General features: G+C 70.5%; 99 protein-coding genes, 3 tRNA genes and 1 pseudogene (2 of these 103 only partly in view). 60 read left to right on the top strand and 43 right to left on the bottom strand.

Going from position 1 to position 115,343, the window contains the following annotated elements; genetic code table 11:
• Positions 1-499, top strand: the final stretch of a protein-coding gene (locus tag ACFYM2_RS03060) for an alanine racemase (protein ID WP_359002547.1). The gene continues 533 nt to the left of window position 1, outside the view; the window shows 499 of its 1,032 coding nt (coding positions 534-1,032); its start codon lies beyond the left edge, outside the window; its stop codon occupies positions 497-499.
• A gap of 86 nt (positions 500-585) precedes the next feature.
• Here the strand turns inward: ACFYM2_RS03060 and ACFYM2_RS03055 are convergent, their stop codons facing one another.
• Both ACFYM2_RS03055 and ACFYM2_RS03050 read right to left on the bottom strand, forming a co-directional pair.
• Positions 586-2,094 (bottom strand): glycosyltransferase family 87 protein, encoded by a 1,509-nt coding sequence (locus ACFYM2_RS03055; protein WP_388457589.1) that lies wholly within the window; start codon positions 2,092-2,094, stop codon positions 586-588.
• A 142-nt stretch (positions 2,095-2,236) separates the two neighbouring features.
• Positions 2,237-4,936, bottom strand: a complete 2,700-nt coding sequence (locus ACFYM2_RS03050) for a transglycosylase domain-containing protein (protein ID WP_388832818.1) — start codon at positions 4,934-4,936, stop codon at positions 2,237-2,239.
• A gap of 376 nt (positions 4,937-5,312) precedes the next feature.
• Here ACFYM2_RS03050 and ACFYM2_RS03045 point away from each other — a divergent pair, with 376 nt between their 5' ends.
• The 3 genes from ACFYM2_RS03045 (at position 5,313) to ACFYM2_RS03035 (ending at position 8,480) form a co-directional block, all read left to right on the top strand.
• A complete protein-coding gene (locus ACFYM2_RS03045; RefSeq protein WP_267058324.1) occupies positions 5,313-5,996 on the top strand; it encodes a PadR family transcriptional regulator in 684 nt (227 codons plus the stop codon).
• Positions 5,997-6,046: 50 nt separating this feature from the next.
• On the top strand, positions 6,047-7,129 hold the full coding sequence (locus tag ACFYM2_RS03040) for an inositol-3-phosphate synthase (RefSeq protein WP_359002553.1): 1,083 nt from the start codon (positions 6,047-6,049) through the stop codon (positions 7,127-7,129).
• 82 nt (positions 7,130-7,211) lie between these two features.
• Positions 7,212-8,480 (top strand): MFS transporter, encoded by a 1,269-nt coding sequence (locus ACFYM2_RS03035; RefSeq protein ID WP_388832815.1) that lies wholly within the window; start codon positions 7,212-7,214, stop codon positions 8,478-8,480.
• A 126-nt stretch (positions 8,481-8,606) separates the two neighbouring features.
• Here the strand turns inward: ACFYM2_RS03035 and ACFYM2_RS03030 are convergent, their stop codons facing one another.
• Entirely contained in the window at positions 8,607-10,049 is a 1,443-nt protein-coding gene (locus tag ACFYM2_RS03030) for a CCA tRNA nucleotidyltransferase (protein ID WP_388832812.1), read from the bottom strand.
• A 209-nt stretch (positions 10,050-10,258) separates the two neighbouring features.
• Here ACFYM2_RS03030 and ACFYM2_RS03025 point away from each other — a divergent pair, with 209 nt between their 5' ends.
• From ACFYM2_RS03025 to trxA, 7 genes are all read left to right on the top strand, one after another.
• A complete protein-coding gene (locus ACFYM2_RS03025) occupies positions 10,259-12,577 on the top strand; it encodes a DUF6049 family protein (RefSeq protein ID WP_388832809.1) in 2,319 nt (772 codons plus the stop codon).
• 45 nt (positions 12,578-12,622) lie between these two features.
• Positions 12,623-14,791: a murein biosynthesis integral membrane protein MurJ gene (gene murJ / locus ACFYM2_RS03020; RefSeq protein ID WP_359002561.1), complete on the top strand. Its 2,169-nt coding sequence runs from the start codon at positions 12,623-12,625 to the stop codon at positions 14,789-14,791.
• A gap of 129 nt (positions 14,792-14,920) precedes the next feature.
• On the top strand, positions 14,921-16,654 hold the full coding sequence (locus ACFYM2_RS03015) for a protein kinase family protein (protein ID WP_388457578.1): 1,734 nt from the start codon (positions 14,921-14,923) through the stop codon (positions 16,652-16,654).
• A 25-nt stretch (positions 16,655-16,679) separates the two neighbouring features.
• Positions 16,680-17,384, top strand: coding sequence for an RNA polymerase sigma factor SigM (sigM, locus tag ACFYM2_RS03010; RefSeq protein WP_359002565.1), 705 nt, complete (start codon positions 16,680-16,682; stop codon positions 17,382-17,384).
• Positions 17,381-18,337 (top strand): hypothetical protein, encoded by a 957-nt coding sequence (locus ACFYM2_RS03005; RefSeq protein ID WP_359002567.1) that lies wholly within the window; start codon positions 17,381-17,383, stop codon positions 18,335-18,337. Before sigM ends, ACFYM2_RS03005 begins: the two co-directional genes overlap by 4 nt.
• A gap of 138 nt (positions 18,338-18,475) precedes the next feature.
• A complete protein-coding gene (gene trxB, locus ACFYM2_RS03000; protein WP_350231477.1) occupies positions 18,476-19,435 on the top strand; it encodes a thioredoxin-disulfide reductase in 960 nt (319 codons plus the stop codon).
• Positions 19,436-19,486: 51 nt separating this feature from the next.
• The gene (gene trxA, locus ACFYM2_RS02995; protein WP_350231476.1) at positions 19,487-19,819 is read left to right on the top strand and encodes a thioredoxin; all 333 of its coding nucleotides are present in this window, start codon (positions 19,487-19,489) and stop codon (positions 19,817-19,819) included.
• An 81-nt stretch (positions 19,820-19,900) separates the two neighbouring features.
• On the opposite strand, the gene ACFYM2_RS02990 is transcribed toward trxA, so the two are convergent.
• From ACFYM2_RS02990 to rpmH, 9 genes are all read right to left on the bottom strand, one after another.
• Positions 19,901-20,518, bottom strand: coding sequence for a GNAT family N-acetyltransferase (locus ACFYM2_RS02990; RefSeq protein WP_350231475.1), 618 nt, complete (start codon positions 20,516-20,518; stop codon positions 19,901-19,903).
• 304 nt (positions 20,519-20,822) lie between these two features.
• Entirely contained in the window at positions 20,823-21,920 is a 1,098-nt protein-coding gene (locus ACFYM2_RS02985) for a ParB/RepB/Spo0J family partition protein (protein ID WP_359002570.1), read from the bottom strand.
• Entirely contained in the window at positions 21,917-22,993 is a 1,077-nt protein-coding gene (locus ACFYM2_RS02980; RefSeq protein WP_350231473.1) for a ParA family protein, read from the bottom strand. Before ACFYM2_RS02980 ends, ACFYM2_RS02985 begins: the two co-directional genes overlap by 4 nt.
• 293 nt (positions 22,994-23,286) lie before the next feature.
• Positions 23,287-24,012 (bottom strand): 16S rRNA (guanine(527)-N(7))-methyltransferase RsmG, encoded by a 726-nt coding sequence (rsmG, locus tag ACFYM2_RS02975; RefSeq protein WP_350231472.1) that lies wholly within the window; start codon positions 24,010-24,012, stop codon positions 23,287-23,289.
• A gap of 113 nt (positions 24,013-24,125) precedes the next feature.
• A complete protein-coding gene (locus ACFYM2_RS02970) occupies positions 24,126-24,638 on the bottom strand; it encodes a protein jag (RefSeq protein ID WP_388457571.1) in 513 nt (170 codons plus the stop codon).
• 14 nt (positions 24,639-24,652) lie between these two features.
• Positions 24,653-25,960: a membrane protein insertase YidC gene (gene yidC / locus ACFYM2_RS02965; protein WP_359002574.1), complete on the bottom strand. Its 1,308-nt coding sequence runs from the start codon at positions 25,958-25,960 to the stop codon at positions 24,653-24,655.
• Between the two features lie 3 nt (positions 25,961-25,963).
• Positions 25,964-26,299, bottom strand: a complete 336-nt coding sequence (yidD, locus tag ACFYM2_RS02960; protein ID WP_078966182.1) for a membrane protein insertion efficiency factor YidD — start codon at positions 26,297-26,299, stop codon at positions 25,964-25,966.
• Positions 26,296-26,667: a ribonuclease P protein component gene (gene rnpA, locus ACFYM2_RS02955; RefSeq protein WP_350231468.1), complete on the bottom strand. Its 372-nt coding sequence runs from the start codon at positions 26,665-26,667 to the stop codon at positions 26,296-26,298. The genes yidD and rnpA overlap by 4 nt, the downstream gene beginning before the upstream one ends.
• Positions 26,668-26,685: 18 nt before the next feature.
• Positions 26,686-26,823, bottom strand: a complete 138-nt coding sequence (rpmH, locus tag ACFYM2_RS02950) for a 50S ribosomal protein L34 (RefSeq protein ID WP_006381191.1) — start codon at positions 26,821-26,823, stop codon at positions 26,686-26,688.
• Between the two features lie 381 nt (positions 26,824-27,204).
• Between rpmH and dnaA the strand changes: the two genes are divergently transcribed.
• The 9 genes from dnaA to ACFYM2_RS02905 all read left to right on the top strand — a co-directional run bounded on the left by dnaA (position 27,205) and on the right by ACFYM2_RS02905 (position 39,742).
• Positions 27,205-29,022 carry a chromosomal replication initiator protein DnaA gene (gene dnaA, locus ACFYM2_RS02945; protein ID WP_359002581.1) on the top strand — a complete coding sequence of 606 codons (1,818 nt, stop codon included), beginning with the start codon at positions 27,205-27,207 and terminating at the stop codon, positions 29,020-29,022.
• A 906-nt stretch (positions 29,023-29,928) separates the two neighbouring features.
• Positions 29,929-31,059: a DNA polymerase III subunit beta gene (gene dnaN, locus ACFYM2_RS02940; protein ID WP_388832803.1), complete on the top strand. Its 1,131-nt coding sequence runs from the start codon at positions 29,929-29,931 to the stop codon at positions 31,057-31,059.
• Positions 31,060-31,190: 131 nt separating this feature from the next.
• A complete protein-coding gene (gene gnd, locus ACFYM2_RS02935) occupies positions 31,191-32,066 on the top strand; it encodes a phosphogluconate dehydrogenase (NAD(+)-dependent, decarboxylating) (protein WP_120722444.1) in 876 nt (291 codons plus the stop codon).
• 42 nt (positions 32,067-32,108) lie between these two features.
• Positions 32,109-33,230 carry a DNA replication/repair protein RecF gene (gene recF / locus ACFYM2_RS02930; RefSeq protein WP_359002585.1) on the top strand — a complete coding sequence of 374 codons (1,122 nt, stop codon included), beginning with the start codon at positions 32,109-32,111 and terminating at the stop codon, positions 33,228-33,230.
• On the top strand, positions 33,227-33,772 hold the full coding sequence (locus ACFYM2_RS02925; protein ID WP_359002587.1) for a DciA family protein: 546 nt from the start codon (positions 33,227-33,229) through the stop codon (positions 33,770-33,772). Before recF ends, ACFYM2_RS02925 begins: the two co-directional genes overlap by 4 nt.
• Positions 33,773-34,210: 438 nt before the next feature.
• Complete coding sequence (gene gyrB / locus ACFYM2_RS02920; protein WP_359002589.1) at positions 34,211-36,274, top strand: DNA topoisomerase (ATP-hydrolyzing) subunit B; 2,064 nt, start codon at positions 34,211-34,213, stop codon at positions 36,272-36,274.
• A gap of 44 nt (positions 36,275-36,318) precedes the next feature.
• The gene (gene gyrA, locus ACFYM2_RS02915; protein WP_388832798.1) at positions 36,319-38,934 is read left to right on the top strand and encodes a DNA gyrase subunit A; all 2,616 of its coding nucleotides are present in this window, start codon (positions 36,319-36,321) and stop codon (positions 38,932-38,934) included.
• 87 nt (positions 38,935-39,021) lie between these two features.
• Positions 39,022-39,573 (top strand): DUF3566 domain-containing protein, encoded by a 552-nt coding sequence (locus ACFYM2_RS02910; protein ID WP_388457559.1) that lies wholly within the window; start codon positions 39,022-39,024, stop codon positions 39,571-39,573.
• Positions 39,574-39,668: 95 nt separating this feature from the next.
• Positions 39,669-39,742 (top strand) — tRNA-Ile (locus ACFYM2_RS02905).
• 317 nt (positions 39,743-40,059) lie between these two features.
• Here ACFYM2_RS02905 and ACFYM2_RS02900 read toward each other — a convergent pair.
• Together ACFYM2_RS02900 and ACFYM2_RS02895 are read right to left on the bottom strand one after the other, a co-directional pair.
• Complete coding sequence (locus tag ACFYM2_RS02900) at positions 40,060-44,070, bottom strand: AAA family ATPase (RefSeq protein WP_388832795.1); 4,011 nt, start codon at positions 44,068-44,070, stop codon at positions 40,060-40,062.
• A gap of 389 nt (positions 44,071-44,459) precedes the next feature.
• Positions 44,460-45,101 (bottom strand): hypothetical protein, encoded by a 642-nt coding sequence (locus ACFYM2_RS02895; protein WP_388832792.1) that lies wholly within the window; start codon positions 45,099-45,101, stop codon positions 44,460-44,462.
• Between the two features lie 216 nt (positions 45,102-45,317).
• Between ACFYM2_RS02895 and ACFYM2_RS02890 the strand changes: the two genes are divergently transcribed.
• A complete protein-coding gene (locus ACFYM2_RS02890; RefSeq protein WP_359002599.1) occupies positions 45,318-46,541 on the top strand; it encodes an amidohydrolase family protein in 1,224 nt (407 codons plus the stop codon).
• 84 nt (positions 46,542-46,625) lie between these two features.
• Positions 46,626-47,546 (top strand): FkbM family methyltransferase, encoded by a 921-nt coding sequence (locus tag ACFYM2_RS02885; RefSeq protein ID WP_359002601.1) that lies wholly within the window; start codon positions 46,626-46,628, stop codon positions 47,544-47,546.
• Positions 47,547-47,613: 67 nt separating this feature from the next.
• Here the strand turns inward: ACFYM2_RS02885 and ACFYM2_RS02880 are convergent, their stop codons facing one another.
• Together ACFYM2_RS02880 and ACFYM2_RS02875 are read right to left on the bottom strand one after the other, a co-directional pair.
• Positions 47,614-48,375, bottom strand: coding sequence for a glycosyltransferase family 2 protein (locus tag ACFYM2_RS02880; RefSeq protein ID WP_359002603.1), 762 nt, complete (start codon positions 48,373-48,375; stop codon positions 47,614-47,616).
• A gap of 292 nt (positions 48,376-48,667) precedes the next feature.
• The gene (locus tag ACFYM2_RS02875) at positions 48,668-49,075 is read right to left on the bottom strand and encodes a DUF6344 domain-containing protein (protein ID WP_359002605.1); all 408 of its coding nucleotides are present in this window, start codon (positions 49,073-49,075) and stop codon (positions 48,668-48,670) included.
• A gap of 222 nt (positions 49,076-49,297) precedes the next feature.
• Here ACFYM2_RS02875 and ACFYM2_RS02870 point away from each other — a divergent pair, with 222 nt between their 5' ends.
• Positions 49,298-49,432, top strand: a complete 135-nt coding sequence (locus ACFYM2_RS02870) for a DLW-39 family protein (RefSeq protein ID WP_003958712.1) — start codon at positions 49,298-49,300, stop codon at positions 49,430-49,432.
• A 134-nt stretch (positions 49,433-49,566) separates the two neighbouring features.
• Positions 49,567-50,934, top strand: coding sequence for a hypothetical protein (locus tag ACFYM2_RS02865; RefSeq protein ID WP_388832787.1), 1,368 nt, complete (start codon positions 49,567-49,569; stop codon positions 50,932-50,934).
• Between the two features lie 41 nt (positions 50,935-50,975).
• Here the strand turns inward: ACFYM2_RS02865 and ACFYM2_RS02860 are convergent, their stop codons facing one another.
• Complete coding sequence (locus ACFYM2_RS02860) at positions 50,976-52,547, bottom strand: protein kinase (RefSeq protein ID WP_388832784.1); 1,572 nt, start codon at positions 52,545-52,547, stop codon at positions 50,976-50,978.
• Between the two features lie 36 nt (positions 52,548-52,583).
• Positions 52,584-53,132 (bottom strand): DNA-binding protein, encoded by a 549-nt coding sequence (locus ACFYM2_RS02855; protein WP_359002611.1) that lies wholly within the window; start codon positions 53,130-53,132, stop codon positions 52,584-52,586.
• A 152-nt stretch (positions 53,133-53,284) separates the two neighbouring features.
• Between ACFYM2_RS02855 and ACFYM2_RS02850 the strand changes: the two genes are divergently transcribed.
• From ACFYM2_RS02850 to ACFYM2_RS02840, 3 genes and pseudogenes are all read left to right on the top strand, one after another.
• Positions 53,285-53,357: transfer RNA gene (locus ACFYM2_RS02850), tRNA-Ala, on the top strand.
• Between the two features lie 401 nt (positions 53,358-53,758).
• A pseudogene (locus ACFYM2_RS02845) lies at positions 53,759-53,920 on the top strand (PadR family transcriptional regulator); the annotation flags it as partial.
• A 418-nt stretch (positions 53,921-54,338) separates the two neighbouring features.
• Positions 54,339-54,506, top strand: a complete 168-nt coding sequence (locus ACFYM2_RS02840) for a hypothetical protein (RefSeq protein WP_359002613.1) — start codon at positions 54,339-54,341, stop codon at positions 54,504-54,506.
• A gap of 215 nt (positions 54,507-54,721) precedes the next feature.
• Here the strand turns inward: ACFYM2_RS02840 and ACFYM2_RS02835 are convergent, their stop codons facing one another.
• On the bottom strand, positions 54,722-55,429 hold the full coding sequence (locus ACFYM2_RS02835; protein WP_388457539.1) for a DUF5324 family protein: 708 nt from the start codon (positions 55,427-55,429) through the stop codon (positions 54,722-54,724).
• 316 nt (positions 55,430-55,745) lie between these two features.
• Between ACFYM2_RS02835 and ACFYM2_RS02830 the strand changes: the two genes are divergently transcribed.
• Both ACFYM2_RS02830 and ACFYM2_RS02825 read left to right on the top strand, forming a co-directional pair.
• On the top strand, positions 55,746-56,279 hold the full coding sequence (locus ACFYM2_RS02830; RefSeq protein WP_359002616.1) for a peptidylprolyl isomerase: 534 nt from the start codon (positions 55,746-55,748) through the stop codon (positions 56,277-56,279).
• An 84-nt stretch (positions 56,280-56,363) separates the two neighbouring features.
• Positions 56,364-57,254, top strand: a complete 891-nt coding sequence (locus ACFYM2_RS02825; protein WP_388832779.1) for a rhomboid family intramembrane serine protease — start codon at positions 56,364-56,366, stop codon at positions 57,252-57,254.
• 310 nt (positions 57,255-57,564) lie between these two features.
• Here ACFYM2_RS02825 and crgA read toward each other — a convergent pair whose 3' ends face one another.
• A complete protein-coding gene (gene crgA / locus ACFYM2_RS02820; protein ID WP_350231429.1) occupies positions 57,565-57,819 on the bottom strand; it encodes a cell division protein CrgA in 255 nt (84 codons plus the stop codon).
• 137 nt (positions 57,820-57,956) lie between these two features.
• Here crgA and ACFYM2_RS02815 point away from each other — a divergent pair, with 137 nt between their 5' ends.
• The 6 genes from ACFYM2_RS02815 to ACFYM2_RS02790 all read left to right on the top strand — a co-directional run bounded on the left by ACFYM2_RS02815 (position 57,957) and on the right by ACFYM2_RS02790 (position 62,372).
• Positions 57,957-58,736: a DUF881 domain-containing protein gene (locus ACFYM2_RS02815; RefSeq protein WP_359002620.1), complete on the top strand. Its 780-nt coding sequence runs from the start codon at positions 57,957-57,959 to the stop codon at positions 58,734-58,736.
• Between the two features lie 22 nt (positions 58,737-58,758).
• Complete coding sequence (locus tag ACFYM2_RS02810) at positions 58,759-59,466, top strand: class E sortase (protein ID WP_388832776.1); 708 nt, start codon at positions 58,759-58,761, stop codon at positions 59,464-59,466.
• 68 nt (positions 59,467-59,534) lie between these two features.
• Entirely contained in the window at positions 59,535-59,714 is a 180-nt protein-coding gene (locus ACFYM2_RS02805; protein ID WP_120722459.1) for a hypothetical protein, read from the top strand.
• Positions 59,711-60,349, top strand: coding sequence for an aminodeoxychorismate/anthranilate synthase component II (locus ACFYM2_RS02800; protein WP_388832775.1), 639 nt, complete (start codon positions 59,711-59,713; stop codon positions 60,347-60,349). Before ACFYM2_RS02805 ends, ACFYM2_RS02800 begins: the two co-directional genes overlap by 4 nt.
• Positions 60,346-61,605, top strand: a complete 1,260-nt coding sequence (locus tag ACFYM2_RS02795) for a class E sortase (RefSeq protein WP_388832773.1) — start codon at positions 60,346-60,348, stop codon at positions 61,603-61,605. Before ACFYM2_RS02800 ends, ACFYM2_RS02795 begins: the two co-directional genes overlap by 4 nt.
• 26 nt (positions 61,606-61,631) lie before the next feature.
• Positions 61,632-62,372 (top strand): class E sortase, encoded by a 741-nt coding sequence (locus tag ACFYM2_RS02790; RefSeq protein ID WP_388457528.1) that lies wholly within the window; start codon positions 61,632-61,634, stop codon positions 62,370-62,372.
• 104 nt (positions 62,373-62,476) lie between these two features.
• Here ACFYM2_RS02790 and pknB read toward each other — a convergent pair whose 3' ends face one another.
• The 6 genes from pknB to ACFYM2_RS02760 all read right to left on the bottom strand — a co-directional run bounded on the left by pknB (position 62,477) and on the right by ACFYM2_RS02760 (position 70,626).
• Positions 62,477-64,516 (bottom strand): Stk1 family PASTA domain-containing Ser/Thr kinase, encoded by a 2,040-nt coding sequence (gene pknB / locus ACFYM2_RS02785; RefSeq protein ID WP_388457526.1) that lies wholly within the window; start codon positions 64,514-64,516, stop codon positions 62,477-62,479.
• Between the two features lie 186 nt (positions 64,517-64,702).
• The gene (locus ACFYM2_RS02780; RefSeq protein WP_359002630.1) at positions 64,703-66,166 is read right to left on the bottom strand and encodes a penicillin-binding transpeptidase domain-containing protein; all 1,464 of its coding nucleotides are present in this window, start codon (positions 66,164-66,166) and stop codon (positions 64,703-64,705) included.
• The gene (locus ACFYM2_RS02775) at positions 66,163-67,578 is read right to left on the bottom strand and encodes an FtsW/RodA/SpoVE family cell cycle protein (RefSeq protein WP_359002632.1); all 1,416 of its coding nucleotides are present in this window, start codon (positions 67,576-67,578) and stop codon (positions 66,163-66,165) included. The genes ACFYM2_RS02780 and ACFYM2_RS02775 overlap by 4 nt, the downstream gene beginning before the upstream one ends.
• Positions 67,579-67,604: 26 nt before the next feature.
• A complete protein-coding gene (locus tag ACFYM2_RS02770) occupies positions 67,605-69,086 on the bottom strand; it encodes a Stp1/IreP family PP2C-type Ser/Thr phosphatase (protein WP_388457523.1) in 1,482 nt (493 codons plus the stop codon).
• 129 nt (positions 69,087-69,215) lie between these two features.
• Complete coding sequence (locus tag ACFYM2_RS02765; RefSeq protein ID WP_350231420.1) at positions 69,216-69,749, bottom strand: FHA domain-containing protein; 534 nt, start codon at positions 69,747-69,749, stop codon at positions 69,216-69,218.
• Positions 69,750-69,759: 10 nt separating this feature from the next.
• Positions 69,760-70,626: a DUF3662 and FHA domain-containing protein gene (locus tag ACFYM2_RS02760; RefSeq protein WP_359002636.1), complete on the bottom strand. Its 867-nt coding sequence runs from the start codon at positions 70,624-70,626 to the stop codon at positions 69,760-69,762.
• Between the two features lie 386 nt (positions 70,627-71,012).
• Here ACFYM2_RS02760 and ACFYM2_RS02755 point away from each other — a divergent pair.
• The 4 genes from ACFYM2_RS02755 to ACFYM2_RS02740 all read left to right on the top strand — a co-directional run bounded on the left by ACFYM2_RS02755 (position 71,013) and on the right by ACFYM2_RS02740 (position 74,449).
• Positions 71,013-71,095 (top strand) — tRNA-Leu (locus ACFYM2_RS02755).
• 472 nt (positions 71,096-71,567) lie between these two features.
• Positions 71,568-73,040, top strand: coding sequence for a DUF2252 domain-containing protein (locus ACFYM2_RS02750; RefSeq protein WP_388832770.1), 1,473 nt, complete (start codon positions 71,568-71,570; stop codon positions 73,038-73,040).
• 93 nt (positions 73,041-73,133) lie between these two features.
• Positions 73,134-74,060 (top strand): J domain-containing protein, encoded by a 927-nt coding sequence (locus ACFYM2_RS02745; RefSeq protein WP_388832767.1) that lies wholly within the window; start codon positions 73,134-73,136, stop codon positions 74,058-74,060.
• Positions 74,061-74,104: 44 nt separating this feature from the next.
• Positions 74,105-74,449 carry a rhodanese-like domain-containing protein gene (locus tag ACFYM2_RS02740; protein WP_359006540.1) on the top strand — a complete coding sequence of 115 codons (345 nt, stop codon included), beginning with the start codon at positions 74,105-74,107 and terminating at the stop codon, positions 74,447-74,449.
• 108 nt (positions 74,450-74,557) lie between these two features.
• On the opposite strand, the gene ACFYM2_RS02735 is transcribed toward ACFYM2_RS02740, so the two are convergent.
• The 6 genes from ACFYM2_RS02735 to paaA form a co-directional block, all read right to left on the bottom strand.
• Entirely contained in the window at positions 74,558-75,700 is a 1,143-nt protein-coding gene (locus ACFYM2_RS02735; protein WP_388833096.1) for an acyl-CoA dehydrogenase family protein, read from the bottom strand.
• 191 nt (positions 75,701-75,891) lie between these two features.
• The gene (locus ACFYM2_RS02730; RefSeq protein WP_388832764.1) at positions 75,892-76,944 is read right to left on the bottom strand and encodes a 2Fe-2S iron-sulfur cluster-binding protein; all 1,053 of its coding nucleotides are present in this window, start codon (positions 76,942-76,944) and stop codon (positions 75,892-75,894) included.
• Complete coding sequence (gene paaD / locus ACFYM2_RS02725) at positions 76,945-77,478, bottom strand: 1,2-phenylacetyl-CoA epoxidase subunit PaaD (protein ID WP_388832761.1); 534 nt, start codon at positions 77,476-77,478, stop codon at positions 76,945-76,947.
• Complete coding sequence (gene paaC / locus ACFYM2_RS02720) at positions 77,472-78,191, bottom strand: 1,2-phenylacetyl-CoA epoxidase subunit PaaC (protein ID WP_359006528.1); 720 nt, start codon at positions 78,189-78,191, stop codon at positions 77,472-77,474. Before paaC ends, paaD begins: the two co-directional genes overlap by 7 nt.
• Positions 78,188-78,475 (bottom strand): 1,2-phenylacetyl-CoA epoxidase subunit PaaB, encoded by a 288-nt coding sequence (paaB, locus tag ACFYM2_RS02715; RefSeq protein WP_120722474.1) that lies wholly within the window; start codon positions 78,473-78,475, stop codon positions 78,188-78,190. The genes paaC and paaB overlap by 4 nt, the downstream gene beginning before the upstream one ends.
• Positions 78,472-79,563, bottom strand: coding sequence for a 1,2-phenylacetyl-CoA epoxidase subunit PaaA (gene paaA / locus ACFYM2_RS02710; protein ID WP_388832758.1), 1,092 nt, complete (start codon positions 79,561-79,563; stop codon positions 78,472-78,474). The genes paaB and paaA overlap by 4 nt, the downstream gene beginning before the upstream one ends.
• Positions 79,564-80,121: 558 nt before the next feature.
• Here paaA and ACFYM2_RS02705 point away from each other — a divergent pair.
• The 3 genes from ACFYM2_RS02705 to ACFYM2_RS02695 are packed head-to-tail and all read left to right on the top strand — an operon-like array spanning position 80,122 to position 82,840.
• Positions 80,122-80,745, top strand: coding sequence for a DUF5819 family protein (locus ACFYM2_RS02705; protein WP_388457510.1), 624 nt, complete (start codon positions 80,122-80,124; stop codon positions 80,743-80,745).
• A complete protein-coding gene (locus tag ACFYM2_RS02700) occupies positions 80,742-82,151 on the top strand; it encodes an HTTM domain-containing protein (protein WP_388832755.1) in 1,410 nt (469 codons plus the stop codon). The genes ACFYM2_RS02705 and ACFYM2_RS02700 overlap by 4 nt, the downstream gene beginning before the upstream one ends.
• Positions 82,148-82,840: a TrmH family RNA methyltransferase gene (locus ACFYM2_RS02695; RefSeq protein ID WP_388457508.1), complete on the top strand. Its 693-nt coding sequence runs from the start codon at positions 82,148-82,150 to the stop codon at positions 82,838-82,840. The genes ACFYM2_RS02700 and ACFYM2_RS02695 overlap by 4 nt, the downstream gene beginning before the upstream one ends.
• A gap of 36 nt (positions 82,841-82,876) precedes the next feature.
• Here ACFYM2_RS02695 and paaN read toward each other — a convergent pair whose 3' ends face one another.
• The gene (gene paaN / locus ACFYM2_RS02690) at positions 82,877-84,541 is read right to left on the bottom strand and encodes a phenylacetic acid degradation protein PaaN (RefSeq protein ID WP_388832753.1); all 1,665 of its coding nucleotides are present in this window, start codon (positions 84,539-84,541) and stop codon (positions 82,877-82,879) included.
• 199 nt (positions 84,542-84,740) lie between these two features.
• On the opposite strand from paaN, the gene ACFYM2_RS02685 reads away from it, so the two are divergent.
• Both ACFYM2_RS02685 and ACFYM2_RS02680 read left to right on the top strand, forming a co-directional pair.
• Positions 84,741-86,285, top strand: a complete 1,545-nt coding sequence (locus tag ACFYM2_RS02685; RefSeq protein WP_359006515.1) for a 3-hydroxyacyl-CoA dehydrogenase — start codon at positions 84,741-84,743, stop codon at positions 86,283-86,285.
• The gene (locus tag ACFYM2_RS02680; RefSeq protein WP_359006512.1) at positions 86,282-86,875 is read left to right on the top strand and encodes a TetR/AcrR family transcriptional regulator; all 594 of its coding nucleotides are present in this window, start codon (positions 86,282-86,284) and stop codon (positions 86,873-86,875) included. Before ACFYM2_RS02685 ends, ACFYM2_RS02680 begins: the two co-directional genes overlap by 4 nt.
• 86 nt (positions 86,876-86,961) lie before the next feature.
• On the opposite strand, the gene ACFYM2_RS02675 is transcribed toward ACFYM2_RS02680, so the two are convergent.
• The gene (locus ACFYM2_RS02675; RefSeq protein WP_350231405.1) at positions 86,962-87,450 is read right to left on the bottom strand and encodes an Lrp/AsnC family transcriptional regulator; all 489 of its coding nucleotides are present in this window, start codon (positions 87,448-87,450) and stop codon (positions 86,962-86,964) included.
• A 183-nt stretch (positions 87,451-87,633) separates the two neighbouring features.
• Between ACFYM2_RS02675 and pdhA (ACFYM2_RS02670) the strand changes: the two genes are divergently transcribed.
• From pdhA (ACFYM2_RS02670) to ACFYM2_RS02640, 7 genes are all read left to right on the top strand, one after another.
• Positions 87,634-88,758: a pyruvate dehydrogenase (acetyl-transferring) E1 component subunit alpha gene (gene pdhA, locus ACFYM2_RS02670; protein ID WP_388832750.1), complete on the top strand. Its 1,125-nt coding sequence runs from the start codon at positions 87,634-87,636 to the stop codon at positions 88,756-88,758.
• Positions 88,758-89,783, top strand: a complete 1,026-nt coding sequence (locus ACFYM2_RS02665; RefSeq protein WP_350231403.1) for an alpha-ketoacid dehydrogenase subunit beta — start codon at positions 88,758-88,760, stop codon at positions 89,781-89,783. The genes pdhA (ACFYM2_RS02670) and ACFYM2_RS02665 overlap by 1 nt, the downstream gene beginning before the upstream one ends.
• Positions 89,783-91,183 carry a dihydrolipoamide acetyltransferase family protein gene (locus tag ACFYM2_RS02660; RefSeq protein WP_388832747.1) on the top strand — a complete coding sequence of 467 codons (1,401 nt, stop codon included), beginning with the start codon at positions 89,783-89,785 and terminating at the stop codon, positions 91,181-91,183. The genes ACFYM2_RS02665 and ACFYM2_RS02660 overlap by 1 nt, the downstream gene beginning before the upstream one ends.
• Positions 91,184-91,250: 67 nt before the next feature.
• On the top strand, positions 91,251-92,210 hold the full coding sequence (locus ACFYM2_RS02655; RefSeq protein ID WP_388832744.1) for an NTP transferase domain-containing protein: 960 nt from the start codon (positions 91,251-91,253) through the stop codon (positions 92,208-92,210).
• Positions 92,207-93,646: a molybdopterin-binding protein gene (locus ACFYM2_RS02650; RefSeq protein WP_359006497.1), complete on the top strand. Its 1,440-nt coding sequence runs from the start codon at positions 92,207-92,209 to the stop codon at positions 93,644-93,646. Before ACFYM2_RS02655 ends, ACFYM2_RS02650 begins: the two co-directional genes overlap by 4 nt.
• Before the next feature lie 39 nt (positions 93,647-93,685).
• Positions 93,686-94,774: a potassium channel family protein gene (locus ACFYM2_RS02645; RefSeq protein ID WP_388832741.1), complete on the top strand. Its 1,089-nt coding sequence runs from the start codon at positions 93,686-93,688 to the stop codon at positions 94,772-94,774.
• Positions 94,775-94,819: 45 nt separating this feature from the next.
• Positions 94,820-95,797 (top strand): NAD(P)H-quinone oxidoreductase, encoded by a 978-nt coding sequence (locus ACFYM2_RS02640; protein ID WP_388457497.1) that lies wholly within the window; start codon positions 94,820-94,822, stop codon positions 95,795-95,797.
• A 119-nt stretch (positions 95,798-95,916) separates the two neighbouring features.
• Here ACFYM2_RS02640 and ACFYM2_RS02635 read toward each other — a convergent pair whose 3' ends face one another.
• The 3 genes from ACFYM2_RS02635 to ACFYM2_RS02625 all read right to left on the bottom strand — a co-directional run bounded on the left by ACFYM2_RS02635 (position 95,917) and on the right by ACFYM2_RS02625 (position 99,023).
• Positions 95,917-96,456 (bottom strand): bacterial proteasome activator family protein, encoded by a 540-nt coding sequence (locus tag ACFYM2_RS02635; RefSeq protein WP_323177967.1) that lies wholly within the window; start codon positions 96,454-96,456, stop codon positions 95,917-95,919.
• Positions 96,457-96,627: 171 nt separating this feature from the next.
• Positions 96,628-97,164 carry a hypothetical protein gene (locus ACFYM2_RS02630; RefSeq protein WP_359006488.1) on the bottom strand — a complete coding sequence of 179 codons (537 nt, stop codon included), beginning with the start codon at positions 97,162-97,164 and terminating at the stop codon, positions 96,628-96,630.
• A gap of 233 nt (positions 97,165-97,397) precedes the next feature.
• Positions 97,398-99,023 carry a protein kinase gene (locus tag ACFYM2_RS02625; protein WP_359006485.1) on the bottom strand — a complete coding sequence of 542 codons (1,626 nt, stop codon included), beginning with the start codon at positions 99,021-99,023 and terminating at the stop codon, positions 97,398-97,400.
• Between the two features lie 324 nt (positions 99,024-99,347).
• Between ACFYM2_RS02625 and ACFYM2_RS02620 the strand changes: the two genes are divergently transcribed.
• Complete coding sequence (locus ACFYM2_RS02620) at positions 99,348-101,066, top strand: protein kinase (protein ID WP_388832737.1); 1,719 nt, start codon at positions 99,348-99,350, stop codon at positions 101,064-101,066.
• 2 nt (positions 101,067-101,068) lie between these two features.
• Here the strand turns inward: ACFYM2_RS02620 and ACFYM2_RS02615 are convergent, their stop codons facing one another.
• From ACFYM2_RS02615 to ACFYM2_RS02605, 3 genes are all read right to left on the bottom strand, one after another.
• Positions 101,069-102,082 carry a phosphotransferase gene (locus ACFYM2_RS02615; RefSeq protein WP_359006479.1) on the bottom strand — a complete coding sequence of 338 codons (1,014 nt, stop codon included), beginning with the start codon at positions 102,080-102,082 and terminating at the stop codon, positions 101,069-101,071.
• 15 nt (positions 102,083-102,097) lie between these two features.
• On the bottom strand, positions 102,098-102,517 hold the full coding sequence (locus tag ACFYM2_RS02610; protein WP_388832734.1) for a pyridoxamine 5'-phosphate oxidase family protein: 420 nt from the start codon (positions 102,515-102,517) through the stop codon (positions 102,098-102,100).
• A gap of 121 nt (positions 102,518-102,638) precedes the next feature.
• On the bottom strand, positions 102,639-103,301 hold the full coding sequence (locus ACFYM2_RS02605) for a response regulator transcription factor (RefSeq protein ID WP_359006474.1): 663 nt from the start codon (positions 103,299-103,301) through the stop codon (positions 102,639-102,641).
• 385 nt (positions 103,302-103,686) lie between these two features.
• Here ACFYM2_RS02605 and pdhA (ACFYM2_RS02600) point away from each other — a divergent pair, with 385 nt between their 5' ends.
• From pdhA (ACFYM2_RS02600) to ACFYM2_RS02575, 6 genes are all read left to right on the top strand, one after another.
• Positions 103,687-104,841: a pyruvate dehydrogenase (acetyl-transferring) E1 component subunit alpha gene (gene pdhA, locus ACFYM2_RS02600; RefSeq protein ID WP_359006471.1), complete on the top strand. Its 1,155-nt coding sequence runs from the start codon at positions 103,687-103,689 to the stop codon at positions 104,839-104,841.
• Positions 104,842-104,843: 2 nt separating this feature from the next.
• On the top strand, positions 104,844-105,824 hold the full coding sequence (locus ACFYM2_RS02595) for an alpha-ketoacid dehydrogenase subunit beta (RefSeq protein ID WP_359006468.1): 981 nt from the start codon (positions 104,844-104,846) through the stop codon (positions 105,822-105,824).
• 10 nt (positions 105,825-105,834) lie between these two features.
• Positions 105,835-107,232 carry a dihydrolipoamide acetyltransferase family protein gene (locus ACFYM2_RS02590; RefSeq protein ID WP_359006465.1) on the top strand — a complete coding sequence of 466 codons (1,398 nt, stop codon included), beginning with the start codon at positions 105,835-105,837 and terminating at the stop codon, positions 107,230-107,232.
• 223 nt (positions 107,233-107,455) lie between these two features.
• Positions 107,456-108,028 (top strand): hypothetical protein, encoded by a 573-nt coding sequence (locus ACFYM2_RS02585; protein ID WP_359006462.1) that lies wholly within the window; start codon positions 107,456-107,458, stop codon positions 108,026-108,028.
• Between the two features lie 82 nt (positions 108,029-108,110).
• Positions 108,111-108,773 (top strand): GntR family transcriptional regulator, encoded by a 663-nt coding sequence (locus ACFYM2_RS02580; protein WP_359006459.1) that lies wholly within the window; start codon positions 108,111-108,113, stop codon positions 108,771-108,773.
• Positions 108,770-110,074 carry an MFS transporter gene (locus ACFYM2_RS02575; protein ID WP_359006456.1) on the top strand — a complete coding sequence of 435 codons (1,305 nt, stop codon included), beginning with the start codon at positions 108,770-108,772 and terminating at the stop codon, positions 110,072-110,074. Before ACFYM2_RS02580 ends, ACFYM2_RS02575 begins: the two co-directional genes overlap by 4 nt.
• Positions 110,075-110,103: 29 nt before the next feature.
• On the opposite strand, the gene ACFYM2_RS02570 is transcribed toward ACFYM2_RS02575, so the two are convergent.
• Positions 110,104-110,928: a maleylpyruvate isomerase family mycothiol-dependent enzyme gene (locus ACFYM2_RS02570; protein WP_359006453.1), complete on the bottom strand. Its 825-nt coding sequence runs from the start codon at positions 110,926-110,928 to the stop codon at positions 110,104-110,106.
• Positions 110,929-111,093: 165 nt separating this feature from the next.
• On the opposite strand from ACFYM2_RS02570, the gene ACFYM2_RS02565 reads away from it, so the two are divergent.
• Positions 111,094-111,918, top strand: coding sequence for a carbon-nitrogen family hydrolase (locus ACFYM2_RS02565; RefSeq protein ID WP_388832730.1), 825 nt, complete (start codon positions 111,094-111,096; stop codon positions 111,916-111,918).
• A gap of 505 nt (positions 111,919-112,423) precedes the next feature.
• On the opposite strand, the gene ACFYM2_RS02560 is transcribed toward ACFYM2_RS02565, so the two are convergent.
• Positions 112,424-112,915 carry an LURP-one-related family protein gene (locus tag ACFYM2_RS02560; protein ID WP_359006447.1) on the bottom strand — a complete coding sequence of 164 codons (492 nt, stop codon included), beginning with the start codon at positions 112,913-112,915 and terminating at the stop codon, positions 112,424-112,426.
• 77 nt (positions 112,916-112,992) lie between these two features.
• Between ACFYM2_RS02560 and ACFYM2_RS02555 the strand changes: the two genes are divergently transcribed.
• A complete protein-coding gene (locus ACFYM2_RS02555) occupies positions 112,993-114,813 on the top strand; it encodes an NHL domain-containing thioredoxin family protein (RefSeq protein WP_388458195.1) in 1,821 nt (606 codons plus the stop codon).
• 24 nt (positions 114,814-114,837) lie between these two features.
• On the opposite strand, the gene ACFYM2_RS02550 is transcribed toward ACFYM2_RS02555, so the two are convergent.
• Positions 114,838-115,343: the 3' portion of a DUF4232 domain-containing protein gene (locus ACFYM2_RS02550; protein WP_388832727.1), read on the bottom strand. It continues 337 nt past the right edge of the window; only the last 506 of its 843 coding nucleotides appear in the window; its start codon lies beyond the right edge, outside the window; the stop codon is at positions 114,838-114,840.

Below are 115,343 nucleotides of genomic sequence, written 5' to 3'. Positions count from 1 at the left end.
GTTCGTCAGCCACCTGCGCGCCGAGGAGCAGGCCCGGTTGCAGCAGCAGTTCCCGCAGACCCGCTTCCGGGCGCGCATCGGTACGCGGCTGTGGCTCGGCGACCACGAGGCGACCCAGTACCGGGGCTCCGTCCTCGACGTCACGCGGGTCACCAAGGGCGACCGGTTCGGCTACCGCCAGCAGAAGGTGGCCTCCGACGGCTGGCTGGTCGTGGTCGCCGGCGGCACCTCCCACGGTGTCGGGCTTGAAGCTCCCAAGGCCCTGCACGGCGTGATGCCGCGCGCCAAGGGAGTGGCCCGCGCGGGACTGGCCACCGTCAACCGCAACCTGTCGCCGTTCGTCTGGGCGGGCAAACAGCGCTGGTTCGCGGAGCCGCCGCACATGCAGGTGTCCATCCTGTTCGTGCCCTCGGACTCGCAGGAGCCGCGCGTGGGCGACGAGCTGGTGGCTCACCTGCGCCACACGACGACGCAGTTCGACCGCCTCATCGAACGCTGAGCGGGGCTCTCCCGCCCCCACACTTCGGGCCCCTGACCGGCGACAGCCGCCGCCGGTCAGGGGCCCGAGCCGTGCCCGTACGTTCTTCAGGACGCCGAGGTGCGTGCGCCCCACTCGACCCGTGGTCCCTCTTCGAGGGTGACCGCGTGCCGCGGGGGATGGGCCGCCTGGCCGAGCACGAAGACGTCCTCGGCGCGGTCGAGTACCCCGCCGGACGGATCGTCCGACCCGTCGCGGCGTACGACGTCCCGTTCCGGCATCAGGATGTCGCGCACCACTGCGGCGCAGAGGTACAGCGTGGCCAACAGGTGCACGGCGATGGCGAGTTGATAGCCCTCGGGTGGCAGGCCCTGGTGCTTCTCCCCGCTCATCGTGTACGCGAGGTACAGCCAGATTCCGAGGAAGTAGGCGACCTCACCGGCCTGCCAGATCAGGAAGTCCCGCCAACGGGGCCGGGCCAGCGCGGCCAGCGGGATCAGCCACAGAACGTACTGCGGTGAGTAGACCTTGTTGGTGAGGATGAACGCGGCGACGACCAGGAAGGCGAGCTGGGCGAAGCGGGGGCGGCGCGGCGCGGTCAGGGTCAGCACCGTGATGCCGGCGCAGGCGAGCACCATCAGGAGCAGAGCCAGCGTGTTCACCAGATCGGTGTCCAGGCCCTTGCCCGTGCGCTGCGAAATGATCAGCCAGAACGATCCGAAGTCGACGGACCGCTCCTGGCTGAAGGTGTAGAACTTCTTCCACCCCTCGGGCGCCAGGAGCATCACCGGCAGGTTCACGATCAGCCAGGCACCGGCGGCCCCCAGCGCCGCCGCCCCGAACTCCCGCCATTTGCCGGCCCGCCAGCACAGGACGAGCAACGGCCCGAGGATCAGTACGGGGTAGAGCTTCGCGGCCGTCGCGAGGCCGATCAGGATCCCGAAGGCGAGTGGACGGCTGCGCGACCACATCAGCAGGGCGACCGCGGTGAGAGCGACGGCGAACAGGTCCCAGTTGATGGTGGCCGTGAGCGCGAAGGCAGGGGCGAGGGCGACCAGCAGGGCGTCCCAGGGGCGGCGACGGTGCGTGCGCGCCACGCAGACGGCGATCACGGCCGTGCAGACCATCAGCATGCCCGCGTTGGCCATCCAGTACATCTGCTCGCGGTGCTGCATGTCGCCGCTGCCCGGAGTGAGCCAGGAGGCGACTTCCATGAACAGCCCCGTAAGCACCGGGTATTCGAGGTAGTTCATGTCGCCGTTGAGGCGGTCGAAGTACGGCACCAGGTTGTCGGCGAACCCGCGCAGCGAGTACAGGTGAGGGATGTCCGAGTAACAGGCGTGCGTGTACTGCGAATTGGCGCCCCGGAACCAGGCCCAGTCGTAGCACGGCACCTTCTGGGCCATCCCCAGGGCGAACATGCCGAGCGCGACGAGCACGACGATCCTGACCGGCGTGAGCCAACGGTGGCCGGGCCTGGCCCAGCGGCCGATCGGGCCACCGATCAGCTGGCTGCCCGCTGCGGCGACCTCGTCCTGATCCGTGGGGCGCACGACGGGTACCGCGGAGTCTCCGCGCCGGTCCTCGTACACACGGGGGCTCGTCTCGCTCGTCATGCCGGACATCCTGCCGTACACCGCTGTGGATACGGGGAGCCGCCGTGTTTCACGTGAAACGACATCGCGAGCGAACTCCGTTTCACGTGAAACGGGGGGTGTGTTTCACGTGAAACACACCCCCCGTCGCCAGTCGGCCGCGCTATCCGCCGGTTCCTCCGAACCAGCCCCCGGGCCCGCCGCCCGGTCCGCCACCGCCACCAGTGCCACCAGTGCCCGGCCCGCCGGGCTTGGATCGGGTGGGCGTCGGACTGGGCATCGGCCCGCCGTCCGCGCCGCCCGTCGTCGGGCCCTGGTTGGTACCCCCCGTGTCGTTGCACGTCCAGTCCCACTTGCTGCAAGAGGCGCTGGGGCTCGGGGACGGGGAGGCCGAGGGGGTGTGGGACGGCTTGATGGACGGAGACGGCGAAGGCACGGTGCTGGGGGTCGGAACCGGGGTGGGGCTGGGCGACATGCCCCCGCCGTAGACCTTGTCACCGATCTTTTCGGGAGCCGGGAAGGAGAGTGCGGGGGAGTTGCCCAGCGCCTGCTCCATGTAGTCGTGCCAGATGGTCGACGGGAACGACGCACCATGGATCTTCTCCTGGCCGCCCGTCCCGAACATCTTCAAGAACTCGCGCTTCTTGCTGGTCTCGTTGTCGTCGAGCCGGTACATGCCGACCGCGGTCGAGTACTGGGGGGTGTAGCCGACGAACCATGCCGACCGGTTGCCGTCGGTGGTACCGGTCTTTCCCGCCACCTGACGCCCACTGAGCTTGGCGTTGGTTCCGGTGCCCTTGTCGACCACGGTCTTCAGCACGTCCGTGACGTTGTTGGCGACGGCGGCCGGGAAGGCGCTCTTGGCCTGGTCCTCGTGCTGGAAGATGACCTTGCCGTCCTTCTTCACGGACGTCACGGAGTACGGGTCGCGCTGTGTGCCGCTCGCGGCGAACGTGGCGTACGCGCCGGCCATCCGGATCGCGCTGGGCGACGACGTGCCGATGGAGAACGACGGCACGCTGGAGGAGGCCATGCTGGTCTTGCTGTCGCGCAGCCCCGCGGCCATGGCGGCCTGCTTCACCTTGTCGGTGCCGACGTCCATACCGAGCTGCACATAGGGCGTGTTCACCGACTCCTGCATGGCGTAGCGCAGGTCGATGGCGTAGCTCGGCGGGTTGTAGGACTCATTGCCGTCGTTCGTCTGAAGCCACTCGTTGCCGTTCTGGTCCTTCCAGACGCTCCCGTCGTAGTTCTTGATCTTCAGCTTGTTCTTGCCGCTGTAGATGCTGTCCGGCGAGACGGGGGTGCGGGCCGAGTCGCTTTGGGAGGCCGGCTTGTTCGGGTCGCGCTTTCCGTACTCCATCCCGGCCGCCAGGACGAACGGCTTGAAGGTCGAGCCGACCTGGGCGCCGGTTTCGTCGGCGTTGTTGGTGAAGTGCTTGGTGGCGTCGTCACCGCCGTAGATGGCCACGATGGCCCCGGTCTTCACATCCACCGATGCGGCGCCGAACTGGACGAAGGTGTCCACGTCGGGGCGCTTCTTCGGGTCGATGTTCTTGTCCCGGACCTTCTGGACCACGCTCTCCATCTCCTGGACCTTCTTCTTGTCGAAGGTCGTGTAGATCTGGTAGCCGCCCTGGGCCATGTTGATGTCCGGGTTGCTGTTCTTCGCGGACGCCTGGGCCAAGGACACCAGATAGCCGATCTGCCCGCTCAGGTTCGCGCCCTTCTTCGGCTTGTCGGGCATCGGGAACAGGCGGTACGTGGCGCGCTCGGCGGCGGCCATGTGCTTGTCCTTGACCTCCTGGTCGAGGATCCAGGCCCAGCGCTCGGTGGCGTTCTTGGTGTTCTGCTCCGCCGTGGCCGCGGGATCGATCTCGGGGGCACCGGCCGGGTCGAAGTAGGTCGCGCCCTTGAGCAATGAGGCGAGGAAGGCGCACTGGCTCGGGTCCAGGTCCTTGGCGTCCTTGCTGTAGTACGTACGGGCCGCCGCTTGCAGACCGTAGGCACCCCGGCCGTAGTAGGCGGTGTTCAGATAGCCCGCCATGATCTCGGACTTCTTCGTGGTCGCGCCGACCTTGATGGAGATGAAGAGCTCTTTGAACTTGCGGCTGATCGTCTGCGACTGGTCGTCGAGCTGCGCGTTCTTCACGTACTGCTGCGTGATGGTCGAACCGCCCTGGGTCTGGCCACCCTTGGCCATGTTCAGCAGGGCGCGGGCGATGCCCTGCGGGTCGACGCCGCTGTCGGTCTCGAAGGTCTTGTTCTCGGCCGAGATGACGGCGTACTGCATCGCCTTGGGGATCTGCTCGTACGGGATGATCTGGCGGTTGACCTCGCCGCCGGTGGCGACCATCTGGGACCCGTCGGCCCAGTAGTAAACGTTGTTCTGGGCCTTCGCCGCCTGGGCGACATCCGGAATGGCCACCATGTAGTAGGCCACGCCGATGAAGGCGACAAGCAGGCCGAAACAGCCCAGGCAGCAGGCGCTGACGAGCTTCCAGGACGGCACCCATCGTCGCCACCCCTGCCTGCCGAAGCGCGGGTAGTCGATGAACCGCCTCTTGGGCGGCTTGCCACCCGCCGCACCCGCCCTGCCCGGTCGCCTTCCCGGGCCCCGGGGAGGACCCGCCACGTCCGCGCCGCGCCTTCGGCTTCCGCCTCGCTGGGCGCGGCGCGCCTCGGCCCGGCCACCGTAGGAGGGCTCCTCCTCCCGAGGGGCGGACGTCGATCCGTACGGCTCCGACGGGGAATGGGCCGACGGCCGAGCCCCCCTGCGACCGGGGGGCTGCTGCGCGGCGCGTCGGGCCGCAGCACGTCCACCGCCTTGGGGCTGCGGCGGTTTGCGACGGTGCTCGCTCATCGAACGACTACTCCTCGGGCAGGCGAGAGCGCCTGGAAACGGCAGCTGAGTTCCTGTCCCCCCGGGTGTGCGCCGCGATCCCGCGTGGGACACCGCCGCACTGCGTCCCGTGTGCCGATGGCGTGAAACACGCCGACGCCCCCTGACGTCACTCGGCACACAGTGGTCTGCATGGCGCACAGACTACGCACGCTCAAAACCTCCCTAGGGCCGAAGTTCACCCCAAATCAGGCAACTTGCTGCCTGTGAATCCAGGATGTGACGCCGTTCACCATGGCCCCTCTTGCCGCGACTGCCGCGCCGCCCTATCGTGCTGATGTATCGAGTCGATACATCAGCACGGCATAAAGGTCCCCGACCGTCGAGGAGGCGAAGGATGAGCAGACGCTCCGGCATCCTCGAATTCGCCGTACTCGGGCTGCTCCGTGAGGCCCCGATGCACGGTTACGAGCTGCGCAAGCGGCTCAACACGTCGTTGGGGATCTTCCGGGCCTTCAGTTACGGGACCCTCTATCCCTGCCTCAAGACGCTGGTCGCCAACGGCTGGCTGATCGAGGAGCCGGGCAGCGCACCCGAGGAAGCGCTGGCCGCTTCACTCGCAGGGCGCCGCGCCAAGATCGTCTACCGGTTGACGGCGGAGGGGAAGGAGCACTTCGAGGAGCTGCTCTCCCACACCGGCCCCGACACCTGGGAGGACGAGCACTTCGCCGCCCGTTTCGCCTTCTTCGGCCAGACGGAGCGCGAGGTGCGGATGCGCGTGCTGGAAGGGCGTCGCAGCCGGCTGGAGGAGCGTCTGGAGAAGATGCGCGCCTCCCTGGCCCGTACGCGCGAGCGCCTGGACGACTACACGCTTGAGCTGCAGCGCCACGGCATGGAGTCCGTGGAGCGCGAAGTGCGCTGGCTGAACGAGCTCATCGAGAGCGAGCGAGCGGGGCGGGATCAGCGATCCGGTCCCGCCACCGGCTCCGCTCAGCAGGACCACACATCAGGAGAGACGGGCGGTCTGCCCCGGCACCGGGACAGCACCCGGCCGGATCCGTCCGAGGACACCGCCAACTGAAGTGCCTGCGTACGCAGGACTTCGAAGAGATCTAACAGGGAGCAACCGGAATGGGTTCGGTTCGCGTAGCCATCGTCGGCGTGGGCAACTGCGCCGCCTCGCTGGTGCAGGGCGTCGAGTACTACAAGGACGCCGATCCGGCCGCCAAGGTCCCGGGTCTGATGCACGTCCAGTTCGGCGACTACCACGTCGGTGACGTGGAGTTCGTCGCCGCGTTCGACGTCGACGCCAAGAAGGTCGGCCTCGACCTGTCGGACGCCATCGGCGCCAGCGAGAACAACACCATCAAGATCTGCGACGTCCCGAACAAGGGCGTCACGGTCCAGCGCGGCCACACCCTGGACGGTCTCGGCAAGTACTACCGCATGACCATCGAGGAGTCCCCCGAGGCTCCGGTGGACATCGTCCAGGTCCTCAAGGACAAGCAGGTCGACGTTCTGGTCTGCTACCTGCCGGTCGGTTCCGAGGACGCCGCGAAGTTCTACGCGCAGTGCGCCATCGACGCCAAGGTCGCGTTCGTCAACGCTCTCCCCGTCTTCATCGCGGGCACCAAGGAGTGGGCGGACAAGTTCACCGAGGCGGGCGTCCCGATCGTCGGCGACGACATCAAGTCGCAGGTCGGCGCCACCATCACGCACCGCGTGATGGCCAAGCTGTTCGAGGACCGCGGTGTCCGTCTTGAGCGCACCATGCAGCTCAACGTCGGCGGCAACATGGACTTCAAGAACATGCTGGAGCGCGACCGCCTCGAGTCGAAGAAGATCTCGAAGACGCAGGCCGTCACCTCGCAGATCCCCGACCGCGACATGGGCGAGAAGAACGTCCACATCGGTCCCTCGGACTACGTGGCCTGGCTGGACGACCGCAAGTGGGCGTACGTGCGCCTCGAGGGCCGCGCCTTCGGCGACGTCCCGCTGAACCTCGAGTACAAGCTCGAGGTCTGGGACTCCCCGAACTCCGCGGGTGTCATCATCGACGCCCTGCGCGCCGCGAAGATCGCCAAGGACCGCGGCATCGGCGGCCCGATCCTGTCGGCGTCGAGCTACTTCATGAAGTCCCCGCCGGTCCAGTACTTCGACGACGAGGCCTACGCCAACGTCGAGAAGTTCATCAAGGGCGAGGTCGAGCGCTAGAGCTCGCCCTTCCCAGGACCGTCGAGGGTCCCCGTGCGCCCGGTGCGCACGGGGACCCTTCTCGTATGTGACGCTTGCTCACATGCCCGTCGTACGTGACCTCCGCGTGCTCCTGCGCCTGAAGCACTTCCGGCACCTGCTGGCGGTACGGCTGCTGTCCCAGGCCGCGGACGGTGTCTACCAGGTCGCTCTCGCCACGTACGTCGTCTTCTCCCCCGAGAAGCAGGCCTCGCCCGGCGCGATCGCCTCGGCCATGGCCGTACTGCTCCTTCCGTACTCCCTCGTCGGGCCCTTCGCGGGAGTGCTGCTCGACCGCTGGCGACGCCGGCAGGTCTTCCTCTACGGCAACCTGCTGCGGACCGGGCTCGCGGCCTGCACGGCGCTGCTCGTGCTCGGCGCCGCTCCCGACTGGCTCTTCTATGCCTCCGCTCTCGCCGTGACAGCCGTCAACCGCTTCGTCCTCGCGGGGCTCTCGGCTTCCCTGCCCCGCGTCGTCGACGCGGAGCGGCTTGTCATGGCCAACTCCCTCTCCCCGACCGCCGGAACGCTGGCGGCCACCGCGGGCGGTGGCCTCGCCTTCGCGTTACGCCTCGTCATCGACGCCGACGCCGCGACCGTCATCCTGGGCGCCGCCCTCTACTTGGGTGCGTCTCTGGCCTCCCTGCGTCTGCCGGCCGGACTGCTCGGGCCCGACCCCACGACCGTGCGGCCCGGCCTGGCAGCCGTGCTCCGTTCCACGGCACGCGGACTGGCCGACGGCGTACGGCACTTGAACGAACGCAGGACCGCGGCCCGCGTCCTCACCGCGATGACGCTGATGCGCTTCTGCTACGGCGCGCTGACCGTCATGCTCCTGATGCTGTGCCGCTACGCCTGGGCCGGAGACACGGGCGATGACAGCAGGACCGGTGGGCTCGCCCTGCTGGGACTCGCGGTGGCCATCTCGGGCGCGGGCTTCTTCATGGCGGCCGTCATCACGCCCTGGGCAGTGGACCGGCTCGGCCAGTACGGCTGGATCGTGGTGTGTGCCGGCGCCGCCGCTGTGCTCGAGCCCGCGCTCGGCCTGCCCTTCGCCCCGGCCCCCATGCTGGTCGGGGCCTTCGTCCTGGGTCTCGTCACCCAGGGAGCGAAAATCACCACGGACACGGTGATCCAGACGACGGTGGACGACGCGTTCCGGGGCCGGATCTTCTCCCTCTACGACGTCCTCTTCAATATGGCGTTCGTCGGGGCTGCGGCCGTCGCAGCCCTGATACTCCCCGCCGATGGGCGTTCGTCCACCCTCGTCATCACGGTGTCCCTCATCTATGCGGCGGTCGCGGTATCCATGACCCGCTTCTCGCGCACGTGAGTTCCCGTTGAGGACATGGCTTCGCCCGCCGGGCGCGAACCACGTCGGCCCCGGGCCGGTGTTTCACGTGAAACACCGGCCCGGGGCCGGCACGGCGAGCCGTCATGTTTCACGTGAAACACGACCTCAGCCCTGCGCGGACCACCACTCCTTCAACGCCGCGACGGCCGCGTCGTGCTCCATGGGGCCATGTTCGAGGCGCAGTTCCAGCAGGTGCTTGTACGCCTTGCCGATGGCCGGCCCCGGCCCGACGCCCAGGATCTCCATGATCTGGTTGCCGTCCAGGTCGGGGCGGATGGAATCCAGCTCCTCCTGCTCCTGGAGCTCCGCGATCCGCTCTTCCAGACCGTCGTAGGCCCGCGACAGTGCGCTCGCCTTGCGCTTGTTCCGCGTGGTGCAGTCCGAGCGGGTCAGCTTGTGCAGGCGGTCGAGAAGCGGGCCCGCGTCGCGGACGTACCGGCGCACCGCCGAGTCGGTCCACTCCCCGGTGCCGTAGCCGTGGAAGCGCAGGTGCAGTTCCACGAGCTTCGAGACGTCCTTGACCATGTCGTTCGAGTACTTCAGCGCGGTCATCCGCTTCTTGGTCATCTTCGCGCCGACCACCTCGTGGTGGTGGAAGGAGACCCGCCCGTCCGACTCGAACCGCCGCGTCCTCGGCTTGCCGATGTCGTGCAGCAGCGCCGCGAGGCGCAGGACCAGGTCGGGCCCGTCCTGCTCCAGGTCGATGGCCTGGTCCAGGACGATCAGCGAGTGCTCGTAGACGTCCTTGTGCCGGTGGTGCTCATCGCTCTCCAGCCGCAGGGCCGGCAGCTCCGGCAGCACATGGTCGGCGAGCCCGGTGTCGACGAGGAGCCGCAACCCCTTCTTCGGGTGGGCGGAGATCAGCAGTTTGTTCAGCTCGTCCCGCACCCGCTCCGCCGAGACGATCTCGATACGGCCGGACATGTCCGTCATCGCCGTCACGACCCCGGGAGCCACCTCGAAGTCCAGCTGAGCGGCGAAGCGCGCGGCGCGCATCATGCGCAGCGGGTCGTCGGAGAAGGACTCCTCGGGCGTGCCGGGCGTCCGCAGCACCCGCGCGGCCAGGTCTTCCAGGCCTCCGTACGGATCGACGAACTCCTTCTGCGGCAGCGCCACCGCCATCGCGTTGACCGTGAAGTCGCGCCGGACGAGGTCTTCCTCGATGGAGTCGCCGTAGGACACCTCCGGCTTGCGCGAGGTCCGGTCGTACGCCTCGGAGCGGTAGGTCGTCACCTCGATGAGGTAGCCGTCCTTCTGGCAGCCCACCGTGCCGAAGGCGATGCCGACCTCCCAGACCGCGTCCGCCCAGGGCCGCACGATCTTCAGCACGTCCTCGGGGCGGGCATCGGTGGTGAAGTCCAGGTCGTTGCCGAGCCGCCCGAGGAGCGCGTCCCGGACCGATCCGCCGACCAGGGCGAGCGAGAAGCCCGCCTCCTGGAATCGGACGGCCAGGTCGTCCGCGACTGGGGACACCCGGAGCAGTTCACTCACCGCGCGGCGTTGCACCTGGCTCAGGGCACTGGGATTGTCTTCGTTGGCGTTCGGCACAACAGAAAAGGGTACGTGGCCCGACCGGCCGGGGCGTCACCGTTTGTCGCGACCCCCGGTATGCCCACGCGGGACGGACCCCGGTCGCCAGGGCCGCCCGCCGGTACGGCACCCTTCCGATCATGTCGAGCAGTCCGCGGCACTTAGCCACAGTCCGCATCGTTACCATGCGTGGACGCAGCAACCGACAGCGAGGGACGGGCAAGCGCGTGGCCGACGCGGCAGATTTCCAGGGGACGACTCCCTCTCCTGCCCGCCGGTGGCTTCGCCGCACGGCGGCGCTACTCGTAGCGGCGCCGCTGTTCGCGAGCCTCCTGTCCGCAACGGCCGCGCCGATGGCGCAGGCGGCCGGGGACGCGTCCGGCCAGAGCGTGGCGGTGACCCTGGACGCGGTGGCCCCCTCGGCCCCCATCAAGAGCGACACGCTGACCATCACCGGAACGGTCACCAACACGGGCAAGCAGGCCGTCACCGGCGCCCATGTCGCGCTACGGGTGGGATCGAAGCTCTCCGGACGCAGCGCCATCGAGGAGACGGCCTCCCGCAAGGGATTCGCGCCGGGCATCGACGCGGCGGAGCTCAGCGACGGGCCCACGGTCACGTTCGACCGGATCGACGCCGGGATCAGCCAGGACTTCACCCTCTCGGTGCCGGTCTCCAAGCTCGGCCTCGGCGAGGACGGGGTCTATCCGCTCGGCGTCTCCCTGTCCGGACGTACCTCGAGCCACCCGTCGGGCCGCGTGCTCGGCATCCAGCGCACGTTCCTGCCGTGGCAGCCGGAGGGCAGCGAGGGCAAGAAGACCCAGCTCACGTTTCTGTGGCCGCTGATCTCCTCGTCCCACCTCACCGCCCAGACGGGTTCGGACGCCCAGCAGACCCCGGTCTTCGCCGATGACTCGCTGGCGCGGGACATCGGGCCGGGCGGCCGGCTGAACCAGATGGTCGCGCTCGGCAAGCAGCTGCCGGTGACCTGGGTCATCGATCCCGATCTGCTGGCCACCGTCGACGCGATGACCCGCAACTACAAGATCAAGGCCGGCGACACCCTCGTCAACGGCACCGGCCAAGACGTGGCCAAGGCATGGCTGAGCGCACTGGAGGCCGCAGTCCAGGGCGAGAAGGTCGTGGCGCTGCCCTTCGCCGACCCCGACCTCGCCTCGCTCGCCCACCACGGCCGGGACGTCCCGGGCACGCTGGGCCATCTGCGGGTGGCCACCGAGGTGGCCCAGAAGACCATCGACACGATCCTGCACGTGACTCCGTCGGTCGACTACTCATGGCCCGTGGACGGCGCCGTCGACCCGTCGATCGTCGATGTCGCGACGTCGGCCGGCGCCCACAACGTGATCGCACGCAGCGACAGCCTGCGGGACGCCTCCTTGTCGTACGCGCCCACGGCGGTCAGACCGATCGGTGGCGGCGCGAGCGCCGTCGTCGCCGACGCCGGCCTCTCCACCGCCTTCCAGGGCGACCTGTCCATGGCCGACAGCTCGACCCTGGCGGTGCAGGACTTCCTCGCGCAGACCCTCGCGATCACGCTCCAGGACACGGACAAGCAGCGCAGCATCGTCGTCGCTCCCCAGCGGATGCCGTCCGTCAGCCAGGCGCAGACGATGGCCGCGTCCCTGCACGCGCTCGATCCGCAGCGCTGGACCCAGCCGCTCGACCTGTCGGCGGCGGCCACGGCCAAGCCCGACCCGCTCGCCACGACGAAGGTGCCGGGCCCGGGCGCCTACTCCGACACGCTGCGCCGGCAGGAACTGCCGGTCGACGCCTTCCAGGACATGCGGAGCACCCAGGGCACCCTGGACCGGTTCAAGGTGATCCTGACCGCGCCGGACCGCGTGGTGACCCCGTTCGGCAACGCCATCAACCGGGAGATGTCGACGTCCTGGCGCACGGACGGGGACGCGGCCCAGAACTACCGGTCCGGTGTGCAGCTCTATCTGGACGGCCTGGCCAACCAGGTCCATCTGATCCAGAAGTCGACCGCGACCATGTCGGGGCGCAGCGCGACCATCGCCGTCACCGTGCAGAACAAGCTGGTGCAGGGCGTCGGCCACCTGGTGCTCAGAATCCAGCCGAAGAGCCCCACCCGACTCCAGCTGGGCGAGGACGGCGCCGCGATCGGCGAACAGCCGGTGAAGGTGGACGGCGACCGCAGCCAGTCGGTGAAGTTCACCGCCATCGCCAATGCCAACGGCCCCGTCCCGGTCACCGCCCGGCTCTACACCGAGGACGGCACCCCGTACGGTGACCCGATGGAGTTCACCGTCCAGGTCTCCGAGATCACTCCGACGGTGATGCTGGTCATCGCCGGCGGCGTTCTGCTCCTGGTGCTCGCGGGCATCAGGATGTACACCCACCGCAAGCGCTCCACGGCGCGCGATGAGCCTCAGGGCGACGACGGTCCGGGCCGTCCGAACGGTTCGGCGGACGCCGATCCCGGGCAGCCGAGTGACCCGACACCGGACACCGGTCCCGAAAGCGGGGCCGCGCCCGGCCCGGGTGAGAAAGTGGACCATTGAGCTATGTCGTGGCCGGTCGGCCGGGGACGATGAGGTGGGGTAACCATGAACGCGCCGTACGACGGTGACCGTGGGCAGGGCGCCGGCAATGGTGCCGTGCCCCCGCCGGGCATGCCCCCGGCACCCGCCCAGCAGGGCCAGGTCCCGCCGCCGCAGTCCGCGCCGGATCCGTACATCCAGGACGCCTATGCCTACGACCCGTACCGGTCGCAGGACCTTTCCGCCCAGGACCCGGTGACCGAGGCGCTGTACGACCGTGCGGCGCACCCGCCGCCGCCCCCGGGCACCTACGCCGAGCAGCAGCCGCTCTATCAGCAGCCCGTCGCTCAGCAGTACGCGCCCGACCCCCGGATCTGGGCGCAGACACCGCCGCCCGAACCGGAGGGGCCCTCGCGTCATCTGCCCTATGGCGACGACGCGCGGACCACCCAGTTCGTGGGCGTCGACGACCTGGTCACCCAGGCCGGAGAGGAACTGCCCGAGCAGGACGCGTTCGCCCATCTCTACCGCGACCAGCAGCAGGCGGGCCCGCCTCCGGTACCCCCGGGGCCCGAGCCCGCTCCCGCGCCGCCCCGCCAGTCGGGCGGCCGCGCCTCCAGCCTGATGAAGTCGAGCGCCGTGATGGCCGCGGGCACCCTGGTGTCCCGGCTCACCGGCTTCGTCCGCAGCCTGGTGATCACTGCTGCGCTCGGGGCGGCCCTGCTGGGCGACACGTTCAGCATCGCCCTGACCCTGCCGACGATGATCTACATCCTCACGGTCGGCGGCGGTCTGAACTCGGTGTTCGTGCCGCAGCTGGTCCGCTCCATGAAGGACGACGAGGACGGCGGCGAGGCCTACGCCAACCGGCTTCTGACGCTCGTCATGGTCGCGCTCGGCGCCATCGTTACCCTCGCGGTCGTCGGGGCGCCGCTGCTGATCCAGCTGATGTCGCCCACCATCGGCAACGACGCGGCCGCCAACAGCGTCGCCGTGACCTTCGCCCGCTACTGCCTGCCCACGATCTTCTTCATGGGTGTGCACGTGGTGATGGGCCAGATCCTCAACGCCCGCGGCAAGTTCGGCGCGATGATGTGGACCCCGGTCCTCAACAACATCGTGATGATCTGCACGTTCGGCCTGTTCATCTGGGTCTACGGCACCTCCGCCGAATCCCGCATGGGCGTCCAGACCATCCCGCACGACGGCGTGCGGCTGCTCGGCATCGGCACCCTGCTCGGTCTCGTCGTGCAGGCCCTGGCGATGCTGCCCTACCTGCGCGAGACCGGCTTCCGCTTCCGTCCGCGCTTCGACTGGCGGGGCCACGGGCTCGGCAAGACGGTCAAGCTCGCCAAGTGGACCGTCATGTTCGTGCTCGCCAACCAGGCCGGCGTCATCGTCGTGACGCGTCTCGCCACCGCGGCCGGCAAGCAGTCGGGCCGGGACGGCGCGGGCTTTTTGGCCTACTCCAACGCCCAGCTGATCTGGGGCATGCCGCAGGCCATCATCACCGTCTCGGTCATGGCCGCGCTGCTGCCGCGCATCTCGCGCGCCGCGCACGACAACGACCCGGGCGCGGTCCGCGACGACATCTCCCAGGGCCTGCGCAACTCGGCGGTGGCGATCGTGCCCGTCGCCTTCGCCTTCCTCGCCCTCGGCGTCCCGATGTGCACCCTGCTGTACGCGTCAAGCGGCGTCCAGGCCGCCCAGTCCATGGGCTTCATCCTGATGGCGTTCGCGCTCGGCCTGATCCCGTACTCCGTGCAGTACGTCGTGCTGCGCGGCTTCTACGCCTACGAAGACACCCGCACGCCCTTCTACAACACGGTCATCGTGGCGGCCGTCAACGCGGCGGTCTCGGCGGCCTGCTACGTGGTGCTCCCCGCCCGGTGGGCGGTCGTGGGCATGGCGGCGGCCTACGGTCTGGCCTACGCGGTGGGTGTCGGCGTGGCCTGGCGTCGGCTGCGCAACCGGCTGGGCGGCGACCTGGACGGCGCGCACGTCCTGCGTACGTACGCCCGTCTGTGCCTGGCCGCGGTCCCGGCCGCGGTGGTGGGCGGCGCGGTCGGCTTCGGCCTGCTGAAGTTCCTGGGCGAGGGCGCGGGAGGATCGGTCGTGGCCCTGGTCATCGGCGGCGGGGTGCTGCTCGGAATCTTCTTCGTCGCGGCCAAGCGCATGCGCATCGAAGAGCTGAACGCCATGGTCGGAATGGTGCGCGGACGGCTCGGCCGCTGAGGCCCGGGCCCCCCGCACAACCATCGCCGGCCACCGCGTGTCGTGCATAGTGCTGGACTGTGGGCACAATTGGCATGACTTTGCATGGCTGGCCAACAGCACGCAACGGATGGGGAGGCAGGAGCGACGGTGGCGGAACGTAGCACGGCTGCCGTCGACGTAGCCGACAACAGCGGCGACACACCGCTGACCGCCCAGGCGGACCAGGCGACGACCGACGGGGTGACGGAGTCCATCGACACGGCAGACACGGCGGAGCAGAGCACGAACAGCACCGGCGGCGAGCGCAAGGCCTCTGAGCCGTCCATGGCGACGCCCGAACTGCACAGCGGTCACAAGCTGGCCAGAAGGTACCGCCTCGAGGAGTGTGTCACCCGTCTGGACGGTTTCAGCAGCTGGCGCGCGGTCGACGAGAAGCTCCGCCGAGCCGTCGGCGTCCACCTGCTGCCCGCCGACCACCCGCGCGCCCGCTCCGTACTGGCCGCCGCCCGCTCCTCCGCGCTGCTCGGCGACCCTCGCTTCGTGCAGGTCCTGGACGCGGTGGAGGAGAACGACCTCGTCTACGTCGTCCACGAATGGCTGCCGGACGCCACCGAACTCACCGCGCTCCTCGCGCTCGGCCCGCTGGAGGCGCACGACGCCTACCAGATGGTCACGCAGATCTCCCAGGCCATGGCCGCCGCCCATCGTGAGGGCCTGGCCCACCTCAGGCTGACCCCCGGCTCGGTCCTGCGGACCTCCACGGGGCAGTACCGCATCCGTGGGCTCGCCGTGGCCGCCGCCCTGCGCGGCATCAGCTCCGACACCCCCCAGCGCACCGACACCGAGGCCATCGGCGCCCTCCTGTACGCCGTGCTCACCCAGCGGTGGCCGTACGAGAGCGACGCCTACGGTCTGCACGGCCTGCCCAAGGGCGTCGGTCTGATCGCCCCCGACCAGGTACGCGCGGGTGTGCACCGGGGCCTGTCGGAGCTCGCCATGCGGGCGCTGGTCAACGACGGGGCCACCGCGTCCCGGCAGGAACCGCCGTGCACCACGCCGGACGAGCTGGTCAAGGCCATCGGGGAGATGCCGCGCATCCGCCCGCCGGAGCCCGCGTTCACCGCGCCGCCCGAGTACCAGCGCACCACCTACCAGCAGGGCACATACGGCCGCCCGGCCGCAGGACCGGGCCCCGCCGTCACCCAGCCCGTCGTGCCTCCGCCGCCGCCGCTTCAGGGCCGCACCGGCAAGGCACTGAAATGGGCCGTCTCCGCGCTCCTGATCGCCGCGCTCGGTCTCGGCAGCTGGCAGCTCGCCGACGCGCTGCTCCAGCACGACAAGGGCGGCACCAACGAGACCGGGAACACCACGACCACGGACACCGGCAACGACGGCGACAAGCCGAAGGCGCCCGCGCCGATCAAGATCCAGGACGCTCAGGAGTACGCGCCGGACGGGAAGCCGCAGAACGCGGATAGTGTCACCAGCACCTACGACGGCAAGTCCTCGACATTCTGGCGCTCCAAGAGCTACGTGGACGGCCCCGAGCTGGCCCCCTTCAAGAAGGGGGTGGGTATCGTCTACGATCTCGGCTCCGAGAAGGACGTCTCAACCGCCTCGATAGCGCTCCGTTTCGGCGGCGATCACACCACCATCGCGCTGTATGCGACCGACTCCATGTCATCGAGTCGGAGCGTTTCCGGCATGAAGCAGATCGCCACGACGACGACCAAGAGCACCACGGCGGACCTCAAGGCGAAGACCGGGGTGAAAACCCGGTACGTGGTTCTCTGGCTCACCGCCGCCCCGTACGCGCCGGGTGACGGTTACAGCGATCCGGGCTACAAACAGGGCATCACGGATGTGAAGTTCAGCGGCTGACCGAACGGCGGGGGGAGGCTCACTGTTGGATGACGCCACGCTCGGCGACATGAGCGACCAGGACCTCCTGGCGCGCCATGTCGACGGCGACCCCGACGCCTTCGGTGAGATCGTGCGGCGTCACCGCGACCGACTGTGGGCGGTGGCGCTGAGAACCCTGGGGGACCGCGAGGAAGCCGCCGACGCCGTCCAGGACGCCCTCGTCTCCGCCTACCGGGCCGCCCACACCTTCCGGGGCCAGTCGGCCGTCACGACCTGGCTGCACCGCATCACCGTGAACGCCTGCCTCGACCGGGCCCGCAAGACGGCCTCCCGCAGGACGTCCCCGGTCGACGACACCGAACGCCTCGACCAGCTCCTGGAGCCCCACGAGTCGGCCGAGGCGCCGGCCGAGCGCCAGGACCTGCACCGGCAGCTCATAGCGGCCCTCGGCACCCTCCCGCCGGACCAGCGCGCCGCCCTCGTCCTCGTCGACATGCAGGGTTACCCCGTCGCCGAGGCCGCAGCCGTCCTCGAGGTCCCCACCGGCACGGTGAAAAGCCGCTGCGCCCGGGGCCGCGCACGGCTGTTGCCGTTGCTCACTCATCTGCGCGCCGATACAGGGGGTAGCGGTGAGTCTGGTGGGGGAAGGAACCGGACGCCGGGGACATCCGTCCCACCTGGGTCGGACACGGACGACGCAGGACCGAGCGATTCGGCCGCAGTGAAGGGCGGAGGTGGGCGCGCGTGACATCCACGACCGGAGCAACGGAACACCCGGACGTCTCGGAGATCTCCGAACTCACCGAGGGCGTCCTGCCTCCCCGCCGCACGGCGGACGTCCGCCGCCACCTCCAGGACTGTGCGCTGTGTGCCGACGTCCGGGACTCCCTGGAAGAAATCCGGGATCTGCTCGGGACGCTCCCGGGCCCCGCGCGCATGCCCGCCGATGTGGCAGGGCGCATCGACGCGGCTCTGGCGGCCGAAGCCCTTCTGAACGCCACCGCACCCGAGCGGGCCCCGCGTGAAACCGCGCATGTTTCACGTGAAACACCCGTCGTCGTGAGCACACCTGTCGCCGACCCCGCCGCCTCTCGGCCGGGAGCCGCTACCGCCCCGGCCGACCGTCCCTCGGGCCATGCCCGCGCGGCCACAGGCCCGGGCCGCTCCAAGTCGCGCAGGCGTCGCGGGGTGCTGCTCACGGCCGTGCTCGGCGCGGCGGCCATCGGCGCCGGGATCTTCTTCGTGCAGGGCATCGAGACGGGTACGACGCGCCCCCGCGCCGAGCAGGCCACGTCCCAAGCCTCCCAGCCCGGCGGCACCACCTTCTCCGCATCCAGCCTCGAAGGACGCGTCCAGGCGCTGCTCACGTCCCAGGGTGGCCAGAGCACGCAGAAGGCGCCCTCGGCGAAGATCGCTCCGTCCCAGCAGAACGTGCCCAACACCAACGAGAACCCTTCAAACAGCCTGCGCTCGGCCGCCACCGTCCCGCCGTGTGTCCAGGCCGGCACCGGACGCCCCTCCCAGCAGCCGCTGGCCGTCGAACAGGGCACTTACGAGGGCACCCGGGCGTATCTCGTCGTCCTGCCCGACCAGACCGACCCGGCGAACGTGCAGGCGTACGTCATCGACGCCTCCTGCGAGAACGCGGGGTCCTCGGCCCCCGGCAAGCTGTTGCTGACCCACTCGTATCCGCGCGGCTGAGGGCCCGCCCGGACCGGCGCCCTGCGCTGCTGTCCGGCGCGGGAATGCATCCCCCGTAGGATCCGTTGGGTGGGGTGAGAGTCCTGGACCGGGGCCCCGACAGGCAGCAGACAGTCCGTAGAGACGAGGAAGAAACCCGTGAGCGACGTCCGTAACGTGATCATCATTGGCTCGGGCCCGGCCGGATACACGGCCGCGCTGTACACCGCACGTGCGTCGCTGAAGCCGCTGGTGTTCGAGGGCGCCGTCACCGCCGGTGGTGCGCTGATGAACACCACCGAGGTGGAGAACTTCCCTGGCTTCCAGGACGGCATCATGGGCCCGGAGCTCATGGACAACATGCGCGGTCAGGCCGAGCGCTTCGGCGCCGAGCTGATCCCCGACGATGTCGTCGCCGTCGACCTGACGGGTGACATCAAGACCGTCACGGACACCGCGGGCACCGTCCACCGGGCCAAGGCCGTCATCGTCACCACTGGCTCGCAGCACCGCAAGCTGGGTCTGGCCAACGAGGACAAGCTGTCCGGCCGTGGCGTCTCGTGGTGTGCCACGTGCGACGGGTTCTTCTTCAAGGACCAGGACATCGCCGTGGTCGGCGGCGGCGACACCGCGATGGAGGAGGCGACCTTCCTCTCGCGCTTCGCCAAGTCGGTCACCATCGTTCACCGCCGCGACAGCCTGCGTGCCTCCAAGGCGATGCAGGAGCGTGCCTTCGCCGACGAGAAGATCAAGTTCGCCTGGGACAGCGAGGTCGCCGAGATCCACGGCGACCAGAAGCTGTCGGGGCTGACGCTGCGCAACACCAAGACCGGCGCCACGTCGGAGCTCCCGGTGACGGGTCTCTTCATCGCCGTGGGCCACGACCCGCGCACCGAGCTCTTCAAGGGCCAGCTCGACCTGGACGAAGAGGGCTACCTGAAGGTCGAGGCCCCCTCGACCCGGACCAACCTGACGGGTGTCTTCGGCGCGGGCGACGTCGTCGACCACACCTACCGCCAGGCCATCACCGCGGCCGGCACCGGCTGTTCCGCCGCCCTGGACGCGGAGCGCTTCCTTGCCGCCCTCGCCGACAGCGAGAAGGCCGCCGCCGGGGTCTGATCAGCCCCTCCCCAGCTTTCCCCTCCCCCCAACACCCCATAGGAGACTGCCGTGGCCGGCACTCTGAAGCACGTGACCGACGCCGACTTCGACGAGGTCGTCCTCAAGAGCGACAAGCCCGTCCTGGTGGACTTCTGGGCCGAGTGGTGCGGCCCGTGCCGCCAGATCGCCCCGTCGCTGGAGGCCATCGCCGCCGAGCACGGCGACCAGATCGAGATCGTCAAGCTCAACATCGACCAGAACCCGACGACCGCCGCCAAGTACGGCGTGATGTCGATTCCGACGCTCAACGTCTACCAGCACGGCGAGGTCGCCAAGACGATCGTCGGCGCGAAGCCGAAGGCCGCGCTGCTGCGTGACCTCGACGTCTTCATCGGCGAGTAGTAAGACCCCACGCACTCGCTGTTTCACGTGAAACGGGCCCGCCCCTTTTGGGGGGCGGGCCCGTTCGCATGGGCGCGACACCTACAGCGGCCGGAGGGCCGGTTCCTTCTGGACCGCGCCGAGCAGCCTGTCCAGGGCGAGCTCGACGTCCTCCTTCCAGGACAACGTCGTCCGCAGTTCCAGGCGCAGCCTCGGATGCCGGGGGTGGGGCCGTACGGTCTTGAATCCGACAGACAAGAGATAGTCGGCCGGCAGCACGCAGGCGGGCTCCTGCCACTGGGCGTCCCCGAATGCCTCGATGGCCTTGAAGCCCCGGCGCAACAGGTCCTTCGCCACCGTCTGCACCATCACGCGGCCGAGTCCCTGTCCCTGGTAGCCCGGCATGATCCACCCGGTCATCAGTTGGACGGCGTCGGCGGCCACCGGGCTGGTGGGAAAGGCGGTGGAGCGGGGCACATAGGCGGGCGGCGCGTAGAGCACATAGCCGACCGGGATGTCATCGACATGGACGACCCGGCCGCAGGAACCCCATTCCAGGAGCACCCCCGAGATCCAGGCCTCCTTCTCCACTTCCGGCCGGCCCGCCTTTAACGCCGCTTCTCCGCTGACGGGATCGAGTTCCCAGAAGACGCAGCCGCGGCAGCGCTTGGGGAGGTCCGGAAGGTTGTCCAGCGTGAGCGGTACGAGCCGACGCCCCATGGCGGATGTTCCTCACTTCCCTCGCCTGCCGCCCCCGCACGGCCGACAGCGCGCACAGCTCCCGCAGCAGGCTGCCGACGAACCCGCCGAACGCCCCGAGACCGAGCCCCGCCGTCACCAGTTGAGTGCGGCTCACCGTTCGCATGGCCCCCGCCCTCCCTAGAGGATGGATCAAGGTCGTTGTGCCATACCAGAACGCATCGTATCCACCGCCCCACGGCAGGGACACCGTCCGCACGCAAAGGGCGGGCCGTGTTCCGGTAGAACCGGAACACGGCCCGCCCTCGAGCGGGACCGGACGAACTCAGCTGTCGTCCTCCTGCGCGGCGTGCTCGGCGATCCCCTTCTCCAGGACCCGTCCCTCGCCGGGAGCGAGCGTGCCGAGGATCCGCTCCAGATCCTCCATCGAGGCGAACTCGACGACGATCTTTCCCTTTTTCTGCCCGAGGTCGACCTTCACCCGTGTCTCGAAGCGGTCCGAGAGCCGGGTCGCCAGGTCGCTGAGCGCCGGCGAGACGAGAGCGCCTGCCCGGGGCCCCTTGGCCTTCGGGGCGCTCTTGGACTCCGAGTTCATCAGCGTGACGATCTCCTCGACCGTCCGCACCGAAAGCCCCTCGGCCACAATGCGCTTGGCGAGGCCGTCCTGTTCCTCGGAGTCCTCCACCGAGAGCAGCGCCCGCGCGTGCCCCGCGGAGATCACCCCGGCGGCTACCCGCTTCTGCACCGGCGGCGAGAGCCGCAGCAGACGCAGCGTGTTGGAGACCTGCGGCCGCGAACGGCCGATGCGGTCGGCCAGCTGGTCATGGGTGCACTTGAAGTCCCGGAGCAACTGGTCGTAGGCGGCGGCCTCTTCCAGGGGGTTCAGCTGAGCCCGGTGCAGGTTCTCCAGGAGAGCGTCCAGGAGAAGCTTCTCGTCCTCCGTCTCGCGGACGATCGCGGGAATCCGCTCAAGGCCCGCCTCACGACAGGACCTCCAGCGCCGCTCGCCCATGATGAGCTCGTAGCGCTCAGGGCCGGTCTGCCGGACGACGACGGGCTGAAGTAGCCCGACTTCCTTGATGGAGGTGACAAGTTCGGAGAGCGCGTCCTCGTCGAACACCTCACGCGGCTGGCGCGGGTTGGGCGTGATCGAGTCGATCGGCAGCTCGGCGAAGAACGCACCGGCCGGGGCGGCGAACTCCGGCGTGGGCTCCGGCTCGCGCACTGCGGTTGTTTCACGTGAAACAGGGGCGGCAGGCAACGTCGCCACCTTCGCGGCCGCCACCCCCCGTTCCGCGGTGAGTACGGGCACCGACGACGGAGACGTGGAAGCCGTCCCCACCGAGGAGCCCGCCTTCTCCTGCGCGGCAGAAGGGATCAGCGCGCCGAGCCCCCGTCCCAGTCCTCTACGTCGCTCACTCACTGGATCCCCTCCGACATGCTGTGCTGGTTGTTCTGGCTGACCACATGCGCGTGCGTGGGGTCGTACTGCACACCGACACCGCGCAAGGCGATCTCGCGGGCAGCTTCGAGGTAGGAGAGCGAGCCGCTGGAGCCCGGGTCATAGGTGAGCACCGTCTGCCCGTAGCTCGGCGCCTCGGAGATGCGGACCGAGCGCGGGATGCTGGTCCGCAGCACCTCCTTGCCGAAGTGGCTGCGTACCTCGTCGGCCACCTGGGAAGCGAGCCTGGTCCTGCCGTCGTACATGGTGAGCAGGATCGTCGAGACGTGCAGCGTCGGGTTGAGGTGGCCGCGTACGAGATCGACGTTCCTCAGGAGCTGTCCCAGCCCCTCCAGGGCGTAGTACTCGCACTGGATCGGGATCAGTACCTCGGCCCCCGCGACCAGCGCGTTGACCGTCAACAGGCCCAGCGAAGGCGGGCAGTCGATGAGGATGTAGTCCAGCGGCTGCTCGTACGCCTGGATGGCGCGCTGCAGTCGGCTCTCTCTGGCCACCAGGGACACCAGCTCGATCTCCGCACCGGCGAGATCGATCGTGGCCGGCGCACAGAAAAGACCCTCGACGTCCGGGACGGGCTGAACCACTTCAGAGAGGGGCCTGCTCTCTACCAGGACGTCGTAGATCGACGGGACCTCGGCGTGGTGATCGATGCCCAGGGCCGTCGAGGCGTTGCCCTGGGGGTCGAGGTCGACAACCAGGACCCGCGCGCCATGCAGCGCGAGGGACGCGGCGAGGTTGACCGTGGACGTGGTCTTCCCCACGCCGCCCTTCTGATTGGCAACGACCATGATTCGGGTCTGCTCCGGCCGGGGCAGACCCTCACCGGCACGGCCGAGAGCTTCCACCGCCAGCTGGGCAGCACGACCGATGGGGGTGTCGTCCATCGGGGGCGGTGTTTCACGTGAAACATCCTCCCCCGCCGATTCGGTACGGGGACCGGGGACCGGATCGGTCATCGGTCCCGCGATGTTGGCGTCGGACCGCAAGGATTCACTCTCCTCGACTTCAGGCTCGCAATGAACAGAGCCTCCCATGTCTTCGGGGCAGTGAACCAGCGAGGCCCGGGCTTCTGTGGACGAATCCACCTCTGTGGACAACTCCGTAGCCCCTGCGGGGGACCCGAGGCCCCCCGCGAACGGCTTGCGATCGCGCGGCGAGGAAGCCGCACGGCCGCGGCTGATGATTCCATGCAGCAGTGAGCGACGTTTCACGTGAAACACGATGCATCCGTGCTGCACGGGGACCGCTACGACACTCCGAAATGCGTACGTATGCCGCCTTCTATGGAGCATTCGCCCACGGAACCGTCTCCGCGTGGGGCGGAAGGTCAGCGACGGCGCCGCGTACGGCTCGTCCTGGCGGCCTTGGCGCGCTTGGCGGCGAACCGCACACCACCAGGACTCTCGCCCACCTCGACCCGTACGACCGTGGACAGCGGGTCCACCACGCCCTCGCCGACATGGAGCACCGACGTCTCCACCACACCGAGCTTGCTCAGTGCGGCACGCGCACCCTGGATCTCCTCCTCGGCCGTGTCGCCCTTGAGCGCCAGCATTTCGCCGTAGGGACGCAGCAGCGGCACACCCCAGCCGGCCAGCCGGTCGAGCGGTGCCACCGCGCGCGCCGTCACCACATGGACCGGGGCCACCTTGCCCAGCATCTCCTCGGCCCGCCCGCGCACCACGGTGACGTGGTCCAGGCCCAGCAGCTCCACGACCTCCTGGAGGAAGTTGGTGCGCCGCAGCAGTGGCTCAAGGAGCGTGATCTTCAGGTCGGGGCGCACCAGCGCCAGCGGGATGCCCGGCAGGCCCGCCCCCGAGCCCACGTCGCACACCGTGACGCCCTCGGGAACCACCTCGGAGAGCACCGCGCAGTTCAGCAGATGCCGCTCCCACAACCGCGGCACCTCACGCGGACCGATCAGACCACGCTTGACCCCCGCATCCGCGAGCAGCTCCGCGTACCGCACGGCTTCGGGGAAGAACTCCCCGAAAACCTCCCGCGCCTCATCCGGCGCCGGGGGAAGCTCCGCTGCTGCCTCTGCCTCCGTCACGGGGACCGTCCTTCCCTACCTCGGCGGCGTTGCCGCACTGTGGTGGCCGACTATCAGGCTGACAAAGATCGGCCCCGCCTGCGAACAGACGGGGCCGAGAAAGCAATGACCGCTCAGGCGGGCAGTACGACGACGAAGCGCTGCGGCTCCTCGCCCTCCGACTCGCTGCGCAGCCCGGCGGCCGCAACGGCGTCGTGCACGACCTTGCGCTCGAACGGCGTCATCGGGTCGAGCTTCACCGGCGCCCCGGTGCTCTTGACCTCGTCCGCCGTCTTGGCGCCCAGCTCGGCGAGCTCCGTGCGCTTCTTGGCCCGGTAGCCCCCGATGTCCAGCATCAGACGGCTGCGGTCACCGGTCTCCCGGTGCACGGCCAGGCGCGTGAGCTCCTGAAGCGCCTCCAGCACTTCACCGTCACGGCCGACCAGCTTCTGCAGGTCACGGCTGTTGCTGTCACTGATGATCGAGACCGCGGCTCGATCCGCCTCGACGTCCATGTCGATATCGCCGTCGAGGTCGGCGATGTCGAGCAGGCCCTCCAGGTAATCGGCGGCGATCTCCCCCTCCTGCTCCAGGCGGGAGAGGGTGTCGACGCCCTCAGCGGCCGGGGCGGTGGTGCCTTCCGTCACGGATGGACTCCTTCTTACTTCTTGGTCGGGTGCTTGGGCCGCTGCTGACCCTTGCGCTGTCCCGACTTGGCTCGTGCCTGGCCCGCGGTGGGCTTGCCCTGCTTCGGCTTGTTCTCCTGCTGGGGCTTGGCGCCCTGCGGTTCGGTCCGCTTGTCCTGGGGCGCCTCGGCCGCGGAGTCACCGGCGTCCGTGGAGTCCTTCGTGAGCGAGGTCTTCGCGGCCGCGTCGTCCTGCTGGGCCACCGTCGCGCCGCCCTGCCGCTGCGCCTTGGTCTGCCGCTTGGGCTGCTGGCGCTTGGGAGCCGCGCCGCCCTCGGCCTCCAGGAGCGCCGTGTCGCTCTTCACCACGGTGCCGTCGGCCTGGGCCACGAAGCCCTGCTTGGAGAGGCCGGTGATGAACTTGCGCTCGTTGTCGTTGCGGTCCGGGCCCTTGGCCACGATCGCCTGGACGACGGCGCGCCGGCGCTTGCCCTGGACCTCACCGTGCTGGGTCACGCTCTTGACCAGCCGGTCCAGGTAGTGCGCCTGAGCCTTGGAACCCGGCGTCGGGTTCTGGTTGATGACGTACATCTGCTGGCCCATGGTCCACACGTTGGTGGTCAGCCAGTAGACGAGGACACCGACGGGGAAGTTGATGCCCATCACGGCGAACATGACGGGGAAGACGTACATCAGCATCTTCTGCTGCTGCATGAACGGCGTCTTGACCGTCAGGTCCACGTTCTTCGTCATCAGCTGGCGCTGGGTGAAGAACTGCGAGGCCGACATCATCACGATCATGATCGCGGTGATGACCCGGACGTCCGTCAGCGTCGCACCAAGGCCCTCGACCTTGGAGGCGCTGTCCATGAACTTCGCGGCCAGCGGCGCACCGAAGATGTGGGCCTTCTGGGCGCTCTCGAGGAGCGGCTGGTTGATGACGCCGATGGTCTTGCCGTTGGCGATGCCCGAGAGCACGTGGTACAGCGCGAAGAAGAACGGCGACTGAGCGAGGATCGGAAGGCACGAGGAGAGCGGGTTGGTGCCCGTCTCCTTGTACAGCTTCATCATCTCTTCGGACTGACGCTGCTTGTCGCTCTTGTAGCGCTCCTGGATCGCCTTCATCTTCGGCTGGAGCGCCTGCATGTTCCGCGTCGACTTGATCTGCTTCACGAAGAGCGGGATCAGACAGATACGGATCAGCACCACGAGGGACACGATCGACAGGCCCCAGGCCCAGCCCGTGTCCGGCCCGAAGATCGCGCCGTACAACGAGTGGAACTGGACGATGACCCAGGAAACAGGCCAGGTGATGAAGCTGAACAGACTGGCAATCGTGTCCACTAATCAGGCTCCTTGAGCATTGGGCGGGGTCTCTGCGGCCGGGCTTGTCTCGGTCTCAGCGGCGGACTGCCCGCCCTTGTCGCCGCGCCAGGCAGCGCGCAGCGCCTCGTGCCATCGAGGTCGCTTGCGCTCCGGCACGTAGTCCACACCGCCCGGCGACCACGGATTGCACCGCAGAATGCGCCAGGCGGTCAGGGCGGTGCCTTTGACGGCACCGTGCCGGTCGATCGCCGTATATCCATAGTGGGAACACGACGGGTAGTACCGGCAGACGGGCCCAAGGAGTGGGCTGATCGTCCACTGGTACAGCTTGATCAGGGCCAGCAGCGGGTACTTCATCGCGCGCCCCCTCCCAGCAGCCGCGCGAGGGCGGCGTCCAGGTCTCGGGCCAGCTGTGCATGGTCGGCATCACCCGCACCGGGCAACGCCCGTACGACCACCAGGCTACCGGGGGGCAACTGGGACAGCCGTTCGCGCATGAGATGGCGGAGCCTGCGCTTCACCAGGTTGCGGACGACAGCCACGCCGACGGCCTTGCTGACAACGAAACCCGCACGCGTCGGGGGAGCGCTCTCCCCAGGCGCGTGCGGGTCCGTTGCACCGCTGCGTAGATGGACGACGAGGAGCGGGCGGCCGGCCCGGCGTCCTCGGCGAACCGCGGTCGCGAAGTCCTCGCGCCGCCTCAGCCGATTCTCGGTAGGCAGCACGTCATGACCTGTCAGCTGTTACGCGGACAGGCTGGCGCGACCCTTGCCACGGCGGTTCGCGAGAATCGCGCGGCCGGCGCGGGTACGCATCCGCAGGCGGAAGCCGTGGGTCTTGGCGCGGCGACGGTTGTTCGGCTGGAAGGTGCGCTTGCTCACTCGGGGGCTCCAGAAATGATTCGTTGGCGACAAGACATCGCCTGGCTGTCACCGTGCGCCCACGAGTAGCTCGCGTATACGCCCGTGTGCACCGCTTCACGACCACAGATCGTGATCTTTGCCCATCGGAGGCAGGCGGCAGCAGCCATCGACAACTCGACCTGGTTACGGTACGCGCGGCTACGCCATCCGGTCAAACCGGCTCCTCGGCGGCCCCCGGTATGCACAGGCTGTGGACAACAACTTGAACCACGTCAGTGGGCCCGACTACCGTGGCTGAACTCCGAGTCTTCTCCCCATCTGTCCTTGCCTGTCTGTCTATGCCATCCCATACCGTCCCGAGAACCACACATTCGTGGGACCTGCGAGAGAGCGTGCCCTGTGGCTGACGTACCTGCCGATCTTGCCGCAGTGTGGCCACGAGTGCTGGAGCATCTCCTCGGGGAGGGGCAGCAGGGCATCGAGCCCAAGGACAAACAGTGGATCGAGCGCTGCCAGCCGCTCGCGCTCGTGGCCGACACCGCGCTGCTGGCCGTCCCCAATGAATGGGGCAAGCGGGTCCTCGAGGGCCGGCTCGCGCCGCTGATCAGCGAGACCCTGAGCCGCGAGTGCGGCCGCACCATCCGGATCGCGATCACCGTCGACGACTCGGTGGGCGAGCCCGCGCCGCCCGCCCCCCAGCAGCCCTCGTCGCAGCAGCAGCGCTACCAGGACGACCCCTACGGCCGCCCCGCCGACGACGGCCTGCCCACCGTCCGGCCCGCCTACCCGGGCGAGTACCAGCAGCGCTCCGAACCGGGCGGCTGGCCGCGCGCCCAGGAGGACCTGTGGCAGCAGCCCCGGCTCGGCGGCTTCCAGGACCGCGACTCCTCGGGCGAGCAGTGGCGCGAGCCCTACGGCGCCGGCCGCCCCCAGCAGCCCCAGCGCGACTACCGCTCCCCCCAGCTGCCCGAGCGCGGCCCGTACGACCAGGACCGGGGCCAGTACGACCAGGGCCGGGGTCAGTACGAGCAGCCCAAGCCGCCCTCGTACGAGCAGCAGCGCCACGAGCAGCGGCCCGAGCGGCGTGAGCTCCCGGACGGACAGCCTCCCCAGCGCGGTGGCTCGGGCCATCTCGCGCCGTCACCCTCCGGGGGCGCGCCCGCGAAGGGCGGCCCCGGCGAGCCGCACGCGCGGCTGAACCCGAAGTACCTCTTCGACACCTTCGTCATCGGCTCGTCGAACCGGTTCGCGCACGCCGCGGCCGTCGCGGTCGCCGAGGCGCCGGCCAAGGCCTACAACCCCTTGTTCATCTACGGCGAGTCGGGCCTCGGCAAGACGCATCTCCTGCACGCGATCGGCCACTACGCGCGCAGCCTGTACCCCGGCACCCGGGTGCGGTACGTGAGCTCCGAGGAGTTCACCAACGAGTTCATCAACTCCATCCGCGACGGCAAGGGCGACACCTTCCGCAAGCGTTACCGCGATGTCGACATCCTCCTGGTCGACGACATCCAGTTCCTGGCGAGCAAGGAGTCGACGCAGGAGGAGTTCTTCCACACCTTCAATACGCTGCACAACGCCAACAAGCAGATCGTGCTGTCCTCGGACCGGCCGCCCAAGCAGCTGATGACCCTGGAGGACCGGCTGCGCAACCGGTTCGAGTGGGGGCTGACCACTGATGTGCAGCCGCCCGAGCTGGAGACGCGTATCGCGATCCTCCGTAAGAAGGCGGTGCAGGAACAGCTCAACGCCCCGCCGGAGGTGCTTGAGTTCATCGCGTCCCGGATCTCGCGCAACATCCGTGAGCTGGAGGGCGCGCTGATCCGGGTGACGGCGTTCGCGTCGTTGAACCGGCAGCCGGTGGACCTCGGCCTCACCGAGATCGTCCTGAAGGACCTGATCCCCGGCGGCGAGGACGCGGCGCCCGAGATCACCGCGAGCGCCATCATGGCGGCGACGGCCGACTACTTCGGTCTGACGGTCGAGGACCTGTGCGGATCCTCGCGCAGCCGGGTCCTGGTGACGGCCCGCCAGATCGCCATGTACCTGTGCCGTGAGCTCACCGACCTCTCCCTGCCCAAGATCGGGGCGCAGTTCGGCGGGCGCGACCACACGACGGTGATGCACGCCGACCGCAAGATCCGCGCGCTGATGGCGGAGCGCCGCTCCATCTACAACCAGGTCACCGAGCTCACCAACCGCATCAAGAACGGCTGAGCCCGCCCGCACCCAGACACCACGCCAGCGCCGCACCAGCACCTCTGAGGGCGCCCGGGATCCGTCATCCGGGCGCCCTCAGGCGTTCCTCGACGGCCTCGGCGGGTCCCGGGATACGCGCGTACGACGCCGACCGGAGCGTGTGTACGAGTCCCGCGGCGCCCCCGATGTTCGAATACCGGCTGGTCGGAGGCGGTTCTCCACAGATCTGATGACTTTCTTCCGTCCACACCCTGGGGACCGCGAAGTTGTCCAGATTGCTTCCACAGGCATGACGCCTGATACTCCATCACCCCAGGTCAACCGCCTGGGGATTTGTGGGCAATCGCATTCCACAGCTTGTGGACGGTTTCACTGTCCACAGCCTGTGGGTGAAGTTTTCCACCGGCGGCCCACAGGCTTCGTCCCGTTGTCCCCAGCTTCTCCACAGCCCTGTCCACTGTTCGGCAACGCAACACCCGCGATCACCGGGCCGAGTGAAAGCCGTCACACCAAGGGGGTGGGTTGGCCTGTGGGGAACCGGGGTAAAACTGGGGACAGCGCTGGGGAGAACTACCCCTGTCCTGTGCACGGGATGTGCAGAACTTTCGGGCGTCCACAGAAACTCCGAGTTGTCCACGGGCGCCGCCCACAGGACCGGTGGACAAAAAACGTGCTGTGACCTGCGCAAACGGGGTTATCCACGGTTTCCACAGGCCCTACTACTACTCCCACTTAGAGTTAGCTCGGAATCCGCTTCGAAGTGGGGCCTGTGCACAACTGGCCGCCGGAGCCCCGACCGCCCCTCGACGCGACTTGACCCCGACGCGCACCGACTGTCAGCGGCGTACGTCAGACTGGTCCCCGGCGATACAGCCGACGACGAAAGCCAGCAGGGCGAGCCAGCAACAGCAGGAGGCGGTTCCGGTGAAGATCCGGGTGGAGCGCGATGTACTCGCGGAGGCGGTGGCCTGGGTGGCCCGCAGCCTCCCGGCCCGTCCGCCCGCGCCCGTACTCGCGGGCCTTCTTCTGAAGGCGGAGGACGGCGCGCTCAGCTTCTCCAGCTTCGACTACGAGGTCTCGGCGCGGGTCTCGGTCGACGCCGAGGTCGACGAGGACGGCACGGTGCTCGTCTCCGGCCGCCTCCTGGCCGACATCTGCCGCGCCCTGCCCAACCGGCCGGTGGAGATTTCCACAGACGGTGTACGAGCCACCGTGGTCTGCGGCTCGTCGCGCTTCACCCTCCACACCCTGCCGGTGGAGGAGTACCCGGCACTGCCGCAGATGCCGACGGCCACGGGCACCGTTCCCGGTGAGGTCTTCGCCTCGGCCGCCGCGCAGGTCGCCATCGCCGCCGGCCGTGACGACACGCTGCCCGTCCTGACCGGTGTGCGCATCGAGATCGAGGGCGAGACGGTCACGCTGGCCTCCACCGACCGCTACCGCTTCGCGGTCCGCGAGTTCCTGTGGAAGCCCGAGCACCCGGACGCCTCGGCGGTCGCCCTGGTGCCCGCCAAGACGCTCCTGGACACCGCCAAGGCGCTCACCAGCGGCGACACGGTCACCCTCGCGCTCTCGGGCTCCGGGGCCGGCGAAGGTCTGATCGGCTTCGAGGGCGCGGGCCGGCGCACCACCACCCGCCTGCTCGAAGGCGATCTGCCGAAGTACCGCACCCTGTTCCCGACCGAGTTCAACTCGGTCGCGGTGATCGAGACCGCCCCGTTCGTCGAGGCCGTCAAGCGTGTGTCCCTGGTGGCGGAGCGCAACACCCCGGTGCGGCTCACCTTCGAGCAGGGCGTCCTCATCCTGGAGGCGGGCTCCAGCGACGACGCACAGGCTGTGGAGAGGGTCGACGCCGGCCTGGAGGGCGACGACATCTCGATCGCCTTCAACCCGACCTTCCTGCTCGACGGCCTGAGCGCCATCGACTCCCCGGTCGCCCAGCTGGCCTTCACCACCTCGACCAAGCCGGCGCTCCTCAGCGGCAAGCCCGCGCCGGACGCCGAGGCGGACGACGCCTACAAGTACCTGATCATGCCGGTGCGTCTTTCCGGCTGAGCGGCTTGAACACGTACGCCCCGGGGCACCCGGGGCGTACGTCTGAGCGGCTGACCCCGCAGGTGTGTACCAGGGCTCCGGCGTAGGCTCGGACGCGGGTACGAAACGCCTCAACGTCAAAGGATTCTGTGATGGAGCTCGGTCTCGTCGGCCTCGGCAAAATGGGCGGCAACATGCGCGAGCGCATCCGCCGCGCGGGCCACACCGTCATCGGTTACGACCGCAACCCGGACGTCGCCGATGTCCACAGCCTCAAGGAGCTTGTGGACAGTCTCAAGGGCCCGCGCGTGGTGTGGGTAATGGTCCCCGCGGGAGCGGCGACGCAGTCCACCATCGACGAGCTCGGCGAGCTCCTGTCGCCCGGAGACATCGTCGTCGACGGCGGCAACTCCCGCTGGACGGACGACGAGAAGCACGCCGTCGAGCTGGGTCTCAAGGACATCGGCTTCGTGGACTGCGGTGTCTCGGGCGGCGTCTGGGGCCTGGAGAACGGCTACGCGCTGATGTACGGCGGTGACGCCGAGAACGTCGCGAAGGTCCAGCCGATCTTCGACGCGCTCAAGCCCGAGGGCGACTTCGGCGCGGTCCACGCCGGCAAGGTCGGCTCCGGCCACTTCTCGAAGATGGTCCACAACGGCATCGAGTACGCCATGATGCAGGCCTACGCCGAGGGCTGGGAGCTCCTGGAGAAGGTCGACTCGGTCACCGACGTCCGCGAGGTGTTCCGCAGCTGGCAGGAGGGCACGGTCATCCGTTCCTGGCTGCTCGACCTCGCGGTCAACGCCCTGGACGACGACGAGCACCTGGACAAGCTCAAGGGCTTCGCGCAGGACTCCGGCGAGGGCCGGTGGACGGTGGAGGCGGCCATCGACAACGCCGTGCCGCTTCCCGCGATCACCGCCTCGCTGTTCGCCCGCTTCGCGTCCCGTCAGGACGACTCCCCGCAGATGAAGATGATCGCCGCGCTGCGCAACCAGTTCGGCGGCCACGCGGTCGAGTCCAAGTAGCTCCCAAGCGCAGTAGGTCAGCCGGGGGAGGTCGGCGACACCATGCACGTCACGCATCTCTCGCTGGCCGACTTCCGCTCGTACGCCCGGGTCGAGGTTCCGCTCGACCCGGGCGTCACCGCGTTCGTGGGCGCGAACGGCCAGGGCAAGACCAACCTGGTCGAGGCCGTCGGCTACCTCGCCTCGCTCAGCAGCCACCGCGTCTCCTCGGATGCCCCGCTGGTGCGGATGGGCGCCGAGCGCGCCGTGATCCGCGCGGCCGTCACCCAGGGCGAGCGCTCCCAGCTGATCGAGCTCGAACTGAACCCGGGCCGCGCCAACCGGGCCCGTATCAACAGGTCCTCGCAGGTCAGACCCCGTGACGTCCTCGGGATCGTCCGGACCGTGCTGTTCGCGCCGGAGGATCTGGCCCTGGTCAAGGGCGACCCCGGCGAGCGCCGCCGCTTCCTCGACGAGCTGATCACGGCTCGCTCACCCCGGATGGCGGCCGTGCGCTCCGACTACGACCGTGTCCTCAAGCAGCGCAACACCCTCCTGAAGTCCGCCGCGATGGCCCGCAGGCACGGCGGCCGGGGCATGGACCTGTCCACACTCGACGTGTGGGACCAGCACCTCGCGCAGGCCGGCGCCGAGCTCCTGGCCCAGCGCCTCGACCTGATCGCGGCGCTGGGGCCGCTCGCGGACAAGGCGTACGAACAACTCGCCCCGGGCGGCGGCCCGTTGGTGCTGGAGTACAAGCCGTCGGCACCGGGCACCGGGCACACCCGCGAGGAGCTGTACGGGCAGCTCATCGCGGCGTTCGCGGACGTGCGCAAGCAGGAGATCGAGCGGGGCGTCACCCTGGCGGGGCCGCACCGCGACGATCTGACGCTGCGCCTGGGCGAGCTGCCGGCGAAGGGGTACGCGAGCCACGGTGAGTCCTGGTCGTACGCGCTCGCGCTGCGGCTCGCCTCCTACGACCTGCTGCGGGCCGAGGGCAACGAGCCCGTGCTCGTACTCGACGACGTGTTCGCGGAGCTGGACGTCAAGCGGCGCGAACGGCTGGCGGAACTGGTGGCCGAGGGCGAGCAGGTTCTGGTGACGGCCGCGGTGGACGATGACGTTCCGGGGATCCTCGCGGGCGTCAGGTACGAAGTCGCGGAGGGCGAGGTGACGCGGGCATGACGGAGGCGAAGGGGCCGGGAAGCGAGGCGCCGAAGGTGCCGGAGTCCTCCGGCGTGGATCTGGCCCGGGTCGCGCTGCGCGCCGCGAAGGAGCAGGCCAAGGCGCGAGGTGACGCCGCCCAGCAGAAGAAGCAGGCCCGCAGGGGCGGCGGGCTGCGCTCCGGAGCCCGCGCGGACGGGCGGGACCCGCTGCCGCTTGGCGCGGCGATCAACCGTCTGATCAACGAACGCGGCTGGGAGGCGCCCGCGGCGGTCGGCGGTGTGATGGGCCGCTGGCCGCAGATCGTCGGCGAGGACCTGGCCAATCACTGTGTGCCCAAGTCGTACGACCAGGCGGACGCGGTGCTGACCGTGCAGTGCGACTCGACGGCCTGGGCCACCGAGCTGCGTCTTTTCGCGCCCCAGCTGGTGGCGCGGATCAACGCCGACCTCGGTCACGGCACGGTCCGGCTGATCAAGGTGCTGGGCCCGGGCGGGCCGCCGCAGCGCTACGGCCGGCTGCGCGCGCCGGGGAGCACGGGGCCGGGCGACACCTACGGGTGAGCGGCCGGGCCGGCGCCCCCTCCTTTCTTGTGTCCTGCCCCGCGAAGTGCTGCCGGAGCAGGGCACACGCGTCTCCCTGGCACACCCTGTGACGTGCGAAAACGGGGCTCCGGAGGCCTCCGGGGGCGGGTGTGGGTGATGAGGCGTCCCTCACGGTAGTCGGAGGTTGACAGGCCGAAGCGCTGAACGCCCGTGTGAGGCTCCTGGGGCCCCTCCCCGAATATGGGGAGTCGGTAGGCGCCCGCCCAGGGCGGCACATGCGGACTCAGGTACCGGCAAACCCCCATTCATGTCGGCGCTACCGGTAGACTGGTCGATAATCCCGCCGTCCTCGCGGGACCCACCGAAAGACGCGATCGGACGCCCGCCGCCACGGCGGCGCCCGACGCCGACCATCGCTGAACGACGCAGCCGCTCCTGCCTGTACAGGGGAGGCTCGTGCTGTGCCAGAAAGGGCGCTTCGTGGCCGATTCCGGCAACCCCAACGAGAAGACCCCGTCCACTGCCGGCGGTGAGAACGGCGAGGTGACCACCTCGTACGACGCCAGCGCGATCACCGTCCTCGAAGGTCTGGACGCGGTCCGCAAGCGGCCCGGCATGTACATCGGCTCGACCGGTGAGCGTGGTCTGCACCACTTGGTGCAGGAAGTCGTCGACAACTCGGTCGACGAAGCTCTCGCCGGTCACGCGGACACGATCGACGTCACGATCCTGCCCGACGGTGGCGTGCGCGTCGTCGACAACGGCCGTGGCATCCCCGTGGGCATCATCCCCTCCGAGGGGAAGCCGGCCGTCGAGGTCGTGCTGACCGTCCTGCACGCGGGCGGCAAGTTCGGCGGCGGCGGTTACGCCGTCTCCGGTGGTCTGCACGGTGTGGGCGTCTCGGTGGTGAACGCCCTGTCCACGAAGGTGGCCGTCGAGGTCAGGACCGACGGCTACCGCTGGACGCAGGACTACAAGCTGGGTGTCCCGACGGCGCCGCTCGCCAAGCACGAGGCCACCGAGGAGACCGGCACCTCGGTCACCTTCTGGGCCGACGGCGACATCTTCGAGACGACCGAGTACTCCTTCGAGACGCTGGCCCGGCGCTTCCAGGAGATGGCCTTCCTCAACAAGGGCCTGACGATCAAGCTGACCGACGAGCGCGATTCGGCGCGTGCGGTCTCGGGTGCGGACTCCGCGGAAGAGGGCGAGGAGCCCGAGCCGCTCACGGTGACGTACTTCTACGAGGGCGGCATCGTCGACTTCGTGAAGTACCTCAACTCGCGCAAGGGCGAGCTGATCCACCCGACCGTGATCGACATCGAGGCCGAGGACAAGGAGCGACTTCTCTCGGCCGAGATCGCGATGCAGTGGAACTCTCAGTACAGCGAGGGCGTTTACTCCTTTGCGAACACCATCCACACGCACGAGGGGGGTACGCATGAGGAAGGATTCCGCGCCGCGCTCACGGGCCTGGTCAACCGGTACGCCCGCGACAAGAAGCTCCTGCGCGAGAAGGACGACAACCTCTCGGGCGAGGATATCCGCGAGGGTCTGACGGCGATCATCTCCGTCAAGCTGGGCGAGCCCCAGTTCGAGGGCCAGACCAAGACCAAGCTGGGCAACACCGAGGCGAAGACGTTCGTCCAGAAGGTGGTGCACGAGCACCTGACCGACTGGTTCGACCGCAACCCGGTCGAGGCCGCGGACATCATCCGCAAGTCCATCCAGGCGCAGACGGCCCGCGTCGCCGCCCGCAAGGCGCGTGACCTGACCCGCCGCAAGGGACTGCTCGAGTCGGCGTCGCTGCCCGGCAAGCTCTCGGACTGCCAGTCCAACGACCCCACCAAGTGCGAGATCTTCATCGTCGAGGGTGACTCCGCCGGTGGCTCGGCGAAGTCCGGCCGCAACCCGATGTACCAGGCCATCCTGCCCATCCGAGGCAAGATCCTGAACGTCGAGAAGGCGCGGATCGACAAGATCCTCCAGAACACCGAGGTCCAGGCGCTGATCTCGGCGTTCGGTACCGGGGTCCACGAGGACTTCGACATCGAGAAGCTTCGCTATCACAAGATCATCCTGATGGCGGACGCCGATGTCGACGGCCAGCACATCAACACCCTGCTGCTGACCTTCCTGTTCCGCTTCATGCGGCCGCTGGTCGAGGCCGGGCACGTGTACCTGTCGCGTCCGCCGCTCTACAAGATCAAGTGGGGCCGGGACGACTTCGAGTACGCGTACTCCGACCGTGAGCGCGACGCGCTCGTGGACCTCGGCAAGCAGAACGGCAAGCGCATCCGCGAGGACTCGATCCAGCGGTTCAAGGGTCTTGGTGAGATGAACGCCGAGGAGCTGCGCATCACCACGATGGACGTCGAGCACCGGGTGCTCGGCCAGGTCACCCTGGACGACGCGGCCCAGGCCGACGACCTGTTCTCGGTGCTGATGGGTGAGGACGTCGAGGCACGCCGTTCGTTCATCCAGCGCAACGCGCGGGACGTCCGCTTCCTCGACATCTGACTCGGTCTGTCGCTGACCGCTTCGAAAGGACTTGAGAACCAGCAATGGCCGACGAGAACACTCCTACGCCCACTGAGGCCGCCGAGGCGGCCTCCGCCGCTGAGGCAGCCCTCGCCCTGCGCATCGAGCCCGTCGGGCTCGAGACGGAGATGCAGCGCTCCTACCTCGACTACGCGATGTCCGTCATCGTCTCGCGTGCGCTGCCGGACGTGCGGGACGGCCTGAAGCCCGTCCACCGCCGCGTCCTGTACGCGATGTACGACGGCGGCTACCGGCCCGAGAAGGGCTTCTACAAGTGCGCCCGCGTCGTCGGTGACGTCATGGGTACCTACCACCCCCACGGCGACTCCTCGATCTACGACGCCCTGGTGCGCCTGGCCCAGCACTGGTCGATGCGCATGCCGCTGGTGGACTCCAACGGCAACTTCGGCTCCCCGGGCAACGACCCGGCCGCCGCCATGCGGTACACCGAGTGCAAGCTGATGCCGCTGGCCATGGAGATGGTCCGGGACATCGACGAGGAGACCGTCGACTTCACGGACAACTACGACGGCCGCAACCAGGAGCCGACGGTCCTGCCGGCGCGCTTCCCCAACCTCCTGGTCAACGGCTCGGCCGGCATCGCGGTGGGCATGGCCACCAACATCCCGCCGCACAACCTGCGCGAGGTCGCCGAGGGCGCCCAGTGGTACCTGGCGAACCCGGACGCCTCGCACGAGGAGCTTCTGGACGCGCTGATGGAGCGCATCAAGGGCCCCGACTTCCCGACCGGCGCGCTGGTCGTGGGCCGCAAGGGCATCGAGGAGGCGTACCGCACCGGTCGCGGCTCCATCACGATGCGCGCGGTCGTCGCGGTCGAGGAGATCCAGAACCGCCAGTGCCTGGTGGTCACGGAGCTGCCCTACCAGACCAACCCCGACAACCTCGCGCAGAAGATCGCCGACCTGGTCAAGGACGGCAAGGTCGGCGGCATCGCCGACGTCCGCGACGAGACCAGCTCCCGTACGGGCCAGCGCCTGGTGATCGTCCTGAAGCGGGACGCGGTCGCCAAGGTCGTCCTGAACAACCTGTACAAGCACACCGACCTCCAGACCAACTTCGGCGCCAACATGCTGGCGCTGGTCGACGGCGTGCCGCGCACCCTCTCGATCGACGCGTTCATCCGCCACTGGGTGACGCACCAGATCGAGGTCATCGTGCGGCGTACGCGCTTCAGGCTGCGCAAGGCCGAGGAGCGCGCCCACATCCTGCGCGGCCTGCTCAAGGCGCTCGACGCGATCGACGAGGTCATCGCGCTGATCCGGCGCAGCGACACCGTCGAGGTCGCGCGCGTGGGCCTGATGGAGCTGCTGTCCATCGACGAGATCCAGGCCAACGCCATCCTGGAGATGCAGCTGCGCCGGCTCGCGGCCCTGGAGCGCCAGAAGATCGTCGCCGAGCACGACGAGCTCCAGGCGAAGATCAACGAGTACAACGCCATCCTGGCCTCGCCCGAGAAGCAGCGCGCGATCGTCAGCGAGGAACTGGCCGCGATCGTCGACAAGTTCGGCGACGACCGCCGCTCGGCGCTGGTGCCGTTCGACGGCGACATGTCCATCGAGGACCTGATCGCCGAAGAGGACATCGTCGTCACCATCACCAACGGCGGCTACGTCAAGCGCACCAAGACCGAGGACTACCGCTCGCAGAAGCGCGGCGGCAAGGGCGTGCGGGGCACCAAGCTGAAGCAGGACGACATCGTCGACCACTTCTTCGTCTCCACCACCCACCACTGGCTGCTGTTCTTCACCAACAAGGGCCGCGTCTACCGCGCGAAGGCGTACGAGCTGCCCGACGCCGGGCGGGACGCGCGCGGCCAGCACGTCGCCAACCTGCTGGCCTTCCAGCCGGACGAGAAGATCGCCCAGATCCTCGCGATCCGCGACTACGACGCGGCGCCCTATCTGATCCTGGCCACCAAGGGCGGCCTGGTGAAGAAGACGTCGCTGAAGGACTACGACTCGCCCCGTTCGGGTGGCGTCATCGCCATCAATCTGCGCGAGACGCCGGACGGCGGCGACGACGAACTGATCGGCGCGGAGCTGGTATCGGCCGAGGACGATCTGCTGCTCGTCAGCAAGAAGGCGCAGTCCATCCGCTTCACGGCGACGGACGACGCGCTGCGCCCCATGGGGCGCGCGACCTCGGGCGTCAAGGGGATGAGTTTCCGCGAGGGAGACGAACTCCTCTCGATGAATGTCGTCCGGCCCGGTACGTTCGTCTTCACCGCAACCGATGGCGGGTACGCCAAGCGCACCCCCGTCGACGAGTACCGCGTCCAGGGCCGCGGCGGCCTCGGCATCAAGGCTGCCAAGATCGTGGAGGACCGCGGCTCGCTGGTCGGCGCGCTGGTGGTCGAGGAAACGGACGAAATCCTCGCCATCACGCTCGGCGGCGGTGTGATTCGTACGCGAGTCAACGAGGTCAGGGAGACGGGCCGTGACACCATGGGCGTCCAACTGATCAACCTGGGCAAGCGCGATGCCGTGGTCGGCATCGCCCGTAACGCCGAGGCGGGCAGCGAGGCCGAAGAGGTCGACGGGGCCGACGACGCCGAGGGCGCTATTGCCGAGGCTGCTGCCGAGGGCGCCCAGCCCTCGGCCGGGGAGCACGAGGAGTAAAGCGTGAGTGGATCCACGGGCGCCGGAGCGGCCGCTTCCGGAGCGAACGGTGCCCGTGGCCCTGCCGCGGACTCCCAGGGGGTAACGGTGACGGAAACCCGCGGGGCCAAGGGCCGGGCGGAGTACGAGGGCGGCGCGCTGCCCGGCGAGCGCGACAAGAGCACGCAGGGCGGCCAGCAGCCCTACCACCCGCCGGCGGCCTACCCGGCGCCCCAGCGCACCGGCGAGGGCATGCGACGGCCGCGTACCGGGGCCCGCACGACGCCCCGCACGCGCAAGGCGCGGCTGCGGGTGGCCAAGGCCGACCCGTGGTCGGTGATGAAGGTCAGCTTCCTGCTGTCCATCGCGCTCGGCATCTGCACGGTGGTCGCGGCCGCGGTGCTGTGGATGGTCATGGACGCGATGGGCGTGTTCTCCACGGTCGGCGGCACGATCAGCGAGGCCACCGGCTCGAACGAGTCCAACGGCTTCGACCTCCAGTCGTTCCTGTCGCTGCCCCGGGTGCTGCTGTTCACCTCGGTCATCGCGGTGATCGACGTGGTGCTGGCGACGGCGCTCGCGACGCTCGGAGCGTTCATCTACAACCTCTCGGCCGGCTTCGTGGGCGGCGTCGAGCTCACGCTGGCCGAGGACGAGTAGCCGCAGTTCACGGCGGCGCGGATACCGATTTTGGGACTGGCCGTCCCGTGCGCTAATCTTCAGAGGTCAGCGCGCGGGACACCGCAAAGCGCGGCGGGGCTATAGCTCAGTTGGTTAGAGCGCATCCCTGATAAGGATGAGGCCACAGGTTCAAATCCTGTTAGCCCCACAGAAGCAGTACCGATGAAGAGGGCGTCTCCCCGAGTGGGAGGCGCCCTCTTCGCGTATGTGCCGTGGCCGGTGTGCTGTGGCTTCTGTGCCGTGGCTTGTGGGCCGTGGAGGGGGACATGCGAATGCCCGACCGCTGGCGACGGGGGATGCACCAGCGGTCGGGCTTGTAGGCAACCCTAACAACGCAGCCCGCAGGGGGAACTGACTGCTCGTGCGGAATGGCGAATTGTGACGGGTATCACGTTCTCCCGGGCGGTCGCCACGGGCCATGGGTCACCGGCCACCGGTCTCTGGTTGCCAGTCACCGGTCACCGGTCACCGCCCGCACGGCGGGGCGTAGGACAGGCGCGGCAGATACTCGTGCCACTTCTGCGGGGTCAGGACACCCCGGGTGGTGGAGCAGATGTGGCTCTTGGCCTCGGCGGTGTCCAAGTTCCACAGCCGGACCGTGTCGCTGCCGCTCGACACGCCGAGCATGTGGCTCCTGGGGCTGAAGGACAGGAAGTTCCCCGTCTTGGCATTGGGGCTCATGGACTGGCCGATCGGTGACGCGGCGGACGGGTGGGCCAGGTCCCAGAGCCGGACCGTGTTGTCGTTCCCGCCGCTGGCCAGGGTGCGGCCGTCCTGACTGAACGTCAGCGACACGACCGCCTCGGTGTGTCCGGTGAGCGGGGAGCCCAGCAGCCTCGCCACGGCCGGACGGGTGGTGTTCCAGAGCCGGACGGTGTCGTCGTCGCTGCCGCTGGCCAGCGTCTTGCCGTCCCGGCTGAAGGAGAGCGTGTTCACGGGCCCGAGATGACCCGTGAGGGGTGGGCCCAGGGGAGCGGGGCGGTGCGGGTCGGCCACGTTCCAGAGCCGGATGGTGTCGTCCGCGCTGCCGCTGGCGAGCGTGCGCCCGTCGGGGCTGAAGACAAGGGAGTTGACGTAGCCCTTGTGACCGGTGAGCGGCGCGCCGAGCGGAAGGTGGTGGGACGGGTCGCCGACGTCCCACAGCTGGATGGTGCGGTCGTCGTAGTCGGTGGCCAGCGTGCGGCCGTCGGGGCTGAAGGCCAGCGCGCCGGCGCCCGCGAACCGGGTCCGCAGCACGATGGGGGAACCGTAGGGGGCGGGCCGGGAGGGATCGGCGACGTTCCACAGCCGTACCGAATGGTTGCCCATCAGCACCGCGAGCGTCCGGCCGTCGGGGGAGAACACCAGGGAACGCGTGGCGCCTTCCCCGGGCGGGGTGAACGGTGCGCCGAGCGACACCGGCCGGCCCGGAGCGTCCACGTTCCACAGCCGCACCCGGTTGTCGCGCGCCGCCGTCGCGAGAACGCGGCCGTCCGGGCGGAACGCTCCGACCTGGCCGATCATGTCCGTGGCCGGAATCGACCACAGGCGGACCTTGCTGTCTCCGCTTCCGGTGGCGAGGGTCCGGCCGTCGGGGCTGAAGGACAGGGCGTACATCTCGCCGCTGCTTCCCGCGAGGGGTTCGCCCACCTGCGAGGGGTAGGCGGGGTCGCTGATGTTCCACAGGCTCGCCGTGCTGTCCGCGCTGGCGGCGGCGAGCATGGTCCCGCTCGGGTTGAACGCCACGGACCAGATGGGGCCGGTGTGGCCGGTCAGGGGCGTCCCGATCGCTGCCGCGTGGCGGGGATCGGTCACGTTCCAGAGCCGGACGGTGTCGTCCGAGCCTCCGCTGGCCAGCGTGTGGCCGTCGGGGCTGAATGCCACGGAGTGCACGGTGCTCGCGTGACCGGTCAGCTCGCTCCCGATCGGTTCTGGCCGCGCCGCGTCGCTCATGTCCCACAGCCGGATCGATCCGTTGTCGGCGCCCGCGGCGAGCGTGCGGCCGTCGGGGCTGAACGCGACGGAGCGCACGGCTGCGGTGGGGCCCGTCAAGACGTCGCGCGTCCTCGGTTGGCGCGGGTCGGTTACGTCCCACAGGCGGATGGCCTGGTGTTCCGTGGCGGCGGCGAGCGTGTGGCCGTCCGGGCTGAAGGCCAGGAGGTAGATCGTGCCGTCGTCGCCGGTCAGCGGCGTACCGAGCGGTTGGGGACGGCTGGGATCCCGTACGTCCCACAGCCGGATCGTGCCGTCGTCGGAAGCGCTGGCCAAGGTGGTGCCGTCCGGGCTGAAGACCGCGCTGCTCACCCAGCTCGTATGGCCGGTGAGCGGGGAGCCGAGGGGCTTGGGGCGCGAGGGGTCGGCCACGTCCCACAGGCGGACGGTCCGGTCGTAGCTTGCGGTGGCCAGGACGCGGCCGTTGGGACTGAAGGAGGTGAGGTAGACGGCGCCGGTGTGGCCCAGGAGCGGGGTGGCAAGCGGCGCGTTCACGATCGAGATCAGCCGGTTGGCCGCGCCCTCGTCGTCCGGCCGCAGACCGTGCGCCACCAGGGCCAGCTGGGCCGACAGCGAAGGATCCGTGTGCTGGACGCGGTCGGCCTCGGCGACGACCTGCTCGAACACGGCGTCGTCCCGCTGCTGCCAGGCGACCACCGCCGCGCCGACAGCCAGCAGCGCGAGGACGACCAGGGCCGAGATCGCACCGCGCATGATCCAGACCGTGCGCTTGCGCAGCTTGACCGAAGCGGCCAGGAAATCCACGGCGGCCCGGGTCAGAAAGGTGTCACCGGCGGTCCTGGCCCAGGCGCGGGCCTGTTCGAGGCGGGAACCCCGGTAGAGCAGGGAGGTGTCCCGCTGGGATTCCTCCCAGGCCCGCCCGTCCTCCTCCAGACGCTGGCGCAGCAGATTGCCGGCCCTGTCCTCGTCGATCCAGTCCCGCAGGCGCGGCCACGCGTGGAGCAGCGCCTCATGGGTGATTTCGACGGTTTCCGCGTCGAGCGTCACCAAGCGGGCGCGTGCCAGCGCCTCGAGCGATTCCTCCGTCTTGCCGCAGTCCGTCGACTCCTGCGCGAGCTGGCGCCGGGTCCCCCGCCTGCGCGTGGCCTGGGTGTCCTCGCCCAGCCTGACCAGCCGCAGAAGGAGCAGCCTGGCGGCGGTGCGCGCCGCCGGGTCGAGATCCGACCAGGCCCGCTCGGCGGTCGCCGCCACCGCGCCCTGGATGCCGCCCGCCGCGCGGTAGCCGGCCAGGGTCAGCTTGCCGCCCTTGCGCCGCTGCCAGGTGGCGAGCAGGGCGTGGGAGAGGAGCGGCAGGGCGCCCGCGCTCTGTGCGCCACGGGGGCCGTCGGTGCTCACTTCCCGGACGATCAGTTCCGTCAGGCCCGGTTCGAGTTCCATGCCCACGGCCTTGGCCGGACCGGTCACGGCTTCGCGCAGCTCCGCGCCGGTCAGCGGGCCGAGCACCATGTGACGGTGCTGGAGCGCGTCGGCGAGTTCCGGATGGGCCAGGCACTGCTCGTAGAAGTCGGCGCGTATGCCGAGCACGACGAGGACGGGGGCCGGCTCGTCCGCGTCGGCGGGTGTGCAGGCCGCGTGGAGGAGCTGGATGAACCGGCGCCTTTCCGCCTCGTCGGGGCAGAGGGTGAACGTCTCCTCGAACTGGTCCACGATGACGACCGGCGGGACGGCCGCCGCCTGGCGTCGCGCCCAGGCCGAGAAGGCCCGGCGCACGGCGGGGCCGTGTCGCAGGGCACGGTGGGCGTCGGAGTCGGCGTTCGGTCCGGCCAGGACCAGGGGCGCGAGCTCGGGGATCCGGCGGGTCAGCTCGCCGACGGGATCCGTTCCCGGTACGAGGTGCACGACCGCCCGCGCCCGGCCGTTCTCGCCGCTCAGGGCGCCGCCTTGGAGCATGGGCGCGAGTCCGGCGTTCAGCAGGGACGACTTTCCCGCCCCCGAGGCGCCCACCAGCATGACCAGGCCGCCGGTCCCCTCCACCGCGCGAAGCTGCGCCACGAGGGCGTCCGTGCTGCGCTCCCGGCCGAAGAACCAGCGGGCGTCCTGCTGGCGGTAGGGGGCCAGGCCCCGGTAAGGACAGACGCCACCGGGGACCGCCGGCGCGTCCGCCGGCGCCGGCTCCTTGGCCGGCGCGGGCTGCTCGCCGGCGATCGGGTCGGCGACCGCGTGCTCCCACAGACGCTGCCAGTGCGCCAGGTCGTAGAGACCGGGGGAGACCGGTGCGGCCCGCGTGCGCCGTGCTTCGGGGATCAGGATGTGCAGCACCACCGCGAGGGCGGCGAACTGCGCCGGCACGTTCCTGGCCCGCCGCCAGTCACTGATCCGCTGGGCGGACACCCGCACCGGGCGTCCCCGTTCGTCGACGCGCTGAAGCCGGACGACGGCCTCCGCGACGCGCTTGAGGGGCGGGTCCCCCGCCTCCTTGTACAGCAACGCGAGTCGTTCCGCGAAAGCCGTGCGTGCCCCTGAGCCTGGACTCAAGGCCTCCACCTCTCACTGTCCTGCGCATCTGGCATCCGGACCGGAAAACTCACCCTATCGGGCTGACCTGCGGAGAAGCCGTCCGCGCGGTGTCCGGACCTCCTCACCCCGAGCCCTTCCTGGCAGGATCTGGCCGTAGCAGGACAGCCACGGGGCGTAACCCGGTCGAGCCACCAGGTCCTCGCTCGAAGAGGCCCATCATGCCGTCGCGTCTTCTCAGTCAATCTACGGCGGAGTAACGAGAGCGCGGCAAGGCCTCGCGTCGCCAGTGTGGTGCGGTACCGGTCCCAACAGGGGAGGGACCGGTGCCGCAGCACACGGTCGCTCAGGGTGCGCCGGGCTGCCCGGGGCGCCGCCGACCGCGCGCGGAGCGGGTCGGCGGATCCCCCGGTGCGCTCTCAGAAGTGCGTCATCGCCATCACGTCGGCGCTCCTGATGCCGGTCGCGACCGGCACGACCCGCTCCCCGGGACGCGTCCAGCCCGCCGCTTCGGCCGCCGCGACGGCGGCCTCCTCGGCGGCGCCCGCCTCGGCGTTCAGGGCCTGGTTCTCTCCCCCGGCTCCGGCGGCCGACGCGGCGCCCGCCGCTTGAGCCGCCTTCAGCGCGGCCCGGGAGGCCGCCGCGGCGAGCTCGCCGCCGTCGTCATGGAGCTCACCCATCCGGGCGGCCTGGGACGCGGCGGCGGCCGCGTTCCGCGCGCAACGGGAGTCGGCCGCGGGCTGGGGCCGGCCTTCGCGGAGCACGGCCAGGGCTTGCGCGGCCACGCGGGCGGCGTGGCCGGCCTTGAAAAGGATCTCGGCCCGCGTGCCCGCTCCCGTCCGCTCCTCCTCGGCCCCCGCGCCCGCTCCCGCCCGCTCCTCCTCCGCGCGGGATCCCTCGATGTGGCGCAGGACGGCGGCGGCGCGAGAGGCGGCGCTGTGGGCGCGCGCCAGGTGCGCTGCCCTGAGGGGGCTTGGCGGCTCATGGCCTTCGGGGCCTTGGGGGCCTTCGGCGGCTTGGGACGGCGTGCCCGCTCCTTGGTCGTGCTGCTGCTCGCTCATTGCCTTCTCCTCGTCGACCGGGACGACAGCGCGCGTGACGCTCTCCGCCGGCGCATCACCCCCGAGAGCCGGCGATGCCGCGCAGGGTGGCACGCCGGGCGGCAACAGACCAGGGATACGGGCGCTTGCCGTCCACCAGGGCGCGCCATACCCTGAATCTGATGGACCGTCAGATCCGGAGTCGGTGGCACCGGCAGGCAGCTGGGGGTAAGTACCGTGGTCAGTACGGACAGTGGCAGCCGGGAGCTTCCCCGCGTCGTCAGCGTGGACGATCACGTGATCGAGCCCGCGCACCTCTTCGCGACATGGCTCCCGCGCAAGTACCGGGACCGGGGGCCCAAGCCCTTCACGGCCGGGATCGGGGAGCTGGCGTACATCGGGGGGAAGTACAGGTTCACCACCGACCCGCAGGGACAGCTCACGGACTGGTGGGAGTACGAGGGCAGCATCTTCCCGTACAAGCGCGTCATCGCGGCCGTCGGTTTCTCCCGGGACGAGATGACGCTCGACGGCATCACGCGCGAACAGATGCGGCGCGGATGCTGGGACCCCGGGGCCCGCCTGAAGGACATGGACCTCAACCACGTCGAGGCGTCCCTGTGCTTCCCGACCTTTCCGCGCTTTTGCGGGCAGACCTTCGCCGAGGCCAAGGACAAGGAGGTGGGGCTCGCCTGCGTGCGCGCCTACAACGACTGGATGGTCGAGGAGTGGTGCGGCGACAGCGGCGGCCGGCTCATCCCGCTGTGCCTCATCCCGCTGTGGGACATCGGCCTCGCGGTCGCGGAGATCAGACGCAACGCCGCTCGGGGCGTGCGCGCCGTGACGTTCTCGGAGATTCCGACGTACCTCGGCCTGCCGTCCATCCACTCCGGCTACTGGGATCCGTTCTTCGCCGCGTGCCAGGAGACGGGGACGGTGGTGAACATGCACATCGGGTCGTCCTCGCAGATGCCGGCCGCCTCCCCCGACGCCCCGCCCGCCGTCCAGGCCTCGCTCAGCTTCAACAACGCCATGGCGTCGATGATGGACTTCCTCTTCTCCGGGGTCCTGGTGAGGTTCCCGGGGCTCAAACTCGCCTACAGCGAGGGCCAGATGGGGTGGATCCCCTATGCCCTGGAGCGGGCGGACGACGTGTGGGAGGAGCACCGGGCCTGGGGCGGGGTCAAGGACCTCATCCCCGAACCGCCCTCCTCGTACTACTACCGGCAGATCTTCTGCTGCTTCTTCCGCGACCGGCACGGGATCGAGTCCATCGAGAGGGTCGGGGTGGACAACGCGACCTTCGAGACGGATTACCCGCACGTGGACTCGACCTGGCCGCACACCAAGCAGGTGGCCACCGAGCACATGGCCGGGCTTTCCGACGACGTGGCGTACAAACTGCTCAGGGGCAACGCCATCCGCATGCTGGGGCTTCCGCTCGATCAAGGTCACGTCTGACCGACGAGGTCACGTCCGGTCAACGAGGTCACGTCCGGTCAAGCGGAGGGTTACGGTGGCCCGGGCTCCATGGAAGGCGGGCACATGACCTCTTTTCTCCCGGACGTGCTGGTCACCCTCGGCCGCAGGTACGTGCGTGACGCTCCGGGCAGCGCGGGCAAGGCGGTGCTCGCCGACCGCTTCTTGAACCCCCGCCTGCGAGACCACCCGCGCCGACGGGTCGTCCAAACCCGCTCCGGGGCGTGGTTCGCGGTCGACACCCAGGACCTGATCGAGCGCTACCTCTATCTCTTCGGGGTGTGGGAGCCCCATATGACCCACTGGTTGCAGAGCCGCCTGCGCCCGGGCGACGTCTTCGTCGACGTCGGAGCCAATATCGGGGCTTTTTCCGTGCTGGGCTCCCGTCTGGTGGGGGAGCGGGGACGCGTCGTGGCCATCGAGGCCTCCCCCGAGTTCCACCGTCGCGTGCTGCGGCACGTCGAGCTCAACCGGTGCGGCAACGTCCGCCCGGTCAACGTCGGCGTGGCCGACCGCCCGACGACCCTGACCTTCGTGCTCGCCAGCTCGCGCAACAAGGGCGCGAACTCGATCGTCCCGTACGAGGGGCCCGCCGAGTCCACCTTCGAGATGGCCGCGCTCCCCCTCTCGCAGGTCCTGCGGCCGGACGAGATCGCGAGGGCCCGTGTGATCAAGATCGACGTCGAGGGCGCGGAGGGCGGGGTCGTGCGCGGCCTCGCCCCCGTGCTCGGCGACCTGCGGGCGGATGCCGAGATCGCCGTCGAGGTGACGCCGGAACGGATGGCCCGGCTCGGCGAATCCGTCGAGGAGTTGCTGCGGACCATGCGCGAGCACGGGTTCAACGTCTACCGCCTGGTGAACGACTACGCCCCGGCGAGCTACCCCGGCGCCGTTCGCGCCCCCGCCCCGCCCGTGCGGTGGCGCGGCCCGATCGTCGGTGAGACGGAACTCGTGTTCTCACGGGTGGACGCTGAGACGCTGGCGTGACACCGGCGCCGTACCCGGCTGCCGGGCCGGGAGCGGGCGAAGGGCCCGGCCGGCTACGCGTTCCCGCTCACGCAGAGCCGACCGGCCAGCGCCACTGGAAGTGGTCAAGGGCCCGCGCCCGCGCCTCGACGACCGCCATCCGCGCGTCGCGCTCCGCGGCGTCGGTGTGCGCGGACTGTCCTGTGGCCTGGCCCTCCCACTTGCGGTAGAGCAGCCCCACCTCCGCGCAGAACCAGCCGCGTGCCACGGCGTTCAGGGCCAGCAGGAGGCCGGTGTCCTCCGAGGCGGGCAGCGCCATCCATCCGCCAAGGGCGAGCAGCAGCTCGCGGCGGACGAAGAGCGTCGCGGGGTGGACCTGCGCGCGGTAGTCGTGCGCGGCCCAGTGGTCGAGGACGGCCCCGCGCTCGATGGCGCCCGGTTCGGGGTCGCCGGGAAAGCCCGTGGTCGTCCCGTCGGGCAGCAGGTCCAGGGCGCGCGAGGTGGCCCAGCCGATCGACGGGTCGGCTTCGAGGGCCGCGAGGTCACGGGCCAGGGTGCCCGGCGCGAGCTGGTCGTCCGCGTCCAGAATCTTCACGTACTCACCGTCGGCGCGCGCCAGCGCGATGGTGCGCGCGACCCCGGGGCCGCCGCGCCGCCCCTGCCGGAAGGAGACGCGCTCATCGGCCGGTACATGGGGAGCGACGTCGTCACTCGTGCCGTCCTGCTGGATCAGCCAGCGCCAGTCCCAGCCGTCCGGCAGCTCCTGCGCGCACAGGGAGGCGAAGGCCTCCGGCAGAAAGGGGGCCGAGGGCCCGTGGACGGCGGTGACGACGATGATGCGCCGGGTCACGGCTCACCACCTTTCCCAGTCAGTCGTGTTTCCCAGTCGGTCGTGAACAGCGATTGCGTACGGCCGCCCGGCAGCGTGACGCCGGCCCGCGAGGAGCCGTCCGGACCGGCTCGTACGCCTTGGCCATGTGCTGCCCACCGTCCCGTCGATCCGGCCCACGCAGCGTACGACTCCTCAACGGGTCCAGGTGAGGGGGCCCTCGCGGGGTGCTGCGGACGCCGAAGAGCCCGGCGACTCGGGGGAGTCGCCGGGCTCGCAGCTCGGGCGGAGCGGGGTGGGGGTCGGGTGGGGCTCAAGGGGAATCGGACGAAGGGGAAGCCGCTCCGGCCGGGTCCTCGGCGGTTTCCCGGGCCGTTTCCCGGGCGGTGTCCTGGCCGCCGCTGTCCGGGGTGGACGCCGAGTCGTCCGCCGCGTCGCGTACATCGGCGCGGTGGCGCGAGGAGGGTGAGGAGCCGTGCGCCTCGGCGCGGATGCGCTGCTTCATGGTGGGCGGCAGCGCCGACGCGGCGGGCAGGGCCCATTGCACGGCCGGCGCAACGGAGGTGGCCGGTTCGCTGCGGTTGTACGTCACGTCGTGCTGCGGTACGGAGGCCGAGGGAGCGGCGGCGGTGGCCTGGCCCGCAAGGCCGAGCGAGGCGAGGAGCGCGACCAGTGCGCCGATGAGTGCGGTCCACCAGGTCGTGAGCTTGCTGGTTGCCATGTCGTCCTCGCCTCTTCCGTAAGCGGTGCGTGCTGTTGGGTTGCCCGAATTGCGTTGTATCCGATGATGTGCGGGGGTGGCGGAAGAGGCCAGGAACGACGCACCGTATCGACGGATCTTCCGATGAACTACACACGGATGGAGCATCACCGGTTGATATCGATCGGTGTGTATAGTCGGGCGGCAGAGGTCCCTTACGTCAAGGAAAGACGAGGTCGCGCGGTGAAGAAGCTTCTCCTGGTCGCACTGGCTGCCATCGGCGGGCTCCTCGTGTACCGCCAGATCCAGGCGGATCGCGCCGAGCAGGATCTGTGGACGGAGGCGACCGACTCCGTGCCCGCAGGTTCGGGTGTGTGAGACCGAAAGACCCGTTGCGAAGCCCCGGCCACCTCAGTGGCCGGGGCTTCGTGCTGTTCCGGGCCGTACCGGACACGGTTGAGTTCACGTGAGCGAAGAGTTGACTTGCGAGGGCGAAGGTGGGGCGGGGCGACGTGAGGACGAGGCTGGGCGGGGTCGGGGTTGCGGGGCGGCGCCGGGGCGCCTCGGCACGGAAGGTGGGGGCGGCCGCGGCGGCGCTCTGCGCGCTGCTCGCGGCGCCGGGCCCCGCGCACGCCGCCGGGCCGCCGCCCGCGTACCGCTTTCCCGAGGGCGTCCAGGACGTCCCGGGTGGCGCGAAGGACACGGACGGGCCGGTCCTGAAGGCCGACACCGCCTATAGGTCCGTCATCAAGCCCGGTGGCAAGGTCTATTTCCGGCTGATTCTCGACGGGACCAAGGACGCCTACGCCTCCGCGGTCGCCGTGCCCGGGCCCGTGGACGCCAAGCTCGCCTACAGCGACTCCCTCCGCGTCACGATCCAGGACGCCGACGGCGGGTCCTGCGACTCCCAGCGGACCTCGGTCGGCGCGGCGCAGTACCCGCACCCCTTCGCCGCCTACGCCTACCGGTCCGTACGCACCAGCCTGCCCTCCTGCCGCAGGCCCGGCACCTACTACCTCGTCGTGGAGCGGGAGAGCGACGCGACGTCCACGCCCTCCGACTGGGGCCTCGACCTGAGCTATTCGACCGAACCCGCCCGCGAGGGTGCCGGGCCCGGCACCGCGCCGACCGGCTGGCCCTCCGCGTCACCCGCCCCGCCGACCGCCGCCCCGCGCCGGGTCCACGGCGGCACCGGCTTCCACGACGCGACGGCCCTGTCCGAGGGGCAGTGGCGAGACACCGTCCGGCCGGGCGAGACCCTTTTCTTCCAGGTTCCGCTCGACTGGGGCCAACAACTGTTCGTGAGCGGAGCTCTGTCCGGCATCACCACGGACAAGGAGGGCTATGTCAGCACCGCCCTGTCCCTCCAGCTCTACAACCCGCTGCGCGGGCCGGCCACCGGGGCGTCGGCGCCGTACGACGGCCGGCAGAAGGAGGCCGCGCTCGACCCGCTCCCGCCCGTCGCCTACGAGAACCGGTACGCGCCGTCGAGCGACACCTCCGCGATGCGGGTCGCGGGCCCCTACTATCTGGCCGTCTCCCTCAGCCCCGAGGTCGGGCGGACCTTCGGGAACACGCCGTACGACCTGACGCTGCGTCTGACCGTGCGCGGAGCGAAGAAGGCCGCCCCGGCGTACGCGGGCCCCGCGCCGGACTTCTCCGGCGGCTCCCCCTCTGCGGGCGACAGCTCGATGAAACGTCTCGCGGCCCTCGGAATCGGTTCGGGCACGGTGCTCGTGACCGGGCTCGGGGTGTGGACGCTGGTGGCCCGCCGGCGTACGGCCGCCACCACCCCCGGGGCCGGTCCGGACGCCACCGGTGCGCCGGGGGCGGCGCGGAGCCCGGACGGCCAGGGATTCGGACCGCCCAGCGCCTGGTAGCGGAGCGCTCGGGCCCGCCCGCTCTGGTGGAGCCCGCCCCCTCAGATCTGGAACAGCGCCCAGAAGCCCACCGCGAAACACACCAGCGCCACCAGGAGGACCGGGATCACGACCTTGGCGGGCGGCCCCGGGCGCGATCGCGGGGCGGACCCCTCGAAAGAGGCCTCCCGGACGGGAACTTGGGGGGCCACGGCGGCATTGGGGTACGAGGCGGCGTACGGCTGCGCCATATAGGGAGCCGGGTACGTCTGCGCCGGGTAAGCCTGAGCCGGGTACGCCTGCGCCGCGTACGGCGAGGGGTGCGGGGCCGTGTACGGGGCGGTCGGGGGCGTCCGCGGTGTCTGTTCGTCGTGTGGCGGCGGATACGAGGGCGTCGGCGCCTGCGTGGGCGGGGTAGGTGGCTGCGCCGGGGCGGGCGGGACGGCGGCCGGGCTGGGGGGCCGCGTGGTGTGGGGGGCGGGCAGGGCGCCTGAGGTGGCCGGTCCACGTGAGGTGCCGCAGGACGTAGGAGTACCCGGGGCGTCCGAGGCGTCCGGAGCGTCCGGGACGTCCGAGGCGTCCGGGGCGTCCGAGGCGTCCGGGGCGTCTGAGGTGTCCGTGGTGGGAGAGGCACCGGGGAAACCCGGCGCGTGCGACGCACCCGGGAAACCCGGCGCGGGAGAGGCACCTGGGAATCCCGGCGCGTGCGACGGCCCCGTGCCCCCCGAATGCTCCTCCGCGCCGGACGCCCGCGTCTCGGGCCCCTGGTCGGTGAAGCCGGGTGGGAGCGGGCCGATCTGGTCGAAGACTTCGACGGGCTCGTCGTCCGGGTCCTGCTCGGGAAGCAGCTCCACCGCCGAGGCCAGCGCCTTGCGTGCCCCCGTCGCCGTGCGGAACCGGTTCTGCGGATGCGGCTGGAGCAGCCCCGCCAGGACCTGCCAGAGGGGTTCGGGGATGCCCTGGGGGGCGCCGGGGGTGCCGTGGGCGGCGAAGTACTCGACGAGGGCCCGCGCGTCGGGTTTGCTGCCCTCGAGGAGATAGAGCGCGACGAGGCCGACGGCGAACAGGTCGGCGGGGAAGTCGGGTTCGGCCCCCGCCATCTGCTCGGGCGCGAAGTAACCCGGCGTCCCCACCACGTAGTTGGTCTCGGTGAGCCGGGGCTCGTCCTTGCGCAGGGAGATGCCGAAGTCGGAGAGCCGCAGATGCGGGCGGCCGCTTCCGGTGGCCTCCAGCAGGATGTTGGCCGGTTTGATGTCACGGTGGACGACGCCCTCGGCGTGCACGGCCGCGAGCCCGGCGAGCAGCTGGTCGAGCAGCACGCACACGAACCGGGGAGGCAACGGCCCGTAGTCGCCGATGAGATGGGCCAGCGAGCCGCCGCTCACCAGGTCCATGGTGAAGAGGACCTTGTCGTCGTCGGCGGCCCAGCTGGCCGGCGCGAGCACGTGCGGGTGGTCGATCCTGAGGGCCTGCTCGCGGACGAACCTGAGCAGGGTGTGGGCGTCGCTCTGCTGAAGGACCTTCGCCGCCACGTAACGGCGCCGGCGCCGGTCCCAGGCGCGCCAGACGGCTCCGGCCCCGCCCCGTCCGACCGGATCGACCAGTTCGTACCGGCCGGCGAAGACCTCACCCACCCGGCGCCCTCCCCCAGGATCGCGAACGGACCGTTGTCAGCTCTGGTGCGCCTCGTAATGCGCGACGGCGTCGGAGGTGCGCCCCGCGCCGTACACCCGCAGGAACTCTGCCAGTTCGGGGTGGGCGGGGGCGAGGGTGTCCGCCGCGTCGATGATGTCGCCGGCAGCCGCGACGGAACGCAGCAGCGACTGGATCTCGCGCACCACACGCCGCACCGTGGGCGCACCCGAACTGGACGTGGTCTGGCCGGTGTTGGTCAGCACCGAGCCTCCCTGCGACTTCTTGATCTCTTCCATCCGGTCGGTGGCCTCCACGGCGCTCACGCTGCCGTCGGCCACCTGCCCCGCGAGGTCCTGGAGCGACTGGACGCGCTGCACCACGGCCGGATTGCCGATCTTGGCGCGCTGACCGCTCATCAGCTGCGACAGCATGGGCGCGGAGAGCCCGAGAACAGCGGCGAGCCGGGCCTGATTGAGCCCGAGGTCGTCTATCAGCCGTCGGAAGAGCGCCCCCAGCGGCTCCCCGTACCAGCTGCGCTGAAGCTCCCTGGCTCTTGCGGTCGCTTCCTGCTGTGCTGTGTCCATTGCGCGTCTCCCCATCGCTTCCCCAGTGAGGCCGCTTCACGGGTGCGAACCTCGCCGAGCATCTTACGGAGAGTGGTCGTTCACCGGGAGTCCCAATCCTTTTGGGAGATCCCCCGTTCCACCCGGTACTCTTGTTCCGCACCACCTCATCCGGGGCCTTAGCTCAGTTGGTAGAGCGCTGCCTTTGCAAGGCAGATGTCAGGAGTTCGAATCTCCTAGGCTCCACATCAATGCACCCCTCTGACCTGCGGAAACGTGGTCAGGGGGGTGTTTTTGCCTCATTCCCGTGCTGACGTGTCAGCCACCAGGGATGGTCTCCGAGCAGGCGAAGCGGCGGGCGCGGCGCTCGTCGCGGAGGCGCGCTCCCCGACCCCGGCGGGCGACGAGGATGCGAAGGCGGCCTCCGCTCTGCCGATAACGGCCCCAGGGCGAGTCCGGGGCGAGAGTCGACACCGCCGTCCGGCTCGCCGCGTACAACGCGTACGCGCGTTACGGGGGGTCGGCAATGCCGGTGCGGGCGATGACGCGGTCGACGCGGGCCCGTACGAGGAATTCGCCGGGTACGGCGTTGCGTCGGCCGTAGTCGGCCGCTTTCTGCTCCCCCATGTAGCGGCGCCCGAGGCTGCTTCTACGAGGGCGACCGGCCGCTCAGCGTCCGCGAGGTCGACGACCCGTTCCGCAAGGGGGTGCTCACCATCGCCCGGGCCACCTCGGCCGCCGAAGTCAGCTGGCTCCGCGAGACGTTGCGGGAGTTGACGAGCGCGGCCTCAAAGGATTCCGACGGGTAGGTGGCGTCGGGGCGGGCGGTACGCAGCCCGAGGAAGTGCATGAGGGATCGCGCGTTGCAGGTCGCGACACGGAGGAGTAGGTCGCGATTGGCAGCAGCCGGGCGGCCGCGTTGCGCGGGGCCGACGTGGACGAGGGCTTTCCTGGGCTGCTGGATCGGGACGGCGCGAATGTCTGAAAGATGAGCCCTGGCGCGGGAGCGTCCCGGTCGCGCCGCTCGTTGCCCTGAGGGGGCATGCGTCACCCCCTGGGGTCGGCGTGGGCCCGGCGGGCGTGCGGTGCGCTCGGGCGGGAGCCGCCCACAGGCCGTAGGCGCAGGCCGCCAGGACACGGCGTCAACACAGCGGAGGAGAGGCCGAGTTGGGCGGGGGGAACGAGGTGTCGGGGGTTACCCGGGCGGCGTGGGGCTTCGGCGGTGCCGTGCTGATCGTTCTGGGCGGGGTCCTGATCTGGATCACTCAGACGAGGGCGGCGGGCCTGCCTGAGGACCTGAGCCTGATGGCGAGCGTGGCCGTCCGTACGACGACGCTCGTGTTCCTCGGCGGCGGCGCGTGGTGCCTCGCCCGGGCGGGGAATAGGCGGGAGTGACACCACGGGCGCCCGACGGCCTGGTGAGGCCCCGGGCGCCCGTGCGTCGCTCCTCGCGGTCGTCGCGCTCACAACGGGCGGCGCTGACCGCGGTCGGCGCGCTCAGGGCGGTCGGCGGCTCGGGGCAAGCACCGCGCCTGCCGCCGCCGCGACCGCGCGCCGACGGAGCGCGTCGCCGCTCGGCGACCCTTGGTCAGCTGAGGGTCAGCCGCAGGTCAGCGGCCGTCCTCGGCCTCCGTGGCGTCCGCCTCCGCTTCCGCCTGCTTGGCCTGGACCTCGGGGTCCAGGACGTCCGCGCTGCCGTCCACCGAGGCGAGCGGCGGCCGGTCGGCGACCTCGGTCGCCTCCGGGGGCTCGACCAGCCAGTCCGGGTTCGCCTGCTTGTCCCACCACCGCCACGCGGCGAACGCGCCACCCGCCAGCACGCCGAGGACCAGGGCCCCCTTGGCGAACCGCGCGTTCCTCGCCCGGCGCCGGTGCTTGCGCGCCAGCTTCTCGATCTCACGCGGCGTCACCTGGCCACGCAGCGCCGCGAGGGCCGCGGTGGAGCGCGCCATCGCCTCCTCGCGCAGCGGCTGGGCGGCGGCGACCGCCTGCTCCACGCGCGGCGCCGCGTACTCGGCGGCCTGCCGGGCCGCCCGGCGGGAACGCGCCGCCGCCTGGTGGGCCACCTCGTCCATCCGCGGCGGCACGTGCGGCGCGACACGCGCGTCGTACTGCTGCTTGGCCTGGCTGCGCGCCTGCGCCGCGGCCTTGGACACCTTGGGCGCCACGCGTACGCGCGCCTCCTGGGCGTAGTGCTGGGCGTACTGCGCGGCCTGCTGCCTGGCCGAATCGGCGTAGGGCGCCACCACTTCCGCGGCGTGCAGCACGCTCTCCTTCGCCGATCCGGTTGCGGCGCGCACGCTCTCCATGCGGGTCACGTGATCCTCCTCCTTGGTGGCGGTTCGGTATGTCGCCTTTCCACCCAGCTCGAAATCATGCCTGTCCTGCGGGTACCCGGCATGTGCGCAAAGGCATCCGGGTGGGCGTCATGTCTTTGGGGCAATCGCTGGACGCGGTACGGAATGTCGTCCTTCGGGGAAGCTCGCGGACGACAATGCCACGGTTGGGGCCGGTACGGCGGTGTTCGGCGGGTATCTGTCGTTAACGAGGCGCTTTTCCACCCGTCGGCGTGGTCCGTGGGAGGATCGTGGGACGTCAGTGCAGACCTTTTCAGAGCTTTAAGGAAGGCAGATCGTGGCCGAGCAGCTTTACGCCACCCTGAAGACCAATCGGGGCGACATCGAGATTCGGCTCCTGCCGAACCACGCACCCAAGACGGTCAAGAACTTCGTGGAACTCGCCAAGGGCGAGCGCGAATGGACCCACCCGGCGACCGGCGAGAAGACCACTGCCCCGCTGTACGACGGCACGGTCTTCCACCGCGTGATCAGCGGCTTCATGATCCAGGGCGGCGACCCCCTGGGCAACGGCACCGGCGGCCCGGGCTACGAGTTCGCCGACGAGTTCCACCCGGACCTGGCCTTCAACAAGCCGTACCTGCTGGCCATGGCCAACGCGGGCCCGGCCACCAACGGCTCGCAGTTCTTCATCACCGTGTCGCCCACCGCGTGGCTGACCGGCAAGCACACCATCTTCGGCGAGGTGTCCACCGACGCCGGCCGCAAGGTCGTGGACGAGATCGTCGGCGCCCAGACCAACCCGCGCACCGACCGCCCGGTCAACGACGTGGTCATCGAGTCGGTCGTCGTGGAGAGCCGCGAAGGCTGAGCTCCGGCTCCGCAGGAAACTTTCCGCCCCGCTCGTGCGTATGACGAGCGGGGCGGAGCTGCTGCACCAGGACGAGGGAGCCCGATGAACCAGGACCAGGACGAGGCACGGCAGTCGAGCCTGCCCGGCTGCTACCGGCACCCCGAGGTGCACACCGGCATCAGCTGCGCGCGCTGCGCCCGGCCGATCTGCCCGCAGTGCATGATCAGCGCGTCCGTCGGCTTCCAGTGCCCCGAGTGTGTGCGTTCCGGCTCGGGCACCGGCCACGCGCCGGGCGCGAACCGGCCGCGCACGGTGGCGGGCGGGGCCCTGCGCGCGGGCGACCCCCAGCTGCTCACCAAGATCCTCATCGGGATCAACGCCGTGGTCTTCCTGGTGCAGCAGGCGGTCGGCGACCGCTTCACCGACGCCTTCTTCCTGATCGGCAGAGCCGGCATCCCGGGGTTCGACGGCCCGCAGGGCGTCGCCGAGGGCCAGTGGTACCGGCTGCTGACCTCGATGTTCCTGCACGGGGGCTTCGCCCACATCGCCTTCAACATGCTCAGCCTGTGGTGGCTCGGCGGCCCGCTGGAGGCCGCGCTCGGCCGGGCGCGCTATCTGGCGCTGTACATGGTGTCGGGTCTTGCGGGCGGGGCACTGACGTATCTGCTCGCGGCCTCCAACGAGCCCTCGCTCGGCGCGTCCGGCGCGATCTTCGGCCTCTTCGGCGCCATGGCGGTGCTGATGCGGCGGATGAGGTACGACATGCGGCCCGTCATCGGGCTGCTCGTGGTCAACCTGATCTTCACGTTCAACCCGTGGGTGGGCATCGCCTGGCAGGCCCACGTGGGCGGTCTGGTCGCGGGCGTCCTGGTGGGCATCGGCATGGTCCACGCCCCCGCGCCCCGGCGCGCGCTCACGCAGTGGGGCAGCTGCGCCCTTGTGCTCGCGGCGTCCCTGGCCCTTGTCCTGATCCGTACCGCCGAACTCATCTGAGCTGCCGCGAGAGAACCCCGCCGCCTGAAATCCGCTGCCCGGAACAGCCCGTTCGCCACGGCGGGTACGAGCTTTCCCCAGAGTTGTCCACAGCGGGTGCCCGAACTTGTGCACTGCGTGGGGAACACCCGTGCCCCTCGCTCCTGACCTGGGTCTTCCAGGTGGGGCAAGGGGCACAAGGGGTGTACGGGTGCGGTGGAGCCGGTCACACCGGCGTCAACGTCCCGGAAGTTATCCACAGATCGTCTGAGTTATCCACTCCCCGTGGATAGCGCTGTGGATAACTAGGGGCAGAGCTTGATTTCGGCCGCTACTTCCACTGCGTGGAGACGCCGAAGCCACCCGCGATGAAGCCGAAACCGACCACGATGTTCCAGTTGCCGAGCGCCTTCAGCGGCAGATCGCCCTCGGTGACATAGAAGAGGACGATCCAGGCGAGACCGATGAGGAACAGCGCCAGCATCACCGGGGCCACCCAGCCGCGGTTGCCCAGTTTGAGGGCGGTCGCCTGCTTGGGCGGAGGCGGCGTGAAATCGGCCTTCTTGCGGATACGTGACTTCGGCACGAGGAACTCTCCTGTCGATGCGCTGCGTGACCGCGCAGGGAACTGTGGCGGCGCCGGGGGACGGGGCTCCGGGGGAAGCCTCCCCCAAGCGTCCGTTAGCGTAGTGCTTCCGTGGCGCCGAAGGAGATAAGGGTACGTTGAGCAATCCTGCCGACTCCCCCGACGGGGTCCCCGAACCGCCCCGGCGCCGCTTGCGCGGCCACCCCGTGAGGCTGCTCTCGGCCGCCGTGTTCGCCCTCGCCGGCCTCATCTTCGTCACCAGCTTCAACACGGCCAAGGGCACCAACATCCGCACCGACGCCTCGCTCCTGAAGCTGTCGGACCTGATCAAGCAGCGCGACCACAAGAACAAGGAGCTCGGCGACTCCACGGCCGCCCTGCGCGCCGACGTGGACGGGCTCGCCCAGCGCGACGACGGCTCCACCAAGGCCGAGGACCAGCTCCTCAACGGCCTCAAGGACGCCTCCGGCACCGCGCCCGTCTCCGGCAAGGGGCTCACCGTCACGCTGAACGACGCCCCGCCCAACGCCACCGCGGCCCCCGGCTACCCCGCCCCGCAGGCCAACGACCTCGTCATCCACCAGCAGGACCTGCAAGCCGTGGTCAACGCCCTGTGGCAGGGCGGCGCCCAGGGCATCCAGGTCATGGACCAGCGGCTGATCGCCACCAGCGCGGTCCGCTGTGTCGGCAACACCCTGATCCTCCAAGGGCGCGTCTACTCACCCCCGTACAAGATCACCGCGGTCGGCAGCACCGGAAAGCTGCGCGCGGCCCTGAACGCCTCCCCGGCGATCCAGAACTACCAGCTCTATGTGAAGGCCTACGGGCTGGGCTGGAAAGTCGACGAGCACAAGACGATGACTCTGCCGGCCTACTCGGGCACAGTGGATCTCCACTACGCGAAACCGGTGCAGTAGCGGCGCGAAGGGGGCACCGCCGATGTCCGTACGGGTCGTCGTCAGGTCCCTCAGCGAGCTCTGCGTCACCGTCGGCTCGGTGATCGTCCTGTTCGTCGTCTACCTCCTGTACTGGACGGGCGTGAAGGCCGACGACGCCGCGGGCGACCAGATGGCCGGCCTGCGGGAGCGGTGGGCGGCGGCCCGGAGCCCCGGGCCCCACCCGGCCGCGCCCCGGCCGGGCCCCACCCCCGCCCCCGCTCCCGCTCCCGCCGCCTATGGCGAGGGCCGCTCCTTCGCCGTCATGTACATCCCCCGGCTCGGCCGCGCCTGGCACAGACCCGTTCTGGAGGGCACCGCCGTCAAGGACCTCCAGAAGGGCCTCGGCCACTACGCGAACACGGCCCGGCTCGGCGATCAGGGCAACTTCGCGGTCGCCGGCCACCGGCGCACCTACGGCGACCCGTTCAAGGACTTCCCCGACCTGCGGCCGGGCGACGCGGTGGTCCTGCGCGACGACACCACCTGGTACACCTACCGCATCGACAACCGGCCCCTGCGGACCGTGCCCAGCGACGTCGGCGTCCTCGACGCCGTCCCCGCCGAGTCGCCCTTCCGCTCCCCCGGCCGCTATCTGACCCTCACCACCTGCGACCCGGAGTGGGGCAGCAGCCACCGTCTGATCGCCTGGGGACACCTCGACTCCACCCAGCCCGTGACGCGTGGCGAGCCCCCGGCTTTGGACGGCTGACCCCACCGCACAGCCCCGGCCCTTACTCTGGTCCCGTAACGATCGTCGGAAGGGACAGCGGGGACGGCATGTACGGCTGGATCTGGCGGCATCTGCCGGGCAACGCGTGGCTGCGGGCGCTCATTTCGCTCGCGATGGTGCTCGTGATCGTCTATGTGCTTTTCCAGTACGTCTTCCCGTGGGCGGAGCCGCTGCTCCCGTTCAACGACGTGACGGTGGACCAGGGGATGGGGACGACGGCCCGATGAACGCGCGCATTCTCGTAGTGGACAATTACGACAGCTTCGTCTTCAACCTCGTCCAGTACCTGTACCAGCTGGGTGCCGAGTGCGAGGTCGTCCGCAACGACGAGGTGTCGCTCGGCCACGCACAGGACAACTTCGACGGCGTCCTGCTCTCCCCCGGCCCCGGCACCCCCGAACAGGCGGGCGTCTGCGTCGACATGGTGCGTCACTGCGCCGCCACCGGCGTCCCCGTCTTCGGCGTCTGCCTCGGCATGCAGTCGATGATGGTCGCCTACGGCGGCGTCGTGGGCCGCGCCCCCGAGCTGCTGCACGGCAAGACGTCGCCGGTGCTGCACCAGGGCGCGGGGGTCTTCTCCGGTCTGCCCTCCCCGTTCACCGCGACCCGCTACCACTCGCTGGCCGCCGAGCCGGCCACCCTGCCGGCCGAGCTAGAGGTCACCGCCCGCACCGAGGACGGCATCATCATGGGGCTGCGCCACCGTGAACTGCCGGTCGAGGGCGTTCAGTTCCACCCCGAGTCGGTGCTGACCGAGCACGGCCACCGGATGCTCGCCAACTGGCTGGTCCGCTGCGGGGACACCGGCGCCGTGGGGCGTTCGGCGGGGCTCGCGCCGGTGGTGGGCAAGGCTGCGGCGTGACTCCGGCGCGACCGGAGCACGAGTACGACCCGCTGACGGACCCCCTGCCACCGGCCGAGGGATCCCCGTGGTTCCGTTCCGGCAACCCGGCGCCCGGCGCCTCAGCCCCCGTACAGGAGCCCGTATCCGAGCCGCCGCCGCTGCGGCCCCGCCCGGCCGGACCCGCGCCGGGCCCGCAGGTGTACGAGCCCGCTCCGGCGGCGCCAGCGGCTCCGGCGGCGCCCCAGGAGTGGTACGAGCCGTCCCCCGCCGCCGGTCAGCGGCCCTGGTACCCCGCGCAGGAACCCCCGGCACAGCCGGCCGCTCCCGCCCCGCCCCCGATACCGGGCGAGGGCGCCGAGGCCGAGGCGGCGACCGCCGTCTTCGAGGCGATAGCCGCCCCGACCGCCACCGGGGCCACCGGGGCCACCGGGGCTTCCGCGGTCCCTCCGGCCACCGGTGGCCGCGCCGAGCGGCGCAAGGCCGCCAAGGGCAAGCGGCGCGCCACCCCCGCCCGGGCCGCCGCGCCGTCCCTCTCGCCGTCCCCAGCGCCGGACGGTCGCCGGCTGACCCGGGCCGAGGCGCGCCGCGCGGCGAAGGCACGCAAGGAAAGCCCGGCGGTGATCGCCAGCCGGGTCCTGGGCGAGGCGTTCATCACGCTGGGCGTAGTGATGCTCCTGTTCGTGACGTACCAGCTGTGGTGGACCAACGTCCGCGCCCACCAGGAAGCGGGCAGCGCCACCAAGAAGATCACTCAGGGCTGGACGGACGGCCGCAAACCCGACGCGTTCGCACCGGGCCAGGGCTTCGCCATCATGCACATCCCCAAGCTCGACATCGTCGCGCCGATCGCCCAGGGCACCAGCAAGTCCAAGGTCCTGGACAAGGGCATGATCGGCCACTACGACGAGGCGGGCCTGAAGACGGCCATGCCGTCGGACGCCACCGGCAACTTCGCGGTCGCCGCGCACCGCAACACCCATGGCGAGCCCTTCCGTTACATCAACCGCCTCAAGGCGGGCGACAAGGTGGTGGTGGAGACGCAGGACGCGTACTACACCTACGAGATCACCAGCGAGCTCCCGCAGACCCCGCCGTCCAACGTCTCGGTGCTCAAGCCGATCCCCACCGGATCGGGCTTCACCAAGCCCGGCCGCTATCTGACGCTGACGACCTGCACGCCGGAATTCACGAGTACCTACCGTCTGATCGTGTGGGGCAAGATGGTCGACGACCGACCGCGCAGCAAGGGCAAGCCCGACGCGCTCGTGGGATGACCGAACGGACAGCAGGGGCGGGTGCGGTGGCCACGGAGACCGACCACGACGAGCGGACGGGCACGCCCGGTCCCGCCAGGGCCCGGAGCGGGCGCAGGGCCGTCGCCGCCGCCATCAGCGTCCTGGGTGAACTCCTCATCACCGGGGGCGTCCTGCTCGGCCTGTTCGTCGTCTACTCGCTGTGGTGGACGAACGTCATGGCCGACCGCGAGGCCTCGGCCCAGAGCGACAGCGTGCGCCGCCACTGGGCGAGCGCCACCGGTCCCGGCGCACTCGACACCAAGGGCGGCATCGGCTTCCTGCACGTCCCCGCGATGAGGAACGGCGAGGTGCTGGTCAAGAAGGGCACGGACACCGACATCCTCAACGACGGCGTGGCCGGCTACTACCTGGACCCGGTCAAGGCGACCCTGCCGACGGCGGCCACCAGCGGAAACTTCACGCTCGCCGCCCACCGGGACGGCCACGGCGCCAAGTTCCACAACATCGACAAGCTGAAGAACGGCGATCCGGTCGTCTTCGAGACCAAGGACACCTGGTACGTCTACAAGGTGTTCGCCGAGCTGCCCGAGACCTCGAAGTACAACGTCGACGTGCTGCAACCGGTCCCCAAGGGCTCGGGCGTCAAGAAGCCCGGCCAGTACATCACCCTGACGACGTGCACCCCGGTCTACACCTCGAAGTACCGCTACATCGTGTGGGGCGAGCTGGTACGCACGGAGAAGGTCGACGCCCAGCGGACGCCCCCGGCCGAACTGCGTTCCTAGCGCCGCCGGTTGGTCCGCATCGGCATGGAGCCCCGGCACCCTGTCCAAGGGTGCCGGGGCTCCGTCGCTGTCACCGCCGGACCGGCGGCGGCTCGGGGGGCCGTCTAAAGGCCGTCGAAGGGGTTGTTGCCCCCGTTGTCGTTCTGGCCGCCGCCACCGCCACCGTTACCACCGATCGTGGTCAGCGTGACCGGCTGGTTCGGGTCGGCCGTGGTGCCCGGGCCGGGCGTCACGATCATGACGTGTGCCTTGTCGTCATTCGAACTGCCCTGAGTGAACTGGATGTTGCTGAAGCCGGCCTCGTTCAGCGTCTGCGTCGCCTTCTTCACCGTCATCCCGAGGATGTTGAGGGGGATCTGCGCCTGGCCGCCCGTCGCCGGGGGCGTCGGCGTCTGCGGGCCCTTGGAGACGCGCAGGACGATCTGGACGTCCTTGGGCTGACTGGTGTCGCCGCTCGGGGTCATGGAGACGACCTGGTTGAGCGGCTTGTCGTTGTCGACGTCCTGGCGGGAGACGTTGGTGAAGCCGAGGGCGCTGAGCTGCTGGACCGCCGCCGTGTAGTCCTTGTTCACCACGTTGGGAAGATTCGTGGTCTGCTTCTTGGCGATCGAGAGCGTGACCGTCGAGTTCTTCTCCGCCTGCGAGCCGCCTGTCGGGTCCTGGCTGACGACCGTGCCCGGCGTCGAGCCGGACTCGACCTCCTTGGTCTTCACCTGGAAGCCCTTGCTCTGCAGGTACTGAGTGGCGCTGTCCTTGTCCTTCTGCGTGACGTCCGGGACCTCGATCTTCGGCGCGCCCGTGGAGACGGTGACCGTGACCGTGTCACCCTTCTTCATGGTGCCGTTGGCGGGGGTCTGGGTGCAGATGTTGCCCTTGGGCTGGTCCGCGCACGGCTCGTTCTTGGACACGGACATCTTGACGCCGGCGTTGGTCGCCATTTTCTCCGCGTCGCCCTGGCTGCTGCCGACGAGCTGGGGAACATTCACCGTGGTGCTGTCGGCATTGCCGTTGAAGAGGGACTTGCCGATCAGGATCGCGCCGACCAGGACCAGGACGCCCGCCAGGATCAGCAGGACCGTCGAGGTGTGGGACTTCTTCTGGTTCTGCCGCCGCCTGTCGGGGCGGTCGTCGTAGCCGTATCCGCCGTCGTCGGGGCTGACCGGCGGCAGCATCGACGTCTGGCCACCGCCCGGGTCCGCCTGGCGCAGCGCGGTCGTCGCCTGGTCGTTGCCGTAGCCGTTGTTGTAACCGTCGTACCCGTTGCCGTAGCCGACCGCGCCCAGCGTGGCGGTGGCGGCGACCGGCTGGCCGTCGAGATAGGCCTCGATGTCGGCGCGCATCTCGTCCGCCGACTGGTAACGGTAGTCGGGGTCCTTGACCAGTGCCTTGAGGACGATGGCGTCCATCTCGGGCGTGATCTCGGAGTCGAAGTTCGAAGGGGGCTGCGGCTCCTCGCGCACGTGCTGGTAGGCCACCGCGACCGGTGAGTCCCCGACGAAGGGGGGCCGGACGGTGAGCAGCTCGTACAGCAGGCAGCCGGTCGAGTACAGGTCGCTTCGCGCGTCGACCTGCTCGCCCTTGGCCTGCTCGGGGGAGAGGTACTGGGCGGTGCCGATCACGGCGGCGGTCTGCGTCATCGTCATGCCGGAGTCGCCCATGGCGCGGGCGATGCCGAAGTCCATGACCTTGACCTGGCCGGTGCGCGTCAGCATGACGTTCGCGGGCTTGATGTCGCGGTGAACGATGCCGTTGCGGTGCGAGTACTCCAGGGCCTGGAGGATGCCGATGGTCATTTCCAGGGTGCGCTCGGGCAGCAGCTTGCGCCCGGAGTGCAGCAGCTCACGCAGGGTGGAACCGTCGACGTACTCCATCACGATGTACGGGATGGAGACGTTGTCGACGTAGTCTTCGCCGGTGTCGTAGACAGCGACGATCGCCGGGTGGTTGAGCGAGGCGGCCGACTGGGCCTCACGGCGGAACCGGGCCTGGAAGGACGGGTCGCGGGCGAGGTCGGCCCGCAGCGTCTTCACGGCGACGGTGCGGCCGAGCCGGGTGTCGTGCGCGAGATAGACCTCGGCCATGCCACCACGGCCGAGCACCTGGCCCAGCTCGTACCGGCCGCCGAGGCGACGCGGCTCTTCCATAGCTAATCCAGCCCTCTCCGTTGTCCCGACCGTACCCATGGGTGGTCCGGCGGTGTGCTGTTCGCGCATACGCTACCGGGCACCGCGAGCCGATCAGCTCGCGGCCGTTACCTGATACCGGACCGGTACAGGGCACGTGTGATGTTTCACGTGAAACGGACGGCCGTTTCACGTGAAACAGCCCGGTCACTTCTTGCCGTCGAGTACCGCCTTCATGACGCCCCTGGCGACGGGCGCGGCGAGCTTGCCGCCCGCGATGTCGTCACGGGTCGTGTCGGAGCCTTCGATGACCACGGCGACCGCGACCGGGGAGCCGTCCCCCGACTTGGCGTAGGAGATGAACCAGGCGTACGGGTTGTCCTTGTTGTCCACGCCGTGCTGGGCGGTACCGGTCTTGCCGCCGACCGTCACGCCGGGGATCTGGGCACTGGTGCCGGTGCCGTCGGTGACGACGAACTCCATCATCTTCTGGAGCTTCTGAGCGGTGGCGGCCGACATCGGCTGGCTCATCTGCTCCGGCTGGGTCTTGGAGAGCACGTCAACGTTCGGGGCCTGGAGTGTGTCGACCATGTACGGCTTCATCAGCTTGCCGTCGTTGGCGACCGCGGCGGCGACCATGGCCATCTGGAGCGGGGTCGCGCGGTTGGAGGCCTGCCCGATGCCCGCCATGGCGTTCTGCGGGCGGTTGTCCTTCGGGTAGATGCTGGCTTCGGTGCGCACGGGGTTGAAGATCTGCTTGTTGAAGCCGAACTTCTCGGCCTCGGCCTTCATCTTCTCGTTGCCCAGGTCGGCGCTGATCTTGCCGAAGACGGTGTTGCAGGACCACTGGAGAGCCACCTTGAGCGTGGCGTTCTCACAGGGGATGTTGCCCTCGTTGTTCAGAGGCTTGCTGGCGGTGTCCGGCAGGGTGTAGGGCACCGGCGACCGCGTGGGCTCGTCGATGCTGGAGTACAGGCCGTTCTCCAGGGCCGCGGCGGCGGTGACCACCTTGAAGGTGGAGCCGGGCGGGTAGGTCTGGCGCAGCGCCCGGTTCAGGAGCGGGCTGTTCTTGTCGTCCAGCAGCGTCTTGTAGGCCTGGCTGTCCTTGTTGCTGCTGCCCGCGAACACCGAGGGGTCGTAGGAAGGCGTCGAGGCCAGCGCCAGGATGGCGCCGGTCTGCGGGTTGATCGCCGCGACCGCGCCCTTCTTGTCGCCGAGCCCCTGGAAAGCGGCCTTCTGAGCGGCGCTGTTCAAGGTAGTGACGACGTTGCCGCCCTGCTTCTTCTCACCCGTGAACATCGACAGCGTGCGGTCGAAGAAGAGCCGGTTGTCGGTGCCGGAGAGGATGCCGTCCTCGATCTTCTCCAACTGGGTGGCGTCGAAGACCTGGGAGGCGAATCCGGTGACCGGCGCCCACATGGGGCCGTCCTTCCAGGACCGCTTGTACTTGAAGTCGGTGCCCGTGGTCTCCGTGGATCCGGTGATCGTCTGGCCGTCGGCCGTGATGATGTTGCCGCGCTCGTGGGCGAACCGCTCGATCTGGACCCGGCGGTTGAAGTCGTTGGCGTTCAACTCGTCGGCCCGGACGTACTGGAGCCAGTTGTCGCGGATCATCAGCGAGAGAATGAGCAGCCCGCAGAAGATCGCGATCCGGCGCAGGGGCTTGTTCACGGGCGGACCACCTGAGTCATCTCGGCGTCGGGGGACGGGGCGGGGGCCGGAGCGGGACGACGGGCGGTGTCGCTGATCCGGATCAGGATGCCGATCAGCGCCCAGTTGGCGATGACGGACGAACCACCGGCCGCGAGGAACGGCATCGTCATACCGGTCAGCGGGATCAGGCCCATCACACCGCCGGCCACCACGAAGACCTGGAGCGCCAGGGCACCGGACAGGCCGATGGCGAGCAGCTTGCCGAACGGGTCACGGGCGGCGAGCGCGGTGCGCACGCCCCGTTCCACGATCAGGCCGTAGATCAGGAGCAGCGCCATCATTCCGGCCAGGCCCAGCTCCTCACCGACGGTGGAGAGGATGAAGTCGGCGTTGGCGGCGAAGCCGATGAGGTCGGAGTGGCCCTGGCCGAGCCCGGTGCCCAGCGTGCCACCCGAGCCGAACGACATGATCGCGTTACCGATCTGCTCGCAGGCGCCGCTCGTCTTGTAGCAGGCGAACGGGTCCATCCAGGCCGTGACACGCGCCTTGACGTGCGACTCGAAGGAGGCGACGCCGACCGCGCCCACCGCCGACATCAGCAGACCGAACACGATCCAGCTGGTCCGCTCGGTCGCCACGTACAGCATGATCACGAAGAGGCCGAAGAACAGCAGCGAGGTGCCGAGGTCGGTCTCGAAGACGAGGATCAGGATGGACATCGCCCAGACCACGAGGATCGGGCCGAGGTCGCGTCCACGCGGCAGGTAGATCCCCATGAAACGACGGCTGGCCAGCGCCAGCGCGTCCCGCTTCACCATGAGGTAGCCGGCGAAGAACACCGCCAGGATGATCTTCACGAACTCGCCGGGCTGGATCGAACCGAGCCCCGGAATCGTGATCCAGATACGGGCGCCGAACTTCGCCGGGAAGAACATCGGCAGGATCAGCAGCAGCATCGCCAGCACCATCGAGATGTAGGTGTAGCGCTGTAGGACCCGGTGGTCCTTGACGAGCAGCAGCACCCCGATGAACAGGGCCACACCCAGCGCCGAGAACATCAGCTGGTGGGGCGCGGACGGGCTGAACGCTCCATAGGCCCGCTTGGCCTGCGTGATCAGCCGCGGCGACTGGTCGAGGCGCCAGATGAGGACCAGGCCAAGACCGTTCAGCAGCGTGGCGAGCGGCAGGAACAGCGGGTCGGCGTACTTGGCGAACTTGCGCACCACCAGGTGCGCGACACCCGCCATCAGGCCGAGGCCCAGACCGTAACCGAGCATGCCCGAGGGCAGCGAGCCGGTCATGGCGAGCCCCACATTGGCGTACGCGAACACCGGGATGGCCACGGCGAAGACAAGCAGGGCCAGCTCGGTGTTGCGGCGGCTCGGTGCTTCGATCGCGCCAATGGTGGTCGTGTTGGTGACAACGCTCATGATGTGGAAAGGCCCCCTACGGCTGCCTACTGCTTACCGCACTGCGAGACCAGCTTCTGCTCGTCCTCCGAGAGGCTGGGGCCGGGTGTGGGAGATGCGGTGGTGGTGGTCTTGTCGGACGGGGCGCCGGTGGCACCGGTGCCGGGCTTGGAGGTGTTGTTGCCCTCGGCCGCCCGGCGCTCCTCCTCCTTCTTGCAGGCGGACGCCTGCGTCGCGAACTCCTTGATCTTGGTCTGCGCCTTGTCGAGGCTGCTCGCGGCGATGGTCGAGTCGATCTGGTTCTGCTGGTACTGCGGGAGGTACTTGAGTTCGATCTCGGGGTGATCGGTCTCCACCTTGGACAGCTTCACCCACGCCAGGTCCTGGCTGATGCCCCGGTACAGCGCCACATGCGGGGCGCCGTCGCTGTTGGTGCCGATGAAGTACTGCGTCTGCGTCCAGCGGTAGCCGCCGTACAGACCGCCGCCGACGACCGCGAGGGCCAGCACGATGTAGAGGGATCTGCGGATCCAGGGCCCCTTGCCGCGCCGCCGGCTCGGCTTGACGAAGTCCTCGTCGGTGTACGCGCCGAACGCGCCCTCGGGCGGACTTGCGTACCCACTGTCCTCGCCGCTGCCGGGCGGGCCGAAGCCGCCCTGGGGCGTCGGCGCGGGGCGGCCGAGCCCGGAGGCGCGGCCCGCGGGGGTCTGCATGGCCCCGCCGTCGTTCAGTTGCAGCTGGTTCTCGGCGACCGCGCCGACGATGACCGGCGTGTCATTGAGCTGAGCCGCCAGGGTGTCACCGGAGTCGACGTCGAGCACATCGGCGATGATCACCGTGATGTTGTCGGGCCCGCCGCCGCGCAGCGCGAGCTGGATCAGTTCCTGAACGGTCTCCTGCGGGCCCTGGTAGCTGGCCAGGGTCTCCTCCATCGTCTGATGGGAGACCACGCCCGACAGGCCGTCGGAACAGATCAAGTACCGGTCGCCGGAACGCACTTCACGGATCGACAGGTCGGGCTCGACGTGATCGCCGCTGCCCAGGGCGCGCATCAGGAGCGAGCGCTGCGGGTGGGTGGTGGCCTCTTCCTCGGTGATGCGGCCCTCGTCCACCAGGCGCTGCACCCAGGTGTGGTCCTGGGTGATCTGGGTGAGGACGCCGTCGCGCAGCAGGTAGGCGCGCGAGTCACCGACGTGCACCAGGCCCAGGCGCTGCCCCGTCCACAGCAGGGCGGTGAGCGTGGTGCCCATGCCCTCCAGCTGGGGGTCCTCCTCGACCATCATGCGCAGCTGGTCGTTGGCCCGCTGCACGGCGGTGCCGAGCGACGTGAGGATGTCGGAGCCGGGAACGTCGTCGTCGAGCGTGACCAGCGTGGAGATCACCTCGGAGGAGGCGACCTCACCGGCGGCCTGGCCGCCCATGCCGTCGGCAATCGCCAAGAGACGAGGCCCGGCGTAACCGGAGTCCTCGTTCCCCTCGCGGATCATGCCTTTGTGCGATCCGGCCGCAAAACGCAGGGACAGACTCATGCGCACCTCGCCTGTCGGCTCGGGGTACGGCCGGTCATGTCGAGCCACACTGCCCACCCTCCGGTCGGAAACCCGCCCCGGTCCCTGGGGACCGCCGCGGCTCGCTCGCTCCGCTCGCTCATTGTCGTACTACTTCCGCAGCTCGATGACGGTCTTGCCGATGCGGATCGGCGCGCCCAGCGGAATCGGGGTCGGGGTGGTGAGCCGAGACCGGTCCAGATAGGTGCCGTTGGTGGATCCCAGATCCTCGACGATCCAGTTGCCGTCCCGGTCCGGGTAGATCCTGGCATGGCGGCTCGACGCGTAGTCGTCATCCAGGACGATCGTCGAGTCGTGGGCCCGGCCCAGCGTGATGGTCTGGCCCTGAAGGGCGACCGTCGTGCCGGTGAGGGTGCCCTCGGAGACGACCAGCTTGGTGGGGGCGCCACGGCGCTGCCGCCCCCCGCCGCTCTGCTGCTGGCCGCGCTGCGGCGGCGGCGTGGCGGCAGCGGCCTGCCGGCCGGTCCCCTGCTGCCGGTTGGCGTCATTGCCCCGGCGCGAACCGCGCTGGGTGACACGTGTGCCGAACAGATCACTGCGAATGACCTGAACGGCCACGATGACGAACAGCCACAGTACGGCGAGGAAACCCAACCGCATGACCGTGAGGGTCAGCTCTGACATTGCCCCCGCTTCACCCTTCGGCTTGCCGGTAAACGATGGTGGTGCTGCCCACGACGATCCGCGAGCCGTCGCGGAGCGTAGCGCGGGTGGTGTGCTGCCCGTCCACCACGATGCCGTTGGTGGACCCGAGATCCTGGATCGTCGGGGGCGTTCCGGTCCGGATCTCACAGTGCCGGCGCGAAACGCCGGGATCGTCGATCCTCACGTCCGCATCGGTGCTGCGGCCAAGGACCAGGGTCGAGCGCGAGATCTGGTGGCGGGTGCCATTGATCTCGATCCAGCGTCGCACCTGGGCGTGCCCGCCCGGCGTCGGACCCGCGGCCGCCGGACGGCGGTCGGCGGGCGAACCGGCGGGGCGGCCCGGGGGCGGCGCCGCCGGCATGGGCGGCGCGGGGACGGCGGCCGGCGGATAGCCGTAACCGCCCCGGCCGCCCTGAGGGGCTGCGGGTGCGGGCCGCTGCGGGCCGCCGGGGCCGGGACCCTGGCCGCCCTGCTGATCGGTGCTGGACGCAAGGGTGCGACTGCGCACCCGGTAGAGACCGGTGTCCAGATCCTCGGCCTTCTCCAGGTGCACCTTGATCGGACCCATGAAGCTGTAACGCTGCTGCTTCGCGTAGTCACGCACCAGGCCGGCCAGCTCGTCGCCGAGCTGGCCCGAGTACGGACTGAGCCGCTCGAAGTCAGGGGCGCTGAGCTCGACGATGAAGTCGTTGGGGACGACCGTGCGGTCCCGGTTCCAGATCGACGCGTTGTTGTCGCACTCGCGCTGGAGCGCGCCGGCGATCTCGACGGGCTGGACCTCGGACTTGAAGACCTTCGCGAAGGTGCCGTTGACCAGGCCTTCGAGCCGCTGCTCGAAACGCTTCAGGACTCCCATGGGGCACCTCCTCCGTCGTTGCCGTCCTGGTGATGCTGGCGGCTCAGCTGTGGGCCGCGCTCTTGGTGCTGCTGGTACTGCTTACTGATCGTATCCACGCGTCGGGAAATCGGCTGGTTCCCCTTCTGTGCCCTGTGGACGAGTGTCACCTCTCACACGCACCTCTCGTACGGATCGTAGAGGTGGCTTCCCGACAGTGTCCCGCACCCGGGGTGCACTGAGGAGGAGCGGGTAACGATGCCGGGGGTTGCCTCTCTCTGGTCTGCTCCTCCCCTCCAGAGTCGCCGCAAACAACGGATGTGAATCCACCCTGTCCAGCGTGCTAATCTTCTCGACGTCGCCAGGCAATCGCACCGAAAAGTGAGAGAGCCCAGCACACCACTCTTGCGCGAGTGGCGGAACGGCAGACGCGCTGGCTTCAGGTGCCAGTGTCCTTCGGGACGTGGGGGTTCAAATCCCCCCTCGCGCACTGCGGGACACCGATGGTTGGTGTCCGGTGGAAACTACGGAAAAGGTCGGCATCGTGATCACGGTGTCGGCCTTTTCTGCGTTTCGGTGCGCTGGTCCGGGTTCTGCTCCCCCCGGTCTGTTCCTCCGCTCCTCCGCGTTCCATGATTTTTGGCGCGATTCACCGTGACCTTCGCGATGTGTGATGTTCCTCCGTTTCGTGCCGACGGGGGTGGAGCATGCGGGGTCGCCCTTCTGCGGCTGTCCTGCGGCTCTCCTGCGGCCTCTGCGGTCCTCGCAGCCCCGCTCAGAGAGTTATCCACAAGAGTTGTCCACAGGGCAGGACGGCCTTTCGCCACCGCCTGTACCGTCAGGGGCAGTTGAGCTCTTGCGGACGTCCGGGAGACCCGGCGACGGACTGCTCGGCGCTTACGACGGCGTCGTACGAGACAGTCGTACGAGTCGGTCGTACGAGACGGGGGAGGTGGCACGCCATGGGCGAGATCGACACGGTGGTCCCGGAGCAGCGCACCGGGGCGGAAGGTGGGCGGGGCCGGATTCCGGCCATCCCCGGGTTCGCGCCGGGGCCCCACGCCGCCGACGCGCGAACACGGGGCACCAAGACGACGGGCTCCTCGCCCAAGGCAGAAGGAAAGGAGCTGCGGGACCGCGTGCCGCGCGGCGCGCACGACTCGCTGCTGCTGGCCGCCGACCGGCCCGACGCCGTGGCGGCGGTGGAGGAGTCCAACGCCGGCCGGGTACCGGAGCTCACACCGATACGAGTGGGACGCATGGCCGCAGGCCCCTTCGCGTTCCTGCGCGGCTCCGCCGCCCTCATGGCACACGACCTGGCCGGCACCCCCGTCACAGGTGTCGGCGCCCAGATCTGCGGGGACGCCCACGCCGCCAACTTCGGCCTGTACGGCGACGCGCGCGGCAGCCTCGTCATCGATCTGAACGACTTCGACGAAACGGTGACGGGCCCCTGGGAATGGGATGTGAAGCGGCTCGCCGCCTCCCTGGTCCTCGCGGGCAGAGAGGCAGGCGCCGACGAACACACCTGCCGCGCGGCCGCCTTCGACGCGGTCGGCGCCTACCGCCGCACCATGCGGCTGCTCGCCAGACTCCCGGCCCTCGACGCCTGGAACGCGATAGCCGACGAACAACTCGTCTCCCACGCCGACGCCCACGACCTGCTCGGCACCCTCGAGCGCGTTTCGGAGAAGGCCCGCAACAACACCAGCGCGCGCTTCGCCGGCAAGGCGACCGGACGGGACAAGGACGGCAACCGCCACTTCGTCGACGCGCTGCCCGTCCTGCGCCGGGCCGCCGACGCCGAAGCCGCCGAGGTCGCCGCCTCGCTCGAGCAGTATCTGCACACCCTGCCCGAAGACCTGCTGCCGCTGCTCGCCCGGTACGCCGTGCACGACGTGGCCTTCCGCGTCGTCGGCACCGGAAGCGTCGGAACACGGTCGTATGTGGTGCTGCTCCTCGACCACCGGGGCGAACCGCTCGTGCTCCAGATCAAGGAGGCCAGGCCTTCGGTCCTGCTGCCGCATCTGCCGAAGGGGTTCCAGGCGCCCGACCCCGGGCACGAGGGGCGGCGCGTCGTGCTCGGTCAGAAGCGGATGCAGGTGGTCAGCGACATCCTGCTCGGCTGGACGACGATATCCGAACGGCCCTACCAGGTAAGGCAGTTCAGAAACCGAAAGGGCAGCGTCGATCCGGCCGCGCTCGCCCCCGGCGAACTCGACGACTACGGACGCATGACGGGAGCCCTGCTGGCCCGGTCCCACGCGCACAGTGCCGACCCCTGGCTGATAGCCGGGTACTGCGGAAAGAACGAGGAATTCGACAACGCCGTGGCCGCTTTCGCGGTGACCTACGCCGACCGGACGGAGGCCGACCACGCGACCCTGGCCGCAGCGGTGCGCTCGGGCCGGATCGCGGCGGAACTGGGGGTTTGAGGGGGAGGCGGGGAGGGAGGGGGTGGGGGGGAGGGGGTGGGGGGGAGGGGGGAGGCCCCCCCCCCCCGCGTTCGGCGCCCGTACGCTGGACTGGTGACGGACGAAGCTGCCGGCGGTACGACTGCCCGGAACGAGAACACGCGGACCACGCCGGCCGGCGTGGGGGGTGAGCCAAGTACGACGACGCTGGACGGTTCGGCCGGGGCGGGCGCGGGGCCCGAGGATCCCCACGGCCACGCGGAGGCCGAGCGGCCCGAGGCCCGGCTGGAGCGGGCGGTGCGGGCGGCCGAGCAGGCGTTGATCGAGTTCGAGATCGCGGTGGAGACCTTCCGGGTCGAGGTGGAGAACTTCTCCCGGCTGCACCACCAGAAGCTCGGTCCGATGTACGCCCGCCTCGATGAGCTGGACGCGCAGATCGCCGAGGCGAGGGCGGTGCGCAGCGGCGACCCCGAGGACCTGCGCAAGGCGCGGGAGGCGCGTGCGGCGGTCATGCCCATGCCCGGGGTCGAAGAACTCTTCCACGACTGGATGGACTCCGACGGTCTCTCCCCCGAGGCCGCTTCGATGCTCACCGACCAGCCGGTGCGCCCGCCCAAGCGGGTCCGCCCCAGCGAGGAGGTGCGCAGGCTGTACCGCGAACTGGCCCGCAAGGCGCACCCGGACCTGGCGCAGGACGACACGGAGCGGGCGCGGCGCGACGAGTTCATCGCCCGGGTCAACGCCGCGTATGGGCGTGGTGACGAGGCGCTGTTGCGGGAGCTGGCCGAGGAGTGGGCGGCGGGCCCGGTGCCGGCCGAGGTGCGGCCCAGCGAGAGCGAGGAGCTGTACGCGCGTCTGGAGTGGCTGAGCCGGCGCAAGGAGCTGCTCGCGCTGCTCGCCCGGGAACTGGAGGACAGCGCCATCGGTTCGATGCTGCGCATGGCCCCGGACGACCCGGACCGGCTCCTCGAGGAGATCGCGGAGCAGTTGCTGGCCGAGGTGGCCGGTCGTGAGGACGAGCTCGCGAAGCTCGTGCAGTAGCGTTTCCAGGACCTGCCGGGTTCGTACGAGAGAAGGCATGACCCATGAATTTCGCCCCGCTGCCCTCGGTGGATGTCGCCGGTGTGCCGGCCGACGCGCTGGTCCTCGATGTCCGTGAGGCCGACGAGTGGGCGGCGGGCCACGCCGAGGGTGCGCTGCACGTGCCGATGAGCGACTTCGTGGCTCGCTTCGGTGAGGTGACGGAGGCCGTCGCGGACGGGCGCCGGGCGTATGTGATGTGCCGGGTAGGCGGACGGTCGGCGCAGGTCACCCAGTACTTGCTCCAGCAGGGGATCGACGCGGTCAACGTCGACGGCGGCATGCAGGTGTGGGAGGCCTCGGGGCGCACGGTCATCGACGACAAGGGTGCGCCGGGCACGGTGATCTGACCCTCGGGCCGGCCATGCCCCTGTCCCGAGCGCCTTGAGCGGTCCCTGCCGGCCTTACGCGGTCTGCGTGCGCTTTACCTGGTCTGCTCACCCGGTCCGCGTGAGCTTTTACGCGGTCTGTGTGAGGGGGTGGGTGGCGAGGAGGTCGCCGAGGGCTTCCTCGTGGGCGGCGGCCGGGCCGAGCGAGAGCTCCAGCTGTTTGGCCCAGGCGTGGTAGCGGTGCAGTGCGTAGTCGGTGTCGGCGCCGAACCCGCCGTGGAGGTGCTGGGCGGTCTGCACGACGCGGCGTACGCCGTCGCAGGCCCAGATCTTGGCCACCGCGACATCGCCGGCGGCCGGCAGGGGGCCCGGGGCGCCGGTGGCGATGCGCCAGGCGGCCTGCCAGAGGGTGGCTTCCATGGCGCGCAGGTCGATGTAGCGGTCGGCCGCTTGGACGGCGACGGCCTGGAATGTCGCGATCGGGTGCCCGAACTGCTCGCGCTTTCCGGCGTATTGACTGGTCATGGCCAGCACGGCCTCGCCGAGGCCCAGTGCGAGCGCGCAGGTTCCGGTGGTGAGCAGGTCGCGCAGCCATTCCCAGGCGCCGTCCGCCTCCACGACTGTGGACGCGGGGAGGCGTACGGCTGCGAGATGGACTTCGGCGAGGCGTTCTCCGCTGGTGGACACCTGCTCGGCGAGGGTGATGCCCGGGTGGTCGCGGGGGACGATGGCGATGAGCGCGCGTCCGTCGGCGGTGTGTGCCGGCACGGCCGTCCGGTCGCAGGTCTGGGCCCAGGGGACGCTGGTCTGGGTACCGTCCAGGACCCAGTGATCACCGTCCTGGCGTGCGGTGACGGCGAGTTCGGCGCCGTCGTGACCGGTGCGGCCGTGGGCGGCGACGGTGACGGTGATCTCGCCCCGGCCGATGCCGGGCAGAAGTTCCCGCCTCAACTGCTCGTCGCCGTAGCGCTGTACGGTCATGGCGACCGCGCTGGTTTCAAGGAGCGGCAGCCGGGCCAGGACCCGAGCCGATTCACGCAGCACCAGACACAGCGCGATCGCATCGAGGCCCGCCCCGCCGTACTGGGCGTCGAGGATCAGACTCAGCAGATCCGATGCGGCGGCCCTGGCCCAGAGCGGGCGGTCGAAGTCGTCGGCGACGGCGCCCGCGGTGAGGGCGGGGCTGGGCACCCCGTCGGGGGCGACGCCGGAGAAAACGGCCTTGGCCGCCTCGACGGCTGCCTGCTGCTCCTCGGTGAAGGTGAAGTCCACAGCCTTGTCCTCCCGCACGCGCCGGTTCTGTCCCTGCGGCGGAGTCGCCGCGCCGTGAAGCGCTGGACAGCCACAGGGATCTGACGGAGCGTCAACATAGAACAGGTTCTACGGGAAGTGAATGGGCACACCGCAAGTGCGGCCGGTGGCCTCCGGCGCGCCCCCCCCGCGCGCGCCGGAGTACCGGGGTCTCACCGGTCGAAGTCGAGCTCCACTTCCGCCGTGGTGGGGTGCGACTGGCAGGCCAGCACATATCCCGCCTCGGTCTCCTCCGGCTCCAGCGCGAAGTTGCGCTCCATCCGCACCTCGCCCTTGACCAGGAAGGCCCGGCACGTCCCGCACACTCCGCCCTTGCAGGCGTACGGCGCGTCGGCGCGGGCGGCCAGCAGCGTTTCCAGCAGGGTGTCGCCTTCGTGTACCTGCCAGTTGCCCGAGCGCCCGTCCAGCGTGGCGGTGAGGGTGGCGTGCGCGGGGGTGGCCGCCGCGGCTTCCGGTGCCGGCGCCGCGTCGACGTGGAAGATCTCCTGGTGGATGCGGTCACGGTCGACGCCGAGTCCGCGCAGCGCTCGTTCGGCGCCCTGGATCAGGCCGAAGGGTCCGCACAGGAACCATCCGTCGATGTCGGCCACCGGGAGCAGCGCGGGCAGCAGGGCGCTCAGCCGTTCGTGGTCGAGCCGGCCCGAGGGAAGGCCGGACTGCTGTTCTTCCCGGGACAGCACGGTGACCAGTTGGAACCGCTCGGGATAGCGGTCCTTCAGGTCGGCCGTCTCGTCGAGGAACATCGTCGACGCGACGCTGCGGTCGCTGCGTATGAGGCAGAACCGCGCTTCGGGCTCGCGGGCCAGCAGCGTGGCCGCGATCGACAGGACCGGGGTGATGCCGCTGCCGCCGACGACCGCCGCGAAGTGCCCGTGGCGTGGCGCCAGGACGAAGCGGCCCATCGGCTCCATCACGTCGACCGTGTCGCCCACAGCCAGCTCCTTGCAGGCGTACGTGGAGAACGCGCCGCCGTCCACGACGCGGATGCCGACGCGCAGGACGGGCTCGTCCGGCGCTTCGACGGCTGGGGCGCAGATCGAGTACGTCCGGCGGATCTCCTCGCCGCCCACGCTGCGGCGCAGGGTCAGATGCTGGCCGGCAAGGTGCCGGTAGGCCTCGCGGAGCTCGGGCGGGACGGCGAAGGTGACGGCCACCGCGTCGTCCGTGAGCTGCTCGACCTCGCTGACCCGGAGCGGATGGAACATCTACAACTCCTTGAAGTGGTCAAAGGGTTCACGGCACGACACGCAGCGGCGCAGCGCCTTGCACGCGGTGGAGGAGAAGCGGCTGAGCAGTTCGGTGTCGGTGGATCCGCAGTGCGGGCAGCGCACCGACAAGGTGAGAGCGACGGGCCCGTCGGCCGTGTGGGGGCGCGGGGGCGCTATGCCGAACTCGGCGAGCTTGCGGCGCCCTTCGGCGCTTATGTCGTCGGTCGACCAGGCCGGGGACAGCACGCGCACGACCGAGACCTCCGGGACGCCGTGGTCGTGCAGCACGCGCTCGATGTCCGTGGTCATGGTCTCGACGGCGGGGCAGCCCGTGTAGGTGGGGGTGAGCTCGACCCGTACCCTGCCCGGAGCTTCGACGCGCAGCCCGCGCAGTACGCCGAGCTCGTCCAGGGTCAGGACCGGCAGTTCGGGGTCGGGCACGGAGCCGGCGAGGCGCCGCAGCTCGGTCTCCAGGGCGGTGGGGTGGGCGTCGGTGCCGGTGCCGGTATCGGTGCCGGTGTTGGTCACCATGACGCCCCCGGGTGGCTGCGGTGCAGGTGCTGCATTTCGGCGAGCATCCGTCCGAAGGGCTCGGTGTGCAGTCCCTGGCGGCCCGCGCCCGCCGCCCAGGCGCCCGTGCGAGGCCCTTCGGGGACGGCCAGTGTGGCCCGGCCGAGGACCGAGGTCACCGACGCCGTCCAGCGCTCTTCGAGCGAGGCGGGATCGATGTCGAGGCCGGGCACCGGCTGGAACATCTCGCCGGTGAAGCGCCACAGTGCCGCGCAGGCGCGCTGGATGCGCCGGTGGCTCTCCTCGGTGCCGTCGCCGAGGCGCAGCGTCCACTGCTCGGCGTGGTCGCGGTGGTATTCGACCTCCTTGACCGCCTTGGCGGCGAGGGCGCTGAACTCGCCGTCCCCGGTGGCCAGTTCGCCGTACAAGAGGTGCTGGTAGGTGGAGAAGTACAGCTGGCGGGCGATGGTGTGGGCGAAGTCGCCGTTGGGCTGCTCGACGAGCTGGAGGTTGCGGAAGGCCCGCTCCTCGCGGAGGTAGGCCAGCTCGTCCTCGTCGCCGGCCTGGGACAGCAGGACCCGGGCCTGGCCGAGCAGGTCGAGGGCGATGTTGGCCAGGGCGACCTCCTCTTCGAGGACGGGGGCGTGGCCGGCCCACTCCCCGAGGCGGTGCGACAGCACCAGGGCGTCGTCGCCGAGAGCCAGGGCGGCGTCCGCCGAGACGATGGCCGTCACAGGTGCTTCACCCCTTCGGGGATCTCGTAGAACGTCGGGTGGCGGTAGGGCTTGTCGGCGGCCGGGTCGAAGAACGAGTCCTTCTCGTCGGGCGAGGACGCGCTGATCGCGCTGGACGGCACGACCCAGATCGAGATGCCCTCCGACCTGCGGGTGTAGAGGTCACGGGCGTTGCGCAGGGCCATCTCGGCGTCCGGCGCGTGCAGGCTTCCCGCATGGGTGTGGGACAGCCCGCGGCGCGAGCGCACGAACACCTCCCACAGCGGCCAGTCATGCGTGCTCATGCCGTTGCCTCTCCGTTCGCGTGCTGCCCGTTCGGGTGCTGTCCGTTCGTGCCCTGCGAGGCGATGTCCCGCTGGGCTGCGTCCTGCGGGATCGTGTCCCGCGCGTCCACGTGAGCGCTTGCCAGCCGCGCCTGTTGCTTGGTGGCGTAGGCGGCGGCCGCCTCGCGCACCCAGGCGCCTTCCTCATGGGCGCGACGGCGCTGGGTGAGCCGCTGCTCGTTGCAGGGGCCGTCGCCCTTCAGGACCGCCCAGAACTCCGTCCAGTCGATGGCGCCGAAGTCGTGGTGGCCGCGCTCCTCGTTCCACCGCAGGTCGGGGTCGGGCAGGCTGAGCCCCAGGCCCTCGGCCTGGCCGACCGCTATGTCCACGAAGCGCTGACGCAGCTCGTCGTTGGAGTGCCGCTTGATCTTCCAGGTCATCGACTGCGCGGAGTGCGCCGACTCGTCGTCGGGCGGGCCGAACATCATCAGCGAGGGCCACCACCAGCGGTTCACCGCGTCCTGCGCCATGGCGTGCTGCTCGGGTGTCCCCTTCGACAGGGCGAGCAGCAGCTCGTATCCCTGCCGCTGGTGGAAGGACTCCTCCTTGCAGATGCGGACCATCGCTCGGGCGTAGGGACCGTAGGAACAGCGGCACAGGGGGACCTGGTTGGTGATCGCCGCGCCATCCACCAGCCATCCGATCGCGCCGACGTCCGCCCAGGTCAACGTGGGGTAGTTGAAGATCGAGGAGTACTTCTGGCGGCCCGAGTGCAGCTTGTCGAGCAGTTCGTCGCGGCCCGTGCCGAGCGTTTCGGCGGCGCTGTACAGATACAGCCCGTGGCCCGCCTCGTCCTGGACCTTGGCCATCAGGATCGCCTTGCGGCGCAGGGAGGGGGCGCGGGTGATCCAGTTCGCCTCGGGCTGCATGCCGATGATCTCGGAATGGGCATGCTGCGCCATCTGGCGGACCAGCGAGGAGCGGTACTCCTCGGGCATCCAGTCGCGCGGTTCGATCCGCTCGTCGGCGGCGACCGCCGCGTCGAACGCCGCAAGGTGCGACTCAACCGTCTCTGCGGCTGCCGTGGCTGTCGCGGTCACTCCGGTCATTCCGGCCCCCTGCCGAGCTGCTGTGCGGCGGTCTACCAACCGACCGATCGTTCGGTTCAATGACTTCAATGGTGAGTCGACGGCCCGTAGGGTGTCAACCCTGTGGATAACTCAGTGGGTGCCGATCGGGGCGGGATGGATTCGTACAGGGACGGGACCAGAGCCGGGGCCACGGCCGACGGAGCGGGATCCGAGCAGGTCAGGGCCGCCGGAAACGAAGCCGGCGACTCGGTGACGAGCGATCGCGGAGCGCCCGTTGAGCCCGGTCCCGCTGCGGAATCGACACCCGCTTCCCACGCGGACGGCGGCGCCGTTCCCCGTCCCGGAGCCGTCCCGGACTCCCGGAACGGACATTCCGCCACCCGCTCGCCTCACGGCGCTGCCCCCTCCGACGCCGGCGCAGCGGCCACCCCACCCGCCATCCCTGAGGGCGACGCCGACGCCGACGCCAACCCGCGAGCCGTCACCGGTGCGGATGCGGGCGCCGGGCAGGAGCGGGTTTCCACCGCGGCGCCCGACCCGCAGGGGATCGCCGGGCTCCCCGTACGGTTCCAGGTGGTGGCAGCCATCGGGCTCGCCGTCATCGGTGTGGTCGCCTGCGTCCAGATCGGCATGGTCTTTCTGCACGTCGCGCCGTCCAACACGATCAGCAAGCAGTACGGCAAGGCGGTGGACGACTGGATCTACCCCGAGTTCGAGCAGAACTGGAAGCTCTTCGCGCCCAATCCGCTCCAGCAGAACATCGACATCCAGGCGCGCGCCGAGCTCAAGATGCCGGACGGCTCCACCAGGACCACCGACTGGATCGACTTCTCCGCCCAGGACGGCGCGGGCATCCGCCACAACCCGCTGCCCAGCCACACCCAGCAGAACGAAGTGCGCCGGGGCTGGGACTTCTTCGTGGGGTCCCACACCGACGACAACAAGCCGAACGGCCTGCGCGGCGAGCTCTCGGAGCAGTACATGCGGCGCATCGTGATGCTCCGGCTCGGCGCGCGCCGCGACGGCGGAACGGTCGAACGGATCCAGGTCAGGTCCATGACCACATCTGTCAAGGGCCCCCCGTGGAGCGACGAGAAGACCGACACCCGGCCGTCCTACCGGGTGGTGCCGTGGTGGACGGTGACCCCGGCCGACCTGCCCGAGGGCGCCGGTGACGCAGGCACGGAGGCGAAGCGGTGAGCACGTACGACCCCGACGGCCGGACGGCCCGCCCGGCGGCCGCCCCCCACCCCGGGGGCGGAACGTCACCGGCGCCGTCCCCGTCACCGGCGGGCGCGGAAGCGGACGCGGCGGGCACCCCCACCCCGACCTGGCACGCCACCCCGGCCCCGCACGCCACCCCGGCCCCGCACGTCACCCTACGGCCGCGCCCCACCCCGCCCGCACCAGGCGCCCCTGGTGTCCCGCACGGCGGCGAGACCTGGGCGGCGCGGGCACTGCGGGTGGCTTCGGCGGCCGCTCTCGGTCCGTACCAGAGCGCCGTCGTCCGGATCGGCTTCTCCGCCACCTGGCTGTTCTTCCTGCTGCGCGAACTGCCCAACCGGCACGAGCTGTACGGCCCCGACGGCCCGTGGAGCATGGCGCTCGGCAACCGCCTGGTGTCCGGCAACCACGCCTTCACCGCGCTGCTGTGGTCCAACAGCACGGCCTGGTTCGAGATCGTGTACGCGCTGGCCATCGTCTCCAGCGCGCTCCTCATGCTGGGCTGGCGCACCCGCACCATGTCGGTCGTCTTCATGATCGGCGTGCTCTCCCTGCAGAATCGCTCCGTCTTCGTGGGGGACGGCGGTGACAACGTCATCCACCTGATGGCGATCTATCTCGTCTTCACGCGCTGTGGGCAGGTCTGGTCGCTGGACGCGCGCCGGGCCGCCCGCGGCCCGGGCCGCGACCGGGTCGGCCCGGCGCTGTGGGCGGTGTGCGGACTCGCGCTGCTGGCCGGCGCCTGGCGTACGTCCGGGTCCGGTGTCTTCGGCGGGGGCGAGTGGTGGCTGTGGGGCGTGTTCTGGGGCATGTGGGCCCTACAGGGGCTGTGGTGGGCTGCGCGCCGGTTCGGTGACGCCGACTCCCGGGCACTGCTCGACGTGCTCGCCAACCTCATGCACAACGCGGCCATGGTCGTGATCATGGCGGAGGTCTGTCTGGTCTACGCGACCGCCGGCTGGTACAAGATCCAAGGCAGCCGTTGGCAGGACGGGACCGCGCTGTACTACCCGCTCAAGCTGGACTACTTCGCGCCGTGGCCCGAACTCTCCTCCCTGCTGGGCACGAGCGGGGTGATCGTGATGCTGCTCACCTATGGAACGGTCATGGTGCAGGTGGCGTTCCCGTTCACGCTGTTCAATCGGCGGGTCAAGAACGTGCTCCTGGTGGCGATGATGCTGGAGCACGCGGGCATCGCCGTCCTGCTCGGTCTGCCGTTCTTCTCACTCGCGATGATCGCGGCGGACGCCGTGTTCCTGCCGACGCCGTTCCTGCGGGCGGTGGGCGCGCTGGCTGGCCGCCTCGGGCCCGGCGCACGCCGTCTGGGGGAGCGCGGACAGCGGACGGAGGAGGCCGAGCGGCCACGTACGCTCGTGGGGTGAGCAGCACCGAACGGCCGGCCCCGGCCAAGGACGACACCGCCCCGGCCGGCGACCCCATCCAGTACGACGAGGGCTTCGGCCCGGCCGAGGTCGGGGTGGGCCCGCATCCACGGCCCTGGCCCGAGGGCGAGCGCTACGACCCGGAGCTGCTGGCGCACGGCGACCGGCGCAATGTCGTCGACGCCTACCGGTACTGGACGCGGGAGGCGATCGTCGCCGACCTCGACACGCGGCGCCACGACTTCCATGTGGCCGTGGAGAACTGGGGCCACGACTTCAACATCGGCTCCGTGGTGCGCACCGCCAACGCGTTCCTCGCCAAGGAGATCCACATCGTGGGGCGGCGGCGCTGGAACCGGCGCGGCGCCATGGTCACCGACCGCTACCAGCACGTACGCCACCACCCGGACACCGAGTCGCTGACGGCGTGGGCGCGGGCGGAGGGCGTGCCGATCATCGGCATCGACAACCTGCCGGGCGCGGTGCCGTTGGAGCGGACCGAGCTGCCGCGCCGGTGTGTGCTGCTGTTCGGCCAGGAGGGCCCCGGGCTGACCGAACAGGCGCGTGAGCACGCCCATATGGTGTGCTCCATCGCCCAGTTCGGCTCGACGCGCTCCATCAACGCGGGCGCCGCCGCGGCCATCGCGATGCACGCGTGGGTGCAGAGGCACGCCGTCGTCCCCGGCTGACGTCCCCCAGCGCCCTCGCGCCCGTGCGCCGCGGCATCAGGCCTGCCTGCGGACCTCCACGACGCGGAACCGGTTGGCCACGAACGCCCCGTCGCACAGGGCCGCGTTGGCAGCCGGGTTGCCGCCCGAGCCGTGGAAGTCGGAGAAGGCGGCCGTCTGGTTGACGTACACCCCGCCCGTCAGGTTGAGCGACAGCTGGGCCGACTCGTCCAGGCAGACGTCCTCCACCGCGCGCTCGACATCGGGCGAGGTCGTGTACGCGCCGACCGTCATGGCGCCCTTGTCGCGGATCGTGCGGCGCAGCAGCTCGACCGCGTCGGCCGTGGAGTCGACCGCGACGGCGAAGGAGACCGGTCCGAAGCACTCCGACAGGTAGACGGCTTCGGCATCCGGCTTCGCCCCGTCGAGCTTGACGATCACCGGGGTGCGCACCACCGCGTCCGGGAACTCGGGGTTGGCCACCTCCCGTGAGGGCAGGGCGACTTCGCCGAGGCCGGACGCTGCTTCCAGGCGGGCCTTCACGTCCGGGTTGACCAGGGCGCCGAGCAGGGCGTTGGCCCGTGCGTCGTCACCGAGGAGGCCGCCGACAGCGGCCGCGAGGTCAGCGACCACCTCGTCGAAGGACTTCGTCCCCGCGTCCGTGGTGATGCCGTCGCGCGGGATGAGCAGGTTCTGCGGGGTGGTGCACATCTGGCCGCTGTACAGGGACAGCGAGAAGGACAGGTTGGCGAGCATGCCCTTGTAGTTGTCGGTGGAGTCGATGACGACCGTGTTGACGCCGGCCTTCTCCGTGTAGACCTGCGCCTGGCGGGCGTTCGTCTCCAGCCAGTCACCGAAGGACGAGGAGCCCGTGTAGTCGATGATCTTGATTTCGGGGCGCACCGCGAGGGTCTTGGCGATGCCTTCGCCGGGCCGCTCGGCCGCCAGCGCCACCAGGTTCGCGTCGAAGCCCGCCTCGGCAAGGACCTCGCGCGCCACCTTCACCGTCATGGCGAGCGGCAGGACGGCGCGCGGGTGCGGCTTGACCAGCACCGGGTTGCCGGTGGCCAGGGAGGCGAACAGGCCCGGGTAGCCGTTCCACGTGGGGAAGGTGTTGCAGCCGATCAGGAGGGCGACGCCGCGCCCGGCCGGCGTGAACGTCTTGGTGAGCTCCAGGGGGTCGCGCTTGCCCTGGGGCTTGGACCAGGCGGCGCTGCCCGAGGGGGTGCGCGTCTGCTCCTGGTAGGCGTACGCGACGGCTTCCAGGCCCCGGTCCTGGGCGTGCGGCCCGCCCGCCTGGAAGGCCATCATGAAGGCCTGGCCGCTGGTGTGCATGACCGCGTGCGCGAACTCGTGGGTGCGCGCGCCGATGCGGGCCAGGATCTCGACGCACACCAGGGCCCGTGTCTCGGGCCCGGCGGCCCGCCAGTCGGCCATGCCGGCCCGCATCGCGGGCAGCAGCACGTCGAGGTCGGCGTGCGGGTACTGGATGCCCAACTCGATGCCGTAGGGCGAGACTTCGCTGCCCGTCCAGTCGTCGGTGCCCGGCTGGTCGAGGTCGAAGCGGCCGTTCAGAAGCGCGTCGAAGGCCGCCTTGCCGTCTTCGGCGCCCGTCTCCCCGTAGGCCTTGGGGTGCTCCGGGTGCGGCGACCAGTACGCACGCGTGCGGATCGCTTCCAGGGCCCCGTCCAGGGTGGGCCTGTGCTTCTCGGTCAGCTGCATGGCGTGCAACTCCTCGTCGAGTCTTCGAGCTGGGCAGGGAGAGCCGGACACCGTTAGAGTAACCGAACGATCGGTCGGGACAAGAGGGCCCGGGGAAACCTGTGGACAACTGCCGGCCACGCCCGCCGGGGCCCCGCCCAAGACCCCCGGTAGGGGGCCCGCCGGGCCCGTGGGCACGCCGTAGGGGAGGATCGCGTTCATGACCGAAACCGCCAGCGCCCGAGCGATCGCGCCGAGCCGTACCGTTGCCGTCGTGGGCGCCGGGACCATGGGGCAGGGCATCGCCCAGGTGGCCCTCCTCGCCGGACACCGCGTGCGGCTTTACGACGCCGTCGCGGGCCGCGCGCGCGAGGCTGCCGACGCCCTCGCCGCACGTCTGGAGCGGCTGGTCGAAAAGGGCCGTCTCGACGGCGCGGCGCGCGACGCCGCGCTGGGCCGCCTGCACCCCGCCGACGGCCTTGCCGAGCTCGCCGACGCGGCGCTCGTCGTCGAGGCCGTCCTGGAACAACTGCCGGTCAAGCAGGAGCTGTTCACCGCGCTCGAGGCGGTCGTGGCCGAGGACTGCCTGCTCGCCACCAACACCTCGTCGCTGTCGGTGACCGCGATCGCCGGGGCGCTCGGACACCCCGGCCGCTTCGTCGGCCTGCACTTCTTCAACCCGGCGCCGCTGCTCCCGCTGGTCGAGGTCGTCAGCGGCTTCGCCACCGACGAGGCGGCCGCGGCCACGGCGTACGAGACGGTGAAGGCCTGGGGCAAGACGCCGGTGCGCTGCGCCGACACCCCCGGGTTCATCGTCAACCGCATCGCCCGCCCCTTCTACGCCGAAGCCTTCGCCGTCTTCGAGGAGCGCGGCGCGGACGCGGCGACCATCGACGCGGTGCTGCGCGAGTGCGGCGGGTTCCGGATGGGCCCCTTCGAGCTGACCGACCTCATCGGGCAGGACGTCAACGAGGCGGTGACGCGTTCGGTGTGGGAGGCCTTCTTCCAGAGCCCCAAGTTCACCCCCTCCCTGGCCCAGCGCCGCCTGGTCGAGTCCGGTCTCCACGGGCGCAAGAGCGGGCGCGGCTGGTACGCCTACGAAGCGCCCGGAGCTGCCACGAAGGAGGCGGTGCGCCCCGAGCCGCACACCGCCGGGCCCGCCGAGGCGCCCGCCGCCGTCACCGTCGTCGGTGACCTGGGTCCGGCCCGCGAGCTCGTCGCGATGATGACCGAGGCCGGCATCGAGGTCACGAGCGTCAACGAGGGCGGCCCTTACATCGAGCTTCCGGGGGATGGACAGCTCGTGCCGGCCGACGGCAAGACGTCCGTGGAGTTCGCGGACGTCGTCTACTTCGACCTCGCCCTCGACTACCGGGGTGCCACCCGTATCGCGCTCTCCGCGAGTGAGGACACCTCCGAGCGCGCCGTCACCGAGGCCGTCGGCCTGTTCCAGAGGCTCGGCAAGGAGGTCAGCGTCATCGGTGACGTACCGGGCATGATCGTCGCCCGTACCGTCGCGATGCTCATCGACTTCGCCGCCGACGCCGTCGCCAAGGGCGTCGCCACTGCCGAGGACATCGACACCGCGATGAGGCTCGGCGTCAACTACCCCCTGGGGCCCGTCGAATGGCACCGGCGTCTGGGCCAGGACTGGGCGTACGACCTGCTCTCGGCTCTCCACGAGCGCTGCCCCACGGGCCGTTACGCGCCCTCGCTCGCGCTCTACCGACAGGCGTACGCCGGCGTGGAGGAGACGGGCTCATGACGACCGCGAAGCGTGACACCTACACGCCCGAGACGCTGCTGACGGTGGCGGTGAGAGTCTTCAACGAGCGGGGCTACGACGGCACGTCGATGGAGCACCTGTCCAAGGCGGCCGGGATCTCCAAGTCGTCCATCTACCACCACGTCACCGGCAAGGAGGAACTGCTGCGCCGGGCCGTGAGCCGCGCCATAGACGGCCTCTTCGGCGTCCTGGACGAGCCGGGGGCCCAGCGCGGGCGCTCCATCGAGCGGGTCGAGTACGTCACCCGGCGTACGGTCGACGTGCTGACGGCGGAACTGCCCTACGTCACGCTGCTCCTGCGTGTCCGTGGCAACACCAGGACCGAACGCTGGGCGATGGAGCGCCGCAGGGAGTTCGACCAGCGCGTCGCCGATCTGCTCAAGGCTGCCGTCGCGGACGGTGATCTCCGCGCCGACCTGGACATCCGTCTTGCGACCCGGCTGCTCTTCGGCATGGTCAACTCCCTGGTGGAGTGGTACCGGCCGCAGCGTGAGGGTGAGGCGGACGGCGCCCAGGTGGCGGACACCGTGGTCAGGATGGCGTTCGACGGGCTGCGGAGCGGTCACTGAGGAGCGGTGCCGTTGACGGGCGCGCGGTGGCGGATCACCACCACCCGCGCTCATGGCCGCCTCGCGCGCGGGGCAGGTGGCCGGCCCTACGCGGGGTCCAGGTCCGTCTCCTCGAACACCAGCAGCGTGCGCGTCGAAAGAACCTCCGGAATGGACTGGATCCGGGTCAGGACGAGTTCGCGCAGGGCGCGGTTGTCGGGTGTGTGCACCAGGAGCAGGACGTCGAAGTCGCCGCTCACCAGGGCGATGTGGGCGGCGCCCGGCAGCTGCCCCAGCTGTTCGCGCACGGTGCGCCAGGAGTTCTGCACGATCTTGAGCGTGATGTACGCGGCGGCGCCCTGGCCCGCCCTCTCGTGGTCCACGCGCGCGGTGAAGCCCTGGATCACGCTGTCCTCGACGAGCCGGTTGATCCTGGCGTAGGCGTTGGCCCGCGAGACGTGTGCCCGCTCGGCGACGGAGCGTATCGAGGCCCGCCCGTCGGTCTGGAGGATGCGCAGGATGGCGTGGTCGATCTCGTCCAGCGGGCGCGCCGGCACCTGTCGTGCGTCGCCGGTGGCCATTTGTTCAGCTGCCATGTCCCCCCGCCTTCCTGTTGTGGACGAGGTGTTCCCATCTCAGGCTGTGGAGAACCGTTTGTCCACAGACTGAGGCAGCCTGTAGCCAAAATGCGTCCACGATCGAACAATCGATAGGTGAGGGGCGTCACAGTCGCGCCCCCGTCCTGGATGTCCCGCTCCCCGACAAGGAGGTGCATTGGCATGACGGTCCAAGAGCTCCCCGGTGCCGCCGCATATCGGCCGACCCCTCCACCCGCCTGGAGGCCGCGCACCGACCCCGCGCCGCTCCTGCCGGACCCCGAGCCCTTCCGGGTCCTGGGCACCGGCGCCGAGCTCGACCGCGCGCTGATGCTGAAGCTGTACGCGGAGCTGGTACGAGGCCGGCGCTACAACGCGCAGGCCACCGCCCTCACCAAGCAGGGCCGCCTCGCCGTGTACCCGTCCTCGACCGGCCAGGAGGCCTGCGAGGTGGCCGCGGCGCTCGCCCTGGAGGAGCGCGACTGGCTGTTCCCCAGCTACCGGGACACCCTCGCCGCCGTCGCCCGGGGCCTGGACCCGACGCAGGCCCTGACGCTGCTGCGCGGTGACTGGCACACCGGCTACGACCCGCGCGAGCACCGCATCGCGCCGCTGTGCACCCCCCTGGCCACCCAGCTCCCGCACGCGGTGGGCCTGGCCCACGCGGCCCGGCTCAAGGGGGACGACGTGGTGGCGCTCGCCCTGGTGGGCGACGGCGGCACCAGCGAGGGCGACTTCCACGAGGCGCTGAACTTCGCGGCGGTCTGGCAGGCCCCGGTGGTCTTCCTGGTCCAGAACAACGGCTTCGCGATCTCGGTGCCGCTCGCCAAACAGACGGCGGCGCCCTCGCTCGCCCACAAGGCCGTCGGCTACGGAATGCCGGGCCGCCTGGTGGACGGCAACGACGCGCCCGCGGTGCACCAGGTGCTCTCGGAGGCCATCGCCCGGGCCAGGCGCGGCGGCGGCCCCACGCTCATCGAGGCCGTCACCTACCGGATGGAAGCGCACACCAACGCCGACGACGCGACCCGCTACCGGGGCTCGGCCGAGGTCGACGCCTGGCGCGACCACGACCCGATCCGGCTCCTCGAGGACGAGCTGACCGCCCGGAGCATCCTCGACGAGGACGGCATCCGCGCCGCCGCCGAAGCCGCCGAGGCCATGGCCGCCACGCTGCGCGAGCGGATGAACGCCGAGCCGGTCCTTGACCCCATGCACCTGTTCACCGACGTATACGCCGAGCAGAACGGCCAACTGCGCGAGCAGGCGGCCCAGTTGCGCGCCGAGCTGGAAGCCGAGGCCCACTGATGGCCACCGCCACCGACCAGGTGACCGCCACCGCCAAGAAGCCCGCCACCATGGCTCAGGCGCTCCAGCGCGCGATGCGCGACGCCATGGCCGAGGACCCCACCGTGCACGTCCTCGGTGAGGACGTCGGCACCCTGGGCGGCGTCTTCCGGGTCACCGACGGCCTCGCCAAGGAGTTCGGCGAGGACCGCTGCACCGACACCCCGCTCGCCGAGGCCGGCATCCTCGGTGCGGCCGTCGGCATGGCCATGTACGGCCTCCGGCCGGTCGTCGAGATGCAGTTCGACGCGTTCGCCTACCCGGCGTTCGAGCAGCTGATCAGCCATGTCGCCAAGATGCGCAACCGCACCCGTGGCGCGATGACGATGCCGCTGGTGGTGCGCGTGCCCTACGGCGGCGGCATAGGGGGCGTGGAGCACCACAGCGACTCCAGCGAGGCCTACTACATGGCCACGCCCGGGCTCCAGGTCGTCACCCCCTCCACCGTGGAGGACGCCTACGGGCTGCTCAGGGCGGCCATCGCCTCCGACGACCCCGTCGTCTTCCTCGAGCCCAAGCGGCTGTACTGGTCGAAGTCCGACTGGTCCCCAGAGGACCCGGCGCCGGTCGAACCCATCGGCAAAGCGGTCGTGCGCCGCACCGGGTCCAGCGCCACACTCATCACCTACGGTCCGTCCGTGCCGGTGTGCCTGGAGGCGGCGGAGGCGGCCCGCGAGGAGGGCTGGGACCTCGAAGTCGTCGACATACGTTCGCTGGTGCCGTTCGACGACGAGACGGTCTGCGCATCGGTGCGCCGCACCGGCCGGGCCGTCGTCGTCCATGAGTCGTCCGGGTTCGGGGGCCCCGGCGGCGAGATCGCGGCCCGCGTCACCGAGCGCTGCTTCCACCACTTGGAGGCGCCCGTGCTGCGGGTCGCCGGATTCGACATTCCGTACCCGCCGCCGATGCTGGAGAAGCACCATCTGCCCGGCGTCGACCGGGTGCTCGACGCGGTGGCGCGTTTGCAGTGGGAGGCGGGGCACTGATGCCGAAGGTCCTGGAGTTCAAGCTGCCCGACCTCGGCGAGGGGCTGACCGAGGCGGAGATCGTGCGCTGGCTCGTCGCGGTGGGCGACGTGGTGGCCGTGGACCAGCCGGTGGTCGAGGTCGAGACGGCCAAGGCGATGGTCGAGGTGCCCTGTCCCTACGGAGGCGTGGTCACCGCGCGTTTCGGCGAGGAGGGCACGGAACTGCCGGTCGGCGCCCCGCTGTTGACTGTCGCGGTCGGAACCTCGGCGGACCAGGAAGTGGACCAGGAGGCGGCTGTGGACGCCGACTCAGCCGAGTCCTCGGAGTACTCGGGCAATGTCCTGGTCGGTTACGGGACGGGGGCGGCCGCCACGAGCCGTCGCGCCCGGGTCAGGCCCGCCACCTCGTTCGCGGCCCCCGCCGCCGCACCGGCGCGGACCGCCGGCACCGCGCGGGCCACGTCGGCGGCCCCGGCTTCGACCCCGGCGCCGGTGCAGGCCACGCCCGTGACAACCGCCCCCGCCAAGGCGCCCGGCCCCGTGCCGGTCATCTCGCCGCTCGTGCGCAGGCTCGCCCGCGAACACGGCCTGGATCTGCGGGAGATGCGGGGCTCAGGGCCCGACGGCCTGATCCTGCGCGCCGACGTGGAGTCCGCGATGAAGGCCCCGGCGCCCGGGACGGCCCCGGCCGCCGACCCGCAGGGCCCCGGGAGTACCGGCCGAGCCGCCGGAGAAGAGCGGATCGCGCTGCGCGGCATCCGGGGCGCGGTCGCCGACAAGCTCAGCCGCAGCCGTACGGAGATCCCCGACGCCACCTGCTGGGTCGACGCCGACGCGACCGAGCTCATGGCGGCCCGCGCCGCCATGAACGCGGCGGGCGGCCCCAAGGTCTCCGTGCTCGCGCTGCTCGCCCGGATCTGCACGGCTGCCCTCGCCCGGTTCCCCGAGCTCAACTCCAGGGTCGATCCGGCGGCCCGGGAAATCGTGCGGCTGCCCGAGGTGCACCTGGGCTTCGCCGCCCAGACCGAACGCGGCCTCGTGGTCCCCGTCGTCCGCGACGCCCACACCCGCGACGTCGAGTCGATCGGCGCCGAACTGGCCCGGCTCACCGAAGCGGCCCGCACGGGCACGCTCACCCCCGGCGAGCTGACCGGCGGCACCTTCACCCTCAACAACTACGGGGTGTTCGGCGTCGACGGCTCCACGCCGATCATCAACCACCCCGAAGCCGCGATGCTGGGCGTCGGCCGCATCATCCCCAAGCCCTGGGTGCACGAGGGTGAACTGGCCGTACGCCAAGTCGTGCAGCTCTCCCTCACCTTCGACCACCGGGTCTGCGACGGCGCCGCCGCGGGCGGCTTCCTGCGCTACGTCGCGGACTGCGTGGAACACCCGGTGGTGCTGCTGCGCACCCTGTAGGACACCCGGCGGGCCGGACGTGCACGGCAGCGGCGGTGAGCGTCCGGCGGCGGCCCATACTCGGAAGATGACCGCGTACGACGCCGCAGCACCGGAGCCCGGGCCCGGGCCCGGCCGGACCTCCGCCGATCGCACGGGCGCCGAGGCCACGCCCGGCGGCGCCGATACCTCCTACGACGCCGTCGTGCTCGCGGGGGGCGCCGCCAGGCGGCTGGGCGGCGCCGACAAACCCGGGCTCAGCGTGGGGGGCCGGGCCCTGCTCGACCGGGTGCTCACCGCCTGCTCCGGTGCCGCGACCACGGTCGTGGTGGGCGGACGGCGGCCCACCACGCGGGCGGTGGCGTGGGCCCGCGAGGATCCCGCGGGCGGCGGACCGCTGGCCGCGCTCGACGCCGGGCTGCGGCACACCACGGCCGGGAGCGTGCTCGTACTCTCGGCCGACCTGCCGTTCCTCGCGACACCGACCGTCGAGGCGCTGGTGCGCGAACTGCGCCGCAGTGGTCGCGAGGCCGTCCTGTGCGTCGACGCCGACGGCCGTGACCAGCCTCTGGTGGCCCTCTACCGGGCCCAACCCCTGCGCCGGGAGCTCGCGTTGCTCGCCCGGGAACACGGCTCGCTCGCCGGGCGGCCACTGCGCCTGCTCACCCGCGCGCTCGACTGCGGCCGCCTGGCAGCGGACCCGCTGGCCTCCTTCGACTGCGACACCTGGGAGGACCTTGCGGCCGCACGGGCGCGGATCAGGGACCATGGGGGCGTGCTGGACGAATGGATCACCGCAGTCAAGGACGAACTCGGCATCGAACTGGACGTGGACACCCGCGTCCTGCTCGACCTGGCCAGGGACGCCGCCCACGGCGTCGCCCGCCCCGCCGCCCCCCTCACCACCTTCCTGGTCGGCTACGCGGCGGCCAAGGCGGGTGGCGCGGGCGAGGACGTGGCGGAAGCCGTCCGCAAGGCCGCCGCACTCGCCAACCGCTGGGCGGCCGAGGCCGAGACCTCCGACGGCCCGAAGAACGACGCGGGATGACGGCCGGGACCCCGGCAGCGGACGACGGCTCCGACGAGGCGCTTGCCCTGCTGCGTGACAGCGGCCCCACGGCACCCCGACGGGACGCCGCGGGCCCGCGACGGGACGAAGCGGCACCCCGACGGGACGCCTCGGCCTCCGGTCGGAACGCGCCGGCCTCCGGTCGGGACGCGCCGGCGGCCAGGGGCCGTGCGGAACAACCGGCATCCGGCGCCCACCGGACCCCTCATCGCCGCGCCGCCCCCTGGGACGAGGCGCGGACCGTGGCCGCGCGGGCGGGCCGTTCCGCGCCGGCCCGCGCCCACCGGGTCACTCTGGACCGGGCTCTGGGTGAGGTCCTGACCGCGCCGCTCACCGCGCTCACCGATCTGCCGTCCTTCGACACCTCCGCCATGGACGGCTGGGCCGTCGCCGGCCCCGGGCCGTGGTCGGTGCAGGACGGGGGCGTCCTCGCCGGGCACGCCGCGCCCGCCCCGCTCGGCGACGGCGAAGCGGTCCCCATCGCCACCGGCGCCCGCATCCCCTCCGGCGCCACGGCGGTGATCCGCAGCGAACACGCCCGCACCGACGAAGCACGCACCGTGCTCCAGGCCGATCGTGTGGTGCTGCACGGCCAGGACATCCGGCCGCGCGGACAGGAGTGCCGCTCGGGCGACGCGCTGCTGCCCGCCGCCGCGCTGGTCACCCCGGCCGTCCTCGGCCTGGCGGCGGCGGCCGGATACGACGAGCTGGACACCGTGCCGAGGCCACGCGTCGAGGTGCTGGTCCTCGGCGACGAACTGCTCACGCAGGGGCTCCCGCACGACGGACTCATCCGGGACGCGCTGGGGCCGATGCTCGGCGTCTGGCTGCGGGCGCTCGGCGCCGACGTCATCGGCACCCGCCGCCTGAAGGACGACGCGGGCGCCCTGCTCGCGGCGGTCACCGGCTCCTCGGCCGACGTCGTGATCACCACGGGCGGTACAGCGGCCGGCCCCGTGGACCACGTTCACCCCGTGCTGCTCAAGGCCGGCGCGGAGCTTCTGGTCGACGGGGTCGCCGTACGGCCGGGGCACCCCATGCTGCTGGCGGGGATCGGGGTGGGCAAGCACTTGGTCGGACTGCCGGGCAATCCGCTTGCCGCGGTCTCCGGCCTGCTCACCCTGGCCGAACCGCTTCTACGTGAACTGGCCCGCCGAACCCGCCCGTTGACCTACACGGCGCCGCTGCGCAACGAGGTGCAGGGGCACCCGTACGACACCCGGCTCGTCCCGGTCGTCCACCGCGCGGAGCACGTCCTGCCGTTGCACTACAACGGGCCGGCGATGTTGCGCGGGGTCGCCGCCGCCGACGGGCTCGCGGTGGTGGCGCCCGGCGGAGCGCGGGCCGGCCAGGAGGTCGAAATCCTGGATCTGCCCTGGTCCCATGTGGGATCGGGCGATGGGTGTTTCACGTGAAACAACGCGTCCTCGCCCGCAACCCCCTGCCAGGAAAGGATGTTTCACGTGAAACTGCCCGGTCATGACGCGATGGCGCGCCAGGCGGGCGAGAATCTGATCACCCGGCGGGTGCAGTTGCCGCGCCGGGTCGTCGACCGGCCCCTGCGCCAGGTCGCCAAGCGGATCCTCATGGCGCTCGCCGTGCTGATACTGACGACGCTCATCGTCTGGATCGACCGCGACGGGTACCACGACAACGCCAACGGCAGGGTCGACTTCCTCGACGCCGTCTACTACGCCACCGTCACGCTCTCCACGACGGGCTACGGCGACATCGTCCCCTACAGCGACAGCGCGCGGCTCACCAACATCCTGCTGGTCACGCCGCTGCGCGTGCTGTTCCTGATCATCCTCGTCGGAACCACTCTCGAAGTCCTCACCGAACGGACCCGCGAGGAGTGGCGGCTCAACCGCTGGAAGGCCCAATTGCGCGAGCACACCGTTGTCATCGGCTTCGGGACGAAGGGCCGCTCCGCGATCCAGACCCTGTGTGCGCGGGGCCTGAGCAAGGAGCAGGTCGTCGTGGTCGATCCGAGCGCGAAAGTGATCGAGGCCGCCAACGCCGAGGGGTTCGCCGGCGTCGTCGGCGACGCCACCCGCAGCGATGTGTTGCTCCGCGCCGAGCTGGGCAGAGCACGGCAGATCGTCATCGCCACCCAGCGCGACGACACCGCCGTCCTGGTGACCCTGACGGCCCGGCAGCTCAACCGGGGCGCCAAGATCGTCGCTGCGGTGCGGGAGGAGGAGAACGCGCCGCTGTTGCGCCAGTCGGGTGCTGACGCCGTCATCACCAGCGCCAGTGCGGCCGGTCGGCTGCTCGGTCTGTCCGTGCTCAGCCCGAGCGCGGGCACCGTGATGGAGGACCTGATCCAGCAGGGCAGCGGGCTGGACATGGTGGAGCGGCCGGTGAAGAAGAGCGAGGTCGGGCGCGGGGTGCGGGAGACCGACGACCTGGTGGTGAGCGTGCTGCGGGGGCACCGGCTGCTGGCGTACGACGACGCGAAGGCGAGCCCGCTCCAGCTCACGGACCGGCTCATCACGATCGTACGGGCCGGTGGCGCGCCTGTTGAAGGACGGGCGCAGTAGCGTCCGGCGCGCCCGTTGTGGGGCGGGCGGAGTAGCGTCGGCCGTATGTATGCGATCACGATTCCTGAGCCGGGCGGTCCCGAGGCGCTGGTCTGGGCCGAGGTCCCCGATCCCGTACCGGGCGAGGGCGAAGTCCTCGTCGAGGTGGCCGCGGCCGCCGTCAACCGTGCCGATGTGCTGCAACGCCAGGGCTTCTACAACCCGCCCGCCGGGGCGTCCCCCTACCCGGGCCTGGAGTGCTCCGGGCGGATCGCCGCGCTGGGCCCGGGTGTGTCCGGATGGAGCGTCGGCGACGAGGTGTGCGCGCTGCTGAGCGGCGGCGGCTACGCGCAGAAGGTGGCGGTGCCGGCCGGGCAGCTGCTGCCGGTGCCCGAGGGCGTAAGCCTCACCGAGGCGGCGGCCCTGCCCGAGGTGGTCTGCACCGTGTGGTCGAACGTGTTCATGGTGTCCCACCTGCGCCCGGGCGAGACGCTGCTCGTGCACGGCGGGTCCAGCGGGATCGGCACGATGGCGATCCAGCTCGGCAAGGCGATCGGCGCCAAGGTGGCGGTCACGGCGGGCGGCCCGGCCAAACTGGAGCGCTGCGCGGAACTCGGCGCGGACATCCTGATCGACTACCGCGAACAGGACTTCGTGGACGAGGTGGCGAAGGCCACGGACGGCGTCGGTGCCGACGTCATCCTCGACATCATGGGCGCCAAGTACCTGGAGCGGAACGTGCGGGCGCTCGCGGTCAACGGCCGTCTCGCGGTGATCGGTCTTCAGGGCGGCGCCAAGGGCGAACTGAACCTGGGCGCGCTCCTCACCAAGCGGGCCGCGGTCACCGCGACCTCGCTGCGGGGCCGGCCCGCGTCGGAGAAGGCCGCGATCGTGGCGGCGGTGCGCGAGCACGTGTGGCCGCTCATCACCGGGGGTGGCGTACGGCCCGTGGTGGACCGGACGCTGCCGCTCTCGGACGCCGCCGAGGGGCACCGGGTGCTCGAGTCCTCCCAGCACATCGGAAAGGTCCTGCTGACGGCGTGAACGCGATGAGGGGGCGCCCTGAGGCGCCCCCTCACTCCATGACGGGTTCGTGTACCCCGTGGCCGCACCGGCCCGCACGGGGGCCGGCCCGCACGGTTCCCGGCGCGGCGGTCGCCGGTTTACAGATACGGGCCCGAGCGGGCACCCGCGTGCGGGCCGCCCTCGTCGTCCTCGTCGTGCGACACCCCGGGCGGCAGCGCGCGGCGCATCTGCTCCAGCTGGGCGCGGGCCGCCATCTGCTGAGCGAACAACGCCGTCTGAATGCCGTGGAAGAGACCTTCGAGCCACCCCACCAACTGGGCCTGGGCGATGCGCAGTTCGGCCTCGGAGGGAATCGCCTCCTCGGTGAACGGCAGGGAAAGACGCTCCAGTTCCTCCACCAGCTCGGGCGCCAGACCGTCTTCGAGTTCCTTCACGGACGAGGCGTGAATGTCCTTCAGGCGTACGCGGCTCGCTTCGTCGAGAGGAGCCGCGCGGACTTCCTCAAGGAGCTGCTTGATCATGCTGCCGATCCGCATGACCTTCGCCGGCTGTTCGACCATCTCTGTCACCGGGACCTCGCGGGACTCGTCGTCTCCACCGCCGATGGCCATACCGTCCTGGCCTACGACCAGGATGTGGGGGCTCTCCGGCGACTTATCGTTCCTCGGCATCTCCATGCCGCCCATTCTCTCGCACACGTGCCTCACATCACGTTGTGCCCCCGGCAAGGAGTGATCCACCGCCCGGAGAGCGGCGATTCCCGTCGCGTGGACGGTGTTTCACGTGAAACAGCGCCCGGCATCAGTGCCGACTGTTCCGCGTCCCTCGATCGGCGTACCGAGGCCCTTTCACGGCCTGCGCAGGCGCAGGGCCAGAAAGCCGAGCCCCAGCCCGGTCAGCGCCAGGCCCGCCCCCAGCGACAGAACGTGGAAACGCAGATCGGAGTCGGTGGACAGGGCTTGGGGCGACTGGCGGCGCGGGAGGCGGGGGCGGGCCGGGGCGGCCGTGGGAGTGGGAGCCGGCGGGGGCGAGGGCCGTGCGGTGTCCGGAGCGGGAATGCGGGCCGGGGGCCGCGGCGGCGTCTCGTCCAGGGCCGGGGTCAGGGGGTCGGAGGCGTCGGCGACGGAGGGGTACTGGGCGTCGATCCGGCCCGGCCGCGTCCGGCCCACGCCCGCCCGGCTGCCCGCGAGGTGCTGGTCGTCGAAGGACGCACGCGGTGAGGGCGAGGTCGCGGAGGGGCTGACGGAGGGCGAGGCGCCGGCGGACGGGGAGGCGGACGGGCTGGACGTCGGGTCGCCTACGGCGGCCGCGTGCGGCGGGGGCGTCAGGAGCAGCGCTGCCGTCAGTGACACGGCCGCCGTGAGTGACCGGATCCCTGGAGCCATGGCAGGGGCCCCTTCCCGTACGGATGCGCGAGCCTGAGGTGGCCGAATCAGCGTCACACGGGGCTAGTTGTGCGGCATCCCGGGAGCGGCAGCGGTGCGCCGAATGGGAGGCACGTCCCGCGCGGCGGGCGTCCCGTCCGGTGCGTCCCGGGTGACGGACGCGGCGTACTCCGCCGGCACACGACGAAGCCCGGCGCCAGGGGCGCCGGGCCTCATGTGCGGGCGGTGTCCGGTTACTGCCCGGGCGGGTTGCCCGAGGAGATCTGGATCGTGAACTGCGCGTTCTTCTTGTCCACGTCCACGCCGGCCGCGGGGAACTGGCTGACGACCACGTCCTGGCCCCACTGCGCGCTGTCGACGGTCTCGGTGTTGACCTTCCAGCCCGCCGCCTGGATGCAGGACTTCACCGACAGGACGTCCTTGTAGGAGAAGTCCGGCGCCTGGACCTTGCCCGGGTCGAGCGTGGAGATCTGGGGCGCGGTGCACTTCGCGGCGTCCATCGTGCGGAACCGGTCAGGGCCCTTGTGGTTCGCGGCGTTCGCGGAGCTGCTGGCCTTGGCGTCGCCGCCGCCCGAGTCGTCCTTGTTCATCACGACCATGGTGACGAGGCCACCGACCGCGAGCAGCGCCACCGCGATCGCGCCCACGATGACCGGAGTGTTCCCCTTGGAGCCGCCGGAAGAGGCCGGCGCGGTCTGGGCCGGGGACATCGCGTACGGCGGCGGCGTCTGGGAGGCGACCGGGGTGGCCTGCTGCGGGTACCCGTAGGACGGCTGCGCCTGGGGCGTCGGGGCCGGGGTGGGCGGCCCGTAGGGGCTCGCCTGGTACGGCGTCTGCACGCTGCCCGGCAGGCCTTGCGCGGCCTGCGAGTCGAGTGGCGGGAAGACCGTCGCGCCGACGCCCGCGCCGCTGGAGAGGGGGCCGCCGCCGGTGATGACCGGGGCCGCGCCCAGCTGGCCGGACGAGGTGATCCGCAGGATCTCGTCCTGCATGGCCTGGGCGCTCGGGAAGCGCTCGTTCGGGTTCTTCCTCAGGGCGCGGGCCACCAGCGCGTCCATGGCCGGGGTGATCGACCGGTTGACCGAGGAGGGCGCGACCGGCTCCTCCTGGACGTGTGCGTACGCGATCGCCAGCGGGGAGTCCGCGTCGAAGGGGATGCGCCCGGTCAGGAGCTGGAAGAGCATGATGCCGACCGAGTACAGGTCGGAGCGGGCGTCCACGCCCCGGCCGAGTGCCTGCTCGGGCGAGAGGTACTGGGGGGTGCCGACGACCATGCCGGTCTGGGTCATGGAGGTGACGCCGGACTGCATGGCGCGGGCGATGCCGAAGTCCATCACCTTGACGATGCCGCGCTTGGTCATCATCACGTTGCCCGGCTTGATGTCCCGGTGCACCAGGCCCATCTCGTGGCTGACCTCGAGGGCGGCCAGCACGTCCGCGGTCACCTTGAGCGCCTTGTCGGCCGGCATCGCGCCGTACTGCTGCGTGTCCCGGTGCAGCGTCGAGCCCAGCGGCTCGCCCTCCACGTACTCCATGACGATGTACGGCATGACGCCGTCACCACCGGCGGTGGAGCCGTTGAACATCACGGTGTCCTCGCCGGTGTCGAAGACGGAGACGATGTTGGTGTGCTGAAGCTTGGCGACCGCCTGAGCCTCGCGGCGAAAGCGCTCGCGGAAGGACTGTTCCCGGCCGAGTTCGGTGTGCAGCGTCTTGATCGCGACCTGGCGGTCGAGCGCGGAGTCGTACGCGAGGTACACCGAGGCCATTCCGCCCTCGCCGAGGAGGTCGCGCAGCTGGTAGCGCCCGCCCGCGATGGAACCGCCCGCATAGCGGCCGTGTGCGCCGTCCTGGCTCATGACTGTGCGTCCCCCTTGGCCCGGTGGCCAGTGCTGATCCTCGATTTTTTCAGGCCAAGTCTGCCCGAGGGGTCAGTCACGTCAAGCCGCATGCCCGTTCCGTGACCGTACGCACGGGAAGAGACTCGCAAGCGTTACAGGAATGGCATCGAAAGCGTACGAGATTTGCATGGGTACACGTGGAACCGATGGGATGGCCGGTCCATCCCGCACCGGGGCCTCGCGCCAACGCTGTAGCGTGCACTACTGCACAACCAGCGGATGAGTACGACGGAAGACCCGTAAGAAGACCGCGGACGCGGCCAGATACGACGGCGAGGACTGATGGCACCCGAACCCGACGGAAACGGCGCCGGGATGGCCGATGGGCAGGACCACGAGTCGTGGGTCGGCGGCCTCGTCGGCGACGGCCGTTACCGCCTCACCCACCGGCTGGGCCGCGGCGGCATGGCGGAGGTGTTCGCCGCGGAGGACGTGCGCCTGGGGCGCACCGTCGCCGTCAAGCTGCTCCGCGCCGATCTCGCCGAGGACCCGGTGTCCAAGGCGCGCTTCACGCGTGAGGCGCAGTCCGTGGCCGGACTCAACCACCACGCGGTGGTGGCGGTGTACGACTCCGGCGAGGACTTCGTGGGCGGCCAGACCGTCCCGTACATCGTCATGGAGCTCGTCGAGGGCCGCACCATCCGCGACCTGCTGATCGACGCGGACGCCCCGCCGCCGGAGCAGGCGCTGATCATCGTCTCCGGGGTGCTCGAAGCGCTCGCGTACTCGCACCAGCACGGCATCGTGCACCGTGACATCAAGCCCGCCAACGTGATCATCACCGAAACCGGCGCGGTCAAGGTGATGGACTTCGGCATCGCGCGCGCCCTGCACGGCGCCCAGTCGACTATGACGCAGACCGGCATGGTCATGGGCACCCCGCAGTACCTCTCGCCCGAGCAGGCGCTCGGCAAGGCCGTCGACCACCGCTCCGACCTGTACGCGACCGGCTGTCTGCTGTACGAACTCCTCGCGCAGCGGCCGCCGTTCGTCGGTGAGACACCGTTGTCGGTGGTCTACCAGCACGTCCAGGACATGCCGGTGCCGCCGTCCCAGGTGGCCCATGTCGCGCCGCCGGAACTCGACGGCCTCGTCATGCGTTCTCTGGCCAAGGACCCGGACGACCGTTTCCAGTCCGCCGAGGAGATGCGCGGCCTGGTCCAGTACGGGTTGCAGATGCTCCAGGCGCAGGGCGGCCATACCGGCACCTGGAACACCGGCCCGGTCGAGATGATGCACGAGGGCCCCCGCACCCCGGCGATGGGCATGGCCGGGGCCACCGCGGCCATGAGCCACCCGGTGCACGGGGACACCTCGCAGTTCGGCGGTCCGATCCTGCCGCCGTCCAACCCGGACGACGGCGGATACGACGGCTACGGCCACGGCGCTCCCAAGCGCAGCGGCTCGGGCAAGATGGTGCTGTTCGTGGTCCTCGCCATCGTCGCGATCGCGGTGGGCGTCGCCTTCGCGCTGAAGGCCACGCAGGACACGGGCGGCAGCTCCGGCGGCGGCGGGGGCACGACCTCGAACTCCCCGAAGACCTCGCCCTCGGCGCCCGCGTCGGACAACCCGCCCACGCCGGACACGCCGGGCACCAGCCAGGGCCAGTCCTACAGCAGCAGCACCAACGGCAACGGCGAGTCCCCCTCGCGCCACCGTTCGCGCTCCGCCTCGCCGTCCCCCAGCAAGTCGCAGGCCTCGCACTCGCCGGGGACCGACCAGGGCACGACGTCGGGGACGAGTGAGGGTACGGATACGCAGGGCACCACCTCCGGCAACGAGGGCACCACCGCCGGCAACACGGGCACGACGAGCGGCAACACGGGGACCACCGCCGGCAACACCGGCACCTCCACGGGTACCACCGCCGGCAACACCGGCACCACCGCCGGCAACACGGGCACCACGGCGGGCACCACGGGCACGACCCACGGCAGCACCGCGGGCAACACCGGAACCTCCAGCGGCCCGGGCGGCAGCAAGCCCCCCGCCAACAACTGACCTCACCCCGCGAACGCCTCGCACACCGCCTCGTACTCGCGGGTCCACCAGACCGCCAGGGCCGACGCCGCAGGAAACTGCGGGTCGGCCCTGCGGTCGTGCAGCTGGTAGCGCCAGCGCAGGATCCAGAAGTCGTTCAGGCGCTCCCACCACACCCGGTGCACGGCGGCCGCCAGCTCCTCGGCGTCGGCCCCGGCCGCCTGCCGGTAGGCGCGCGCGTAGGCCCGTACCTTGGCCAGCTCCAGCTCGCCCGAGGGGCGGACGAAGAAGATCACGGCGGCCCGTACCGCCTCCTCGGCGCGGGGCTGCACGCCGAGCCGGTCCCAGTCGACGATCGCGGCGGGCTCGGCCGAGCGTCCCTCGCCCCGGTACAGCAGGTTCAGCGGGTGGAAGTCGCCGTGCACCCAGGCGCCGGTGGCGGGGGCCGGCGGGCGGCGGTGGGCGTGTTCGCCCAGCAGCACCCGCCGCTCCAGGAGGCGGTGTTCGGCGAGTTCGTCGAAGGCGTCGCGCGGCCGGTGCCTGCGGGCGCGCGCCACCAGGTCGTCGATGAGCGCGAGGCTGTCGGCCGGGTCGGCGCCGTGGTGTTCGCTCCGTGGCACGTCGGGTTCCATCACCTGGGCCAGGCAGGTGTGGGTGAGGCCGAGCAGCGCGCCGAGCCGGCGGGATTCCACGGCGCAGAGCTGGGCGCCGTCGCGGTGGCGGCCCTGCACCCAGGGGTGCAGGGCGTAGCAGTGCCCGCCGATCACCGCGACGGTGTCGCCCTGGGCGTCGGGGACGGGCGGGGCGACGGGGACGCCGAGGGTCTGGAGGCGTTCGGTGGCGCGGTGCTGGCGGGCGATGGCCACGTGGTCGCCGTCCAGGTGGTGCTTGAGGAAGTAGTCGCCGCGGGTGGTGGCGAGGCGGTAGCCGCGGTTCAGCAGGCCCTGGGCGACGCGTTCGCAGGAAAGCGGCTCACCGGGGGCTTCGTAGCGGCGCAGCAGATCGCCCACGGGTGGAGTTGCAGATGAGCGCGGCACTCGTCAGATGTTAGATCACGCAGCGTGTCGGGGCGGACGCTCTGTGGAGTAGTCCAGCGAATGGACGGTGACGAACTGGGGTTCGATACGCATGTACACCGGGTCGAAGGGCTCGCCGTCCGCCGCGCGGGGCGGCGGGCCGAACAGCGCCAGTTCGCCCGCGGTCGGCTCGCAGGGCTCCGCGGTGCCGGTGAACTGCACCGACCACAGGTGCTCGGCACCGGAGTTGAGGTTGTCCGCGCCGTAGGCGACCACGCTGCCGAGGCAGGCCTGGTGGTAGCCGAAGCCCGCGTGCAGCCGCAGCAGGACCCCGCCGCCGGTGACGACGTGGCGGGCCGGGGCGACGAACGGCAGGGCGTGCAGGCTCGTGGCCACCCGGCCGTAGCGGACGCGGCCGAGCAGGTCGATGGCGCGGGCTGCTTCCTCGGAGGACATGCCCCCTACTTTTGCGTGGGCGCGGCGGCCTGCGGAAGAGCTGGGGGCCCCGTGCGGCCGGGCCGTAGGTCCCGGAAATCCCCGGGGGGCCGGGGCCCGGAGCCCTCGCGGGCCCGGGCTTTCAGTGCTGCTTCTCCGCCTGGATCCGGGCCACGTAGGCGGCGGCCTGGGAGCGGCGCTCCATGCCCAGTTTGGCGAGCAGCGACGAGACGTAATTCTTGATCGTCTTCTCGGCGAGGTGCAGGCGCTCGCCGATCACGCGGTTGGTCAGGCCCTCGCCGATCAGGTCGAGGATCTTGCGCTCCTGGTCGGTGAGGTTGGCCAGGCGGTCGTCCCCCTTGCTGCGGCCCCCGTCGCGCAGCCGCTCCAGGACGCGGGCGGTGGCCACCGGGTCCAGCAGCGATTTCCCGGCCGCCACGTCGCGCACGGCGGTCAGGAGCTCGCTGCCGCGGATCGCCTTGAGGACGTAACCCGAGGCGCCGGCCATGATCGCGTCGAATAGGGCCTCGTCGTCGGCGAACGAGGTGAGCATCAGGCATTTGATGTCCTCGTCCCGGGAACGGATCTCGCGGCAGACCTCGACGCCGCTGCCGTCCGGCAGGCGCACGTCGAGCACGGCGACATCGGGGCGGGTGGCCAGGATCCGGCTCACGGCCTCGGCGGCGGTGCCGGCCTCGCCGACCACTTCGATGTCGTCCTCGACGGACAGCATTTCGTGGACGCCGCGACGGACCACCTCGTGGTCGTCGAGCAGGAATACGCTGATTTTGCCTGTTTCGAGCACGGAATCAGTCTCACACATTCATCCGAAGCACGCCGAAGGGTGCCATAAGTGACCCCTTCCCGAACCTGCGTGACCGGGATAACGTGCCGTTGTTCCGGCGGACTGCAAGGCTGTGACCAGCGGCTGTTCCCCACTTTCTGGATTTACTTGGAAATCCAAGCAAAATCGCAGGTCAAGTGGGGTTTCGCAGTAATGCGCAGCACTGGGTAACGTGCCTTTGACAGGGCGCTCGCCGGGGCACCTGTCACGCCTGATCCCCGGCCGAGCGCACACACCCCGTGCACTTGAGACGGACAGGCGAGCCTCCCCCAAGCTCCGGACGAGCCGGGGGGACCCCCAGGCTCACCGGCGAACCCGGGAGCCGGACAGACGGAGGAGCACGCACGTGACCGTGGAGAGCACTGCCGCGCGCAAACCGCGACGCAGCAGCAAGCGCACCGCCGGCGCCGGCGCGAAGAAGACGGCCGCCGAGCCCCAGCTCGTACAGCTGCTGACGCCCGAGGGCGAGCGCGTCGAGCACCCTGATTACGACGTCGACCTGAGCGCCGAGGAACTGCGCGGCCTCTACCGCGACATGGTGCTGACCCGCCGGTTCGACGCCGAGGCCACCTCGTTGCAGCGCCAGGGCGAGCTGGGCCTGTGGGCCTCGCTGCTGGGCCAGGAGGCCGCGCAGATCGGCTCCGGGCGTGCGCTGCGGGACGACGACTACGTCTTCCCGACCTACCGCGAGCACGGTGTCGCCTGGTGCCGCGGCGTCGACCCGACGAATCTGCTCGGAATGTTCCGCGGCGTCAACCACGGCGGCTGGGACCCGAACTCCAACAATTTCCATCTGTACACGATCGTGATCGGCTCCCAGACGCTGCACGCGACCGGGTACGCGATGGGTGTCGCCAAGGACGGCGCGGACAGCGCGGTGGTCGCCTACTTCGGCGACGGCGCGTCCAGCCAGGGCGACGTCGCGGAGGCCTTCACCTTCTCCGCCGTCTACAACGCCCCCGTCGTGTTCTTCTGCCAGAACAACCAGTGGGCGATCTCCGAGCCCACCGAGAAGCAGATGCGCGTCCCGCTCTACCAGCGCGCCCAGGGCTTCGGCTTCCCCGGCGTGCGGGTCGACGGCAACGACGTGCTGGCCTGCCTCGCCGTGACCAAGGCCGCCCTTGAGCGGGCCCGGCGCGGTGAAGGACCCACCCTGGTCGAGGCGTTCACCTACCGGATGGGCGCGCACACCACCTCCGACGACCCGACGAAGTACCGGGCCGACGAGGAGCGCGAGGCCTGGGAGGCCAAGGACCCGATCCTGCGCCTGCGCGCCTACCTGGAGAACGCGGGCCACGCGGACGCCGCGTTCTTCGAGGAGCTGGAGACCGAGTCGGAAACGCTCGGCAAGCGGGTGCGTGAGGCGGTGCGCGCCATGCCGGACCCCGAGCCGATGGCGATCTTCGAGAACATCTACGCCGACGGCCACGCGCTGGTCGACGAGGAGCGCGCCCAGTTCGCCGCCTACCAGGCGTCGTTCTCGGACGGGGAGGGCAACTAGCCATGGCCGTACAGAAGTTGCCGATCGCCAAGGCGATCAACGAATCGCTGCGCAAGGCCATGGAGGACGACCCCAAGGTCCTCATCATGGGCGAGGACGTCGGCAAGCTCGGCGGTGTCTTCCGGGTCACCGACGGCCTGTTCAAGGACTTCGGCGAGGACCGGGTCATCGACACCCCGCTCGCGGAGTCCGGCATCGTGGGCACCGCGATCGGTCTGGCCCTGCGCGGCTACCGGCCCGTCGTGGAGATCCAGTTCGACGGGTTCGTCTTCCCCGCGTACGACCAGATCGTGACCCAGCTCGCCAAGATGCACGCCCGCGCGCTCGGCAAGATCAAGATGCCGGTCGTCGTGCGCATCCCCTACGGCGGCGGCATCGGCGCGGTCGAGCACCACAGCGAGTCCCCCGAGACGCTGTTCGCGCACGTCGCGGGTTTGAAGGTGGTCAGCCCCTCCAACGCGTCCGACGCGTACTGGATGATGCAGCAGGCCATCCGGAGCGACGACCCGGTGATCTTCTTCGAGCCGAAGCGGCGCTACTGGGACAAGGGTGAACTCGACACGGAGGCCACCCCCGGTCCGCTGCACGAGGCCCGCACCGTACGCGACGGTTCGGACCTCACGCTGGTGGCGTACGGCCCCATGGTGAAGGTCTGTCTTGAGGCGGCGGCCGCCGCGCAGGAAGAGGGCAAGTCGATCGAGGTCGTGGACCTGCGCTCGATGTCGCCCATCGACTTCGACGCCGTGCAGGCGTCCGTCGAGCGGACGCGGCGCCTGGTCGTGGTCCACGAGGCGCCGGTCTTCTACGGCGCCGGAGCGGAGATCGCCGCCCGGATCACCGAACGGTGCTTCTACCACCTGGAGGCCCCGGTGCTCCGGGTCGGCGGCTACCACGCCCCGTACCCGCCGGCGCGCCTGGAGGAGGAGTACCTGCCGGGCCTCGACCGGGTGCTCGACGCCGTCGACCGCTCGCTGGCGTACTGAGGGAATGGTCGTGACGACAATGACGCAGAACGCAGCCCGCTACCGCGAGTTCAAGATGCCGGACGTCGGCGAAGGACTCACCGAGGCGGAAATCCTCAAGTGGTACGTGCAGCCCGGTGACACCGTCACCGACGGCCAGGTGGTGTGCGAGGTCGAGACCGCGAAGGCGGCCGTCGAACTGCCCATCCCCTACGACGGTGTGGTGCGCTCGCTGCACTTCGAGGAGGGCGTGACGGTGGACGTGGGCACGTCCATCATCACCGTGGACGTGGCCCCCGGCACCGAGGAGCCCCCGGCGCCCGCCCCGGCCGCCGAGCCCGCCCCGGTGGCCGAGGAGGAGGCGCCCAAGGGCCGCCAGCCCGTGCTCGTCGGCTATGGGGTCTCCGAGGCCTCCACCAAGCGCCGCCCGCGCAAGGGGACCCCCGTCCCCGAGCAGGCCCCGGCCGAGGCGCTGCGCGCCGTGCAGACCGAGCTGAACGGTCAGGTGCCCGCGCCCGCCCGCCCGCTCGCCAAGCCCCCGGTGCGCAAGCTCGCCAAGGACCTCGGCATCGACCTCGCCACCGTGGTGCCCACCGGCCCCGACGGCATCGTGACCCGCGAGGACGTGCACGCGGCGGCGACGCCCGCGCCGACGGCCCCGGTGGGAGCCGCCGCTGTTTCACGTGAAACAACGCCCGCCGCCCAGCCGGTCGTTCAGGGTGGCGAGGCCCGCGAGACGCGCATCCCCGTCAAGGGCGTACGCAAGGCGACGGCGCAGGCCATGGTCGGCTCGGCGTTCACGGCGCCCCACGTCACGGAGTTCGTGACGGTCGACGTGACGCGGACGATGAAGCTGGTCGAGGAGCTGAAGGCCGACAAGGACATGGCGGGCCTGCGGGTCAACCCGCTGCTCCTGATCGCCAAGGCGCTCCTGGTGGCGATCAAGCGCAACCCGGACGTCAACGCCTCGTGGGACGAGGACAACCAGGAGATCGTGCTCAAGCACTATGTGAACCTGGGTATCGCGGCGGCCACCCCGCGCGGTCTCATCGTCCCGAACATCAAGGACGCGCACGCCAAGACCCTGCCGCAACTGGCCGAATCGCTTGGCGAGTTGGTGTCGACCGCGCGCGAGGGCAAGACCTCGCCGGCGGCGATGTCCGGCGGCACGGTGACCATCACCAACGTCGGCGTGTTCGGCGTGGACACCGGGACCCCGATCCTGAACCCGGGTGAGGCCGCGATCCTCGCGGTCGGCGCGATCAAGCTCCAGCCGTGGGTGCACAAGGGCAAGGTCAAGCCGCGCCAGGTCACCACGCTCGCGCTCTCCTTCGACCACCGCCTGGTCGACGGCGAGCTCGGCTCGAAGGTGCTCGCCGATGTGGCGGCGGTCCTCGAGCGGCCCAAGCGGCTCATCACCTGGGCCTGACGCCGTCCGGCAACACCGTTGCCCCCGGCGCCGGTTGCGCCCGCGGCCCCCGATGCGTACCCGTACGGAACCACCAGCATCCGTACCCGTACCCGCCGGGGGCCGCGGCGCGTCCACCCCGGCAGAAGCGATGGCCACGGGTGGACAAGGGGAGGGGGCCGGGCGGACAGTGGGGTGAGGGAACGTGAGCGCCGCTCGGCCGCCCTGTGTCATGGAGTCGTTCATGTCGACCTACGCCCGCACCTCACTGCGCACCCGTCTGCGCCCCGCGATCGCCGTCGCCGCCCTCGCCGGAGCCCTCCTCACCCCTGCCGCCGCCTGCGCCGCCACCTCGACGGGCGGGGCGCCCGCCGCCACCGCGTCCTCGGCCGCCGGCCGCCACGACCGGGGCTGCACCGTTACCCAGAGCCGTTCCATCGGTGCCGGCACGACCGCCGTGACGAGCATGAGCCCGAGCGGCCCCACCGTCACCTTCCAGGACGGCCCCGGCACCCCGGTCCCCTCGCTCGGTAAGCTCGACCGCGCGCACCCCAAACTGCCCGCGTCGGCCGGCATCTACGTCGAGATCCTGAACCCCTACGGTGCCGCCCCGCAGCTCAAGTCCAAGGTGGAGGGCGGCGCGGGAGCCTCGTACGCCATCCAGAAGTTCCCCGCGCTGCCCAAGGGCTGCGCGCTGAACGGCGCCGGGGCCGCCAAGACGCCGTCCTCCGCGCCCTCGGCCGCCGCACCGGGCCAGACCTCGGTCGTGCCGAAAGGCGCCGTCGCGGCGGGCCCCGAGTTCACCACGCGGCCTTAAGGAACTGGCGCCTCCAGAAACCACCGTCCCGCGATCCGGACGGTGGTTTCTGTTGCACCCCTGTTGTATCTATCCTGTGCGCATGCCTGCCGCCCCCGCTCCCGCCGCCAAGCGGCCCGCCGCTGCCGACCGTGTCTACTTCCACGTCAAGCAGGCGGTGCTCGACCGCCGCTACGAGGGCGGCACGCTGCTCACCGAGGGCGAGCTGGCCGAGGCCGTCGGGGTCTCGCGCACGCCGGTGCGCGAGGCGCTGCTCAAGCTAGAGGTGGAAGGGCTGATCAAGCTCTATCCGAAGAAGGGCGCCCTCGTGCTCGCCGTCTCCGCGCAGGAGACCGCCGACGTGGTCGAAACCCGCCTGCTCGTCGAGGAGTTCGCGGTACGCAGGGCCGTGCCCGCGCCCGGCCGCCTGCTCGCCCGGCTCCAGGAACTGCTCGCCGAGCAGAAGGCGCAGGCCGCCGCCGGGGACCTCGCGGCCCTCGCGGTCTCCGACCGGTGCTTCCACGCCGAGATCGTGCGCAACGCGGGCAATGAGATCCTGGCCCGTCTCTACGACCAGATGCGCGACCGTCAGCTGCGCATGGGCGTCGCCGTCATGCACGCCCAGCCCGACCGCGTGGCCAAGAACATCGCCGAGCACGAGGAGATGCTGGCCGCGATCAGGGACGGCGACGGCGAGCGCGCAGCGCACTGTGTGCGCCAGCACCTGAGCTGGGTCAGGGTCCTGGTCAGGGGGGACGACCGATGAGCTCCGCCGCACTGCCTGCGCCGGCGCCGCAGCCGCTCGGCGGGCGCAGGGCCGCCTTCGTGTGGGGCATAGGCGTCGGCGTCTACTTCGTCGCCGTCATCTTCCGCACCTCGCTCGGCGTCGCGGGCCTGGACGCCGCCGACCGCTTCCACGTCAACGCCTCGGCGCTGTCCACCTTCTCCATACTCCAGCTCCTGGTGTACGCGGGGATGCAGATACCCGTCGGCCTCATGGTCGACCGGCTCGGCACCAAGAAGGTCCTGGTGCTCGGGACCGTCCTGTTCACCGTCGGACAGCTCGGCTTCGCCCTGTCCCCCTCGTACGCCACCGCGCTCGCCTCCCGGGCGCTGCTCGGCTGCGGCGACGCGATGACGTTCATCAGCGTCCTGCGGCTCGGCTCACGCTGGTTCCCCGCCAAGCACGGCCCGATGATCGGGCAGGTCGCCGCGTTGTTCGGGATGGCGGGCAACCTGGTGTCCACGCTCGTCATCGCCCGCGCCCTGCACGGCGTCGGCTGGACCCAGACCTTCGCGGGCAGCTCGCTGGCCGGGGTCGCCGTCCTGGTCCTGCTCCTGCTCTTCCTGCGCGACCACCCCGAGGGCCACGAACCGCCGCCCGCACACCACGCCGGGGCCGCCTTCGTACGCCGTCAGATCGCCGAGTCGTGGCGCGAGCCCGGCACCCGGCTCGGGATGTGGGTGCACTTCACCACGCAGTTCCCCGCGATGGTGTTCCTGCTCCTGTGGGGCATGCCCTTCCTCGTGGAGGCGCAGGGCCTGGACCGGGGAACGGCCGGGGGGCTGCTGACCCTGGTGGTGCTCTCCAACATGGTGATCGGCCTCGTGTACGGGCAGCTCATAGCCCGCCACCACGCGGCCCGGCTGCCGCTGGCGCTCGCCACCGTGGGGGTGACCGCGCTCCTGTGGGCCGCCACCATCGCGTATCCGGGTACGCACGCGCCGATGTGGCTGCTCGTCACCCTGTGCCTGGTGCTCGGCGCCTGCGGGCCCGCCTCGATGATCGGCTTCGACTTCTCGCGGCCCGCCAACCCGCCCGAACGTCAGGGCACCGCGTCCGGTATCACCAACATGGGCGGTTTCATCGCCTCCATGACGACGCTGCTCGCGGTGGGCGTCCTGCTGGACGCGACCGGGGACAACTACCGGATCGCGTTCTCCTCGGTGTTCTTCCTGGAAGCCCTCGGACTCACCCAGATCCTGCGCCTGCGCGCGCGGGCCCAGCGCCGCGAGCGGGACCGGCACGTGGCGAGCCGGGTCGAAGCGGTGCACGTGCCGGTGTAGCGGGCCGCGCGGGCCCCCGCAGCCCCGGCCTACGGCGTGACCGCGAACTCCCGCAGGATGGCGTCGGCCAGCTCCTGGTCGCCTTCCGTCTTGACGCGGTCCACCACCGCGTGCGGACGGACCCGGCCGCACGCCAGGCGCAGGAACGTCTCCCAGTCCATGGCGAGGGTGACCAGCGGGCCGAGCGAGGGCGCGCCGTCGATGGTGCCCCGGCCCTCCGCGTCGACCCGTACCGTACGCAGGAATTCGAGCGGGCCGTGGATGTCGAAGACGACCGCCGAGTTCGGCGGGGCGCCGGCGTTCTTCGCGACGACCTTCGGCAGCGTGTGCAGCAGGATGTCGCGGGCCACGTACGCGCCCGGCGAGTCGAGGTTTCCCGGCTTGTTGAGCGCCCAGCGCAGATCCTGCTCGTGCACCCACACGTCGAACGCCCGCATCCGCAGCGAGAGTTCCAGGGTCATCTCGGCGCCGAGCGGCGCACGCACCTTGGTGTCCGGGTCCCGGTTCTCGTTGCGCAGCTGGCGCTGCCGGCGGATGATCGTGTACTCCAGCTCGGAGGTCATCTCCGGCGCCGTGTGGTGGCGGCGCACGTCGACCTGCATCTCCATGTACCGCGCGAAATCGGTCTGTACGTGGAAGAGGTCGCGCGGCAGGCTGTGGATCGGCCTCGGATCACCCAGCTGCTCGCACTCCATGCCGATGATGTGCGACACGATGTCGCGCACCGACCAGTTGGGGCACGGTGTCGCACGGTTCCACTCGCCCTCGACGAGCGGCTGCACCAGCTCCGATATCGCCTCGATGGAGTGGGTCCAGGCATCGGCGTAGGTCTGAAGGCTGGGATGGACGGTCACGGGACCCCTCGGCGGTTCTTTTGTACGCGGGCTGGACTGCGGGACTGCGTGGGAGGCTTGGTCGCTAAGTTACGCTGCCGGGCAGCACCCCGGCAGTGCTTTGGTATGACGATCGTAGGCTCTTTCCCGGAGTGCTGACGGCTCGAAGGCCAGGACGGTGGTACTGTGCGCGCTTCGCTCATCCAGATCGATGTAAATCCCGACGAATCCATCAATTCCCGTCGCCGGCGCGTGGGTTCGCTGGTCCGGGAGCAACGGGGCGCCGATCTCGTCGTGCTTCCCGAGCTGTGGACGGTGGGGGCCTTCGCCTACGACCTCTTCGACGCCGAGGCGGAGACGCCGCGTGGCACCACGGCGCAGGCGATGTCCGAGGCGGCCCGGGACGCCGGGGTCTGGCTGCACGCCGGGTCGGTCCCCGAGCGGGACGAGGACGGCACGCTCTACAACACCTCGCTCGTCTTCTCGCCCGACGGCGCGCTCGCGGAGAGCTACCGCAAGATCCACCGGTTCGGCTTCGACCAGGGGGAGGCGGTGCTGATGGGCGCTGGTGACCGGCTGGCCACGGTGGCGCTTCCCCAGCTCACGCTGGGGCTCTCCACCTGCTACGACCTGCGGTTTCCCGAGCTGTTTCGGGGGCTGGTCGACGCGGGCGCCCAGGCCTTTGTCGTCTCGGCCGGGTGGCCCGAGCGTCGCCGCTCCCACTGGACGCTGCTTGCGCGGGCCCGTGCGGTGGAGAACCAGGCGTATGTGCTGGCCTGTGGTACGGCGGGGACGCATGCGGGGGTGGCCCAGGCCGGGCACAGTCTTGTGGTTGACCCCTGGGGCGAGGTGCTGGCCGAGGCGGGGTCCGGCGAGGAGATCCTGACGGTCGACCTGGACCCGGCGCGGGTTGCCGAGACCCGGGAATCCTTCCCGGCCCTGAAGGACAGGGTGCTGAACGTCCAGCGAGCCACGAGCAACCCGGGCCCGCGCAGTTCCCCGCGCCCCTGAGTATCCGGTGCTGGCCGGCATGGGCAGCCTCGGCCTGTTCGCGCAGTTCCCCGCGCACCTGACAGGGCCGTGCTGGCCCGCCCCTCAGCCCGTCATGGGGGTCCCCCCTGGCCCTTAAGGGCTTGGGGGAGATTGAGGAGGAGGCCCTTCAGGCCGAACGGGGTCTGGGGCGGAGCCCCAGGGTCGTTACCTTCAGCCCCCGGAGGGTTTACGGAAGGGGCGGGGAGGGGCATCCCGGGGTCTGGGGCGAAGCCCCAGCGGCCCCGGCTCGCACGTGCGGGCCGTGCGTGGCTGAGCGCGCAGTTCCCCGCGCCCCTGGCGGGACTGGTGCCGGCCCGGATGGGCAACCTCAGCTCGCCGCGCGCGCCCTGGCGGGGCTGGTGTCGGCCCGCATGGGTAATCTCAGCTCGCCCCGCACCCCGGCGGGGCTGGTGCCGGCCCGTATGGGCAATCTCGGCTCGACCCGCGCGCCCTGGCGGGGCTGGCGTGGGACCGGGTGTTCGCGTTAGTCGGCGCGTTCCTTTTCGTCCATGCGGATCACGCAGATCACCACCGCGATCAGCAGCGCCGCGTCCGCGTCCTCGCGGATCACGTTGACCGCGTACGTCTCGTGGAGCCGGAACCACTTGCGGGAGACGTGCGCGAGGAGTTCGCCCTCGTACTCGACCGTGAACTCGCGGTCCAGGATGCGGCCGCTGACGTCGAGCTCGGTGCCCTCGACCAGGCTGACCCGGTAGTGGTTGCGCAGCAGCGAGAGCCGTTTGCGCCGCACCGTCGCCAGCGTCTGGTCGTCCCGCTGGACGGTCATCGCGTCCCGCAGGCTGAACATCTTCTCCCGCAGCGTGATCAGCACCCGTCCCGCCGGGTCCTTCAGCTCCAGGGTGTCGCGCAGCCGCAGCGCCTTGCCGTCGGCGAGGAACGCCTGGCGCCCGTCCTCGGTCTCAATCCAGTAGTCGTCGCCGATGGCGAAGATCTTGTCCCGCACGAGGTATTTCATGGCTACACCCCTGCCCATCCGCGAGCCCCGCCGAACGACGACACAGCCCGTTCATGACGGGATGGCAAGCTTGAAGGATGAACGATGCTGCCCCGGCGCCCACCCCCGCGCCCGCACCCCGCAAGCGTGCCCGTGTCCGCGCCCCCGAGCTGGTCGGCAGGGGCGGTTGGCTGAACACCGGGGGCACCGAGCTGACCCTCGCCGACCTGCGGGGCAAGTGCGTCGTCCTGGATTTCTGGACCTTCTGCTGCATCAACTGCCTCCACGTCCTGGACGAGCTGCGCGAGCTGGAGGAGAAGCACCGCGACACCGTGGTGATCGTCGGCGTGCACTCGCCGAAGTTCGTGCACGAGGCCGAGCACCAGGCCGTGGTGGACGCCGTCGAGCGGTACGGCGTGGAGCACCCCGTGCTCGACGATCCCGATCTGGTGACCTGGAAGCAGTACGCCGTGCGGGCCTGGCCCACGCTCGTGGTGATCGACCCCGAGGGCTACGTCGTCGCCCAGCACGCCGGTGAGGGCCACGCCCACGCCCTGGAGCGGCTTGTCCAGGAGCTGGAGGCCGAGCACGAGGCGAAGGGCACGCTGCGGCGCGGGGACGGCCCGTACGTGCCGCCGGAGCCCGTCGCCACCGACCTGCGCTTCCCGGGCAAGGCGATCGCGCTGCCCGGCGGCAATCTCCTGGTCTCCGACACCACCCGCCACCAGCTGGTCGAGCTCGGCCCCGACGGCGAGAGCGTGGTGCGGCGGATCGGCGGCGAGGGACAGTTCAAGGAGCCGCAGGGGCTCGCGCTGCTGCCGGACGGCAGGGTCGTGGTCGCCGACACCGTGCACCACGCGCTGCGCGCCTTCGACCCGGTGAGCGGGGAGATCGAGCTGATCGCCGGCACCGGCAGGCAGTGGTGGCAGGGGCAGCCCACCTCGGGCCCCGCCCTGGAGGTGGACCTGTCCTCGCCGTGGGACGTGGCCTGGTGGCGGGGCAAGGTGTGGATCGCCATGGCCGGGGTGCACCAGCTGTGGACGTACGACCCGGAGACCAGGACGGTCGAGGTCGCGGCAGGCACGACCAACGAGGGCCTGGTGGACGGGCCGGGCGCCGAGGCCTGGTTCGCGCAGCCGTCCGGGCTCGCGGCGACCGAGGACCGGCTGTGGGTCGCCGACTCCGAGACGTCGGCGCTGCGCTACGTCGACGCCGAGGGCGCGGTGCACACCGCCGTCGGCACGGGCCTCTTCGACTTCGGGCACCGCGACGGCGACGCGGCGCAGGCCCTGCTCCAGCACCCGCTCGGCGTCACCGCGCTGCCGGACGGATCGGTCGCGGTGTCGGACACGTACAACCACGCGCTGCGCCGCTACGACCCGGCGAGCGGTGAAGTGTCCACCCTGGCAACGGACTTGAGGGAGCCGAGCGACGCGGTCCTGGTGGGGGACGACATCGTCGTCGTCGAGTCCGCGCGCCACCGCCTGACGCGGCTGCGCCTGCCCGACGAGGCCGTACGCGTCGAGGCGGTGGCGCACCGCACACGGCGCGCGGCGACCGAAGTCGCCCCGGGCAGGCTCCAGTTGGACGTGGTGTTCCAGGCGCCCGACGGCCAGAAGCTGGACACCCGCTACGGCCCCTCCACCCGGCTCCTGGTGTCCTCGACGCCGCCCGAACTGCTGCTCACGGGCGAGGGCACCGGCACCGATCTCGCCCGTGAGCTGCGCCTGAACCCGGAGATCGCCGAGGGCGTCCTGCACGTGTCGGCGATGGCGGCGTCCTGTGACGACGACCCGGCGAACGAGTACCCGGCCTGCCACATGCACCAGCAGGACTGGGGTGTGCCGCTGCGGATCGTCGAGGGCGGCGCGGCGCGACTCCCGCTGGTGCTCGCGGGGATGGACCGGGCGGAGAGCTAGCGCCCGGCGTCGGGCCGCCCGGGCTCAGCCGAATCCCGGGCGGAACGCCTCGACGCGCAGGGCGGGAGGGCACACGGACAGCGGGGCCGGGTGCCCGAGCGGGTCCAGGACCGGCACGCTGTTCGCGGTGGCCGAGCCGGGCACGGCCACGCGCACGGCGGTGCCCCGGCAGCCAGGGCGCGCGGTGTAGCGCACGCGCGCAGCGCCGCCCGCGCCGGGGTGCAGCGCGAAGGGCTTCGCGAACGGCTTGGCGGGGATCGCGGGGACCGTGAGGCGCCCGGAGTCGTCGGTGACGGTCAGCGTGGGCGTGCCGCGCAGGACGCAGGTGTGCCCGGAGGTGTTGCGGGCCACCAGGACCGCGTCGTCGAGGGCCGGTTCACGCACGCCGGCGGCGCCGGGCCGAGGGCTGGGCGCGCCGCTCGGGGCGCCCGCAAGACGCAGGACGAAGGACAGCGCGCTGGGCGAGCAGAAGACCCGGGCGTCGTCACCGCCGTCGTCCAGGGGTGCGTCGGGGGCCGCCGTGCCGGTGG

The sequence above is a fragment of the Streptomyces sp. NPDC006711 genome (assembly GCF_042869775.1).
In the GTDB taxonomy this organism is placed as follows: Bacteria; Actinomycetota; Actinomycetes; order Streptomycetales; family Streptomycetaceae; genus Streptomyces.
Note: the sequence above shows the minus strand (reverse complement) of the source record. Positions and strands in the feature narration are given on the sequence as shown.

Coding starts and splice junctions, on each gene's coding strand:
- ACFYM2_RS02575 (WP_359006456.1), top strand. CDS start 108,770: ATGAGCTCCGCCGCACTGCCTGCGCCGGCGCCGCAGCCGCTCGGCGGG.
- ACFYM2_RS02810 (WP_388832776.1), top strand. CDS start 58,759: ATGTCCGTACGGGTCGTCGTCAGGTCCCTCAGCGAGCTCTGCGTCACC.
- ACFYM2_RS02750 (WP_388832770.1), top strand. CDS start 71,568: ATGGGCGAGATCGACACGGTGGTCCCGGAGCAGCGCACCGGGGCGGAA.
- ACFYM2_RS02855 (WP_359002611.1), bottom strand. CDS start 53,132: ATGGACACAGCACAGCAGGAAGCGACCGCAAGAGCCAGGGAGCTTCAG.
- ACFYM2_RS02730 (WP_388832764.1), bottom strand. CDS start 76,944: ATGTTCCATCCGCTCCGGGTCAGCGAGGTCGAGCAGCTCACGGACGAC.
- ACFYM2_RS02595 (WP_359006468.1), top strand. CDS start 104,844: ATGGCCGTACAGAAGTTGCCGATCGCCAAGGCGATCAACGAATCGCTG.
- ACFYM2_RS03040 (WP_359002553.1), top strand. CDS start 6,047: ATGGGTTCGGTTCGCGTAGCCATCGTCGGCGTGGGCAACTGCGCCGCC.
- ACFYM2_RS02980 (WP_350231473.1), bottom strand. CDS start 22,993: ATGGGAGGCTCTGTTCATTGCGAGCCTGAAGTCGAGGAGAGTGAATCC.
- ACFYM2_RS02625 (WP_359006485.1), bottom strand. CDS start 99,023: ATGAGCCAGGACGGCGCACACGGCCGCTATGCGGGCGGTTCCATCGCG.
- ACFYM2_RS03050 (WP_388832818.1), bottom strand. CDS start 4,936: ATGAGCGAGCACCGTCGCAAACCGCCGCAGCCCCAAGGCGGTGGACGT.
- ACFYM2_RS02640 (WP_388457497.1), top strand. CDS start 94,820: ATGTATGCGATCACGATTCCTGAGCCGGGCGGTCCCGAGGCGCTGGTC.
- gnd (WP_120722444.1), top strand. CDS start 31,191: ATGGAGCTCGGTCTCGTCGGCCTCGGCAAAATGGGCGGCAACATGCGC.
- ACFYM2_RS02990 (WP_350231475.1), bottom strand. CDS start 20,518: ATGGGGCGTCGGCTCGTACCGCTCACGCTGGACAACCTTCCGGACCTC.
- yidD (WP_078966182.1), bottom strand. CDS start 26,299: ATGAAGTACCCGCTGCTGGCCCTGATCAAGCTGTACCAGTGGACGATC.
- ACFYM2_RS02635 (WP_323177967.1), bottom strand. CDS start 96,456: ATGGAGATGCCGAGGAACGATAAGTCGCCGGAGAGCCCCCACATCCTG.
- ACFYM2_RS03045 (WP_267058324.1), top strand. CDS start 5,313: ATGAGCAGACGCTCCGGCATCCTCGAATTCGCCGTACTCGGGCTGCTC.
- ACFYM2_RS02675 (WP_350231405.1), bottom strand. CDS start 87,450: ATGGCAGCTGAACAAATGGCCACCGGCGACGCACGACAGGTGCCGGCG.
- ACFYM2_RS03035 (WP_388832815.1), top strand. CDS start 7,212: ATGCCCGTCGTACGTGACCTCCGCGTGCTCCTGCGCCTGAAGCACTTC.
- ACFYM2_RS02895 (WP_388832792.1), bottom strand. CDS start 45,101: ATGAGCGAGCAGCAGCACGACCAAGGAGCGGGCACGCCGTCCCAAGCC.
- ACFYM2_RS02665 (WP_350231403.1), top strand. CDS start 88,758: ATGGCCACCGCCACCGACCAGGTGACCGCCACCGCCAAGAAGCCCGCC.
- ACFYM2_RS02740 (WP_359006540.1), top strand. CDS start 74,105: ATGAATTTCGCCCCGCTGCCCTCGGTGGATGTCGCCGGTGTGCCGGCC.
- paaA (WP_388832758.1), bottom strand. CDS start 79,563: ATGACCGGAGTGACCGCGACAGCCACGGCAGCCGCAGAGACGGTTGAG.
- paaN (WP_388832753.1), bottom strand. CDS start 84,541: ATGCAGCTGACCGAGAAGCACAGGCCCACCCTGGACGGGGCCCTGGAA.
- ACFYM2_RS02760 (WP_359002636.1), bottom strand. CDS start 70,626: ATGGGAGTCCTGAAGCGTTTCGAGCAGCGGCTCGAAGGCCTGGTCAAC.
- ACFYM2_RS02620 (WP_388832737.1), top strand. CDS start 99,348: ATGGCACCCGAACCCGACGGAAACGGCGCCGGGATGGCCGATGGGCAG.
- recF (WP_359002585.1), top strand. CDS start 32,109: ATGCACGTCACGCATCTCTCGCTGGCCGACTTCCGCTCGTACGCCCGG.
- ACFYM2_RS02775 (WP_359002632.1), bottom strand. CDS start 67,578: ATGAGCGTTGTCACCAACACGACCACCATTGGCGCGATCGAAGCACCG.
- ACFYM2_RS02560 (WP_359006447.1), bottom strand. CDS start 112,915: ATGAAATACCTCGTGCGGGACAAGATCTTCGCCATCGGCGACGACTAC.
- ACFYM2_RS02685 (WP_359006515.1), top strand. CDS start 84,741: ATGACCGAAACCGCCAGCGCCCGAGCGATCGCGCCGAGCCGTACCGTT.
- ACFYM2_RS02660 (WP_388832747.1), top strand. CDS start 89,783: ATGCCGAAGGTCCTGGAGTTCAAGCTGCCCGACCTCGGCGAGGGGCTG.
- ACFYM2_RS02580 (WP_359006459.1), top strand. CDS start 108,111: ATGCCTGCCGCCCCCGCTCCCGCCGCCAAGCGGCCCGCCGCTGCCGAC.
- ACFYM2_RS02655 (WP_388832744.1), top strand. CDS start 91,251: ATGACCGCGTACGACGCCGCAGCACCGGAGCCCGGGCCCGGGCCCGGC.
- ACFYM2_RS02800 (WP_388832775.1), top strand. CDS start 59,711: ATGAACGCGCGCATTCTCGTAGTGGACAATTACGACAGCTTCGTCTTC.
- paaB (WP_120722474.1), bottom strand. CDS start 78,475: ATGAGCACGCATGACTGGCCGCTGTGGGAGGTGTTCGTGCGCTCGCGC.
- ACFYM2_RS02925 (WP_359002587.1), top strand. CDS start 33,227: ATGACGGAGGCGAAGGGGCCGGGAAGCGAGGCGCCGAAGGTGCCGGAG.
- ACFYM2_RS02680 (WP_359006512.1), top strand. CDS start 86,282: ATGACGACCGCGAAGCGTGACACCTACACGCCCGAGACGCTGCTGACG.
- ACFYM2_RS02770 (WP_388457523.1), bottom strand. CDS start 69,086: ATGAGTCTGTCCCTGCGTTTTGCGGCCGGATCGCACAAAGGCATGATC.
- ACFYM2_RS02805 (WP_120722459.1), top strand. CDS start 59,535: ATGTACGGCTGGATCTGGCGGCATCTGCCGGGCAACGCGTGGCTGCGG.
- ACFYM2_RS02630 (WP_359006488.1), bottom strand. CDS start 97,164: ATGGCTCCAGGGATCCGGTCACTCACGGCGGCCGTGTCACTGACGGCA.
- ACFYM2_RS02645 (WP_388832741.1), top strand. CDS start 93,686: ATGTTTCACGTGAAACTGCCCGGTCATGACGCGATGGCGCGCCAGGCG.
- ACFYM2_RS02875 (WP_359002605.1), bottom strand. CDS start 49,075: ATGGCAACCAGCAAGCTCACGACCTGGTGGACCGCACTCATCGGCGCA.
- ACFYM2_RS02885 (WP_359002601.1), top strand. CDS start 46,626: ATGACCTCTTTTCTCCCGGACGTGCTGGTCACCCTCGGCCGCAGGTAC.
- murJ (WP_359002561.1), top strand. CDS start 12,623: ATGAACGCGCCGTACGACGGTGACCGTGGGCAGGGCGCCGGCAATGGT.
- gyrA (WP_388832798.1), top strand. CDS start 36,319: ATGGCCGACGAGAACACTCCTACGCCCACTGAGGCCGCCGAGGCGGCC.
- paaD (WP_388832761.1), bottom strand. CDS start 77,478: ATGGTGACCAACACCGGCACCGATACCGGCACCGGCACCGACGCCCAC.
- ACFYM2_RS02765 (WP_350231420.1), bottom strand. CDS start 69,749: ATGTCAGAGCTGACCCTCACGGTCATGCGGTTGGGTTTCCTCGCCGTA.
- pdhA (WP_388832750.1), top strand. CDS start 87,634: ATGACGGTCCAAGAGCTCCCCGGTGCCGCCGCATATCGGCCGACCCCT.
- pknB (WP_388457526.1), bottom strand. CDS start 64,516: ATGGAAGAGCCGCGTCGCCTCGGCGGCCGGTACGAGCTGGGCCAGGTG.
- ACFYM2_RS02555 (WP_388458195.1), top strand. CDS start 112,993: ATGAACGATGCTGCCCCGGCGCCCACCCCCGCGCCCGCACCCCGCAAG.
- ACFYM2_RS02825 (WP_388832779.1), top strand. CDS start 56,364: ATGAACCAGGACCAGGACGAGGCACGGCAGTCGAGCCTGCCCGGCTGC.
- ACFYM2_RS02650 (WP_359006497.1), top strand. CDS start 92,207: ATGACGGCCGGGACCCCGGCAGCGGACGACGGCTCCGACGAGGCGCTT.
- ACFYM2_RS03055 (WP_388457589.1), bottom strand. CDS start 2,094: ATGACGAGCGAGACGAGCCCCCGTGTGTACGAGGACCGGCGCGGAGAC.
- ACFYM2_RS02610 (WP_388832734.1), bottom strand. CDS start 102,517: ATGTCCTCCGAGGAAGCAGCCCGCGCCATCGACCTGCTCGGCCGCGTC.
- ACFYM2_RS02585 (WP_359006462.1), top strand. CDS start 107,456: ATGTCGACCTACGCCCGCACCTCACTGCGCACCCGTCTGCGCCCCGCG.